General features: G+C 52.2%; 76 protein-coding genes and 1 pseudogene (2 of these 77 cut by a window edge). 29 read left to right on the top strand and 48 right to left on the bottom strand.

All coding sequences use genetic code 11. From position 1 onward, the window contains the following. Positions 1-936 carry the 3' portion of a hypothetical protein gene (locus P8N76_28290; protein ID MDG2385602.1) on the top strand. The gene continues 516 nt to the left of window position 1, outside the view, so only the last 936 of its 1452 coding nucleotides appear in the window; its start codon lies beyond the left edge, outside the window; it ends in the stop codon at positions 934-936. 58 nt (positions 937-994) lie between these two features. Here the strand turns inward: P8N76_28290 and P8N76_28285 are convergent, their stop codons facing one another. The 17 genes from P8N76_28285 to P8N76_28205 all read right to left on the bottom strand — a co-directional run bounded on the left by P8N76_28285 (position 995) and on the right by P8N76_28205 (position 17831). Further along, complete coding sequence (locus tag P8N76_28285; protein ID MDG2385601.1) at positions 995-1942, bottom strand: GNAT family N-acetyltransferase; 948 nt, start codon at positions 1940-1942, stop codon at positions 995-997. A 119-nt stretch (positions 1943-2061) separates the two neighbouring features. Beyond that, positions 2062-2385, bottom strand: a complete 324-nt coding sequence (locus P8N76_28280; GenBank protein ID MDG2385600.1) for a Rieske 2Fe-2S domain-containing protein — start codon at positions 2383-2385, stop codon at positions 2062-2064. Between the two features lie 107 nt (positions 2386-2492). Then, a complete protein-coding gene (locus P8N76_28275; protein ID MDG2385599.1) occupies positions 2493-3620 on the bottom strand; it encodes a lipid A biosynthesis acyltransferase in 1128 nt (375 codons plus the stop codon). Between the two features lie 234 nt (positions 3621-3854). Next, positions 3855-4940: a Gfo/Idh/MocA family oxidoreductase gene (locus P8N76_28270; protein ID MDG2385598.1), complete on the bottom strand. Its 1086-nt coding sequence runs from the start codon at positions 4938-4940 to the stop codon at positions 3855-3857. Positions 4941-5073: 133 nt separating this feature from the next. Beyond that, positions 5074-6159 carry a CPBP family glutamic-type intramembrane protease gene (locus P8N76_28265; protein MDG2385597.1) on the bottom strand — a complete coding sequence of 362 codons (1086 nt, stop codon included), beginning with the start codon at positions 6157-6159 and terminating at the stop codon, positions 5074-5076. A 27-nt stretch (positions 6160-6186) separates the two neighbouring features. Then, positions 6187-6765: a CDP-diacylglycerol--glycerol-3-phosphate 3-phosphatidyltransferase gene (gene pgsA, locus P8N76_28260; protein MDG2385596.1), complete on the bottom strand. Its 579-nt coding sequence runs from the start codon at positions 6763-6765 to the stop codon at positions 6187-6189. A gap of 49 nt (positions 6766-6814) precedes the next feature. After that, positions 6815-8185 carry a 30S ribosomal protein S12 methylthiotransferase RimO gene (rimO, locus tag P8N76_28255; GenBank protein ID MDG2385595.1) on the bottom strand — a complete coding sequence of 457 codons (1371 nt, stop codon included), beginning with the start codon at positions 8183-8185 and terminating at the stop codon, positions 6815-6817. Positions 8186-8333: 148 nt separating this feature from the next. Then, entirely contained in the window at positions 8334-9095 is a 762-nt protein-coding gene (locus tag P8N76_28250; GenBank protein MDG2385594.1) for a hypothetical protein, read from the bottom strand. 46 nt (positions 9096-9141) lie between these two features. Beyond that, positions 9142-9849: a PTS sugar transporter subunit IIA gene (locus P8N76_28245; protein MDG2385593.1), complete on the bottom strand. Its 708-nt coding sequence runs from the start codon at positions 9847-9849 to the stop codon at positions 9142-9144. After that, positions 9849-10739, bottom strand: coding sequence for a 4-hydroxy-tetrahydrodipicolinate synthase (dapA, locus tag P8N76_28240; protein ID MDG2385592.1), 891 nt, complete (start codon positions 10737-10739; stop codon positions 9849-9851). The genes P8N76_28245 and dapA overlap by 1 nt, the downstream gene beginning before the upstream one ends. Positions 10740-10939: 200 nt before the next feature. Then, positions 10940-11650: a pyridoxine 5'-phosphate synthase gene (locus tag P8N76_28235; GenBank protein MDG2385591.1), complete on the bottom strand. Its 711-nt coding sequence runs from the start codon at positions 11648-11650 to the stop codon at positions 10940-10942. Positions 11651-11887: 237 nt separating this feature from the next. Next, positions 11888-12913: a hypothetical protein gene (locus P8N76_28230; protein MDG2385590.1), complete on the bottom strand. Its 1026-nt coding sequence runs from the start codon at positions 12911-12913 to the stop codon at positions 11888-11890. After that, positions 12910-13482 (bottom strand): DUF447 family protein, encoded by a 573-nt coding sequence (locus P8N76_28225; protein MDG2385589.1) that lies wholly within the window; start codon positions 13480-13482, stop codon positions 12910-12912. Before P8N76_28225 ends, P8N76_28230 begins: the two co-directional genes overlap by 4 nt. 11 nt (positions 13483-13493) lie before the next feature. Further along, on the bottom strand, positions 13494-14156 hold the full coding sequence (locus P8N76_28220; protein MDG2385588.1) for an aminodeoxychorismate/anthranilate synthase component II: 663 nt from the start codon (positions 14154-14156) through the stop codon (positions 13494-13496). 10 nt (positions 14157-14166) lie between these two features. Continuing rightward, positions 14167-15624, bottom strand: a complete 1458-nt coding sequence (gene pabB, locus P8N76_28215) for an aminodeoxychorismate synthase component I (protein MDG2385587.1) — start codon at positions 15622-15624, stop codon at positions 14167-14169. Positions 15625-15649: 25 nt separating this feature from the next. Next, positions 15650-17041: a DUF6513 domain-containing protein gene (locus P8N76_28210; protein MDG2385586.1), complete on the bottom strand. Its 1392-nt coding sequence runs from the start codon at positions 17039-17041 to the stop codon at positions 15650-15652. Continuing rightward, a complete protein-coding gene (locus P8N76_28205; protein ID MDG2385585.1) occupies positions 17034-17831 on the bottom strand; it encodes an SDR family NAD(P)-dependent oxidoreductase in 798 nt (265 codons plus the stop codon). Before P8N76_28205 ends, P8N76_28210 begins: the two co-directional genes overlap by 8 nt. A 272-nt stretch (positions 17832-18103) precedes the next feature. Between P8N76_28205 and P8N76_28200 the strand changes: the two genes are divergently transcribed. Continuing rightward, positions 18104-19252 (top strand): hypothetical protein, encoded by a 1149-nt coding sequence (locus P8N76_28200; GenBank protein MDG2385584.1) that lies wholly within the window; start codon positions 18104-18106, stop codon positions 19250-19252. Positions 19253-19474: 222 nt separating this feature from the next. Here the strand turns inward: P8N76_28200 and P8N76_28195 are convergent, their stop codons facing one another. After that, positions 19475-21685, bottom strand: a complete 2211-nt coding sequence (locus P8N76_28195) for a tetratricopeptide repeat protein (GenBank protein MDG2385583.1) — start codon at positions 21683-21685, stop codon at positions 19475-19477. Between the two features lie 177 nt (positions 21686-21862). Between P8N76_28195 and P8N76_28190 the strand changes: the two genes are divergently transcribed. Beyond that, positions 21863-23092, top strand: coding sequence for a VCBS repeat-containing protein (locus P8N76_28190; protein ID MDG2385582.1), 1230 nt, complete (start codon positions 21863-21865; stop codon positions 23090-23092). A gap of 349 nt (positions 23093-23441) precedes the next feature. On the opposite strand, the gene P8N76_28185 is transcribed toward P8N76_28190, so the two are convergent. Beyond that, positions 23442-23918, bottom strand: coding sequence for a hemerythrin domain-containing protein (locus P8N76_28185; protein ID MDG2385581.1), 477 nt, complete (start codon positions 23916-23918; stop codon positions 23442-23444). A 274-nt stretch (positions 23919-24192) separates the two neighbouring features. Here P8N76_28185 and P8N76_28180 point away from each other — a divergent pair, with 274 nt between their 5' ends. Continuing rightward, on the top strand, positions 24193-25980 hold the full coding sequence (locus P8N76_28180; protein MDG2385580.1) for a PAS domain S-box protein: 1788 nt from the start codon (positions 24193-24195) through the stop codon (positions 25978-25980). Beyond that, entirely contained in the window at positions 25970-26632 is a 663-nt protein-coding gene (locus tag P8N76_28175) for a response regulator transcription factor (GenBank protein MDG2385579.1), read from the top strand. The genes P8N76_28180 and P8N76_28175 overlap by 11 nt, the downstream gene beginning before the upstream one ends. Before the next feature lie 268 nt (positions 26633-26900). Here P8N76_28175 and tsaE read toward each other — a convergent pair whose 3' ends face one another. The 4 genes from tsaE to P8N76_28155 all read right to left on the bottom strand — a co-directional run bounded on the left by tsaE (position 26901) and on the right by P8N76_28155 (position 31217). After that, positions 26901-27374 (bottom strand): tRNA (adenosine(37)-N6)-threonylcarbamoyltransferase complex ATPase subunit type 1 TsaE, encoded by a 474-nt coding sequence (tsaE, locus tag P8N76_28170; GenBank protein MDG2385578.1) that lies wholly within the window; start codon positions 27372-27374, stop codon positions 26901-26903. 28 nt (positions 27375-27402) lie between these two features. Next, positions 27403-28308, bottom strand: a complete 906-nt coding sequence (thiL, locus tag P8N76_28165) for a thiamine-phosphate kinase (protein MDG2385577.1) — start codon at positions 28306-28308, stop codon at positions 27403-27405. Positions 28309-28393: 85 nt separating this feature from the next. Next, a complete protein-coding gene (locus P8N76_28160) occupies positions 28394-29758 on the bottom strand; it encodes a trypsin-like peptidase domain-containing protein (GenBank protein MDG2385576.1) in 1365 nt (454 codons plus the stop codon). Between the two features lie 232 nt (positions 29759-29990). Beyond that, positions 29991-31217, bottom strand: coding sequence for a hypothetical protein (locus tag P8N76_28155; GenBank protein MDG2385575.1), 1227 nt, complete (start codon positions 31215-31217; stop codon positions 29991-29993). Between the two features lie 330 nt (positions 31218-31547). Here P8N76_28155 and P8N76_28150 point away from each other — a divergent pair, with 330 nt between their 5' ends. From P8N76_28150 to P8N76_28140, 3 genes are all read left to right on the top strand, one after another. Beyond that, entirely contained in the window at positions 31548-34142 is a 2595-nt protein-coding gene (locus P8N76_28150; GenBank protein MDG2385574.1) for a PSD1 and planctomycete cytochrome C domain-containing protein, read from the top strand. A 7-nt stretch (positions 34143-34149) separates the two neighbouring features. Then, positions 34150-35655, top strand: coding sequence for a DUF1501 domain-containing protein (locus tag P8N76_28145; GenBank protein MDG2385573.1), 1506 nt, complete (start codon positions 34150-34152; stop codon positions 35653-35655). Between the two features lie 331 nt (positions 35656-35986). Next, a complete protein-coding gene (locus P8N76_28140) occupies positions 35987-37330 on the top strand; it encodes a Gfo/Idh/MocA family oxidoreductase (protein MDG2385572.1) in 1344 nt (447 codons plus the stop codon). Between the two features lie 143 nt (positions 37331-37473). Here P8N76_28140 and P8N76_28135 read toward each other — a convergent pair whose 3' ends face one another. Both P8N76_28135 and P8N76_28130 read right to left on the bottom strand, forming a co-directional pair. Further along, positions 37474-40422, bottom strand: a complete 2949-nt coding sequence (locus P8N76_28135; GenBank protein ID MDG2385571.1) for a non-ribosomal peptide synthetase — start codon at positions 40420-40422, stop codon at positions 37474-37476. Positions 40423-40425: 3 nt separating this feature from the next. Beyond that, positions 40426-41583 carry a hypothetical protein gene (locus tag P8N76_28130; GenBank protein MDG2385570.1) on the bottom strand — a complete coding sequence of 386 codons (1158 nt, stop codon included), beginning with the start codon at positions 41581-41583 and terminating at the stop codon, positions 40426-40428. 337 nt (positions 41584-41920) lie between these two features. Between P8N76_28130 and P8N76_28125 the strand changes: the two genes are divergently transcribed. Next, the gene (locus P8N76_28125) at positions 41921-43477 is read left to right on the top strand and encodes a sulfatase (GenBank protein MDG2385569.1); all 1557 of its coding nucleotides are present in this window, start codon (positions 41921-41923) and stop codon (positions 43475-43477) included. On the opposite strand, the gene P8N76_28120 is transcribed toward P8N76_28125, so the two are convergent. Next, positions 43470-44381: an N-acetylglucosamine-6-phosphate deacetylase gene (locus tag P8N76_28120; protein ID MDG2385568.1), complete on the bottom strand. Its 912-nt coding sequence runs from the start codon at positions 44379-44381 to the stop codon at positions 43470-43472. The two genes, P8N76_28125 and P8N76_28120, sit on opposite strands and share 8 nt — an antisense overlap. 147 nt (positions 44382-44528) lie before the next feature. On the opposite strand from P8N76_28120, the gene P8N76_28115 reads away from it, so the two are divergent. Next, positions 44529-46001, top strand: coding sequence for a sulfatase (locus P8N76_28115; GenBank protein MDG2385567.1), 1473 nt, complete (start codon positions 44529-44531; stop codon positions 45999-46001). 77 nt (positions 46002-46078) lie between these two features. Here the strand turns inward: P8N76_28115 and P8N76_28110 are convergent, their stop codons facing one another. From P8N76_28110 to P8N76_28095, 4 genes are all read right to left on the bottom strand, one after another. Then, positions 46079-47119, bottom strand: a complete 1041-nt coding sequence (locus P8N76_28110; protein MDG2385566.1) for a DUF3500 domain-containing protein — start codon at positions 47117-47119, stop codon at positions 46079-46081. A gap of 398 nt (positions 47120-47517) precedes the next feature. Continuing rightward, positions 47518-47850: a TrkA C-terminal domain-containing protein gene (locus tag P8N76_28105; GenBank protein ID MDG2385565.1), complete on the bottom strand. Its 333-nt coding sequence runs from the start codon at positions 47848-47850 to the stop codon at positions 47518-47520. A 42-nt stretch (positions 47851-47892) separates the two neighbouring features. Further along, positions 47893-48231: an NAD-binding protein gene (locus P8N76_28100; protein ID MDG2385564.1), complete on the bottom strand. Its 339-nt coding sequence runs from the start codon at positions 48229-48231 to the stop codon at positions 47893-47895. Positions 48232-48326: 95 nt separating this feature from the next. Further along, a complete protein-coding gene (locus P8N76_28095; GenBank protein MDG2385563.1) occupies positions 48327-48620 on the bottom strand; it encodes a potassium channel family protein in 294 nt (97 codons plus the stop codon). Between the two features lie 160 nt (positions 48621-48780). Between P8N76_28095 and P8N76_28090 the strand changes: the two genes are divergently transcribed. Next, positions 48781-48936, top strand: coding sequence for a hypothetical protein (locus P8N76_28090; protein MDG2385562.1), 156 nt, complete (start codon positions 48781-48783; stop codon positions 48934-48936). 504 nt (positions 48937-49440) lie between these two features. Here P8N76_28090 and P8N76_28085 read toward each other — a convergent pair. The 4 genes from P8N76_28085 to hslV form a co-directional block, all read right to left on the bottom strand. Further along, the gene (locus tag P8N76_28085; protein ID MDG2385561.1) at positions 49441-50583 is read right to left on the bottom strand and encodes a SpoIIE family protein phosphatase; all 1143 of its coding nucleotides are present in this window, start codon (positions 50581-50583) and stop codon (positions 49441-49443) included. Positions 50584-50802: 219 nt separating this feature from the next. Beyond that, on the bottom strand, positions 50803-51201 hold the full coding sequence (locus P8N76_28080; protein ID MDG2385560.1) for an STAS domain-containing protein: 399 nt from the start codon (positions 51199-51201) through the stop codon (positions 50803-50805). A gap of 138 nt (positions 51202-51339) precedes the next feature. Next, on the bottom strand, positions 51340-52707 hold the full coding sequence (gene hslU / locus P8N76_28075) for an ATP-dependent protease ATPase subunit HslU (GenBank protein ID MDG2385559.1): 1368 nt from the start codon (positions 52705-52707) through the stop codon (positions 51340-51342). Next, on the bottom strand, positions 52707-53249 hold the full coding sequence (hslV, locus tag P8N76_28070) for an ATP-dependent protease subunit HslV (protein MDG2385558.1): 543 nt from the start codon (positions 53247-53249) through the stop codon (positions 52707-52709). Before hslV ends, hslU begins: the two co-directional genes overlap by 1 nt. A gap of 431 nt (positions 53250-53680) precedes the next feature. Here hslV and P8N76_28065 point away from each other — a divergent pair, with 431 nt between their 5' ends. From P8N76_28065 to P8N76_28050, 4 genes are all read left to right on the top strand, one after another. Then, positions 53681-55852: a cation-translocating P-type ATPase gene (locus tag P8N76_28065; GenBank protein ID MDG2385557.1), complete on the top strand. Its 2172-nt coding sequence runs from the start codon at positions 53681-53683 to the stop codon at positions 55850-55852. 43 nt (positions 55853-55895) lie between these two features. Next, positions 55896-56489: an isochorismatase family protein gene (locus tag P8N76_28060; GenBank protein ID MDG2385556.1), complete on the top strand. Its 594-nt coding sequence runs from the start codon at positions 55896-55898 to the stop codon at positions 56487-56489. Positions 56490-56565: 76 nt separating this feature from the next. Next, positions 56566-57477, top strand: coding sequence for an NAD(P)-dependent oxidoreductase (locus P8N76_28055; protein MDG2385555.1), 912 nt, complete (start codon positions 56566-56568; stop codon positions 57475-57477). A gap of 74 nt (positions 57478-57551) precedes the next feature. Then, complete coding sequence (locus P8N76_28050; GenBank protein ID MDG2385554.1) at positions 57552-58100, top strand: CbiX/SirB N-terminal domain-containing protein; 549 nt, start codon at positions 57552-57554, stop codon at positions 58098-58100. A gap of 16 nt (positions 58101-58116) precedes the next feature. Here P8N76_28050 and P8N76_28045 read toward each other — a convergent pair whose 3' ends face one another. After that, positions 58117-58299 carry a hypothetical protein gene (locus P8N76_28045; GenBank protein ID MDG2385553.1) on the bottom strand — a complete coding sequence of 61 codons (183 nt, stop codon included), beginning with the start codon at positions 58297-58299 and terminating at the stop codon, positions 58117-58119. A 432-nt stretch (positions 58300-58731) separates the two neighbouring features. On the opposite strand from P8N76_28045, the gene P8N76_28040 reads away from it, so the two are divergent. From P8N76_28040 to mutS, 5 genes are all read left to right on the top strand, one after another. Beyond that, positions 58732-59619 (top strand): alpha/beta fold hydrolase, encoded by an 888-nt coding sequence (locus tag P8N76_28040; protein ID MDG2385552.1) that lies wholly within the window; start codon positions 58732-58734, stop codon positions 59617-59619. A gap of 18 nt (positions 59620-59637) precedes the next feature. Next, positions 59638-60486, top strand: coding sequence for a triphosphoribosyl-dephospho-CoA synthase (locus tag P8N76_28035; protein ID MDG2385551.1), 849 nt, complete (start codon positions 59638-59640; stop codon positions 60484-60486). Positions 60487-60495: 9 nt separating this feature from the next. Further along, complete coding sequence (locus P8N76_28030; protein ID MDG2385550.1) at positions 60496-60990, top strand: 6-pyruvoyl tetrahydropterin synthase family protein; 495 nt, start codon at positions 60496-60498, stop codon at positions 60988-60990. 145 nt (positions 60991-61135) lie between these two features. After that, positions 61136-61789, top strand: a complete 654-nt coding sequence (locus P8N76_28025) for a hypothetical protein (protein MDG2385549.1) — start codon at positions 61136-61138, stop codon at positions 61787-61789. A 74-nt stretch (positions 61790-61863) separates the two neighbouring features. Further along, positions 61864-64476: a DNA mismatch repair protein MutS gene (gene mutS, locus P8N76_28020; protein ID MDG2385548.1), complete on the top strand. Its 2613-nt coding sequence runs from the start codon at positions 61864-61866 to the stop codon at positions 64474-64476. Positions 64477-64762: 286 nt separating this feature from the next. Here mutS and P8N76_28015 read toward each other — a convergent pair whose 3' ends face one another. Together P8N76_28015 and P8N76_28010 are read right to left on the bottom strand one after the other, a co-directional pair. After that, positions 64763-66592: a PEP-CTERM sorting domain-containing protein gene (locus P8N76_28015; GenBank protein MDG2385547.1), complete on the bottom strand. Its 1830-nt coding sequence runs from the start codon at positions 66590-66592 to the stop codon at positions 64763-64765. A 192-nt stretch (positions 66593-66784) separates the two neighbouring features. Next, positions 66785-68839, bottom strand: coding sequence for an alpha/beta hydrolase family protein (locus P8N76_28010; GenBank protein MDG2385546.1), 2055 nt, complete (start codon positions 68837-68839; stop codon positions 66785-66787). 241 nt (positions 68840-69080) lie between these two features. On the opposite strand from P8N76_28010, the gene P8N76_28005 reads away from it, so the two are divergent. The 3 genes from P8N76_28005 (at position 69081) to P8N76_27995 (ending at position 78819) form a co-directional block, all read left to right on the top strand. Beyond that, on the top strand, positions 69081-75422 hold the full coding sequence (locus P8N76_28005) for a hypothetical protein (protein ID MDG2385545.1): 6342 nt from the start codon (positions 69081-69083) through the stop codon (positions 75420-75422). A gap of 449 nt (positions 75423-75871) precedes the next feature. Then, on the top strand, positions 75872-76921 hold the full coding sequence (locus tag P8N76_28000; GenBank protein MDG2385544.1) for a hypothetical protein: 1050 nt from the start codon (positions 75872-75874) through the stop codon (positions 76919-76921). A 104-nt stretch (positions 76922-77025) separates the two neighbouring features. Beyond that, positions 77026-78819: a sulfurtransferase gene (locus P8N76_27995; GenBank protein ID MDG2385543.1), complete on the top strand. Its 1794-nt coding sequence runs from the start codon at positions 77026-77028 to the stop codon at positions 78817-78819. On the opposite strand, the gene P8N76_27990 is transcribed toward P8N76_27995, so the two are convergent. Beyond that, complete coding sequence (locus P8N76_27990; protein MDG2385542.1) at positions 78816-80477, bottom strand: FAD-dependent oxidoreductase; 1662 nt, start codon at positions 80475-80477, stop codon at positions 78816-78818. The genes P8N76_27995 and P8N76_27990 overlap by 4 nt on opposite strands. Before the next feature lie 213 nt (positions 80478-80690). On the opposite strand from P8N76_27990, the gene P8N76_27985 reads away from it, so the two are divergent. Together P8N76_27985 and P8N76_27980 are read left to right on the top strand one after the other, a co-directional pair. Continuing rightward, positions 80691-85676: a beta-propeller domain-containing protein gene (locus tag P8N76_27985; protein MDG2385541.1), complete on the top strand. Its 4986-nt coding sequence runs from the start codon at positions 80691-80693 to the stop codon at positions 85674-85676. A 304-nt stretch (positions 85677-85980) separates the two neighbouring features. Next, the gene (locus P8N76_27980) at positions 85981-87015 is read left to right on the top strand and encodes a hypothetical protein (protein MDG2385540.1); all 1035 of its coding nucleotides are present in this window, start codon (positions 85981-85983) and stop codon (positions 87013-87015) included. A gap of 133 nt (positions 87016-87148) precedes the next feature. On the opposite strand, the gene P8N76_27975 is transcribed toward P8N76_27980, so the two are convergent. The 5 genes and pseudogenes from P8N76_27975 to yjjX all read right to left on the bottom strand — a co-directional run bounded on the left by P8N76_27975 (position 87149) and on the right by yjjX (position 93397). Beyond that, positions 87149-88120: a nitrilase-related carbon-nitrogen hydrolase gene (locus P8N76_27975; protein MDG2385539.1), complete on the bottom strand. Its 972-nt coding sequence runs from the start codon at positions 88118-88120 to the stop codon at positions 87149-87151. Positions 88121-88139: 19 nt separating this feature from the next. After that, positions 88140-89102, bottom strand: a complete 963-nt coding sequence (locus tag P8N76_27970) for a fumarylacetoacetate hydrolase family protein (protein MDG2385538.1) — start codon at positions 89100-89102, stop codon at positions 88140-88142. Positions 89103-89139: 37 nt separating this feature from the next. Then, positions 89140-91455, bottom strand: a complete 2316-nt coding sequence (locus P8N76_27965; protein MDG2385537.1) for a dienelactone hydrolase family protein — start codon at positions 91453-91455, stop codon at positions 89140-89142. A 166-nt stretch (positions 91456-91621) separates the two neighbouring features. Further along, positions 91622-92572, bottom strand: a pseudogene (locus P8N76_27960) (dihydrodipicolinate synthase family protein). A gap of 273 nt (positions 92573-92845) precedes the next feature. Next, on the bottom strand, positions 92846-93397 hold the full coding sequence (yjjX, locus tag P8N76_27955) for an inosine/xanthosine triphosphatase (protein ID MDG2385536.1): 552 nt from the start codon (positions 93395-93397) through the stop codon (positions 92846-92848). A gap of 244 nt (positions 93398-93641) precedes the next feature. Here yjjX and P8N76_27950 point away from each other — a divergent pair, with 244 nt between their 5' ends. Continuing rightward, a complete protein-coding gene (locus P8N76_27950; protein ID MDG2385535.1) occupies positions 93642-94421 on the top strand; it encodes an aldolase/citrate lyase family protein in 780 nt (259 codons plus the stop codon). Positions 94422-94436: 15 nt separating this feature from the next. Here P8N76_27950 and P8N76_27945 read toward each other — a convergent pair whose 3' ends face one another. The 5 genes from P8N76_27945 to dnaG all read right to left on the bottom strand — a co-directional run bounded on the left by P8N76_27945 (position 94437) and on the right by dnaG (position 107640). Continuing rightward, on the bottom strand, positions 94437-101855 hold the full coding sequence (locus P8N76_27945) for an Ig-like domain-containing protein (protein ID MDG2385534.1): 7419 nt from the start codon (positions 101853-101855) through the stop codon (positions 94437-94439). Positions 101856-102209: 354 nt separating this feature from the next. Continuing rightward, positions 102210-102689 (bottom strand): transcription elongation factor GreA, encoded by a 480-nt coding sequence (greA, locus tag P8N76_27940; protein MDG2385533.1) that lies wholly within the window; start codon positions 102687-102689, stop codon positions 102210-102212. A 151-nt stretch (positions 102690-102840) separates the two neighbouring features. After that, on the bottom strand, positions 102841-103389 hold the full coding sequence (locus P8N76_27935; GenBank protein ID MDG2385532.1) for a phospholipase: 549 nt from the start codon (positions 103387-103389) through the stop codon (positions 102841-102843). A gap of 457 nt (positions 103390-103846) precedes the next feature. After that, positions 103847-105511 (bottom strand): sigma-70 family RNA polymerase sigma factor, encoded by a 1665-nt coding sequence (locus tag P8N76_27930; protein MDG2385531.1) that lies wholly within the window; start codon positions 105509-105511, stop codon positions 103847-103849. A gap of 236 nt (positions 105512-105747) precedes the next feature. Continuing rightward, on the bottom strand, positions 105748-107640 hold the full coding sequence (dnaG, locus tag P8N76_27925) for a DNA primase (GenBank protein ID MDG2385530.1): 1893 nt from the start codon (positions 107638-107640) through the stop codon (positions 105748-105750). Positions 107641-108113: 473 nt separating this feature from the next. Here dnaG and P8N76_27920 point away from each other — a divergent pair, with 473 nt between their 5' ends. From P8N76_27920 to P8N76_27910, 3 genes are all read left to right on the top strand, one after another. Further along, positions 108114-110600 (top strand): DUF1553 domain-containing protein, encoded by a 2487-nt coding sequence (locus P8N76_27920; protein MDG2385529.1) that lies wholly within the window; start codon positions 108114-108116, stop codon positions 110598-110600. Positions 110601-110791: 191 nt separating this feature from the next. Next, positions 110792-113827: a pre-peptidase C-terminal domain-containing protein gene (locus P8N76_27915; GenBank protein MDG2385528.1), complete on the top strand. Its 3036-nt coding sequence runs from the start codon at positions 110792-110794 to the stop codon at positions 113825-113827. Positions 113828-113848: 21 nt separating this feature from the next. After that, a protein-coding gene (locus P8N76_27910; protein MDG2385527.1) for a hypothetical protein crosses the window boundary here: on the top strand, positions 113849-115343 show its 5' portion. Its footprint extends 1388 nt past the window's final position; the window shows 1495 of its 2883 coding nt (coding positions 1-1495); it begins with the start codon at positions 113849-113851; the stop codon falls past the right edge of the window.

Raw genomic sequence — 115343 nt, 5'->3', positions numbered from 1 at the left:
TTGCCTCCCAAGCCGCTTTCGCGAATGTATGTGCGACACACCATTGGCTTGGCGGATCCACTCACGGATGTTCAGCTTGCGGCAGAAGACCGGATCAATGATGGATATCCGCAAACATTCGAACAGTACGTTCAACAGTTGGGGGTTCGCTACTTCAAGGTGAAAGTGAGGAATGATTTAGAAACTGACTTGGTCCGGTTGGAAACGATTGCGACAATTGCGGAGCGTCACTTGGGCCACGATTACAGCCTCACGCTGGACGGAAATGAACAATACACCGATCCGGCGGATTTTGACCAGCTCATCGAAGAAATTCAGTCGCGCTCCCAGCTGCAAACGTTGTGGCGCAACACGCTGTTGATTGAGCAACCCCTTCCCCGTGAGATCGCGTTGGATCGAGAACATACTGCTGGAATTCGCCGTTTGAGCGAGCACAAAGCGGTCATAATTGATGAATCCGATCAGCAACGAAATGCCTACCGAGATGCTCTTGAACTTGGCTATCGGGGCGTCAGCAGTAAGAACTGCAAGGGGCCCGTTCGCAGTCTGTTAAACCTTGGTTTGACTTGGGTTCGCAATCGAGAGTTGGGAAACAATCGTTTTTTGATGACGGCGGAAGATCTTTGCACCGTGGGGATCATTCCGGTGCAAAGCGATTTGTGTCTGGTGGCGACTTTAGGGCTGGCACATGTCGAGCGAAATGGGCACCACTACCATCCTGGACTCTCCTATTTGCCCTTTGACCAGCAGCAACAGGCTTTGGCCCGGCATCCCGATTTTTACGAAGGAGCGGGCGATCTGGTTCGCCCCCGCATTGTGCATGGCCAACTGCAAATCGCTTCTCTGCAATGTGTAGGATTTGGCTTCGATGTGCGGCCTGATTTCAATGCCTTGCAAGCGAGTGATCGCTGGAGCTACGATTCCCTCGGTCTCTAATTCCATTGAAAGCTTGACTGGGGCCCGATTGACTGGGGCCCGATTGACTGGGCAGGACTCATTTGCCGAAAAGAATGCCATGGTCAAGCTGTTCGAAGCCGAGTTTTTGCAGGGCGTCGTGACTCGCCGAATCGCTTGACTTGGTCTGCGTCTGAACGATCGTGATGTTGGATTTTGCCAAATGCTGTAAGCATTCGGAAATCAAGAAACTTTCGAATCCTTTGCCGCGGTGTTCATCTTCAATCAACAAACCGGTCATCCCCATTGCTGAACTTGGGAAACGTGTGGAGAGTGGTCCCATGTCCCAAAAGGTGACTGTTCCGACCGGTGTCCCGCCACGCTTGGCTTCCAGTTGGAAAAAAATCCGATCTGACGGACCAAAAATGCAGGCGTCCCACCAGGAGGAAGCATTGGTTTCAAAAATAAGCCTGACTTTTAATTGACGTCGCAATTGAATCATTGATCGATCAATGGGGGGGCGAAACTGAGTGATGGATCGCTGAAAGATCTGGTAGCGTTCGATCTCCTCGTAACCGGCTTGTCGAAAACACTGACTTCCTTGCGGATCCCCTGATAAGATGCCGGGCAACTCGCTGCCACCGTACAAGCCAAGATAGAACGGGCTGTTCGGATAAGCACCTCCCGCTCGTAACTCAATCGCGCCTTTTCCACGCAGATAACTCTCGCTGTGTTGGAGCAACTCGCTTTGGATACGCTCTCGTTCGGCATGTTCGGGCACAACAAGCATGCAAGTAGTACCGATATCCGTTGAGAGTTGATCGCGATGAGTGGTTGGACCGAATCCAGCATGTACGAAGCCAACCGGTTTCCCATCATCCAATGCCAAGATCAGACCGTTGCGATCAAAATACGGTTTCGAGAGAACAAAAGATTCCAACAGCATTACCGACATCGGGTGCATCACACCGATCACGTTGGCATGCTGTCGCCACAGTTGGCAAACAGCAGGTGGATCACAATTCAAGAAAGGGCGATAGCTAATCAAGGTGCCACTTACCTTTCAACCACCGTAAGTTGTGCTGAATTGTTGTGATTCTTCATGTTGCTACTGGGAATTAGGGTCGAAAGTAAAATCGCTATCCGTACAAACACCTGTTCCATGATTCAACTCTCATCCAAATCGGCGACGCGAACCAGCACCTGATCTTTTTCGATCTTCAGGTCGAATCGAGGTTGACAAATCGTGGGGGTGATCTGATGTTGCCCGGTCGAAACATCAAATTGCCAACCATGCCAGGGGCAGGTCACGATAGTGCCACAGAGTTCGCCTTGGCCCAAAGGACCACCCTGGTGCGGGCAGACCCCGTCGAGAGCGTGGAATTGGCCGTCGACGTTGAATAGGGCGATCATGCGACCGCTGGCGACGACTTCAATCCCATGTCCCGGTGGGCAATCGGAACACTGAGCCACACGAATATATTCACTCATGAAAAAGTTGTCTCGGGGGTATTCGGACTTTGAGGTTCTTTCGGAGGTTCGTGCACACTCATCATAGCGAAAGATCACTCTCAACGGATCATCGATTCGTGAATCTCTCAGGAAGCATCAATCTTCGGCCGCTGTTTTGGGGTGGTTTCGCGGTGAGGTGGAACCGGTCCTGGGGGATCTTGGCGGCGCTTTCCCCTGCGAGCTATTTTTTGTTTCCAGCGTCGGTGTAACCACCAGTACTGCGACGGATCTGTGCGAATTATCGTTTCAAGCTGGTCACTGTACCATTGCGTTAATTGCTTCACCCCCGCAATCTCATCGGTGAGAGGGTCAAACAAAGCAGAGACTCCGACCTCGAATTGCAAAGGTTGGCGGTTCCGTTTGCTGTAGGCCAACAACATGGGAGCCCGATTGACCAGTGAAAAGAGCGCCACCGCCTTGTGGCATGAGGCAGGGCGACCAAAGAAATTAACCCAGCAGCCTTTGGGACCTGCAGCTTGATCGCCTAACAGCACCAGCGTTTCTCCGGCATGGAGAACTCGATCGATCTGGATCGCAGTCCCCCGCTTATCCAGCATGAATTGCCCCGTTCCCTCACGGAAACGCGTAATGAAGTTCTGTAAGTAAGGATTGTCCAATGGTCTTGCGACCGTGAATGTTGGAAAACCCAGTAGGCCAGCGATGATTCCACCGACTTCGAAATTTCCGAAATGGCCAGAAACCACGACGGCAGGTCGTTGGTCGAGCAGGTATTTTACGAATCTTCGCATGTCAGCCCGCGACATGGAGACGTGACTACGCCAATTCGTGTCGTGGATCTTGCGGGGCATGTGGGCCAGTTCGCAAACCATCAGGATAATGTGCTGCCACATCCCGCGGGCGATCTGGTCCCTCATTTCTGCGGAATAATGCGGGAAAGCATAACGCAGGTTCTCATCTACCGTGCTGCGTCTGATCTTGAGGCAGTCATAACAGATCCAGGAGAGGAATTGAGCGATTTGGGCGCAGCAGTCAATCGGAAGCGCTTGAACAACACAAATCACGATTCGAAGCACTAGATAAACTAGCCAATCCTGAACGCGATTCTCACGTTTTCGTTTTTTCTTCTTTTTTTTTGCAGCGTCCATGTTGCCAAACGCGATTCGCCTCTCACTGTACCAGGGATAATTTCCGGGCGATCGCCAGGTGGATTTGCCACGGTGTTGCTGTTGCGTGACCTCAGCGGCCCTTTCCACGCAGCCAGCTTCCTGATCACGCCTGGCGAGATTTTGCCACGATCGCGGCCGCTGGAAAAGATGAAAACCGCTCCTTTCGTCGCTAGAGCCCTGCCAGCACCTTCCGTTCCTTGTCCCATCTTCGCCGTCAGCGAGCGATCCGATAGGATCGGGGCTCAGGCACGGTTTACTCAGGCTGGGATCGCCTGAGTCCATTGGTTGGCAGTATCGATCTCCCGAAGCTTGGTTTCCGACTTATTTGTCTTTGCTGCGTGCTTTGAGCGTCGGATCCGTCTTGAGTGGCAGCCCAATCGTTTTGCCCGTTTCTGCCGATTTATAGATGGCGAGGATGATCTCCACGGAACGACGCCCTTCTGGGCCGTCGATTTGCGGGCTTCCGCCCGACTTGATCGCCTTCAGCACATCCTTGAACTGAGCAGTATGTCCATGATGTCCAATCGCAGTTGGATCCGACGCCCCACCACCGGTTTTAGTTTTTCCAGCCATTCGCTGTTTGATCGCCTTGTCGGCCTTGGTGTTTTTTTCAAAGTCCCAGACTTTGATATCCTCTTCTTCCAGGATTGCTGTTCCCTTCGAGCCATGGATTTCGATCCGTTTAAGATAGCCAGGATACGCAGCCGTGGAGGCTTCGATGACGCCCAGAGCGCCATTCGCAAATCGGACTGTGGCCACGGCCACGTCTTCCACCGAAATCCGTTGGTGCGAGAGGGTCGACGTGTGGGCGGTGATCGAATCGATCGGCCCCATGAGCCACGTGAGCAGATCGACGCTATGGATCGCTTGATTCATTAACGCTCCGCCCCCGTCAAGCTTCCACGTGCCTCGCCACGCACCACTATCGTAGTATTCCTGCGTCCGAAACCATTTCACATAAGCATCGCCCATCGTGACTTGGCCAAACCGATTCTTGTCGATGGCTTTTTTGATCAGTTGGGAAGATTCGTGGAATCGCGATGGGAAGATTGCAGATAACACAACTCCATTCTTTTCGCATTCCTTGATAATTCGATCACACCGTTTCAAAGTGATTTCGAGTGGCTTTTCAACGATCACGTGTTTACCAGCTCTGGCCGCGGCAACGGCGGGCTCCATGTGTGCTCCGCTGGGAGTACAAATCGTGACGATATCCACCTCGTCGTCAGCCAGCATCTCTTCGAGTTTCGCATACTGGCGGCATTGGTTCTCTTTTGCAAACCGTGCTGCGGATGGCTCGTAGGCATCAAAGCAAGCTGTGATTTTCGTACCTCGAATATCGTTTATTGCCTTGGCATGAAAAGTTGAAATCATGCCGCATCCAATGATGCCGAAGCCAAAGGCCATATCAAAATTCCTTTTCTCGAATTGTCGGGGGGCTGAGGTGGGGGGTGATGATCTCACGCCAACGGTGGCAGATTATAGCCGGATTCACGACCTCCGCGACACCAGACTGGTTTCCCGTCGATTTCTGGGATGTTCACGGATTGGCTTGTTGCCCGATATAAAGGCCAAGTTGTGCAATCGCCAGCAAGTTGACCAGGAAATGAACGGTGATGCAGGGAAGGACGCGGTGAGTCCGCTGGTAAATATAGCCGAGTCCGCAGCCCAGAAAGATGAGAGCAATCGGGGCGGGACCTTGTCCCAGGTGGGCCAAACCAAACATCACGCCGGAAATCAGAATCGGAAAGCACCAGAGGGGTCCTTGGGGCTCTGCTGCATCATCTTCATCGTCGCAATTCGCTGCGGTTACGGGGTTCTTCGTGACGCGTTCTGCGGGGATCGGATCCGGAGTGACGGGAGTATCAAGGGGGATGGGTAAGTCGGATTCGGTGGAACAAGCTGCGGCTCCCAAGGAGTCCAACTCTCCAGCGTGGTTCAAAGGTAGACTGTCGCAGGAAGGGGCAGGGGGGGAGCGGAATTCCATCATGACACGCTCCAGCCAACCTTGCAGAATGACTCGAAATAGGAACTCCTCAGCCAGTGGTGCGACAACGATTCCCGCAAAGGTTATTACCGCTAAGAACTGAATGTCGGGTGTTTGCAGGATGACATCAATGAACGGATGTCGTTCGTCAGTTTGAATTAAAAACGTTGCGGTCAGCTGGATCGCCAGCATGGGAACGACCAGCATTATGAAGCCCGTCAGTCCTAGCAATAAGTCCTGCCCGATTTGACCACCGCTCAATCCCAGATCGGCAAGGTTCGCCCGAGCACGGATGCGGATGAAAGCGAGGGACAGCAGGAGTACCGCGACCGATGAAACTGACCCCCCAATCAGCAGCTGCATTTGCTGATTCGGAGGGAGATCTTCCAGCTCCATCTCTGCCAAGTTGAGGTCGAATGTAGAGGAGATTAATTGAGTTGAACCGGAAACGACTACCAGCCCAATAAAGAGAATCGCGATTAAATCGAGAAGATTCCAGGGGACGCGTCGTCGGGGAGACCAGGGAATGATCGGTTGCCCCTTTTGCATTCGAGCAAAGCACAAGACCCAGAGAAACAGGCTGAGAGGAATGCCAACCACCGCAAAACCGACTAGAAGCGACAGGAGCCATTCGATCATGAAATCACCTGCGAGTTTCCGACCGCGTTAGCCACGCAGCAGCCGAGCCGCTGTAATGATGTAGCCGATTCCAGAATAGACGGTTGAGATCACGGCAATCCAAGCGACGATACTTGTGGAGATCTTCAGCCACGTTGGTATTTCCGGTTGGGTTGCCAGTAACGCAAGGCTCATCACGACGGCCGCACACTGGAAAACCATTTTCAGTTTACCGGCCATCTTTGCCGAAAAATCGACTCCCTGCTCCTCCATGAAGCTTCGCAAGACGGTCACGAGCAGTTCTCGGCCGACAACGACCACGGCCATCCAAGCCGGAATCTGGGATTCAGGCTCGGCCGCTAGGAAAATGAACGAGCCACAAATCAGGATCTTGTCGGCGAACGGATCGAGGATTCGGCCGAGTTTTGTCACTAAGTTATGCTTCCTTGCAAGATAACCATCGACCCAATCGGTGCCCGCTGCGACCACGAAAGCGATCAAGGCGGGTATGTAAAGCTGGAGCGGAACGAAGATGAACAACAGAATCGAGATGACCAAACGCGCGATCGTGATCTGATTCGGTAATGTCATCGCGAACGGATCAGGACCCTGAGGTTTTGATTCCATGGCTATTTGATACGCTTTCTGATCGAAAGAATTTGATTGGCTGTTCGAATTACAGCGCTGCCGCGATCAGGTCGTATTCGCGGGCTGCCACGATTTCGCAGTCCACGATTTGACCTTCCGAAAGATTCTCACCCGTCACGTAAACAAGTCCATCTACATCCGGAGCATCGGCCTTGGAGCGGCCGACCCACGCGTTGGATTGCTCTGGCACGCTCGAATCGAGGATCACCTGCATTCGGCGACCCTCTTGTTGCAGATTCCAGTTGTGCGAAATCTCTTGCTGAACCTCCATTAGTCGCTGGCGTCGAGCCTGCATCACCTCTGCCGCAATGTGATGGGGTAATTGAGCGGCTGGCGTATCCGGTTCAAGCGAGTAATCGAAAACGCCCATCCGCTCGAAACGCTGCTGCTGAACAAACTCAACAAGCTCTTCGAACTGTTCATTCGTTTCGCCGGGGAAACCTGTGATGAAAGTTGTGCGAAGTACGAGATCTTGGATGTTGTCACGAAGTTTGGTTAGCAACTCTTCTGTCTGTGCTCGAGTTACTTTTCGTGACATTCGGCGGAGCATCGTGTCGTTGATGTGCTGCAGCGGCATATCGAGGTAGGGGACAATCCGCTGGCTGTTAGCCAGTGTTTCAATCAGCTCATCATCGATGTACATCGGATAGAAGTACATTAAGCGAATCCAATCAAGACCTTCGACTGCGTCAAGTTGCTTGAGCAGTTCGGCCAACTGGGGACGACCATAAAGGTCAAGGCCGTAGTAGGTCGTGTCCTGGGCGACGACAATCAATTCGCGGACGCCATCATCGACAAGCTGGCGGGCTTCATGGATCACCTGCTCGATCGGTTTGGTCACATGCTTGCCCCGCATCTTCGGAATGGCACAAAAGGTGCAGAGTCGGTCACATCCTTCCGAGATTTTGAGATAGGCGAAGTGTCTGGGCGTGATGCGCAGTCGGTCAGTGTCTGGGAGGGCCCGAATTGCGGCGGGACGAAATACAGTTCGTTGTTCCTCGAGATCCCCTAACAGGCGATCAGCCACCCGGGTGATTTCCTCTCGCCCAAACACACCCACCAAATGATCAATTTCCGGGCAACTGTTCAATAGGTCATCTTTCTGTCTCTCGGCGAGACAGCCAGAAACGATCACTCCTCGTGTGCGACCTTCCCGTTTGAGCTGCAGCATTTCGTGAATGGCCGAAAACGACTCTTCACGCGCCGCTTCGATAAAGCCACAAGTGTTCACCACCACAAAATCGGCTCCATCCGGTTCTTGCACCAGTTGGTATCCATCCAGTTGTAGGAGCCCCAGCATTCGTTCGCTGTCAACTAGGTTTTTCGGGCAACCTAAGCTGATGAACGCATAGGTTCCCTTGGCGGAGTTTGCGTTGATCGATGATTGTGCGGTGGTCAAAGGCAATATTCCCAAGAATGTGACTGCAGGGGCAGAATGGTAGCTCAACAGAAGCTACCATCTTAGCAAACGGCAGGGACTCTCACGAGGGGCGGTGACAGTCAGCCATCTGATGGGGGGAGTTGCCAGACTGCCACCGGTTGGGCATCTAGCTTAAGCAGGCAGCCAAATCGTCAATGTCGTAGGGTTTGCCGAGCACTTGATGGCCGCCAACCGCTCGAATCTGGCTGATTTCGTCATGCCGGGGGAATTCCAGTAAGGTCACGATGCGGGCGGCCGGATAGCCGTTCGCCAATTTTTGAATCTGCTCGAGGCGCTGCTGGTGATTTCGGTCTGCGTCGTAAAGAACGACTCCTATTTTCTCGTGCGTACCAAACGTATCGGGGCGCACAACCGACGTTCGAAATCCTGCTTGTTGGCAGGCAAGGGCTAAGGCCTTGCCCGATTCGTGATCTCGACTGCAGATGAGAATCCCCTCGTCGATGGGGCAAGGTGTACGAGACTGGTTGCCGCGTGCCAGCCAATATTCATCATTGCTAAAGGTCGATGGAAAGCTGGGGATCTGTTCTTGCCAGTTTTCATGTATCGCGCGTGCGACCACTTGGTGGACATACATGCGTTCGACGGCAGGCCATGCTTGGCCGCTGCGCGTTTCACCCTCGCACCAACTCCCCACGATCGTGCAGATTCTCGCGAGGGGGACTGACTTCCGCAGTTGCTGAATGGCTTCGAGGCTGAATTGGAATCGCAATGACATCGCGATCAGGATCAGGTCAAACTGACTCAAATCAGGCGGTATCGATCGCATATCATCGACGGTGGTCAGTTGAAGATTCTGCTGCAGCCAATCCGACATGGCCCGAAATTCAGGCTCGTTGGTGCAGCCAATTAATAGCACGCGTTGCGACATGGAACTCACGCTCGTTATGCTTTCGAAACGACCCTTGGCAGATCCGCTAATTGTTTAGGTCGGCCTCTCCCTGGCTGATTCGCTCATGGATTTCGGTTTGGTCGACCGCATTACGGAGGTTGGTAACAAGATCTTCGTTTGCAATCAGGCGACTCAATCTTGCTAGAGTGCGTAGGTGTCCGCGGTCATCGGTTGAGCAGATGAGAAAAAATAAATCTGTTAAGCGACGGCTACCGCCAAATGGAATTCCTTGGTGGGAAACACCGATTGCCAGCACCGGTTCCGAAAGGATATTCGAAAGCGGACGACGCGGATGCAAGAGCGCGATGCCGGACTCCATCGCGGTTGTTTGCAGTTGCTCGCGCGTTCGCACTGCCTCTTCCATCTTGTCGGGATCCCAAAGCATGCCTGATTGTGCGGCCAGGTTGGCCATCTCAGAGATCACCGAGCCTTTGGTCTTGGCTTTCAACGGGACAGCGATCGTGTCGACGCTGAGCATCTCACGAAGTAAAACTTCCGAGGTGGCGATGTTGTCGGCGCGAGCAAGGGCGCCTTCGACTTGTACCAATTCGCCGTCTTCGAGCAGTCCCATCCGCTCTTCCATCCAATGATGGATTTCGGCGGAAGAAAACCGCCATCGCCCCGCGACTTTCCGACCGGGGACTCGACCACGTGTTACTAAACGGTCGACCTGCTGCGGAGAAATGTGCAGGAAGCGAGCCAAGCTTTCGATATCAAAGTCATTTTCGGCCATTACAGTAATCCATAACCGGTCAAGGTCTCTCGCAGTTTTGCTTGTCCTTGCTCGTCCAGAGAGGTCATCGGCAGTCGTAACGCACCCGTGTCCCGCCCGAGCATCTGCATGGCGGACTTGATCGGAATTGGATTGGTTGAAAGCGAAAGAAGGTCTCGGCAGAGGGTGAACAATCGTGCATGCAGTTGTTGGGCCTTGACGAAGTCGCCTGCCAGGTAGGTTTGCAGCAGTTCGATCATGTCTCGGGGAACAATGTTGCCAACCACGGAGATCACTCCTTCACCTCCCACCGACATTAACGGTAATGTCATGCTATCGTCGCCGCTCAAAACCGTCAGGTTCGTGGTCGCGAGAATTTGCGACGCTTGGTCCATCGAGCCCGTTGCTTCTTTGACCATGGTGATGTTTTCAATCTCGGCCATACGGGCGATCGTATCGGGTTCAATATTCTTGCCAGTCCGACCGGGAATATTGTAAACGCAGATGGGAATGTCCACTGCTTCGGCGGTGGCCTTGTAGTGTTGATAAAACCCTTCTTGAGTGGGCTTGTTGTAGTAGGGAGCAACCATGAGAGCGGCATCCGCCCCCTCACTCGCCGCCCATTTGGTGAATCGTAGTGCCTCTGCCGTGCTGTTGGAGCCGGTACCAGGCATGACCTTGATTCGCCCGGCTGCCGCTTGCACAACTTCCGAGATGACCTGTTCGTGCTCTCGGGGAGTCAGTGTGGGGGATTCACCTGTCGTGCCGATCGGGCAGAGGCAAGTCGTTCCCGCTGCGATCTGGAACTCGACTTGTTGCCGTAAGGTTTGGACGTCGACCTTGTTGTTTTCGTCAAATGGGGTTACCAATGCGACCGATAAACCGGCGAAATCAGAGCCTTTCCGTGTCATAACGCTGCCTGCATTCCTGGATAGATGTCATTGGAATCCTGCGGCCATGATAAGACACTTGACTAGACCGGGAAAGGGCCGGCGAGACGGAGTCGTCGAAACTCTCGGTTCGGCTTCCTGGAACTCAGCCCGGTGGGCTCGGTCCGCCAGGTGGGTGTCCCGAAGGGGCACGCGCTGAGCGGAGCAGACGGGAGCCGTTGCTAGACGATTAGATCTTTCATCTCCCGAACTGCCTGTTGCATCCCCACCATCAGTGCTCTTGCCACGATGCTATGGCCAATATTTAACTCGCACATGTCGTCAATCCCTGCCACGGGTTGCACGTTGCGGTAGGTCAAGCCATGACCGGCGTGGAGCGTCATTCCCAGTTCACGAATCAACCTGCCTGATTCGACGAGCCGATTCAGTTCGCCCGCATGGTCATCGGGTTTTGCCAGCGAATAGGGCCCCGTGTGGAGTTCTACCCCATCAACCCCCAGTTCCTTTGCTGCTTTGAGCTGATTGGGTTCGGGGTCGAGGAATAGGCTGATGAGAATTTCCGAAGATTTCAGTTTTTCGATGGCATGGATCACCGACTCAGGCTGTCCGACAACATTGAGGCCACCCTCTGTCGTTACCTCTTCCCGTCGTTCGGGGACGAGGGTTACTTGGTCTGGGGTCGCTTCACAGGCGATACGTACGATTTCTGCGTCGCAGGCCATTTCTAGATTCAATTTGACCGTGACGGTCTCTCTCAGGATCCGCAAGTCACGGTCTTGGATATGCCGACGATCTTCACGGAGGTGGATGGTAATGCTGTCGGCGCCACCAAGTTCGGCTAGGGTTGCCGCCCAGACGGGGTCCGGCTCATAGGTTTTTCTCGCTTGCCGAACGGTCGCCACGTGGTCAATGTTTACACCGAGTTCTGCCATCAAATGTCTCATTCAATAAAGGGTTGGTAACTCTCAGATTTTAAGCCTTCTGTCCGAGCTGTCCTAGTCTGGCATGGTCTGGCATGGTCTGGCACGGTCTGGCACGGTCTGGCATGGTCTGGCATGGTCTGGCATGGTGCGACAATTAATACTCGTCGGCTGGACTTGCGTTTATGCGTTTGACACGAAAAGAGCTGTTCGGGTTCACTTGGAATGAATCTCTACGACCTGTGATTTTCAGGTTGCATGCAGGACTTGGATTTCGACACCACGATTGTTAAAGCTGGAGCTTGTGAGGTCTATTTCGGTCCCCGCATCGAATTTCTGTCGAAACCAATTCATGAATGCCAGGGCGTCATCCTGGCTGGGTTGAAATACGAACAAAGTCGGTCCCCAGGAGCTTTGGCCAACGCCGGCGAAGCCCTGCTTGCGAATTGCTGCGACCCAGGATTCGAGTTGTCGATTTGCAAACGGGCCGCCTTGCTGTTCTGCAAAGCATTGACCAGCCTGGAAACCATATCGGTAGACGCTCTCGCTGAATTGGTCAAAGTCGCCGCATCTCGCAGCGGGCAGCATCGATGTGGTGACTTCATTGATGAGAGATTGAGTGGTCGAGGCGGGGACCGCGGGAAGATGTTTGAAAGCTTTTGTTTCGACTGGTCCCGAAATTCCCGTCGCAAGATTGGAGCGAATTTGTACGACCCGCCAGCTCTCCGGCAATTCGATCCGATCCGCCAAAGTCGCAAACGTCTCCTCGGGTTGTTTACCCAATTCAAACAGCAATCCACCTCGCGAGAATCCATAACTTCCGATACACGATCGTTGGCCGCGACCTACCGACTGGGCCAATTTCGGTACTTCAGGAACAGCTTCACCGCGCAACGTGTGCAAAACAGTTGCGACGGATAAGGCCAGTTGGGTGCCCACCCCCAAACCGACGTGTTGAGCCGGTGCGTGCAAGAGCTGCAGTCGACAATGGGGCAATTCCAGCTCGTAATATTGTTTCCACCGCTGCGCGAATTCCGCGATTCGTTCCGACAAAGGTCCCTCGGCCATGAAATTCGTGTGGGGTTCAGCCGCCAGCGAAATCGATCGATTGTCGACCATGACGCCAACGCCGCCATACTGTCTGACGTTGGGATTACCAAACGACAGCAAGCCAAAATGGAGTCGAGCAGGGGCGGAAATCGTGATGCGTCCGCAGTTCATCGTATCGCTAGCGCTAATCGTGGCTCCCTCACAGCGTCGAAATTCGAAATTCACGGTTTGAGCGTTGTCTTATTGTGGACGTAATCCCTTAGAAACTCAAATGCCCATTTTTCTTGATCACCAGCGGTCTTTTCGATCAACGTCTGGAGTCGTTTCATTTCGAACTCAATCTGATCCTGAGGTATCAGGTTAACACGCGTGGCGAGGATGGCGGCCTCGAGCACGGCGTGTTTGGCGCGATTGAAGCCGAAAAAGTCCCGCTGTCGACCATGGCCGACAATCTCACAGCGGATAGTGGTGCGCGGTTGAGTATCATCCAAATCAAGAACGCGAAATTCATACCAACGACAAGCGTCGGTCAGGATTTTGCCACTTATATTTGGGGCTTTGATGAATGTGGGGGGCGGTGTGATGGGGCCGATCGCACATTGGGCCAGCATCGCCACATTGTCGGTTACGTGGAACACTCCCTCGCCGTGGCGTTTCAAGTTTTGGTAGGTTTGGGAGGTCTGGTAGGGTCGTAGCTTTAATTCTTGGATTTGACGATCAACGATTGGCCCCATGGGGGAAACGTTGGCCTGCCCATCATCGTTGAGCGTTGTGACAATGCCTTCCAGAATCAAATGCCTGCTCCCTAAAAAGTGATCGGGTGATTCGTCCAGCTGATTGGAGCTGGTGTCATGCGTCGTTGTTCGGTTTCCATGTTCGGCAAAGGATTGGGCACTCGCATGCCAGCCCGATGAAAAAATCTCGCCAGTAACTCATAACCCGATTCGGTCAGAATGGATTCAGGATGGAATTGCCAGCCGACGATTGGGTGAGTCACATGTTCCACGGCCATGAGCGTCCCGTCGCGCGCGTGGGCAGTAGCTCGAAGTTTGTCGGGTAACGTGGATTCGTCCACGACCAGGGAGTGATATCGAGCTACGGTGAGCGGATTGGGAAGTCCATCAAACAAGTCGGATGATTGGCAATGAATTTGACTGGCCCGTCCGTGCATCGGAGCCGTTGACCGGATAATCGACGCACCAAACGCGGCGGCAATCGTTTGATGGCCTAGGCAGACGCCCAGCAGGGGAATTGTTTTCCAGAATCGATCGACGATCTCAAGACTCATGCCGGCCTCAGCAGGTGTGCAAGGACCGGGTGAGAGAACAATGGCTTCGATTTCATTGTTCTGAATCCAATCGACTGTAATCTTGTCGTTCCTGACGACAAGGGTGTCGGATCCCATTCGCCGCAGATAGCGAGCGAGGTTATGGACGAAACTATCGTAATTGTCGATCAACAAAATCATAATTTGCGATTCACAGAATGGCTCGCAACAGCCCTTCTGCCTTGTGCCAGGTTTCGGCGTACTCCTGAGTGGGTTCCGATTGAGAAACAATTCCGCCGCCGACCGGGAGTTGCCACCAACCACCTCCGGCCGTGATCGTGCGAATCAGTATACTCAGATCCATCTGGCCATCGCAGGTCAAGTATCCGAGGGAGCCGCAATAGGCGCCTCGTGCGTGCGGCTCCAATTCAGAAATGATCTGCATAGCGCGGAGTTTGGGAGCACCCGTGATCGAGCCCCCGGGAAACGCGGCGCGGAGCAGATCGAACGGGCTGCAATCGGGAAGCAGTTGGCCGGTTACCGACGAGACCAAGTGTTGGACGTATTGATACGTTTCGACGCTACAAAGCTGGTTGACGATCACGGATTCGTCATCGCAGACTCGCGACAAGTCATTTCGCATCAGATCCACGATCATCACATTTTCGGCAAGATCCTTCTCACTCTGTTTTAGCTCGTCGCCGGTGAACAGGTCGGCTTCGGCGCCGGTGACTCGTTGTCGCGTGCCCTTGATGGGACGCGTCTCGATGCTGCCATCGTTGACTTTTAGGAATCGCTCCGGCGATGCGCTGACAATTTGAAAGTCTCCCATGTCGAAATAGCCAGCAAAAGGAGCCGGATTCTCAGCTCGTAACCGCTGGTAAAGCGAAACCGAATCGACTGATTGCGGGTGGATGAGACGCTGTGCCAAGTTGACTTGGAATACATCGCCAGCATGAATGTATTCGATGGCTTTTTCGACTGTTTGTTTAAAACCGTTCGCAGAAAAATTGCTCAGCAGATTGGTCGGAGTTTGAGACGTTTTGCCAGGGACATGTACCAAGTGGTGTTGGTTCTGTTGGTCAATGGAAATGGTTTCGCGGCGGTGGCTAGCAAGGGAGGGCAGGCCGTCGATTGGTTGATCGAGTACCGACCTGAATTGCTCCAATCGGTCACTTGCCCGTTGGCGACGAGCCGTTACGTCTCGCTCGGGCCAGCCCTGAGAAACGATCCAGCATCGCTGTTGTTGATGATCGAAGGCGATGACGACGTCGTACAGGCCAACGGCCAGGGCGGGTAAGTGGAACTCATCCGTTCGGGGCGACGCGATGGTTTCCCACGAGCGACCAAGCTCGTAAGCAAATAGACCGGCGGCGCCACCTTGAAACGGAGGGAGTTCGGGATCGCGGTGCGAGCTTAATTGATTGAGCGCTGCTTCCAAGCGATGCAGTGGATGTTTCGAATCTGAGGGGACTCGAATTGTGGCGAATGGATCGGCAGTGACGTAAGAGTAACGACCAAGTTCTGGATGTGTCTGCGCGCTGTCAAGGAAGATGCACCCGGGCAGTCGGGCGAGTCTTTCGAAAACCTCCGCCGCCAAAGGTGGCGGAGAAATCTCATTGATCATCGGGCGGTCCGTTTTCGTTTTATGCTCAGGCGGTGCGGGCATTCATGGCGTTCCGTTCGACGAAGGGTTACGAATCGTCGAGCTTGCGATTGCGATGAGACTTTTCGGGGAGGGTCAAAAACCCCCAGTCCAGCGCTTCATCCTGACGGTATTGCTTGCCCAGCGTCAAGGCGGTGATCGCTTTTGCCACCTCATATCCCAGATAGAAGGCGTGTGAGGAATCGACGTTTTTCGGGGAAGTTTCCATCAGCCGGCTGAAAAGACGGTAGGGGTCGGTGTCCTTCAAATGCAGGTTCGAATTCATTAAATGAACTTCACCGTCTTCTGCAAACAGGCGGAAGTTCGGATCCTTCAGCTGTTGCCCCATCATTTCAAGCTCTTGAGACCCCATCGGATAGAGTCTTGGGTCCCGTAGCATGACCAGTCCCGGTTCGAGATGTTTGGGGAGTACTTGATGGCGGACCGCGTGGTGAACCAGGCGTCGTCCCAAGTCGATTTCGCGGACGGTCGACCGAGCCCAGTTGATGACCTGGGTGGTCAAAACGCTGGCGATCCCGAGTTCTTCACAGAATCCCAGTAGCAGCACGTTCATGCCGGCAGAATCCCCATCGGTCAATTCGGTCAGATTTCCGATTCCCATCATCATCGACGAATCCGGATAGCGTCGACGAACCTCGGTGTATCGCGCGAGGCTCGCCGCAAATCCATAGCCGATTGGTTCTAGGATTGGATCTAATCGGTAGGAGACGTTCTTTTTTTCGAGCAGTTCCACCGTATCGGCCAGGCCGGTGAGCGTTTGAATGTCATCTGGAATCACGACCACTTCACAGCCCCAGTCTGCCGCGGCAACTCGGTTTGTAGCGTTGACCGACAATACCAACTCGGCACCCGCCTTGCTGGCTGCTTTAATCTCATCAATCTGGAAACTATCAATCGAGACACGAAGTCCCTCATCTCGCAACGCCTTGACGGCATCGGAAACTCCCGACCAACAGTGGCCCGGTTCGCAGCCAACGTCAATCAGATCGGCGCCGTCTGCCGCCAACTGCTTGGCAATGTCGACGATTTGGCCGATTGACATTTGGGGCGCGTGATTGATCTCTGCCAGGATCTCGATCGAATGCTGTCCGTAGTCCGCACGCCGCTGACTTTCTTGTCCAAATATTGCTGGCAATTCGTGTAGGTCTCGCGGGCCGACTTCAATCGGTAACGATGTGATTTCTGTGAGCGGCGAAAGGTTCCCGTGGCAATATCCCGGCAAAATGATGCGGCTGGTGGCGGCGGGGATTTGAATGTGGCGGGCAATCCACTTGGGCGTCATGAGGGCGGCGACGGTAATCGGCAGAACGTCGATCGTGAAATCAAAGTCCGCTTGCACTGATAGTTCACTGACAATGCGACGCAAGGAGGGTTCCGCCAGCCGACCAGTCACAAAATGGAGCGTTTCCCGATCAGTCATCACAATCAGACTCGTTGCCGGAACCGACCAATCCACCGTTGACGGCAATGATTTGTCCGGTCATGAAGGCGGCCGCGGGCGAAGCCAGGAAGCAGGCTGTATTTGCCACATCTTGCGGTGTGCCCCAGCGTTGCAGAAGGGACTCCTTTTGTGCGCGTTCATTCCAGTAGGTCGAGGCTTGATCCCCCCAGGCGGTCCTGATCCAACCGGGTGCGAGGCAATTGACCCTCACTTGAGGCGCTAAGGAACGAGCCAGACTGCGGGTAAACGACATGATCGCACCCTTGGTCGCTGCAAACATTTCGCCGCTGTCGCCAGCCATGCCGAATTCGGCCTGGTCCCAGCCGACATTCAAGATTACGCCGCTGCCGCGCGCTTTCATGCGTTTGCCGACCAAGCGGGCCACTCGGATCGTTCCCATCACGTCGACTTCCCACAGTCGTTGCAATTTTTCAGCAAATGAAAAATCGCTGGCGGCACCTGTAAGCACGTCAGCGCCGGCGTTATTGATCCAAATATCGACACCATCTTTCCATTGCCAGCAGGTGTCGACTAATTCCAGCACGGATTGCGGCTGAGAAATATCTGCCAGCAACAATCGACTTTCGACGCCCAGTTCATGAGCTTGTTTGACAACCGCCTCGCCTGCCGCTTCGCTTTCACGAGCGTGGATAACCACATTTGCTTGGTTGGCTGCCAGTTGTAACGCAATCGCTCGGCCGATTCCGCTGGATGAACCGGTTACAACGGCGACTTTGCCTGTTAAATGACTTGGGTTATTACTTGGCACCGATTTGATCTTGTCGTAAACCAACTGAAACTGTGATCCTCTGATTATGATTGGTTTTAGTGGGCAAGCTGCTTGGAAGCAAGTTGGGCGGACGATTCGTCGACGTTGTCTCAAATCAGCTTGGCCCCCAAATCGAAGTTGCCATCGCCTGAGTGCAGCGCCAGAGAGCGATTGACCGAGTGATTACCGAGTGATTACCGAGTGATTGTCGAGGTCGCTGCGTTTCGTTGCAAAACTTGATGAGTAGACGGAATCGCCGTCTAGGAATATCTATGACTAATCAACTGAAAATGACGAACGCCGTATTGGCCTTTCGTGGTTATAACGTCAAGAATCTCGGCCGAAGCGCTGAAATGCTCAGCGACCCGGCTTATGGGCCAACGGTCCGAAGTGTCCTGGCTGAAGCTTCGGCTGTCTGCGCCGACGTCGTGGGTCGACCGATTGATCTGGCCGGCCGGATCGAGCGCGAGGAGGAGACGACTTTAGCTACCTACGACGAAGCGATCGCGATGATCGTGGCGATGGAGGTGGCTCAATTGCGATTGTTATCCTCGTTTCATGGTGTCGACCATCAAGAGGCACGTGTTTCCATCGGGTTCAGTCTGGGAGAAATTGCTGCTTTAGTTGCTGGAGGTGTTTACGAAATGCGAGACGCCCTTCGAATTCCATTGGCTATGGCTGCTGACTGTGCCGACTTGGCGAAAGATGTTTCGATGGGTGTGCTCTTTTCACGTGGTGAATCGATCTCCGTTGAGCGAGTGGATGAGGTTTGCTTGAAATTGAATGCCGAAGGGAAAGGCGTGTTGGGCGTTTCTGCGTGGTTGTCACCCAACTCGCTGCTCGTGATGGGAACCGACGATACAGTGGAACGACTGAAGCAGCATTTGAGCGAGATCCTTCCTCAACGGATTTACCTGCGAATGAACGAACACCATTGGCCTCCCCTGCACACGCCAATCGTTTGGGAAAGGAACATTACGGATCGAGCTTCCGTCATGTTACACACGTTGCCAGGTGGTTTTCGCGCACCTAAGCCTCCGGTGCTTTCCATGGTTACGGGAAAACAGTCGTATCACCCATTTAATTCTCGTGAAATCATTTCAAGCTGGATTGATCACACTCAGCAGCTTTGGGACGTGGTTTACGAGTTGCTGTCGATGGGGATTGAACTTGTCGTGCACGTAGGTCCACACCCGAATATTCTGCCGGCGACATTTGATCGATTAGCGGCCAATGTTGAGGCGCAGACGCGAGGCAGTCGGAGAATGCGCGCGTTATCGGCGGTGATCGGACGTCCGTGGCTGCAAAACTTATTGCCTCGACGAGCTGCTCTCTTGCGAGCTCCGTTGGTCCTGCACGTGACGTTGGAAGACTGGCTGCTTGAGAACAGTCCTGGAGCCACAAGTCAGAAATCGCGTTGATGTTTGTCGCTTCCTATCCAATCGACATTTGATCGACAGCCGGCTGGTGGGTGATCTTGATCGGACTGCCAAAAGCGTCTACGAGTACGCCGAGGCTGTCAGGAGATAAAAACAATCGCCCGCATGCCGCTTTGCGACCAAGCCGACCGTTCAGCCGGCAGCTTGTCACAGGTCAGAAGCGGATCAGGCAGTTTTTTTTCGATTGCTCAAGCTGTTGCCAACTCAGGGTTTTGAGAAGAGATCTTTCATTCGTTGAATCTGCTCCAAATCGATTCCTTCCGGGGCTGTCTCGAAGAACCAGTTGAGGTCTTCCAAAGCCGCTTGTTTGCGACCCGTTTCTTGTCTCAGTACGGCACGGACTCCGCGATGAGATGGATTTGTCGGATCGACAGTTACGGTCGCTTCGATATACCTCAGCATTGCTTCACGATCTCCGTCTCGCTGTGCAATACCTTGTAGGTTATTTAGCATTCGCAAAATGATTTCTGTTTCGGTGTAAGCATCGAGATATTCGGTTCGGAACGGTACGTCGTTGCCAAGCGAGGCGATTTTTCGAGCGTCCGCTGGGCTTAATTTTCGCCCGCCATCAAATACATCAATCAACTGAGAATCACCCTCCATCGGGAGATGGCGGACAACAAAATGCCCCGGCAGGCCAACGCCCTCGATCGTTAATCCCAGTCGCCGCCCCATTTCTAGGTAAAGCAATGAGAGCGTGATCGGTAGTCCTTCGCGATCGTCCAATACGCGATCAAAATAGCTGTTCGCCGCATGATAGTAGTGGGTTCGGCTGCCATGGAAGCCATTCTGTTTGAAGAGAAACTGATTGAGTTTGTCGATTTTGTTTGCCGGAGTCATCTTATCTGTAAGCTCGGTCAGCAGTTGTGCTGTTAACTCCTTAAACTCGTTTTCATATGTTTTTACGTCGAGATCACGATTGTCTAAACGAGAAATAAGGAGAGCGGCACGGATCAAGTTGGTCGGTCCTTCCGCGTCGAGAGCTTGACGTAGTTGTTTGCACACGCGGAACACGTGTACGTCATTGGCAATCTGTTTCAAACGTTGTAATTGCTGCTCGAGCTCCGTGGTCTTTTGTTGAAGCACCATCAGGCTGGCTTCAGTGTCTTCACTCAACTGATCAATTTGTTGAGTCGGGATGGACGAGCTGATATCGATTTTATCGATTTGTTGTTGTCGCTGTTGTTGACGCTGTTGCGAGATTTGCTTTGGTTCGATCGTTTCAAGTAATTCGAATTGCTTAAAGGTGGCGCCCGTTTGTCGGAATTTGACCAAGCCGACTTTTCCACGTCTTATTTGACTGCCGCGTCTTTCAATGACTTGTTGATCATTGACAAAGCATCGCAAGATGTCGTCCTCGACGCGGATTTTGAAATGATTCCATTCGCCGGGCCGATAATGTTCCGTTTCAATCTCCTCTAGGACCTGCCAGGTATAGACCGTCGGGCCGTCAAATCGTGTTAATCTTAAGCGAGCACCCGAAGGATAGAAGCCATAATGACGTTGCTTTCCGTCTGATCCGAAAGCCAAGCCTGCCGCGCCAGATTCGTCATCCAGTCGGACAAACGCAGCCACCTCGTAATGCTCAGCCGGCAATTCTCGGTTGGCCAAGCAGAGGGAACGGCCTCCGAAGCTGTCGCCTGCCTCTGCCACCACAATGCGTCCTGCACGCTTTTGCCAGTTTGCGCCAAACAGCGTCTTCCAATCTTTCGGGTTAAGCGCACCGATCGTGATCCAACGTTCGATTGGGACCGGGTTGGGTGAATTCAGTAGCGCCTTCAGGTCAGAGACGCGAATCGCGAAGCCGAGATTGGCGGTCACTGCCGATTTCATGGTCACAATTCCGACGACTTCTTTTTGTAAATTTAGCAGGGGGCCACCACTGTTTCCGGGCTCAATCGGAATGGCCAGTTGGATCATCTCTCTTTCGTCAACCTCTCGTGTTCCCGAGACGATGCCGTTCACGACGCTATGACGTAGTCCCATCGGGTTTCCCAAGGCGACGACAGGAGTTCCTTGAGGTACCGCGTCAGCGATTGATAAGGAGAGCGGTTGCAGATCGTCAGCCGCCACTCGAATGATGGCCAGGTCGAATTGGCGGTCCGAAGCGTATATCTCGGTGGCGGTCAATTGGCGCCCGTTGTGAAAACGCACTTTGACGGGTCTCGCTTCTCCAATTACATGAAGATTCGTCGCAATCAAACCGTCGCTTGAGATAACGAAGCCGGTTCCCATGCCCGCCTTTCTCCCATCCCGTCCCACGACGGTGATGGTGACCACCGAGTCGCGAGTCTGATTGACGAGCTGATTGATTGTCGTGTCGGTCTGGGCGTTTGAGTTGCCATCCTCCTGTTCCGCCTGGACCAGCGTGGGAAAGGTGGTCAACAACAGTAGAATCTGAAGATTACGAAACACAGTGGGTTCCCTTATGCAGGTTGCCGCGAGCCTTTTTGCTCCGCCGCCTGAAATGTGACCGATATCTATCTTTCTACTCGTTATTGGCGGCCAAGGCGAATATGATGACGGTGGATGCGTCCCAATTGTCGCTACAAGAAACCCCGTTTAATGATTTGGTTGAGGAGAAATGGACAAGTGAGCGCGCGATTTAAACGATTGGCAGACAAAAACCGTTCTTCTTTTGTGATTGGGAACGTGATTTCACTCGCAATTCTTCTGGGCGCTCTGAATTTCACGGCAGTCGCTTTTGCAGAGCCGGATTTGAAGTTTGAACGCACGCGTTTGGACGGGCAATTTCGCAGTGAAGGCGTCGCGGTTGGGGACCTGAATCAAGATGGTTTAAATGATATTGTTGCCGGTTTTGTCTGGTACGAAGCGCCGGACTGGAAAATGCACTCGCTGGTGGCAGAAGCTCCCCAATACCAACCGAAAGGCTATGCGAATTCGTTTGTCAACATGACGCATGATGTGAACGGTGATGGTTGGATCGATGTCATGATCGTTGATTTTCCAGGTACGCCTACTTGGTGGTTCGAAAATCCTAAGGGACGGAAGGGGGCTTGGGAACGCCATCAAATTACGCCCGTGTCAAATAATGAAAGTCCCCAATTTCTCGATTTGGACGGAGATGGCAAACGAGAGTGGGTAATGGGCGTGGCGCCAAGCACCCCGACTTCCGATGGACCCGAACGGTTTCTCGCGTTCTTGAAAGCAAAATCAGATCCGAAGGCGGATTGGACGATCCATCGTATTTCACGAAATGCCGCGCCGGGAACGAAAAAGTATGATCACGGACTCGGTATCGGCGATGTGAACTCCGATGGACGACTTGATGTTGTCGTGCCAGCGGGCTGGTGGGAAGCCCCCGAGGATCGAATGGATGCCACGTGGGATTTTCATGCGGCTCCCTTTGGCAAAGCTGCTTCTCAGATGTATGTCTATGATGTCGACGGTGATGGTGACAACGATCTGCTCAGTAGTAGTGCTCACAACTTCGGTATCTGGTGGCATGAACAGACGAAGCCCAACGAATGGAAGACACACGAAATTGATGCGAGTTTTTCCCAGACCCACGGGCTTTGTTTGGCCGATATGGACGGTGACGGTCTGAAAGATTTTGTGACAGGAAAACGCTGGTGGGCGCATGGAGGTAACGATCCTGGAGGCGACCAGCCGGCTGTCTTTTACTGGTATCGGCTCACACGTGAAAACGGTAAACCAAAGTGGACCCCCCATCTGTTCGATCGCGACAGCGGACCTGGAACTCAATTCGAGGTTGTCGACGTGGATAAGGATGGGTTGCTTGATGTCGTCTCTTCCAACAAAAAAGGTGTTCATTATTTCAAGCAGGTTCGCGGAGAGTAAGAATCGACTCCAGATGCAAGCTGGATCACATCGGTAGATGCAAACGATCGGCATCGGGACAAGATGCGTCCTTCCACCGAATGGAACAGTTGGAAAACTTCTGCGAGTTACGATCGGTTTCCAGCCTCCATGACAACGGTCGGGTGAGGCCCGGATCGAGTGGTTTTTGTTTACCGAGACGCGTGAAGCTCTCGCCTGTGAAGTTTGGATGGGATCCGCCGAGGATTTCGATTGGGAGCAATTTGTCGGATCGCAATTTCCCGTCTCAATCATCGTGGGGATGATTGTTGGCGGCTGGTTGTGGAACCAATCGACTGTTGCAATCGACTGTTGCAATCGACTGGGCAGCTTAGTCACCGCCGCCCATGTCGTCGTTAAGCGCGTTCAAGATCAGTTCGTTTTCACACGTCTCGTGTGATCGCAGATGCTTGTTGAATAATTGGTAACGTTGGGCGACATCATCAACGCCGATGATTCGGGACTCTTGATACAAAAGACTTTCAGCATCGTCGACCAGATCGCAGATTTCGGAAAAGAGAGCTACATGTTGGCTGCGTAAAATATCGGCTTGGACGCTGAGTCGAGGTGCGACGTTGACGGCATCGTTAAAATATCCAAAGAATTCTTCCAGGGCAAAGTGCGTCGCTAATTGATCTCGAAGGCGGCCTAAGAGTTCTGCCAAGATGGCTGGTTGGACTGGCCGATGCATCGGCTGCGCGAGAGCCTGATTTAAGGCGATCAGTAATTCACGGAGGTGGATGTTATCTTCCTTCAAGTCGTGCAAGAAGGCTGCATTGACCGTGATGGTTCTCGTTCGCGTGAGCATGACAAGCTCCCTTTCAAAATATCCAGTCGTCTGTGAAAATTATGGGGCCTAAATCATCAACTTGAGAATCAGGGATACACTTGCAATGAACTGGGGGAACCCCTGACCTCATTTGTGGGGGAAAGCGCCACGGCGGTTTTTTTCGCCTGTCGAGGCGAGATCGGCTGGCAGGAGATGAGGAAATCAACATCAGGCAATAATCGGGATTGGTTTGTCCGTAATCCGGATCGGCCGATTTTGCACCACCGTGTTTTCGCTTGACAAAGGGGCGGTTATGGATTTGCCGGAGGCAAACTATCGCGAACTTTTCGATCTTGCTGCGGTGATGATTCTTTCGATTGATCCCGTGTCGGAAAAAATCACCGCTTGCAATCAGCAGGTTGTGCGCTCCTTGGGCTACGACCAGCAGGAGTTGTTAGGGAGGGAAGTTGCCGACTTTTGTGTCGGTGAATCGGCCCGATTGATAAAACAGAACTTTCGGGAACTCATGGAAGGGCAGGGTTTTATTGAGCATGATTTGCGAGTGCAATGCAAAGATCAGACGATCGTTGATGTGCGGCAACGAGCTTCTGCGGTTCGCAACGCACGCGGTGATCTGACTTATGTAAATTGCACCTGGCTCAATATCTCGCAACGCAAGCAGGCGGAACGGGAACTGAATGAGAGTCGTCATCAATTTCAATCGATTTTGGATCACGCGTCCGCCATCATTTGTATTAAAGATTTAGCGGGTCGTTATCTGCTGATCAATCGTCGTTTTGAGGAGTTGTTCAACCTGACGCTGGCGCGTGTTCAAGGGGAGACGGATTTCGAACTCTTTCCGGAGCAAATTGCACGCAATTTCCGAGAAAATGATCGGCAAGTAGTGGAGCAAAACTGTCCGATCACCTTTGAGGAAACCGTTCTACATGGCGATGAGGTTCGAACCTACATTTCGCTAAAGTTTCCGCTCATGAACGAATTGGGACGCCCGTATGCCATTGCTGGAATTGCGACAGATATCACGTTGCGAAAGCAGGTCGAGGCAGCCTTATCTGAGAGCGAGGAACGATTTCGGCAGCTGGCTGAGAATATTCCTGATTGTTTCTGGGTGACCGAAGTGGATAGTTTTAAATCGTTGTATGTGAGTATTGCTTACGAACGGATTTGGGGGCGACCCAGGGCGCAGTTGTACGAAAATCCGAATCTCTGGTTCGAAGCGATTCATGAGGCCGATCGTGCACGTGTACAACGAGAATTTCTCCAATCTACCAAGGGCGGCACCTATGATGTTGAATATCGCGTGGTGCGACCTGATGGAAGAGTTTGCTGGGTCCACGATCATGGCGTCCCGATTCTAGATCAAGATCAGCAGGTGTTCCGCGTTGTTGGAATCGCACAGGATATTACCGAACGCAAGATGCTTGAAAAACAGGTTGCGGACGTTGGTGCGCGTGAACAGCAACGAATTGGGCATGAAATACATGACGAATTAGGCCAGCAATTGACGGGTTTGAGTTTCTTGGCCAAAAGTCTCGAGCGACGACTCGCTGATCAAGAGTTGCCTGAGGTTGCCGATGCAGGGGCGATTGCAGAGGGGATCCAGAGTTCGATTCGCGAGGTGAGGAGGCTTGTGCGAGGTTTCGCTCCGGTCGATTTGGATGAGCATGGATTGATGGTGGCTTTAGAACAGTTGACGGAACAAACATTTCATCGATCAGGAATCGTCTGTCGCTTTACCGCCGCTTTTGAAGTGCGGATTCCGGACAATTCCATCGCCACCCAGCTGTATCGGATTGCTCAAGAAGCCGTCAATAATGCCGTCAAACACTCTGGAGCCGGGCGGATTGATGTGTCATTAATTGGCCACGAAGGTATGATTTTGCTGCGAGTTCATGATACTGGCAGCGGGATCTCCCACGACACTCGTCGCCAGACCAGCATGGGGCTTGCGATCATGCGTTACCGAGCGAATGTGATCGGCGCGGATCTCGAGGTGAAGTCGTCGTCTCGTTTTGGTACTGAGATTGCGTGTGTGGTGCGCCTAACTCCCGATGAGGGTTCCGCGAAAAGTGGCAACTGAGAAGCAAAAGCGTCGAATTATGCTGGTGGATGACCACCCTCTCGTCCGGCACGGGTTGAGTCAATTGATCAATGTCGAATCTGATCTTGTTGTCTGCGCGGAAGCTGCTAGCGGTGAGGATGCCCTATCCGTCGTGGGGGAAATTCGGCCTGACCTGATGGTGATCGATATTGGCTTGAAGGGCATAAACGGTGTCGAACTCATCAAACGGATCCGAGCCCGACAACCAGAAGTCAAAATGCTGGTTTCATCGATGCATGACGAAACGCTCTACGCCGAACGTGCACTCCGCGCCGGTGCCCGAGGCTATGTCAACAAGGAGGAAGCTCCCGAAAACGTCATTGAGGCGATAAGGCAGGTGCTTGACGGGAATGTTTTCTTGAGCGCTGCAATGAAAGATCGTTTGTTGAATGACCTGATCGATGGTGGCGATTCAAGTCAACAGTCCCCCGTTGAAACTCTTTCGGATCGAGAGTTGGAGGTCTTCACCTTGATCGGTCGAGGACTCACGACCCGCGAAGTTGCCAATCGGCTGCATCTGAGTGTCAAGACGATCGAAACCCACCGTGATCACATTCGGGCAAAAATGAAGATTTCCAGTTCTGCAGAGTTGATGCGGCATGCTGTACAATGGGTGTTGGAGAACGCTTGATCGCTCGCGGACGGACACGAGGCGTTAAACCGTTCGGCCGGTGCCACGGCCGGTGCCACGGCAGCTGGTTGGCTGTCGGATTCTGAACGCATTCGAGTCTTCTGCAAACGAACTCGATTTCTGAAAACAAAGCCTGGTGTCGCGACATCCGTGCAGCGCGACGAATCACGTTGATGCATGAGGTGGAATTGGACGGGTAACGTTGATCCGTGCCCCGATTCCGAGGAGGTGAGAGCTTGAGTGTCCTGATGGAGATCAGGACAGGTGACTAGCTGAGCTTCAAGGCGAGTGCTTCTAGCAGGTTTTCATAGGTCGCCGTTTCGGCTGTCAATGTGATTTGCCGTGTGGTTTCTGAAAGAACGTCCAGGCTGATGGTGAGTTTGTCCACTGGCATCGCCTCGGCAAAACGATCCGCCCATTCAACGATGGTCAGGCCAGGTCGCTGCAGGTATTCATCGAATCCAATTTCGTGTAACTCATCTTCATCGGCAATGCGATACATGTCGAAGTGGAAAATCGGACGACGCCCGGTGTATTCATTGCAGAGAGTGAAAGTAGGGCTTACCACGGTTTCAGCGGGAACGCCATACGCTTCGGCGATCGCTTTGACCAACCGTGTTTTGCCGGCGCCGAGTGTTCCGCACAGACCAATCATTGCCGTGACGGGTAATTGATCGGTCAAGTTCGCGCCTAATTGGGACGTGTCGGCTTCATTATTGGCGAGGTAACAAAATGATTGCATGACGCTGTTCGTGGTTGCGAGTAGAGGTCTAGTGGAGATAGCCCTTGGGTTGGAGCGGTTGTCGGATGCCTTGTTCGTCACGGTGCCAGAGTCCCGTCTCTGCGATCACGGTGCCAATTTGGGTGACCGATATCGCAAGCGGTTGGGCTGCTGTGACTCGCTGGGCTTGTTTTGTATCCAGGGTGAACAGGAGCTCAAAATCCTCTCCGTCGGCTAAGGCATGACTCAGACTGGAATTTTCCGTTTGTCGACTAAGTTGAACGGCTGACTCAGAGATTGGAATCCTGTCGAGCACTAATTCCGCGCCGACTCGACTGGCCTCGCAAAGCCGAGAAAGATCAAGAGTCAATCCGTCACTGATGTCCATTCCAGCGTGCAGGCCGTAGGTTTGATGCAGGAGGGAAGCTTCGCTGACACGCGGTTCAAAGTCGAGGTGGTGACCAAGGCGGCTGCCGCCGAGTTGACCGGTCACCATGATTGCGTCCCCGACCTGGGCTCGACTACGAGTTAACGCTCCCGCCTCGGTCGGTATTCCTGTTGCCGTAATCGAAATTGCCAACGCGCCGTGCCAACGATTTGTATCGCCACCTGCGATCGCCAGATCGTATCGTTCCGCCAAGGCAAGCATGCCTTCGTAGATTTCCTGAATCATTTGCAGGGTTGTTTCATGCGGCAAGAGCAGGGAGACAAAGGCAGCCTGAGGAGTGACCGCCATCGCGGCCAAATCACTCAGGTTAACCGCCAGGGCCTTGTGACCGATGCGCCGAAAATCGGTGTCTTTCATTTCAAAGTGGACACCATCGCATAGCAAATCCGAGGTGATCACGCAGTCACCCGCGACTGGAAGCAAGGCAGCATCGTCGCTCAAGCCCAAGGGAGTCGTCGGTTGGGTTGCAAGACGCTGGCGGAGCCAGGCAACAAACTCTGCTTCCATTTTCCACATCTGCTCGCGCGAAGGATCGAAAGCTTCATTATGGTCAGGCTGGCACCCGGTTCACAAGGCACCCGGATGATCCCTTTTAACGGCGATGCGTAACAGGCAGATGGCCGAAGAGTGTCTCGTTGCCACGCATGATGAAGAACTTGACTGACTGATTCTTGCTGACGTTGGGCTGTTTGAGGATGTATGCCAAATCGGCAGCAGATGATGTTTCCCACTTGTGCAAACCAACCAGGATATCCCCCGAACGTACGCCTTGGCGAGCGGCTGGACTTGCGGCACGTACCGTCACAATTCGCAGTCCGCCTTTGAATTGGTCCGAGCTACTGTGGAAATCCTTGGCTGGGATTTCCGTTAATTGCATGCCAAATGTGCTCCAAGCCGTGTCGAATACCGACGTGGCTGACTGGAGCTTTTGACGCTTGGAACTGGAAACACTCGCCAATGTCAGCTGCATTGGAATCTCCGTGCCCTGACGTTGAACCAGGACTGATGTCTCTTGGCCTACACGCATGCCGATCAACGCCCGCTCTAGATCCAAGGCTCTCGCAATCTTGATGTTGTTCACCCTTGAAATCACGTCGCCGGGGCGAATGCCGGCCGTGGCGGCCGGACTGCTTTGTTGAATCCTCGCGGCGACCAATCCTTGGTTTCGCTCCGGCCCCTTGCGGTCGGTAATCACCCCATGCCAAATGCCGGCTCGTTCTTTGCTCAATAACTGAGCCGCGACTTCCATCGCTTTGTCGACGGGAATGGCAAATCCAATGCCCTGAGCGCCGACACGCACCGCTACATTGATACCGATCATTTCGCCATCCACGTTGAGTAGCGGACCGCCCGAGTTGCCCGGATTGATACTAGCGTCCGTTTGAATCAAGTCATAGTACTTCTGTTCGTCGTTGACTTTGACGGTCCGATGCAAGGCGCTGACGATTCCGCGAGTCACGGTCTGTTCGTAACCGTAAGCATTGCCCACCGCGATCACCTCTTCACCGGTCATCAAATCTTGTGAATTGCCAATGTTGATCAGATCGAGCTTGTCGCGAGTTGGAATCTTGATGATCGCTAAATCGGTGAACGGATCGTGGGCGACTAAACGAGCGACATACGCTTTGCCATTGTCCAAATTGACCTTGATTTCGCCGACGCTCTCAACCACGTGATGGTTGGTCACGATGTAGCCACGTCCATCGATGATCACACCTGTACCCATGCCATTGACGCGACGACTACCCGCGTTGCGGTATTGGTCGTTGGAAATCGTCTTTTGGCCATGGATGCTTACGACGGCCGGTCGCGCTTGGGCAACGGCTCGGACAATTGCCGATCGTCGTAGCGATGATGCACTGCTGAGATTGCTCGATATCGCAACAAAAATCAACGCAAAGGCGAGTTTTTGGAGACAGCTTGCTGGGCATTGCCTAGTTGGTCGGGAGTGCTTCATCGTGTGCTTTGGCAATCGTTGGAAGGAGGCTGCGGTGGAGCTGCAGAGGGGATTCCGAACGCTCTCCGCGGTAGGGGCTGATCTTGTTATTCGGATATTCCGTTTCCACCGCTCCAACTCCGGAGCCTGGCGCCGTACAGTTGACCCAAATTGAACATCGCACGCAGCCAGAGTTCTAAGATCTGCTTGACTGACAGACGGTTCGGGCCGATGGATTGGCCCGAATCGCGGCTTATTCTGCCGTTTCACGCCGAGTTGATGTGCTAGCTTTCGCCTGCGGCTCCGGATTCCGATTGGCAAATGCTAGCTGAAACAACTGGAGAAAAAGGAAAATGCCCAGCGGGGCGAAGAGAATGAGTGGCCATAATTTCCATAAAAAGCTGTCTCGTATTGGAAGCTGAAGCCCCTCCACGATACCGGCGATCAATAACATCGTCATCACCCAAAGCAGGAGGCCGCAGCCACCCGCCGCCATCATCCCCTTGAACGTTTCACGCTCGGTCACCATCTCGTTATGTAACTCGATGGTGCGTCCGCGGCGGGCACTCCGTTCGACTGCCTCTTCCAATTCGAGGGCACGGCAGACAGGTTCCCAGTTATTCGTTCCTGACGACGATTTCTCAATTTCTTGCGTGACGACTTTGAGGAGTTGAGCCGGAGGAGATCCGCTTTCTGCTTGTTGTTTTACGCCATCTAGCAGGAGCTCGAAGTCAAAGCTTCTCTCCGGCATGATCAGCGAGGCTGTTTGCTGAGAGCCGATGACCGTCAATTTTGCTCCTGCTGCTTGGCTGATCGGGCCAATTGACCAGCGAGCGAGCCGATCCGAGTCTCCCGTTAGGTGCACGCCAAGGTTTGCCAGGGCATTGTCGTCGTCCGATCCACCCATGGCAGCCAGACGACTGACATTTACGAGCAAATCGCGAAGGACGCAGGCATCGCGTGAAAACGCGTGCAGGACGCTACTACGATCGCGATGGTTGGCCTGTCTTTCCCAAACTAACTGCTCGATTTTTCCCAGCGGCGAAGATTCTGCCCCGTTTACGATCTGGCGCAACCGTTGGTAGTCGGGATGGTAAAGGACCGGGTGATAGGGAATCATCAAGCATTCACTATCTTGGCGAATCATTTCCAATTCAAAACCAACAATCATTTGACAGCTGGGCGGGATGATGATCAGCGGCGATGGGCCCTGCACAAGTTTTCGCAGCTGTTCATCTCGCTGCTCAGCTTGTCGGGTTTGTTCGGGGCGAGCTGCAACACAGACCATGTCCGCGACGCTGCCGGTCAGCAGCGCTTCCCAGCTTTCGTCGGTGTTCACGGCCATGGGGGCGATGGCTGCGAGCTCCTCTCGACCTGCTCCGGGATCAAAGCAGGCAACAACCGTATGCTCTGTTGTCGCCATTACGTAACGAATCAATTCGCGTAAATCGTGGTCGTAGCCCAGTGTGGCGATCTTCATGCTGGCAGTTCCGCAACGGTGTCGGTTCGCGACTTTGAGTGGCAGGTGTGACCGGGCAGAAATTGATCAAGAGGGCGTGGTCACCCCTTTGAGTATAGTGGCTGTTCGATCAACGACGAGGTGCCCGATGCGAGGATTTAGATCCTGAACGGCAAAAAGCGATGGGGATTAGCCAAGGCACGCGTTTCACGGACGGTTTTTTCCGCGTTATACTAAGGGGCCGCTGCCGCGTGTTTCGAGTCTACGTTGATTGACTGTTGGATCGGCTCAGTAGACACAGCGGCAGCTGCCCTGGAATTCAATCGGCACGTTCATTAAGGAGCGACAACGTTGCAGCGATTCTCTCACGCCTGCTTGCCTGCCCGCCTTCCGAGTCACACGTTCGGGGCGATTGTGGTCCACCGATTCTGGCTCAGCTTGATGGGTGAGTTTTGCTTTGGACTCATGCTGACGAGTGGATGGTTTTTGGCCTTTCCTACACGGGGGCTGGCGGAACCGAAGGTTAACTTTGATCGCCAGATTCAGCCTCTGTTTGCTGAAAAGTGTCTGGCCTGTCATGGAAGTGACAAGGATGAGGCAGGCCTGCGACTGCACCGTCAGCAGGATGCGGTTTCCGAGTTGACTTCGGGAGCCTTCGCGATCGTTCCAGGGGCTCCTGATCAGAGTACGCTCTTGGATCGTGTGAGCCATCTGGATGCTGAGCTTCGCATGCCGCCAGAGGGTGAGCGGTTGTCGAAAGATCAAGTCGCCTTGTTGACTCGATGGATCAAACAAGGCGCCGGATATGAACAACATTGGTCCTATCGCCCCTTGCAGGTGAAAACTGAAGGGTCCTTGGAAGAACTCCAGTCGGCTGGCTGGGTGCGAAACCGAATCGATCAGTATGTGTTGTCGAGACTGAATCAGAATTCGCTTTTGCCCTCGGAGTCTGCGAGTCGCGCGGTGCTGATTAAACGACTCCACTATGACCTGATCGGCCTACCTGCTTCGATGCAAGAGGTCGATGCTTTCATCCACGATTCCGCGCCGAATGCTTACGGTCGGCTCGTTGATCGTTTATTAGCCTCACCCCATTTCGGGGAACGGTGGGGGCGACATTGGTTGGATATGGCTCGATATGCCGACTCGGATGGATATGAAAAGGACAAAGCGCGCCCCAACGCTTGGCGATATCGGGATTGGGTCTTGGATGCAATCAACCGAGATTTGTCATTCGACCAATTTACTGTTGAGCAGATTGCCGGCGATTTGTTGAGTGATGCAACGCAACAACAACGGATGGCAACGGCCTTTCATCGCCAAACTCTCACCAACACCGAGGGGGGGACGAATCCCGAGCAGTGGAGAGTCGCTGCTGTGATGGATCGAACGGAGACGGTGGGAGCGATTTGGCTGGGGTTGACCGTCGGTTGTGCGAGGTGTCATTCCCACAAGTATGACGAATTGTCCCATCAAGAATATTACCAGTTGTATGCATTTTTTGATAACGCCGACGAGGTGAATGTTGACGTTACAAAAACAGGAAATGAACGACGTGAATTGGGCCTCGCTCGTATCAAACGTCAGCGGCAGGTCGAGGCTTTGCAGGCCAAAGTTGCTCAGCTTGAACAACAATTTCCTGTGAATGCAATGGCTTGGGAGGAAAGCTTGACGGCAAAGCAAATTGCCGAATTGCCAACTGAGCTTCGAGATGGCTTATCAAAAGCGGTCGCTGAACGGGATGAAAAACAACAACAGTTGATTGAATCGCACTATCAGAGGTCGAGTCAACCGCTGGTCGATGCGCGAGCCGAACTGAAAAAAATAGAATCACAATCGGTGCCGGCCGACACGGTTTCGATTCGAGCGATTGCAGATCGGAAAAAGAATCCTCGACAAACCCATCTTTTGCGGCGAGGGGAGTTCGAGCAACCGATGGAGGCGGTGGATCCGGCTTCCCTGGCGATCCTACCGACAATTCCTGCTGCCGATAATGCGGCGCCAAATCGACTCGATTTTGCGCATTGGTTGGTGAGTTCCGATAACCCGCTTGGTGCGCGCGTGCTTGTTAATCACATTTGGCAATATCTGTTTGGCCAAGGGATTGTTCCGACGTCAAACGATTTCGGCGTGCGAGGTGATCGTCCCAGTCATCCAAAATTGCTCGACTATCTAGCACAACGATTTATTGACTTGGGGTGGTCCCGCAAGGCGCTCGTCCGTGAGATCGTGATGTCAGCGACTTATCGACAGGCATCGGTGCATCGCCCCGAGATGGTTGATCGGGATCCACAAAATCGAATGCTCTATCGCCAGAATCGATTCCGAGTCGAAGCCGAAACTCTGAGAGATCTTACTTTATCCGTGGGTGGATTGTTGGACACCGCCATGGGGGGGCCGAGTGTTTTTCCGCCGATGCCACCCGAGGTTGCCGCAATCTCCTATGCCAACTCTTTTAAGTGGAAGACCAGTTTCGGAGGTGATCGATACCGGAGAGGACTCTACACGTTTTTCAAACGTACTGCTCCACATCCGACCTTGATCACGTTTGATTGTCCGGATGCTAACGTCACAAATGTTCGTCGCAATCGGTCGAACACACCTCTAGGGGCCCTGGCCCTGATGAACAATGTTGTTTTTGCGGAAGCCGCCAATGGGTTTGCTCGACGCGTGTTGGAGTATGCTGGTGACGATCGAGAACGCATGACACAAGCAATGAAGGTCTGCGTGGTTCGTAGACCGGAAGTTGTTGAGATTGATCCGTTGCTCGAACTTTTGGCAGCGAGTCGAGATCACTATCGGGGGCATCTCGAGGATGCGCGGAAACTCATTTTGTTGGAAGCGAGTGACATGGAATGGTCGGATGAGGAGGTTGTCGAACAAGCCTCTTGGGCCTCAACGCTACGAGCTGTGTTGAACTTAGACGAATTTATTACCCGCGAATGAATGTTTTATGAACCGTCCAATATCCGAACAGCGATTATTACAAAGTACTCGTCGTGAGTTTTTTAACTCAACCGCTTGCGGACTCGGGGCAGCTGCCTTGGGCAGCCTGTTGACGAATGAGGGCATGCTGGCCTCTGCCAATGCGGCGGATAATTCAGCTGTTTCCAGTCCAATCGAACTTCGTGTTGCTCACTTACCGGCAAGAGCAAAATCATGCATCTTTTTTTTCATGGCCGGTGCGCCTTCCCAAGTCGATTTATTCGATCCGAAACCTGTGCTGAATGAACGTCACGGTGAAAGCTTGCCCCAAGAGGTTTTGGACCAAGCCCGTTTCGCATTTATTCAACCGGATACTGCCACGTTGTTGGGGACGAAACGAAAGTTTCACAAGCACGGGCAATCAGGAATGGACTTCAGTGATGCACTTCCTCATTTGGCAGGCTGTGCCGATGATCTCTTAATGATCCGAAGTATGCATAGTCAGGAGTTTAATCATCACCCGGGGCAGTTGTTGATGCAGTGTGGTGTTTCCCGGTTCGGAATGCCCACGATGGGATCTTGGATGACTTATGGTCTGGGAAGTGAATCGGCTGATTTGCCGGGTTATGTCGTCCTGTCGTCGGGGCGCGGGTCGAGCGGCGGGGCGACACTTTATCAAAGTGGATTTCTACCCACTTCCTATGCTGGCGTGCTGTTTCGTAATTCAGGTGAGCCTGTTTTGAATCTGGCAAATCCTCCAGGTTTGCCAACTCGCTTGCAGGACCGCACGCTTAGCACGTTGCAAAAGCTCAACATGCGCCGGTATCAAGAAGTTCATGATCCCGAAATTGCCAGTCGAATTGCCAGTTATGAATTGGCCGGTCGGATGCAGATGGCCGCTCCTGACTTGATTGACCTGAGTCGCGAAACAAAGGCTACCCTGGAATCCTACGGGATTGGTCGATCCGATCCCGATTATTCTGCTCGCGGGGCTAGCGGCAAAAAAGATACTTACGATTCCTTCGCTCGCAATTGCTTGCTCGCTCGTCGGATGGTAGAGCGGGGAGTTCGTTTTGTGAACGTGATTCACGCCTCTTGGGACCATCATTCCAATCTGCCTCAAGAACTTGAATTTAATGCGGGCATGGCCGATCAGCCGATCGCGGCACTCATTCATGATCTTAAGCAACGCGGTATGTTGGATGACACGCTTGTTGTTTGGGGGAGTGAATTTGGACGAACACCGCTGGGTGAAAATCGTCAAGGAAGATCGTCAAATACCGGGAGAGATCATCATCCATTCGCATTCTCAATGTTTATGGCCGGCGGGGGATTTCAACGTGGAATGACCTACGGCGCGACGGATGAAATCGGCTGGAATGTGGTGGAAAAACCTGTGCATGTGAACGATTTTCACGCGACCTTGCTGCATGCTTTTGGTCTGGATCACTTGAAGCTGACCTATCGCTTTCAAGGACGTGATTTTCGCCTCACCGACGTGGGGGGGCGTGTAATCGAGGAATGGTTGGCTTAGAGGCAAGCGGAAATCGGACCGCTTCGCTTTGTTAAATTATTGCGAGGGATTCGTTTGCCCGAGGCAGAGCAGCTGACGGGATTTCGAATGCTGCCCTTTTACAGAGAGGATCTGTCGAAATCGAGCAATCCTTGTCAGCAACAGCTGAGCTGGAATTGCCGCTGCCGTCATGATATTCGCTGGTGTCCATGGCCCGAAGCAAGTATTCTATACAGTATTCCAATTTGCGTTGTTTTGCTCAGCGTGAACGGCCCATTTACCCTCGCCTTCCATCCCGCTAATCGCCCTCCGGATCGCCAATCACTGGTCCTGCCCAAAAGAGGAATATTTTATGAACACTCGCCAAAAGGATCGTCGTGACTTTTTGAAGAAATCAAGCGCAATCGCAGCTGCCAGCGGTGTTGTGCCTTTCTTTTCTTGGACGCCAAAAGCGTTTGCGAATCAAGACAAAAATGATCGACCACAGATCGGCTGTATTGGTGTAGGAAGCATGGGGACGGGAGATGCCCGACAACATGCTCGCTTTGGTGATGTGGTCGCCGTCTGTGACGTCGATTCTCGGCACGCCGATCGTGCGAAGAACGATGATCGCATCGGAAAGGGAAAGGCTGATTCTTACAAGGACTATCGCGAACTCCTTGACCGTGACGACGTGGAAGTTGTCAGCATCGTCACGCCAGATCATTGGCATGTCAAGATTGCCATCGAAGCCTTACAGGCAGGTAAACATGTCTTTGTTCAAAAGCCTTTGACGCTCACCCTAGAAGAGAATCAACTGATTCGCAACGCTTGCGATAAATACAAAGATCAGGTGTTCTTTATTGGAACTCAACAACGGAGCGACAGCAAACGATTCCTGCGGGCTGTGAACATGGTGCAGAAAGGACTGTTGGGTGACATTAAGAAAGTGACGGTGGGAATCAATGGTGGTCCGAAAGGCGGCCCCTTCGCGACATCAACACCGCCAGCCGAATTAGATTGGAATTTTTGGTTAGGACAGGCGCCGGTCGTTGATTACATCGACAAACGTTGTCATTACCAGTTTCGTTGGTGGTATGAATACTCGGGCGGTAAATTCACCGATTGGGGAGCCCATCACGTCGACATTGCAACGTGGGCGTTAGGCGAGGACCAGGCGGGATGCGGGCCGATTGAATTCGATGGGACAGATGCACATCATCCTGTTGCTTTCGAAGATGGACATCCAACTGTCGACGATTGCTATAACACCTCTCATGACTTTGCCGTGAATTGCAAGTTCGATAGTGGTGTGGATATGGTCATCACAAGCCGAGGAGACAATGGGGTCACCTTTGAAGGCACAAAAGGTCGTATTTTTGTTAATCGCGGCAAGATTGTCGGCGGTCCAGTTGACGAGAAATGGGACGAAGGCCAGTACACGGATGCGGATCTAACCAATTTGTACAAAGGCAAGCCGCCAGAAGGCCATAAGCAAAATTTTTATCGTTGCATCGCCGAAGGCGGATTGCCTGTATCGGACGTCTATACACACGTCCAGATGATGAACTCTTGCCATCTTGCGGCGATTGCCGCCCGACTTGGTCGGACAATTCAATGGGATCCAAAAGCGGAGAAGATTATCGGCGACGAACAGGCGGCTGGATTCTTTGCCAGAACGCAACGCGAAGGTTTTGAGATCCCAAGAGTAGGTTGAGGTGGTCGAATAGGATGCCTCCCGATCGTTTGCCGGATCGGGGGCGATCGTCATCCTCAATGACAGTTCATGCCCAACTGAAATGAGCTCGCGGATGGCTGCAGAGGCCGCAAGCCGAACGGTTTAGATGTGTTCGTAGCTGTCTAAGCAACTCTTGAATCCGAGTGATCTTCGGGAAAGACAGTTTGCTGATCAATCTGGCGGATTGTAGCCCCAGGGAATGTTTCGCCGCGCGTTTCACCAAGGAGCATACGCAGCAACTCAGTCAAACGGCCTGATTTCAAGGCTGGCCGGAAGACGTTGTGTGAACCCTTGGCGGTCAAATGGCAAAGGCGGCAACCTTTGATCCGATTCTGGATTTCTTGGGCTGCATTAAAGTCTCGCCGATTTTTCTCGTCGCAGGCGAGTAGGATTGTGGGAGTTTGCTGTGGGGTTCCAGCTCCTCGTTGCAAATAGGTTGTGAATTTCGGGTGGGACTGGAGTGAATCTGCTCCGACGGCGGTCATGTAACTGCATCCCATACGGATCCCAAAGCAAATCGATGCCAGTCCCCCGGCGCTCGTGCCGATGGTTTGAAGTCGATCGTAACCCAGTCGTTCGGTTTCAGCCTTCAGCCAGACGACCAATTCTCCGAAGCTAGGAGCCACATCAGCGATTCCCTCAGTGAAATGCTTGCGGCGCGAATCACTCAGCATTAAAAGATCATAGGATTGACCGAGATGGGCGAGGAATAGATAGGTTGGCAACATCAGTCGCATATGATTTCCAGCAAAACCGATCAACAACGTTCTTCCTCGTGGCCCCAGGTTGTTTTGTTGATAAAGACTTACATTGGCGGCAAGAGGCTTACGCGACCAGCGGTCGGATCGGTCGTGTTGAGTGTCCAATTCAATCTGCTGTTTCCACTTGCTCAATTGCCTTTGGATTCTTGGCGAAGTCATCGGAAATGAGACGGTGTCCCGTCTATCCGTTCGCCCTTGGAACCAACCCAGCCAACCTTTCTTGGCAGCGGGAATCTTATTTTTGTCCTCGATCGGCATGCGGAGAGTAGCAAGCAATTCACTCGCCGTGAAGTCATTTCTGAACGATTCAAACGCGATCCTTAAATCGTGAATTGACTGGCTCTTCAGCAGGTGCGATCGCGTCACAGTGGATTTGGCTTGGGAAAGGTTAGGATCAGCATCGCCAGCAGAGAGCAGATCTCGATCAATTTTTAAGGCGAGATCTTTGTCTCCAACACAAGCATTCGTAACGCGGGCACCGCGTTGGTCAATTTTTTCCGATAGGTTGCGGACGGTGGCACCGGAAAGAGTGGAATCGTCGTGAAGTTCAACGCCGAACACTTTTTGCACTGCCAATATCATTCTGAGCCAAGCAAGGGAGTCTCCTCCCAAAAGCTGGAATTCATCATTGATGGCTACCTGTTCAACATCGAGATGCAAGCTCCAGATGCTGGCGAGTCGTTGTTCGATCAGCTGCAGTCTGCCGTTGGGTGCGTTGTTTCCCTCCGTAGGATTTGCCTCGCACGATCTTGCATTCTTTGTTTTCTCAAATGCCAAATCAGCTAGTTCACGCCGTCTTACCTTGCCGATCGGACAACGAGGAAGCTCGTCCAAGAAAAGTACGATGGCCGGTGTCTTGAAAGCACTCAGCTGGTCTCGTACAAAATCGCGGATGTCACTTTCCATGATCTGACTTTGTTGCTCGGTAACAACAGCAATGCCCACATCCTCTCCGAGGGACGGATGGGGTATCGAGAATGCAGCGGCCTGGAGAACTTTGGGGAAGTCAAGAACTACATCTTCAACCTCTGCCGGTGATATTTTTTCACCACCGCGATTGATTAATTCCTTGATCCGACCTGTTAGAAAAAGAAAACCATCTTGGTCAAAATAGCCTTGGTCTCCGGTGTAGAACCACCCGTCACGAAATGCCTTGACGTTGGCTTCTGAATTGTTTTCGTAACCAGCGAACACATTATCGCCGCGTACGGCTACTTCTCCAACTTTTTCGACGGGCAGGGGCGATCCGGTGTTCCCCATCACTGCAACGTCACAACCAAACGGGAGACCCGTTGATCCTGTTTTTCGTCGCTGGGGCGGTAAGAGGTTGGTGGTAATTAACGGTGACGCTTCTGTCATCCCCAGAGTTTGAATTACAGGCACATCAAAAAGATCCTCTAATCGCCTCATGAGGTCGTCGGGTAATGGAGCGGCGACCGAACGCACGAGACGAAGTGAGCAATTGTGAAGTGGGAAATCACCATTGATCGAGCCGTGAACAACCAATTCGCGTAATGTCGTTGGAACCCCCTGGAACCAACTCGGACGATAACGTGCCAGCAACTCGAAAAATTGTTCTGCGTGAAAGCTGCCCCCGCAAATCACCTTTCCCCCACTCACCATCGGCGCTAATAGCAGGTCAACCAATCCGCCGACGTGGTACTGCTCCCACATGACGAGCCCCAGGTCGGAGCAGGTCAAATTCAATGAGTCTGCAACGCTTTTTGCTCCGATACACAAATTTTTATGGGTTAATGGAACCCATTTGGGCAGCCCGGTGGATCCCGAAGTCATTAGTACGACAGCCACGTCCTCGGGGTTGACGGAAGTTGGCAGATCGTGATTGGTGAGCGGAGGCGAGGCATCAGCGAAGGTGTAGCCATGCTCAGAATTAATCAACTCGATGCAAGCTAAACCTCGTTCTCGTGCAACTTCGGATGCGAGTGAATTCGCCGTTTTTGATGTGAGTAGATGGGTGACGCGAGAGACTTCAAAATAGTTTTGATACTCTTTTTTTCGATGTTGCGTTCCGAAGGGCAAGGCGGTGGCTGTGGAACAGCAAGCAAGCATTCCAACGGCAATGTCGAGACCGTTGGGCAAAACGACTGCAACACGACTGTCGGAATTGACGCCGACCTGACCAAGCCTGGCTGACAGCGCAAAAACTGTTTTTGCGAGTTCATCGTACGTGATGACGGAGCCTTCCGGACTTAAGACCGCGGCCTGATTTCCGAAACGATCGGCTTGCGCTCTGAGGACCTGGGGAATCGTATCACCAACTTGGCGGCGATAAGTTTGTTGTGTTCGCATGGCTCAAGCTGTTTTGAAGATCCGTGGTTGGAAGGTTGATTCTCTCTCTTGCGCGAGCGCTTGGAGTGTTTCTTCGTGATCGTTTTCCAGGTGAGTCTTGATTTGTATCTGCTCCGTGTGACTCAAGGAAATCCCGGCAGCCAATTTGGACAGGATTTCAATGTCGTAAAAACGAATCGTGTTACAAAGCACGAATAGCTCGTCAACCAAATCCGTGGTACCGGCGGGTGAGGTAATGTCACAGATATTGTCAGACCCGATGCGGACGGGTATTCCCGTTGCCAGCAAATCTAAAACGCGGGCGATCGAATTATGGGTGGGTGTCAATCGGGGGCGATGTTGTCGCATACTGATAGCTGCTGACGGGCAGCAGATGACACCCACATGATGACTCGCCAGATTGCTCAAAAGTCGAGCAAAGCGTGATTCTTCGTAGGATGCGGACGAAATCATATGGACAAACCAGATTAGCGCATCTTGCCCCTTAGCGAATGAGGGCAGATTGTTCATTGTCGTCATCACACTCAAGGCTCGCTCTGCACCGTTCTCTGACGATAAGTTTTTTTGATCAACATGCAAATGCAGAGGCTTGCCTAATTGAAAACTCAATTCGAACATTCGACGGCATGATTCTTCAAAGCCGATGTGGTCGGGATAATTTTCGTGATCATCTCGTTCGGGTAAGCCTGCGATGAAATCAGCAAGTTGGGCTGCTTCTTCTAGCAGTTTCCATCTTCCCGGTTCCGAATCCTTGAAGCCAAGTGGCGAATAAGCGGCCACGCGAAGATCGATATCTGCTTGATATTCGTTTTTGAGCGAAAGATAGACCTCCAGACCCACCAAGGCGACATTGTCCAACGTCACATCGACGAGAGTGTCTGCGCGGGTTGTTCCGCTATCGATCAATTCTTCGAGGTAAGCGCGCCCTCGGTTCATGAGTGACTGTGGGCTGTAGCATTCACTCGCATGAATCGATGGGATCAGCGCGTGTTTTGCTGACAGTGAGAGTGACGAATTTTCTCGACTACGTCCCACCTTTTGTAACATCCGCTTTGTCGCATCATGCGTTCCGGAACGATCTAGATGTAGATGGGCGTTGAAAAATCCACCCAACGCCGCAGCCTTTTCGCGGATCTGTTTGAAATAGCTCGAAGTGGACATTGCAAAACCTTGCCTGATGATGGTCTGCTATCAAGAAAGTGACATCGTGAGGCGGTGCCTTCACTTTAGGATGATTTGTCAAACTTTTTTGTCGTTGCCCCAATCGACTTTGCACATAGGTGATCATTAATCGCTGTCTTCCGTCTATTTGATTCATTCATCAATTAGCATCGGAGAGTTGCGACTGATTCCTTTAGTAGGAGTGACACTTTCTTGGCATCCTAGTTTCGGTTGAAGACAGATGCTAGATAATTATCCTGTTTTTTTGGTAAGAATACGGAGCGGTCGCATTGAGAGCGAGTGAGAGTCGACAGCCAAGGCAGTCTGGACGTACTCGATGAAACAACAGTTCGCCGTTGTTGTTGGGGATTCGCCCGCCGTGGGAATGACTCGCAGTATCAGGGTCTGCGAATCTCTCGCTCGTCCCTGCATCAAAAGGCGTTTGATCGAAGTGGTTGGATTCATGTTAAGGACAATTATCTTGTTGATTGCACTGTTAGTAGGAACTTCCAATTCGTTGGCTGGGCGTCCGCCCAACATTGTGTTGATCTTTACGGATGACCAAGGCTATCAAGACGTGGGTTGTTTTGGATCTCCGGATATTCAAACTCCTCATCTCGACCGCATGGCTGCGGAAGGAATGAAGTTGACGGACTTCTATGTCGCTTCTCCTGTTTGTTCTGCGTCCCGAGCCGCATTAATGACCGGATGTTATTGCGATCGGGTCAGTGTCACGGGTGTCTTTTTTCCTCGTCATCGTCAGGGATTGAATCCGAAAGAGATTACGGTTGCTGAGTTGCTTCGGCAGCAGGGTTACGCAACCGCTTGTATTGGTAAATGGCATCTGGGGCATCGACCTGCATTTTTACCCACTCGTCAAGGGTTTGATTCCTATTTCGGCATTCCCTACAGCAATGATATGAAGCTTGATCGGGAAGCAGATTTCGCTGTGAATGCAGAATTTCGTCAAGGGGTGACGAGTGAGTCTGCTCAAATAGAAAAACCGAAAAAGAATTGGGTGCCTTTGATGCGCGACGAGCAGATTGTCGAGTATCCCGCAGACCAGACAACATTGACCCAACGCTACACGGAGGAAGCGTTGAAGTTTGTACGAGCGAATCAAGACAGACCCTTCTTCTTGTATCTCCCGCATACGATGCCTCACATTCCTCTGTTCGCGTCGGATAAATTTCTCGGCAAGAATACGGAACGCGGTATCTACGGCGATGTGATCGAGGAGATTGACGATTCGGTTGGTCAGATCATGGATTTGTTAAAGCGTTTAAAACTGGACAAAGACACCCTCATTTGGTTTACGTCAGATAATGGTCCCTGGCTTTCAACCGGGATTAACAGTGGATCTGCGTTGCCATTACGTGACGGGAAGTTCACAACTTATGAGGGCGGGATGCGTGTGCCCTGTATTGTTCGATGGCCGGGCCACGTACCCGCAGGAACGTTGTGCAATGAAGTTGCTGGGACGATTGATTTGTTGCCAACATTTGCGGAATTAGCGGGGGTCGATCTGCAACAGTCTCTGGTGACGGATGGGCATCAACAGATCATTGACGGGCACAGTATCGTTGACCTCATCGAAGCCCGCGAAGGTGCCGAGAGTCCACACGAAGCCTATTTTTATCGCCAAGACGCGGTGAGAATGGGCAAATGGAAACTACGCACGCGGGGCAAAGGCCGAGTGAAATCGAAAGGTGGCATCCGATTTCCTCAGTTGTTTGATTTGCGGCAGGATGTCAGTGAATTGCACAATCTGGCCGCTGAGCATCCGAAGCAGGTTGCAAAGATGGAGGCCGCCCTTCAGGCTCATAACTCGCGACTGAAAAATGAGAGGCGACCGATTGGCGAGGAGAAGCCTGTCGTTTCAACTCCTAAGTAAGGCCAATGGCACGGCGAGGGTTCTCCCACAGCAGCTGAGAAATCGCCGTCTCGTTCAGCTCGAGATCTCGTCGCAGATTGATTTCACTGTTTGGCATGGTTCCGGCAGATCCCATCAAATGAGAATGATCGGGTGCCCAGGTCGCCAGTTGTTCGTCAACGATCACCGTTTGTCCGCCGAGTTGAAATTCGCCCGGCCCCAGTCCGGCTGCCGAGATCGCGTCGGTTACCACGAAGCAGCGGTCCAGTCCCGCGGTACGCAGATAGTTTGATAAGGCCGTGAATGGGACATGGACGCCATCGGCAATGAATCCGATCCAGAGCTGATCGTGAAAGCTCAGCGCGCGTTGAATGATGTTATCGTGACGATGTAGGTGTAAAGGACAACCGTTGCCGAGATGCGTGAACATGCGTAGTCCCGCATCGATGCCCGCCCGAAGCTCATCGGATGTTGGATTGCAATGCCCGGCAGCAACCGTGATGCCTTGGTCGGCGAGGTAATGGGTGACTTTCATTTCTGGATCCCGTTCGGGCGCCAAAGTGAAAATGCAAGTCTCGTGATCCGTCGCTTCAAGCAATCTTTTCGCATCGTCCAGATTGGCACTTTTTGCAGCTGTGGCTGGGTGCGCCCCGATATAACCTGGCTGTTCGTTTAAGAAAGGGCCCTCGATGTGAAAGCCATGAATCATTTCGGCTACGATTGACTCACTTCGGCGAAAGTTAGCCAGTTGGCTGAGGCGATTTACCATCACCTCAATTTCGTCAGTGATCACGGTTGCGAGGATGCCTTCCACACCATCCTCACGCAGACGACTGCAAGCGAGGACCACCTCATCCAGCGTTATGGTGTCACCATTGAAATCGGCACCGTAGCAACCATTTACCTGAAGATCAAAATATTGCATTCGTAAGGAATCCTTCTGCCGATGCTCAGGGCATATGTTGGAGATGCTCTATTGTGCCAATCTTCCAGCCATTTGTCAGCCTCGCAGCAAAGTTGCTTTGCAGCAATTACAATCTGTAGAGACTTCTGGACAACAAAGGATAAAAAAATGAGCTCGATCTTTCGGCTGTGGGCGTGGGGGATGACCTTCGTGCTTGGATACGTCTTGTTATCGCCAGCGGCGGCGGCCACGCATCCTAATGTGATTCTGATACTCAGCGATGATCACCGATACGATTTTCTTGGATTTATGGAGCAAGCTCCTGAATTCTTGGAAACACCCCATTTGGATCGGATGGCAGCTCAAGGAGCCCATTTACGCAACGCGTTTGTCACGACCTCCTTGTGTTCTCCGAGCCGTGCTTCCATCTTGACGGGGCAATTCATGCACAAGCATCGAGTGGTCGACAATCAAAGACCCGTAGCGGAAGGAACACGTTTTTTTCCAGAACTTCTACAAGCTGCAGGTTACCGAACTGGCTTTGTGGGGAAATGGCATATGGGGCACGAGCATGATAAGCCACGGCCCGGATTTGAGCATTGGTGCAGTTTTCCAGGGCAGGGGGTCTATATGAACCCAACGCTCAATATTAACGGCAGGCGGAATCAATTTGAGGGATACAACAGTGACGTGCTGACCGATCAGGCGATTGAATGGTTGAAGCAAATGCAGCAACAATCGGCCCCCTTTTTCCTGATGTTGTCGTTTAAGGCTGTCCACTTTCCGTTCCAACCCGCACCTCGTCATCAGGAAAGGTACGCGAAGGCAAAGATTGATTTGCCGGAAACGATGGCCAATTCGGAGGAAAACTACCAGACGCAGCCACGCTGGGTGCGAGATCGAAGGTACAGCATTCATGGAATTGACCACATGCAGACGGGACCGTTTGACAAGGATCCTGTTCCGTCTTTGCCGCAACTCTATCGGGACTATGCGGCTGCCGTACACGGACTCGACCAGAATATTGGGCGAGTTTTGAACTTTCTCGACGATCGTGATTTGACGAAAGAGACGCTTGTTATCTATCTGGGTGACAATGGCTTTGCTCTCGGAGAGCACGGGTTCTACGACAAACGTGATGCATTCGAGGCCTCAATTCGCATTCCTATGTTGGCTTTGGCTCCAGGCTTGATTCCGCCTCAAACCCAAATTGATCAGATGGTTGCGAATATCGATTTGGCGCCGACTATTCTTGATTTTGCCGGCGTTGATTCCAATTTAGATGTCGATGGGAAATCGTTTGCACCGCTGTTGAAGAGGCAGCCCCTTGAATGGCGCGATCACCTGCTTTACGAATACCATTGGGAATGGAACTTTCCTGCGACGCCGACTTTGTTTGCCATGCGGAGCGATCGGTATAAGTACATTTTCTACCATGGTGTTTGGGATCAGAACGGTTTTTATGATCTGCAAACCGACCCCCACGAACGCCATAATTTGATTCGAGTTCCGGCCTATCAACAACAAATCGCCGAGATGCGGCGGAAGATGTTCAATGAATTGGAGGCTCGCGATGCGCTGGATCTTCCAGTGCGACGGCCAGCGGGCGATCGGTTGGATGACCGCAAATTGCGCCGCTAGGTGTTGGTGCAGTCGAAATGAGGCCATACCACCGAGCCGTTCTTAGAAGACTCGGCGGTGATTGCCGCAGCTTTGCTCTAATTGGTATGTTTGACTGCGTCGTAGTGTTTCTTCAGGAGATCTTCGCCAAAGTCATTTTGCAGGTCACGCCAGACACAGTGAACGTGATTGGCATCGTTTTGCGTGTTATCGTATTCCATTACGAAGGTTGGACCTTGCACTCGATAATAATGACCTTTGCCGGGCTCAAGATTGCCAGCCCAAGCGAAATGAATTTTTCCGGTACCCGCTTCGCGGATTTTCTTCATGTCTTCTCTCGCCAATTCGGGGCGTAAATTCTGCACATACTCTCGTACGATTTTCATCAGTACTTGTCGTTGTGCCTTGTTCATTTTTTTTGCTGAAAGTCCTTGTGGCTCCAACGCGGCGGCTTTACGACCCGGTCCGTTGATTACGTCCGGAGGAGCCGTTTCAGAAAAAACGGCGATTTGCTTCTGTTCGGCGTCCAATGATTTGACAAGTTCGCGGCCAAGGTCTTCTTCCTGGTGCAACACTCGCAAGCCTTTATGCGGCCCCTGCCGGACCACTGCCGGATTTGCTCCGTAAAAGGATGGGGTGCCAACGACATGATGACCGTCGACAATCGTGACGCTGACGGAAAGGTGATGTCCCTCAAAACGCCATCCCCAAGTCTTGGTGGTTGACGGTTTTCCAAAAATGTAGAAGTGATAAAGTGATGGATCTCGCTTTGGACTTTGGTTCTCCATTTCGTGAAGAATCTGTTCCAGCATCATGATGTTCAGTGCCTTGGAAGCCCCGCGGTGACTGAAAACGCTTTGCATCAAGACCATGGCCAGATGTTGTTGGTGTGGTTTCATCTCTTTGAAAGCCAAGCCAGTTCGTTCCATCGGAATAAATTGCCAATTGGTACGCTCTTTTCCTTCGAATTTGTATTCGACCTTTTCGCGTTGCTCGGGAGTTAGCGATACGAGGAAGCGATTAGCGGCCGACGTCATCTCTTCGGCAGTCGTATGAGCGAAGCCGACTTGGTTCGTGTTGCAAACAACAAAAAATGTCATCCAGCATAGGGCAAGGGGGAAACGCGATCGACAAATCATGGTTGGCTCCTCGGGCGGGATAGATAGGGGGTAGCGTGTGATGTTACTCATACCGATCTGCTCTGTCGAGTATTGTTTAGCTGACTGCGGCAAAAGCTGCTGATTTCGTTCGTCTCGACCACTGCGTCGAGGCAAATTGTGAATGGTCTCGTGTGGGGAATCGGGTTGGGGCTTCAGTTCGCTCCTTGAGCTAGGCTCCGATCGACGCCCACCGGTCCGGCATTTGCCCAGTTGCCGAATTCCTGAGGGTAATTCGGACGGTGTCGTGGGCCTCTCGTGGCTCCTTAAGACGGCGAGGAATGCTCCGCTCGGGCGCCGTTGGTTGAACCCTCCGTCGCGGTCAGATTTGCGCAGGAATGTGAAAGGAAGTCGTTTTATCGGGCAGGCGTCCGAGCGTATCAGGTTTTCTTCGTTGCTTGAGTAACTTCTTGGTCGGTAAGCGGGCTGTGACGCGTGAATTCGGCGATCGCCGTCGTGTTGCCAATTGCAAACAAGTTGTCTCCGGTTTGAATTTCCGTTGTGCTCGGAGGTGGGATCAGTACCGAGCCATCTGCTTTTCGGATACCCACAATGATGCCCCCTCGTGATCGGAGATCTGTTTGGTCGAGCCGTTTGCCGACTAAGGGTAAATTCTCGACAACACGAATGTCCGCCAGATCAAATCTGAGCCCACCCGCTCCTGCGAATTCGAAGAAATCACCCAGGTTTGGATTAGTGAGCAGCTGTGCCATTTTGGTTGCACCGCTTGTGTACAGACTGACAACCGGATTGGCTCAGGCTCGCTGCATTTTTTCTGCCGCCTTATCGTCATTCGCGCGGGCAATGATTCGTATGTTTTCTTTCAGTAAACGCGAGGAGATGACCACATAGAGGTTGTCGGCATCAGTCGATAAGACGCTGGCGATTTCATGTGCATGTTGAATACCAGCCTCTTTGAGCGCGCTGTCTTCGGTGGCGTCGCCAACGATCAGTGTCCAATTTTGTTGTTGGCAGTAATCGATCGCTTCTTCGTCTCGATCGATGGCGACAAACGGAACGTTATGCTCGGCAAGGTGTTGACAGACCATCCGACCCATGCGCCCTGCTCCACAGACAATGAAATGGTTATGCATTGACTTAAGCTCATTTCCCATATTTCGCTTTCTCCACCATTGTCTCAATTCGCCAATCTCGACAACTCCGTACATGAAAACACCCAAACCGATGATTAAAAACAGACCACAAAGACTTTGTCACCTGTCGTCAACGGGTGGACTTCGCGGAAACCAACCGTGCTGAGTGTAATGACCGTCATATAGATGGCATCCACGAGCGGCCAGTCGTTGACGACGCAGAACCAACTTGTGCAGGCGACGGTAAGCGTTGCCAACAGCAGAACGATTCTTGCCAGCTTATGGACTGGGTGAATCGATCGTGTTGCTTCACGTTGAGGGGAATGGCGGCTCATGAAGTTGTGTTGATCAAGTCGCTTTAGGTCGTGATTTTGTGTGCGGAATCGCACGGATGTGTTTCAAGCGGCACTGTGGCCAGATTGGGAATACGGTTGATCACTCTTTTTAGTAGCGAATTCAGCTGCTTTCATCATAGTTGCTGCTCTGGGCACACTTTTTGCTTCGATTCGTGTGCCACTGATGGTTACATTTGACCTCGGAGAGTGATCGATGGAAAGTCTAACATCCCACGAAGCAAATTCGGCAAGCGAACCGCCGAAACTTTGGCGTGCCCACGAATTTGGCGTTTTTCGTGACGAATTTAACGTCGAAGAGCAGCACCAGTTGTTGCGAGATGATTCGGAGGCCAGACGGCAGTCTCGGTGATTTTAGGGACCTTGATTACGACGGGCACTTTGCTCGCGATTATCTCGGTTTCGATTATCATCGCCTACGCGTGAGTGGCTTGCGCGAAGCGTTTTCATTCCGATGAATTGTTGTGGTCGGATGTTTGGCGATGTGAAGAGGCCCCGTCGATTGAGCTAGCGCGATGGGCAAGCCAGGGATCTTGTTAACGACTGACTTTTCCGACGACAGTCGATCCGCGATTGAAATCGCCTCCCGTCTTGTTCGTGTCGGAGGAGCCCATTGAGTGATCTTGCCTGTTCAGCAGCTGGTTCCTTTGATTGGCGAGGGCATGGGATTCTTTGACCCGGATGAAATGTTCATGCGGAGACGCATGGATTAATGCATGCCAATGGATTCGACCATTCGGGTTGAGTATCGCGTGACGCAGCCAGATCCGACGGGCGAAATTCTGCCAGTTGCCTCTCCGATTCATGCGAATCAGCCTTTGGCTTCCTGATTTCGATGGGACTCCTCCCCTCCGAGCTACGGTGATTCACGATTTGCCGTGACGACAACGACGGTTTGATCGTCGCGGTGGCCCGTATCGCTGGCATAGTCGTGCACCCGTTTGAACAATTCATCAACGGCCGCTCGACTGGAACGACTTTGCATCGATGCAACCGTTTCAACCATCATTTTTTCACCGAATTGACGATCTTCTTCGTCAATGGTTTCGATGATACCATCGGTGTAGAGCAGTAAGGCATCTCCGGCCGCAAGGTGAACGTCCACCTCCGTGCTGAATTGTCGGTCAGCAATGACACCCAAGGGGGGATCTTTTGATTGGAGTCGCTGTTGGATCCGTCCTGACTGGTCAAGGAGTAAGGCGGGGTGTCCAGCACTCGCGAAGCGGACTTCGCGGGTCTTCGGATTCAAATGGACCAGGATGAGTGCGACAAAGATATTGTCATGTAAGTCATCGCAGAGCACTTGATTCGCCCTGGTCAAGATGTCACCAACGTTTGAAAAACTGATGGCGAGTGTGCGTAGGATTGCTCGTGTTTCGGACATGATCAACGATGGCCCCAGCCCATGCCCTGATACATCGGCAACGACAATTCCCAAGCCGCCATCGCACATTGGAAAAAAGTCGAAGTAGTCACCACCGGCTGACACGGCTGGCTCGCAACGCCCATAAATGTCGAAGCCCGGAACCATCGGCGCTTGCTGGGGAAACAATCGACGTTGGATTTCACCGGCGGCCGTCAATTCTTGTTCGATTTGTTGACGGCGAAAACGTTCGATCGCATACCGTACCGATCGGGCCAAGGTGCTTCGATTGGCCTCGCTTTTGGTGAGGTAGTCCTGAGCTCCCTGACTGACTGCAGCTACGGCAACGTCGATATCATCCTGTCCGCTGAGCACGATAATCGGAGTTTGCACCGCCCGGTTGTGAATCGCGCGAAACGTATCGAGTCCCGAACTGTCCGGGAGGTTCAAGTCCAGCAGAACCACATCCACGTTGCCCAAGTCGATTTGCCGCAGGCCCGTACTGAGCCGATCTTCCCGTCGAATCGCCACGGGAAGTCCCGCCTTTCTGAGGTGGGCTTGGATCAATAGCGCATCGGTGTCGCTGTCTTCGATCAACAGCACACGAGTTTTGGCGACCTGATCTGCGTTCGACATGGGCTGCGATTCTTTATCGAGGCTTTCAGGAAACGAGCGGTGGATAATCGGCACCGGCTTGTAAGTTTACCGCATGGATTTGTTTATTCCGGCTTGGCGATCGGCCTTGATTGTGACAGGTTATCGTTCTGTAGAAAAGCCGACTTGGAGAGGTGGCAGAGGGAGCAGGGTACGCCAGCTTGGCCGTTGGTGCCGGAAGCGATTTGGCACGTGTTGATCTTAATCCTCCATTTGCTCAGGTGGGAACTCAGGGTCGACTACCAAACACGCTTGGAGGGCGTCTTCGACCGTTCCGAAAACTTGAAAGTGAGTTTCTGTGAGTTGCAACGTCCGATAGATTTCTAGGATTGGAATGGGGACGCAGCAGAGGGCCAGTGGGATTCGTAAGTTGATCAGTTTCTTGCGAATCATCAGCAGCGTGGAAATGACTGAGGACGAAATGCTTCGTACATCGGTAAAGTCGATGATGAAATTTCGGGGTTGTTCAAACTGCAGTAGTTGCTCGATTTCCAGGCGAATGCACTCGGCCATGGTCTCGATGCTCAGGTTGGTTTCCTTGAATTGGACAATGATTGATCCAGCCGATCGCTTCACGCGGATATAACGGAATTCTTCCATCTTTACCCTCCCGTAAATTACGCTGTAGTCGACGTTTTCGCTTGGTCCTGTTGGGAAACGCTTCGGTTGGTCGAGTGTCTCGTTGCCGTAGGGGCTGAAGTTCGCGTCGGATCGAAGGGGAGATTTGATCGGGTAGCACTAGAGAATGAAACGACTCAAGTCTTCGTCTTCTGCGATGTCGGAAAGTCGTTGGATGACATAAGCGGCGTTAATGTCAACTTTTCCGTCGGACATTTCGGGTGCTTCGAATGAAAGTTCCTCTAAGAGACGTTCCAAGATCGTGTAGAGCCTTCTCGCACCTATGTTTTGAGTTGTTTGGTTGACCTTATGAGCGTAGGAGGCGAGAGTCTCAACCGCATCTTTTGTGAATTTCAGTTTGACGTTTTCCGTGGCCAGCATTGCCTCGTATTGGCGTGTGAGCGAGTTGTTGGGTTCGGTGAGAATTCGAATGAAGTCTTCCTTGGTCAAATCGTTGAGCTCGACGCGGATTGGAAATCGTCCTTGTAATTCTGGCATGAGATCGGACGGGTTGGCTCGGTGAAAGGCTCCTGCTGCGACGAACAAAACATGGTCGGTGCGGATATAGCCGTACCGAGTTTGCACGCTGGTACCTTCAACGATGGGGAGGAGGTCGCGTTGGACGCCTTGTCGCGAAACGTCCGTCCCTTTGGCGTCGCTTGCGACCACTTTGTCAATTTCATCTAAAAAGACGATGCCTCCGTTTTCGGCCAGTTCGATGGCAGCTGCGTTGACCTTTTCTTCATCGAGCAGCGATTCACAAGCCTGTTCGAATAACACCGCTCGAGCTTCTCCAACTCGCAGGTTTCGTCGGACCGTATTCTTGGGAAGTATTTTGTCGAACATTCCTTGGATATCCACATCCATGTGTTCCCCCATTCCCATTCCGCCCAGTACGACAGGACTCGATTTTTGCTCGACCGTCAATTCGACTTCGCGCTGTTCGAGTTCGCCGGCCACCAGCATGGCTCGCATCTTGTCACGCGATCTCTGGTAGTGTTCGGCCGTGTTGGCGTCGTCGCCCCCGACGTCCAGGCTGACAGGCGGAGGCACGAGTAGGTCGAGGAGATGTTCCTCCACTTTTTTATGTGCGGCTTCTTCAACCGACTTCATTTCCTGTTGTCGCACGATCCCGATGGCATTCTCCACCAGTTCGCGAACCATGCTTTCCACGTCTCGGCCGTAATAGCCGACTTCTGTGTATTTCGTTGCTTCAACTTTGATGAATGGAGATCCCGTCAGCTTGGCCAAGCGACGCGCGATTTCCGTCTTTCCAACACCCGTGGGTCCGATCATCAGAATGTTCTTTGGCGCTACCTCGTTACGCATCTGCTCTGGCAACTGTCGGCGACGCCAGCGATTGCGAACGGCGATCGCTACCGCACGCTTGGCATCACGTTGGCCGACAATGTGTTGGTCGAGTTGTTCAACGATCTCACGAGGGGTCAATTGTTGTTCCGATGCGGGGTTCGGCGAAGATTGCGTCATCAAGTTGAGCACTCTAGCTCCTCCACGACGATGTTCGAATTGGTGTAGATGTCGATTTCCGATGCGATGGTCAATGATTCTCGGACGATCGATGGGGCATCCAGTTCGGTGTGGCCCATCAAAGCTCGAGCGGCAGCGGTGGCGAAGTTGCCGCCAGAGCCAATCCCAAGAATTCCATCTGTCGGTTGGATCACGTCACCCGTGCCGCCAACCAGTAAGGTGTGTTTGGAATCCACGACGACTAACAACGCTTGGAGATGCCTTAAGGCACGATCCAGTCGCCATTCTTTCGCCAATTCCGTGGCAGCTCGAGGCACATTTGACGGGTAATCCTTCAATTTGGCTTCGAATCGCTCCAATAATGCGAAGGCGTCGGCTCCTGATCCGGCGAAGCCACAAATGACACTCCCATCTAAAAGTGGGCGGATTTTAACGGAGTCTGCCTTGACGACGGCCGTATCCATCGTGACTTGGCCATCCCCCCCGATCGCCACGCGATTCCCACGCCGAACCGTCAAAATAGTCGTTGATCGAATCTTCATAGACTCTGTTTCCCAGGCCATTCGTACCGTGCAAGTCTTTATATTGTGTCCCAAGACCCCACTTCCGGCTAGTGCTTTGAATCGGCTCGCTGCGGAATGCACCCGATTGGCTTTGAAGCCGTTCGAGAAACAGGCGTCCGCACCGAGCTGCCGGAACGGCCTGGAAACGGGCTGGGTCCGCGCGGGACAGCTGTTTTTATTTTCAAGCCGATGGCTAGCTGTTGCCGTTTTAGAAATCGCGACTCAGCGTCGCCGTTTGTTGGATGATTCTCGGCAGCGAGTGCGATGCCGAACTTCGGTGCTGACCTAGCCCCGGCGGAGTCGTACAATGAAGGCAGCTGGGTGAAAGGCGCTCAGCAAATCGTTTTGTCAAACTTGAATTATTTCATTTCTTTCATTGCCTCATTACGGCTGAGCCCCTTTTGACCGCGTTGAGTACATCATCAGCTTGCTGGACGAACTTGCACGTTCCGGATCTCGATTGCCCTACCGAGCTGGGGTTAATTGAGGCGGGATTACAGTCAATCCGTGGGATTAAGCAGCTGCGGCCCGACTATCTCGCGCGAACTTTGCGGGTTGAGCATGAATCTTCCGTCGATTCCGCCACCATTTTAGCCACACTGGCTGAGGTCGGTTTTGCTGCCACCTTGCAGGAATCAGACTCAGGAGATGTCCAGCCGTCCAGCCGTTTTGTGATGCCGGTCGACCTTTGGGTGGCGGCTGGCTTGTTGGCACTCGCGCTGGGGTTGGCCCTTGTTCCGTCGAAGTTGGTGCCCGTTTTGGCAGTGACGGCGGTGCTGGTGGCTGGTTTTCCGGTTGCGAAAAATGCTTGGCGTGCCATTTGCTTGCGGCAACTCGATATGAATTCGTTGCTGACGATCGCGTCGATCGGCGCGGTCTTAACCGGCGAGTGGCTGGAAGCTGCGACGGGGATGGTTCTCTTTCGTATCTCTTTACTAATTGATGAAGTCAGTAAACGAAGAGCTCATCAATCGATTCGGGCGCTGATGAATTCGACGCCAGCCACCGCTCATCTGCTAGCCACGGATGGCAGTCAAGGCTTGGTTGCAGTTCCCGTGGAACAACTTCATGTGGGACAAATGATTCGGGTGTTGCCCGGAGAGCGTGTGCCGGTCGACGGTCGAGTGATTGCTGGAGCGTCTAGTGTGAATGAGTCAAATGTGACAGGCGAAAGCATGCCTGTCACGAAAGAACAGGGAGCGGATCTTTATGGAGGATCGATCAATGGTGAGGGATCGTTGGACGTTAAGGTGCTTCGTTCTGCAACCGACAGTACGCCGGCACGGATCACGCGATTGATCGAGGACGCGCAGACAAGACGATCACCAATGGAACGTTTTGTCGATCGCTTCGCACGTATTTACACACCGGTGGTGATCGGGATGGCGCTGCTGCTTGCCTTATGTCCGTTGTTCGTAAGGTTGTTGACACCGGACGCAATTCCCTGGTTGGGACAAGGTAGTTTTCTGACCGTTTGGACCACTTGGTTTCACCGAGCACTGGTGATGCTGGTGATTGCCTGTCCATGTGCTTTGGTCTTGTCGACACCGATTACGATCGTTTGCGGCCTCTGTCATGCAAGTCGGCGGGGGATTTTAGTGAAGGGGGGCGAGTTTCTGGAGGCGATGGGGCAGGTTCGGAAAATTGCTTTAGACAAAACGGGTACGGTCACCGATGGAGAACCTCAAGTCGTTGATGTGCAGGTCTTCGCTGACCTTAGTGAACAAGCTGTTTTGGAATATGCAGCTGCGCTCGAACGTCACAGCGAGCATCCCTTGGCTCAAGCCATCACTGCGGCTGCGCTTGATGGGGAGGGTCTGAGGTTGGTCGCGGACCGTTTTGAGCCACTCCGAGGTTATGGCATTCGTGGGGTGATCGGGGGGCAGGATTACATCGTGGCGAGTCCACGTTATTGCCAAACGCTTGGAATTGATGATCCCAAGTCCGACTCGATCGATCCATCGGCAACACGGGTGTTTGTGGTTCGTGATGCTGAACTCCTGGGGGCCATCAGTCTCCGTGATCAACCGCGTAAAAATGCGGCCAAAGTGATCTCAGACTGGCGCCGCTTGGGAGTTGAGGAAATCGTTTTGTTGACCGGTGATCGCTCTTCCGTCGCACAGCATGTGGCGGAGTCGATCGGCGTGGACGAATTCCATGCCGATTTGTTGCCAGCGGACAAGATTGCTTGGATTGACGATGCTGCTAAGCGAGACTCAAGGCTGGTTATGGTGGGAGATGGTGTCAATGATGCACCCGCTTTAGCTCGTGCACCGATCGGTATTGCCTTTGGGGAGTCGGCGAGCGATACAGTGCTTGAGACGAGCGACGTAGTGATCATGTCACCGAATCTTGCTAAGATTTCGGCGCTGATTCGCACGAGTCGGAAGACACGAACGATTCTGATGCAAAATATTACCATGGCTTTGGGGGTCAAGCTGGTGGTCCTCTTGTTGGCAACCTCCGGACAAGCCACGATGTGGATGGCAGTGGCTGCGGATGTGGGGGCCAGTCTAATTGTGATCGGGAATGGGACACGTTTACTGCGGGCCCCTGAACCCAAGAAAGAATCAACTGTCTGAACGGAATGAGTTTTTCCGTTAGCTCTTTTTGAGATGAGTCGAAATGTCTGAAGATTACCTGCGAAGCCGATTAATGATGTCTCCCGACGATACATCATTATTGGTTGTTGATGTTCAAGATAAATTACTCAATGCAATTCCGGATCGGATACCGTTGGTTTGGAATATCAAACGATTGTTGGAAGGCGCGGGTGTCTTGGATGTCAAGAGAATCGCGACAGAACAGTATCCTGAGAAACTTGGTGCGACCCACGCCGAATTGCAGCCGTTTATTCAACCTGTCTCGGATAAGATTACCTTCAGTTGCGTCGGAGACGTGAATTTTTACGATCAGTTGAAAAAACACTCCACCACCAAAGTTCTTGTCGCTGGTATCGAATCGCATGTTTGTGTCTTGCAAACGGTCCTCGATCTGATCGCGGTAGGATACGATGTTTACGTTCCAGTCGACGCGATTGCTTCCCGTTTTGAGGTCGATTATCAGACGGCACTCAAACGAATGGAAAGTAGCGGAGCCACGTTAGTGACTACCGAGATGGCGTTGTTCGAGTGGTGCCAGGCAGCGGGGTCCGATCGCTTCAAACAGATCAGTCGGCTTGTGCAACGCGAAAAGCCAGTGATCGAAGTGGATCCCTAGTAGGTGCACGAGTGGCCGCTTATAAACAGTCGCCTTTTATAAATAGTGGGTAGATCACGAGAACGGGGGTGTCACGATGCAGGTTGCAGTCACGGGGGCGACAGGATTTGTGGGCCGATATCTCGTCGACCATTTGCTCGATGCGGGACATGCCTGCCGTTGTTGGAGGCGACCCGCAAGTCAGACCCAAGGCTTTCCTGACGATGGTCGGATCGAATGGGTCGAGGGCGAATTGAATCAGGCCGATGCGACCTGTGATCTCGTGTCGGGTTGTGATGCAGTAATTCATGCGGCTTTGGACCGACCTGGTGCCGGTTTTCGAGGAGCAGAGGGCGATTTGGTCGAATTTGTGGAGGCAAATTTAGTCGGCACTCTGCGATTAATCGAGACAGCCCGCCAGCAAGACGTGAATCGATTCGTCTTTATTTCAACCTGTGCCGTTCACGAGGTGATCTTGGAGGATCGGCCGTTAGACGAAACCCATCCGTTGTGGCCAATGACGCATTATGGCGCCCATAAAGCTGCTATCGAAAAGTTTATTCATGCCTATGGTCTTGGCCAGCAATACTCCATTTGTGCACTTCGACCTACTGGGATTTATGGGGTAACCCAACCACCCACCGAGAGTAAATGGTTCGATTTGGTAAAGGCTGTCGTTGCAGGGGAAGCGGTGGAGTGTCATCGTGGTGGCAAGGAAGTTCACGTGTCTGATGTCGCCAAGGCGGCTACGCTTTTGCTGACTGCGGAGGGAATCGAGGGGCAAGCCTACAACTGCTATGACCGCTATGTGTCAGAATTCGAGGTTGCCACCATTGCCAAGGAAATCTCGGGTAGTCAAGCTGAAATTCTCGGTGGAACAAAGTCACCGAAGCATCAGATTCAAAACCAAAAAATTTGCTCACTCGGTATGACCTTTGGCGGTCAAAATCGTTTGAGAAAAACGGTGGCTCAATTGGTCGAGGCCGTCAAAGTTGGTGCGGCCACCTAAGGCGAGCGCAGCATTCGAATGCAGTGAGACAACGGATAGGCCCAGTGAGACGACCAGGACGCCGAGAGTAAATCGTGAACGTGAATAAGCCTTTGAATCAACTGGGTTTTGGAAATGAATTGAGTTCGATCTTGTCATCCAGCGAATGGGCTTTGGAGCAGATCGGTATTATCGTGGTGGACCACGGTTCCCGCAGAGAAGAAAGTAATCAGCTGTTGTTGGTCGTGGCTGATCACTTGCGTGTTGAAACGGGGTTGGAACGGATAGAGCCGGCCCATATGGAGTTGGCTGAGCCTTCGATTAAGACCGCTTACGATCGCGTCGTGGCACGGGGAGCCAAGCTGGTCATTGTGCATCCTTATTTCTTGTCACCCGGTCGCCATTGGCATCAGGATATTCCTCGTTTGGCGGCGGAGGCCGCTCGGCCATATCCTGAGACGAGATTCGTCGTCACGGCGCCGCTGGGGATCCATGGTTTGATGCTTCAGATCATTCAGGACCGCATTCAGCAATGTTTACGGCGAGCTGTTTTCGACTCCGAGACCTGTGATGTGTGTCGGGACACTGCCGGCTGTCAAATCTTGCCCGCGGCACCTCTCTCGGACGGACCCTCACCAGAATGACCGTTTGCAGCAGGACTTAAGTGTAGATAAGGCGAATCACACAGACGAGCACGGTGACGGCTCCAAGAATCCAACCGGGGATCGGATCGTTGCCAGATAATTGCTCGGTCACCTCGGATGCTGTTCCTGGGGCGTCCTCCGTCATTTGCATCAAGCCATCCTCTGACTCTTCGACGCGTTCACGAGCGTTTATTGACATCACTCTCATCCTCATCGAAATTGAGATTTGGTGAAAAAAGGCAACCCGGATTTCACGATGCGGATTGGTTTCATCGATGTTCGAATCAAGAAAAAGCAACCATCGGAAAGGTAGCATGTGATTTGGGCCGTCCCGAAAAAAGAAGCAAGTGTTCTTTGAACCATTTTTGATCGAGCACGCTGGGAGACTTTTCGATCTGGTGATCCATGCGGCCAATTGTTCGGGGAATGAGATTCCGAGGTGGAGAGATTCCGAGGTGCTTTTTTCGGGCTGAACGGCCAAGTTGGCTTGAACCCGAGTTCGACCGACTGTTCAGAACTGGGTTGCCTCGCTATGCTACGGCTTGCCTGTAACTGCTCTCTCTCCCCTTGGATCCCCCTGTCGAATCGCTGCGACCGGCGAGGTCAAACGTAGTTGGAATTGATCGGATCGATGCCGAAGACTGATTGGAAAACTGCTTATCCGTATGAGTCGCATTGGTCGCATTGTGGGGATTACCGTTATCATTTTGTTGATGAGGGACAGGGTGAGCCGTTATTGATGGTGCACGGAAATCCGACGTGGTCGTTTTACTGGCGGCGACTGATCGATAGCTTCTCCTCGGAATTTCGCTGTGTCGCTCCCGATCATTTGGGATGTGGGTTGAGCGATAAGCCGGCTGATTATGGTTACCAGTTGCAAACACACATTGACAATCTTGTTCGGCTGATTGACGAACTTGATCTGCGCAATGTGACCTTACTGGGGCATGATTGGGGAGGAGCGATCGGCTTGGGAGCGGCTCAGGCACGTCCCGATCGGTTTAAGCAGTTTGTGCTCTTCAATACAGGAGCCTTTCCGCCTCCCTACATCCCATTGCGAATTCGTGTTTGTCGTTTTCCGGTCGTGGGTCGCTACGCGCTGCAGGGTCTGAACTTGTTTTCGCAAGCTGCGGTCAGGATGGCAGTCGCAGACCAAAGTAAGCTGTCTGCTACGGCTCGTGAGGGATTGCTAGCGCCCTACGACAGTTGGGAACATCGCGTTGCTGTCTATGGGTTTGTGAAGGATATTCCAGCCTCGCCAAAACATCCGACCTGGGCTACGCTGGACCGCATCGAACAGCAATTGGCATCCTTGGCCGATCGGCGAGTCTTGTTGATCTGGGGGATGCGGGATTGGTGCTTTACTCCCGAATGTCTACGTCGGTTCCAACAGCATTTTCCTTCGGCTGAGGTGTTAGAGCTTGAGGACGCGGGACATTGGGTGGTTGAAGAAGCCAGTGAAAAAATCATTCAGCGGCTCAATGAGTTTTTAGCCGGCAAGTCGATTGAAGTCGTTTGATAGACGGTCTCTGTTCTTATGTTGACGATTGGACAATCCGCAACGCTTGCTTGTCTGCTGGAGGTCAATGCGCCTAAGCCGGGCAATGTTCATCGAGGGGCTGACTTTGACGATGCGACGCTTAACGACTTTGCTGCAAGTGCTGTGGCCATTGGTCCGGTCATGGAGCGAGCGGGAAGTCAGACGGTTGGACGAACCGTGTTGGATGCCATCCAGGCTACCGATCGGGTTACCCGATCGAATACGAATCTGGGCATCGTGCTGCTCTTTGCGCCGATAGCAGCCGTCGCAAGCGAACTTGATTTGGAAAGATCGCTGCCCGATGTGTTGAGCAGTCTGAAAGCCGACGACGCGGCGCTCATTTACCAAGCCGTGCGACAAGCGAATCCGGGCGGTCTGGATCCAGCGGGTGAACCCGTGCGGGGTGATGATATTCACGCGCAGCCGCCCAGTGACCTGATCGTCGCGATGCGTGCTGCTGCTGACCGAGACACCATTGCCAAACAATATGCCAACGGATTTCAGGAGTTGTTTCAGTTGGTCGTTCCCTGCCTACTGAAGCACCAGGAACTGTCAGTTCCAGATCGAATTGTGAACGCACATCTGCAGGTAATGAGTCAGATTCCGGACACTTTGATCGCACGGAAAGGCGGGCGTGATTTGGCGAAAGAATCAGCCGCTCGTGCGACCGCGGTGCTTGAGGCCGGTGACGTCATGACCGAAGATTATCAACGGGCTCTTGCCGATTTTGATTTTTGGTTGAGGTCCGATGGTCGTCGGCGTAATCCAGGGACTACCGCTGACCTGATTGCGGCTGGCTTGTTTGTATTATTGCGTGGTAACAAACTACAAGTTCCCTTTGGCTAGGGTGACACGATGAGTGAGTCTTTTCGAGTGAAACTAACCAAGGACTACTTGGTTTTCAGTGCGGCACATTTCATCACATTCAACGGTAATATTTGTGAGCGGTTGCACGGGCACAACTATCGTGTTGCCGCGGAAGTCGACGGTCCGTTGGATGAGAATTCCTACGTGATCGATTTCATTGCCCTACGAGATTACTTGAAGCAGATGGTCGATGAATTGGATCATCGGGTTATCCTGCCGGCTCAGCATCCGCGGATCCGCGTCGTCGCCGACGATCGCGAGGTCATCGTGACTTTTGAGGAGCGACGTTGGATTTTTCCATTGGAAGATTGTGTTATCTTGCCGGTTCCGAATACCACGGCGGAACTGGTGGCAAAATATTTCGGAGATCGCTTATTGTCGAAGCTGGCAGAACTTGGCTGCTGCGAGCCATCCGCTTTACGGATTGGTGTCGATGAAAATAATGGCCAGTGGGCGGAATGGGAGTGGACGGCCGATGCTTGATTCTTTGCGATCGCTTGACGGGATTTTGTCTCAACAGTAAATTTATTTCAACTTTTCTCGCGACTTTGCCGATTGGTCGTTATAGGGCGGTCCGTTGTTCGTGGTGCAAGACTTTTCGGCCGCATGAAAGTGCGAGTTGCTTGTGATGAAGACCGAACTCCAAAAAGCTGCGCTGATGTTGTCGAGTTTGCCATGCCCGCTGGCGTCCCAACTCCTCGATCAGATTCCCGCAAAGCAGGTTGCCGTCATTCGTCGCATGGCGGACGAATCGAAACGGCCCAGTCGTGAAGATCGCAAGCTGGCGATCAACGAATTCCTGCGGCTCACGAAACGGCAGAAAAAAACAAAGTCAGCCCCGCGGACAAGAATTGATCCACCGGCGACTCAGATGCCGCCGATCCATTTCTTGACGCCTCGCCCGGCCTCTGAGATTATTGGTTTGCTTGGGGAGGAATTGCCGCAGACACAGGCAGCGATTCTCTCTCATTTGCCCGCCTCTCTTGCCGCTGAGGTCTTGGCCTTGTTACCGAAGAAGAGGCGACTGCAGATTGTCAGGCGACTATCGGGGGGAGGAACGATCTCGCCATTGGTTCGTGCTGAAATGGCAGAGGTGATTTCACAGTTGCTTTGTCGGAGATTGCCAGTTGGTCCTGGAATGACGCGAAGCTCGAGTGAATTCTTGGATCAGCTGTTAGCGAATAGTACCGGGGCGATCCACCAAATTCTCGCAGAATCAATTCAGCAATCTGGCGCTGCGAGAGGCTCAGCCGGTGCGAGCCAGTTGTCGAAGCCGGATTGAACTGAAAGAGGTGGCTTTTGGTTCATCGTCCGGGCCCCTAGTTTCGACTTCCGTGCCGTGGTACCATCCCCGCCATGGCCACGACACCGATGATGCAGCAATACATGGATGCGAAGGCAGCATGTGGCGATGCTTTGCTGTTCTTCCGCATGGGCGATTTCTACGAACTGTTCTTTGAGGACGCCAAGCTCGCTGCCCCGAGAGTTGGGCTCACGCTGACCAGTCGCGACAAGAACACGGAAAATCCTGTCGCGATGGCAGGTTTTCCCCATCACCAATTAGAAAGTTATCTGGCGAAACTGATCAAGCAAGGGTTTCGCGTCGCAATTTGCGAGCAGGTGGAGGATCCCAAAAAAGCGAAAGGGCTGGTCAAACGGGACGTGACTCGAGTGGTCTCGCCCGGCACTTTGACGGATGATGCCCTGCTGGATCCTCGCGAAAGCAATTATCTGGCCGCCATTGTCATTGAACAGAGCTCGGCGGACGCGAGTAACACAGCGGGTCTCGCCTGGGTTGAACTCTCTACCGGCAAGTTTTTTGCGACGACCGTGCCTCGAGACCAAGTGGCGGATGAGCTTTCTCGGATTCAGCCGGCGGAGTGCCTCGCTGGCGAGGAGGTTGAATGGACAGATGGATTGACTTCCGAGTCGATGATGACCACGCTCCGACCTGCTTGGGAGTTCGCGTACGAGACGTGTCGAGAAGCTCTTGAAAAACAGTTCGGAACGATGACCTTAGAGGGCTTCGGTTTTACCGATGACGACCGATTGGCGGTTCGGGCAGCCGGAGGCGTTATCGCCTATCTAAACGAGACTCAGAAATCATCACTGGAGCATATCGACCGACTTTCGCCCTATCGGTCTGGACAGTGCTTGGAGATTGATCAGGCCACCCGACGAAGTCTTGAAATAACGCGAACGTTACGAGATGGAAATCGCGAGGGTTCGTTATTGTCCGTAATTGATCGATCCGTGACCTCGATGGGATCGCGACGCTTAGCCGATTGGATTGCCAATCCGCTGACAGAGGTAGCTCGAATTGAAGAACGTCACGACGCGATCGCTGAACTCCTGGGGGATTTGCCGCTGGGCGCTGATCTTCAGCAAGAGTTGAAGGGCATCTACGACATGCAGCGTCTGTTGGCACGAGTTGCCACCGGTCGGACGAATCCACGCGACCTGAGTTGCCTGGCTCGGACACTGCAAACACTCCCCGCGATCAAAAATCGAATGAGTGGACGTACAAGTCGATTGTTGAAGAACCTCGAAATGGAGTTGGATCTCTGTCCGGACTTGTGCAGCAAATTGGTGGCGGCACTGGAAGAAGAATGTCCACTCACGTCCCGAGAGGGAAGTTTTTTACGGGCTGGTTACAACGCCAAGTTGGATGAACTGAGGCAATTAGCTTCTGGCGGGAAAGCGTGGATTGCCAAATATCAGGCACAACAGTTGGAAGAGTCAGGGATTCCCAGCTTGAAAGTCGGATTCAACAAAGTGTTCGGCTATTACATCGAGGTGACCAATTCACACCGTGATAAGGTCCCCGAGCATTTTATTCGCAAGCAGACACTCAAGAATGCGGAACGTTACATCACGCCTGAGTTGAAAGAGTACGAGGAGCAAGTGCTCTCGGCCGACGAAAAAGCGAAAGATCTTGAGTATGATCTGTTCGTTGAGCTGCGTGATTTGGTGCAATTGTCAGCAAGACGTTTGCAGTCGACCGCTGATATTCTTGCCGAACTGGATGTCCTGGTAGGATTGGCCGATCTTGCCCGCAAGCAGGCTTATTGCCGTCCTCAGATGGTCAAAGAACCCACGCTCCAGATCGTGGAAGGTCGACATCCTGTCCTGGATATTGTTGAACCCCAGGGAACCTTCGTACCGAACGACACACTGGCCAATGATGATGACGGAACATTGTTGCTGATTACCGGCCCGAACATGGCTGGTAAAAGTACCTACATTCGGCAGGTGGCTTTGATTACATTAATGGCTCAAGTCGGTAGCTATGTGCCCGCCAAACAAGCCACAATCGGCGTCGCTGATCGTATTTTTGCGCGCGTCGGCGCCAGTGATGAGTTGTCAAAGGGGCAAAGTACTTTCATGGTTGAGATGACCGAGACCGCACGGATTCTCAACACGGCAACCCGTCAAAGCTTAGTGATCCTGGATGAAATTGGCAGAGGGACCAGTACTTATGACGGCCTCTCGCTTGCCTGGGCGATTGTCGAACATTTGCATGATCAAATTGGGTGTCGCACCTTATTTGCCACACATTATCACGAGTTGACCGATCTGGACCAAACCTTGGAAAAGGTTCGAAATCTCAATGTGGCTGTCAAAGAATGGCAAGATAATGTTGTCTTCTTGCACAAAATTGTGGAAGGTTCTGCAGATAAAAGCTACGGCATTCATGTCGCTCGACTTGCAGGAATTCCTGGGGATGTGAATGAGCGTGCAAAACAGATTCTGTCTCGTTTGGAAGCGGAGCATCTTGACGGTGAAGGACGACCAAAAATACCACCGCCACATTTTGAACGACCGCAAGGTGACGTCCAATTGACGCTGTTTGGAGCGGTAGAACATCCCTTGTTGGACGAAATTCGTGAATCGGATATCAATCAAATGACGCCATTGGATGCTCTGACTTGCATTCAAAGTTGGAAGAATCAACTGAAGGACGGCTAACGGCTGCCCTTACTTGGTCTCGCGGATCGCTCTGAAACTTGTGCCCGCTTCATGTTGGGGAGCTGTCAAAATCGATCGGCTTGTTTTGCTCAATTGACCGGGGCGATTGACGCTGGCGGGATGAATCGTAGTGCCGTAACACGCATCGATCCAGAAATTCATCGGCGAACTTCTCGGCGAACTTCTCGGTGAACTTCTCGGTGAGAGTTGATCCGAGTACAGAAAAATACGGCGACACCCGCGAGAGCCGATGCGCCGTATTTGTGAACGATGACTGAGAAAAGGGTCAGCTTTGACGGCGACGTCGGATTGCTAGGATTCCCAATAAGAGCAGCAGGCTGCTGCTCGGTTCGGGCACCGTCTGAGCTGGAGCAGGACGAGGCCCTACTTCGAATCCGGCTCCGACGAAGGCAGTCACAAAATCCGAACTGTCAAAGTCACCATCTCCATTCCAATCCCCTTCGCTCCAACCGGCATTCATCGGTACTTCATCTTCGTACTTAGCAGCCACGAAGACTGCGACAAAGTCGGTGCTATTGAATTGGCCATCAAAGTTGGCGTCGCCAAAGTAGGTGTACTTGAGATCTTCAACCCAGACGGTGCGATCGGATTGAGTGACCACATTATCACCGTTTAGGTCAAAAGCGATGTTGTTATTACCCGATGTTACCTCGGCGGAGAGTAGATCAATGTCTTCGGCATCGAGCAGCCCGTTGTTATTGAAGTCGCCCTCGATGACAGCTCCACCAATTTCTAAAGTGAATCCGTTCAGGATCGGATTGTTGTCAGGTGCTGATGGGTTGGGTCGGGCGTCATTTCCACTGTCACCCAAGACGATTTCCAGATTATTATCCTCGGGAATTACGCTCAGGCTATACACGACGCCCGCTTCACCGTTGTTGATACCACCTTGAGTGAGCTGTACGTTGAAGTTCTCTACGGCAACTTCGTTCTCGACCATGATGTCGAAACCCCGATCGCAGCAGCTTTCCGCGAATAATAGCTGTAAGGTGTAAGGCGTGCCTGCTTCGACTTCCAGTTCAATAGCGATTTCTGCCGGTGCGGCGCTCCACCGAATCGATTGCATGACCTGTTCCAGGTCGAGATCACCGTAGTTGGCATCGCCATGCCATTCCAAGATTTCGCGTTCATCGGTGGTCAGATCAACACCATCCTGACAACAATCTAAAAGGCTTCCGTCCGTGAACTCCGCATCGCCTACGGTCACGTCACCGAACCCGCCCACATCGACCGCATAGAGAAATTCGCCTTCAAAGTCGACGCCTTCGTCAACAGCTGTGAAGGTTCCCAATGATCCCTTGAGTACCACATTCTGTTGCGGAGGTGGAGGAAGGTCGGGAATCCTTGTGACATCATATTTCGTATACAAGTGATCGCGCACGAGACCGAGTTCCGTGTCCGAGAGTATCCGATCGTAAATCACAATTTCAGATACATCCGCGTCGCTGACTTCAGCAAAACCCCCGCTCGAGCCGATACCGAGATTTCCAGGGCTACCCACCGGGGTATTACTCTCCGTTTGATTCCCGCCGTTGACGGTGAAGCTTGAGCCATCCTCGGTGCCGACGGTGTCGGCCACGTAGGCAACGTCGATCTCGGCCGGGTTGAAACCGACCCAACCTTCCGCATAGGAGCCGTAGTTACCGCCCCAAAGTCCATGCAGCCAGTTCGGGCCGCCGCGTGCTTGGAGAGTTCGTCCTTGAATGTTTCCCCAATATTGGTTGACAATAAAGGCCGTGTAATCCCTTTCGAGATACAAGCCATCGTCAATCACCATTCCATCGCCATCAAGACCATCGAAGCGAACGGATGGAAGCCCGTTCATGGTATTGGCTTGGTAGGTCGGCTGAAGAATGTCATCGAATTGTGTTCCATGGAAATCGTTGCCGCTCTTGTCTTGCCAACCGCCAACTGGGTCGCCGAGGGCCGCCGAAATGCTAAGATCTTCGTCTTGAAATAGCGTGGCCGGATCGGTCGCATCCAGCCACAATACGAGGCCGTCTGTGACGGGAACTGCAGATGCCGATTGACTGAAAATGAAAACGCTGACAAAAACGGCTTGCCAGTTACGAACGAGTGGTGGGTGGTGCTTCATGAGATTCCTCGACCAGTAAGCCCAAAGGGGGCGGAATGTAGATACCGTACGGGGGACTTGGGAATCGTTTTTTATCGGGATGGGTGGCGACTGGCCACCTATCGATTGGATTGCTTGGCAGCCAAGGTTTGACCAACGAACATGGCTCGCAGGTTAATCAGTCAGAACGACGTATGCAAGAAAAAAAACAGCCTACCTGCCATGAATTGTGACCCGCTTGGCTGGCCATTGTAGGTTTGATTGACTCTCGGTTGAAAATCGCCATGGATCCGCATCGACGTCGTGCAAAGTCACTGCACACCGCTCAGCAACCATGGTTAACACCTGCGGCAGTTCCAGGAATCGCTGCACATTTAACAGGTAGGGGCCGGCCCGATGAGAGGTTGGCAACCTAGATAGATTCAGTTGTTGGACTCCAGGCTCGTAGAGAGCGGCATAGAGAGCCAGCGCGGCCATACCCTTGTCGGCTTGAATGAATGGTGCTTCCTGGGACAACTTTAAAGCGTGAGTGAGTTGAATGGCGCGGCGCAGGTCCCAGATACGCATCGTGTCACGTGTCTGCCCTAACAGGTAAAAACGTCTGCGAATTTGTTTTTGTTTTTTCGGGTTTGGATTCCATGCGGTGGGTCCAATACCACGTGGAACGACGTAGACCGTTGTGCGCTCGGGGTTCGCGATGGGATCAGGTGAAGCTGCAGTTTCTGTCGCAGTTGTCAGGTTTTGAGGAAAGCGATTTGCGTATCTGGCGAGAAACGCTTGCCAGCCAGATTCGTCCAGTACCTGGAGTACGATTTTGGAATCAGCCGTTTGATTGGGTTGAACAACATAGACTGGCAGTCGCACGGCGTTTTGACTGTCAAACTGAAAGACGGATCGCGTGCTTTGGCTGTCACGCGTCGAGAATACACACTCCGCATTAAGGGGGATTTGTTGCTGGGGCCAGCCCCGAAAGACACGTTGGTCGAGCGCCGTTTTCCAGGCATCTCGCATTTGCTTCCAATCGGATTCCGTGGTGGGCGGCTTTGCAGGGGGGGCTGCAGCGACAAACCACTCATGCACATTGTGATTACGTTCGTCCGTTGGCAATTCAGCGAAGACTTTGAGTTCGTCAGGTTCAAAGCACTTGGTCGCCACATCGGTGATCAACGTTTTATCTTGGCGAAGATGATGATTCAGCCAGCGGAAGGCATTGATTCGAAGTTCCTGAGTGTCTTGGTGCGGACCTGAGCTGATGTTCAGGGCAAGTTGATCGGCCGCATCATGCAGTGAGTAGATTCGTTTAACGACTTGGTGGGTGCGAACGACTCCGTCCAGTGGGAAAATATTGTCACGATCGGTATTGCTGATCAGCAAGGGACGTGGCGCGACCAGGGCGGCAACGTGCGGATAATCCCATCGATAAGTGTTGACCATGAACATGCAATCGCAATGGCCTTCGATCACTCCATCCACAACATAGTTCATTAGGTCGGTAATACCCGCTACCGGGACCGTGGCAGCGATGCGATCGTCGAGTGCGGTAAGCCACCAACTGTAAATGCCACCCCCGCTGCGGCCTGTCACACCAAGACGGTTAGGATCGACATCCGGTCGTGTCTCCAAATAGTCGAGCGCCCGAATGCAGTTCCATGCCTCCACTCCGGCGGGCGTGTAGCCTCGGTTGAGCCACCACCACATGTCGTACCGGTAGGTGCCATGATGGACTCCGGCGATTTCTCCTAATTGAACCGAGTCAATGGTCAAGCAGATGTAACCATTGCGGGCAAACCAGGCTCCATGATGTTGGTAGTGGACTTTATTTCCGTAGCTGACGCCATCGATGGTGACTCTTCCGTGTCCGCACACGTAAAGGATTGCTGGTAGTCGCTCGCTGACCTGCGCAGGACGATAGAGGTTGCCGGTCACGTAGAGCCCAGGACGTGATTGGAAATGCAGCCGTTCGACGACAATGCCGTCACGCGACGTGGAGCCCGTAATCGTTGGCTTGAGATCCGTCTTGCTTGGCAGCGGAGAGAGGCCCAGCATTTCCTGCAATTGTTCTCGATAGGCAGACCTTTTGTTTGTCCAATGATCGAGCGATCGAATGTCGGACAGACTTTGTTGCTGGAGTGCGATTGTTTCCGCGCGAAAATATTTGGCAAGCATCGCATCCCCCGGAGCTGCGGCAGGGCAGTTCCCGGACAGGTAACTCCTACCGAAACAGGTCGCCAGGATCAGACTTAAGACCAGCGTTTTTGGGGACCGCATCGATATTTACTCCGTTTGTTGTTTTCGAGGAGTTCAAGATCGCTTGTTTTTTCGGAAAAAACGGGCTTCTCGTTGCAATTCTGCCTGTTTCAGCGGATCTCGTAAATGATCATTTTGCGAAATTCAAAAATCGAGGGAAACTTAATCGGTTGTAGAAACGTCAAATCAGCACGAATGGGTGACTGTCAGCGGAATGCACTCATGAGCCGTATCGAAATTTGTGAGGTTGGGAACGATGGGAATGCACTGGACGGTTATTTTTCGTGGCGTGCGATTTGGTGTCGCTTTGGCGCTCGTCGGAGGACTCTTCGGTTTGCAGACTCTGAGCGGTCAGGCCGGAGAGATTGGATTCATCGAAGACTTTAGTCTTGCGAGCGATCGCGACCTTGCCTTGGAAAAATTGATTCCGGGGACCGAGGAGTATTATTACTTCCAGTGTCTTCACCAGCAAAATCTGCAGCAGTTTGATCGAGTTGAGCAGTTGTTGGCGGCTTGGATCAAGCGACACAATGTGACGTCTCGCGTTCAAGAAATTCAGAATCGTCAAGCGTTATTGACCTATCGTCAACATCCCCAGAAGTCGCTGACGTTTTTGCAACGACAACTGGGGCTTCAGTTCAACCACCAGCGAGATACGGTGGATCGTGCGGCACAGCTCCCGACGCAGCTTGATGCGCAGCTGATTTCCCGTCAACGATTGACTCAGGTCGCTTTGAAGCGTCACCGAAATACATTGAATGGTTTCGAGGATTCTGCGCTTGATTGGTTAGCCCTCGAGTCGATTGACGCGACTCATCGTCGTGATTTGCTCAAGCGAATGCAGCGACCCGATGTAACAGGTTTGCCAGAAATAGTGATTGCAGATCTGAATACACGCAATAGCGGCGGATTTGGATCCTTTCAGATTCATCGCAACTTACTCAAGGATCAACTTGATCAGTGCCTTGTGTTAAAGCCCTCACTTCGAAATGAAACCAAATTCGTCAACACCTACTTAAGTAAGCTTCAGCCATCGTCCGATGTGAATATGCAATTTGATCGATCGGCTCGTGAAGCGTTCCTCTCGCGTCTTTGGGGTTTTGCAGAGACTCTCGATCCGAGTCATAACTCATTGAAGGCGCACGTGCTTTATCATCAGTTGACGATCGACGAATCACAGGGGAAGTACAACCGGGAGCGATTCTTAGCTTACCTGAAGCTGCCTCGCGTCGTTGATTACGTGAGTCGCAAATACCTGGAGCAGTCTGAGCACAAACGGCACCAGGTTAATCTAAACGCTGACTTTCAATCGGTGACTCGATTTCCACCGATTCGAAACGATCATGAACTCGTTCGCCGATACCTCCAGCACTTTTTTGTGGACGCGAAGAATTACCGCGACTTTTCACCCTATGTGAAAGATTTGTTCTTGAAGCACCTCTTCGCCGAAACAAAGATCGTCCACGGCTTGGGGGATCCGCAGCAATGGTATTCCCAATTGCCGCCCGAGGCCTACCAGCGATTAAAGCAGCGAGTCGATCTTGATTTCTTACCCACGAATCCACAACAGTTGGGGGCGAGTGAAGCTGCGACGATTGGGGTTAATGTCAAGAATGTTTCCAATCTGATCGTGAAGGTTTACCGAATCAACGCCCTCAATTTTTACAAGGATCAGGGGCGTAATGTGAGCACAGGAATCAATTTGGACGGACTCATTCCAAATGAAGAAAGGGCGTTTGAATACAAGGATCCACCTTTGCGCCGCATCCGCCGTGAGTTTGAATTTGAGTCCTTGAGCAAACCGGGCATCTACGTGATTGACTTCATTGGCAACGGGAAAAGTAGTCGTGCTTTGTTGCAGAAGGGGAAATTGCGACACGTTGTTCGATCGACCTCCGCAGGAATGGAGTTCTCGATCTTTGACGAGAATGAGTTGCAATTGAATGATGCATCGTTGTGGATAGGGGGCCAACTGTACCATGCCGATGGCCAGGGGAATATCCTGGTACCGTTCAGCAGCCAACCAGGACGCCAGCGTGTGATTCTGATTCACGATCAGACCGTGACGCTGGCACGATTTGAACATGAAGCTGAATCCTATGCGATGAAAGTTGGTTTCTACACGGACCGAGAGTCGTTGTTGAGCGGTCGAATCGCCAAGCTGTTGGTACGGCCTGGCCTACTACTCAACAAACAACCGGTTGGGCTTGCATTGCTTAAAAACGTTCAGCTTACGATTTCCTCGACGAACAAAGATGGCATTACTTCGACAGATACTGTCTCCAACCTGAAGCTGCAGGATGATGTCGATTATGTCCATGAATTTCGTGTGCCACCCCGGCTTGCTCAGATTTCTGTCTCGTTAAACGCGCAAGTTGATAGCCTCAGTCAGGGAAAAGACATCGACCTTGTTGCCAGCGATGATTTCTCGGTTGCTTCAGCGATTCAACATCGGAGTGAAGCCGAGATGACAAAGAAGCATGAATTTCGTACAGGAAGTCTGCACTTGTCCGAGGTTAAGGGAGAGCACTTTGTCGATTTGCTAGGGAAGTCAGGAGAGCCGCGCCCCAACCGTCCCGTCCAGCTGAAGTGCAAGCACCGTGACTTCCGTGATCCGGTATCGGTGACGCTTCGGACCAATGATCAAGGGCGAATCAGTCTCGGGACCTTGGAAGAAATCGCTTGGATATCAGCCACTGCACCCGATGGGGCCCAACGTCAATGGAAACTGCGGCTGAATCGACATTCCTATTACCGTTCTGTGAATGGGAGGGTCGGACAGCCTATTAAGTTGTCGGCGATGGGGGCTTCGCGTCAACCGCGCCGGGATGAAATGTCTCTGCTAGAAATGCGGCACGGTCAATATGTGGCAGATCGCTTTGACGCGATTCGCTGGGAAGATGGCCAATGGATCCTTTCGGGGCTCGCTGCCGGCGATTATCAGTTGACGCTCAAACATTTAGGGGAGGTGATTCAGGTTCGAATCACCGAAGGGGTTCCGGCCGCCGGTTATGTACTTGGGCGATTTCGTCAGCTTGAGATGCGAGGAAGGGATACGGTTTTGATCGAATCGGTTGATGTGAAAGCCGACAAGATCCAGGTGCAGCTTGGGAATAGTTCGCCGTTTTCTCGAGTGCATGTCTTCGCGACAACATTTCGACCCGAATATGATGCTTACAGTCGATTGGCAAAGGTTCGCGATGCGGAACCGGCTTTTGGCTATCGTGTGCCATCGAGTTGCCTGTATGTCGAAGGGCGAACGATTGGTGACGAATATCGTTATGTTCTCGATCGTAAGTATGCTCAGAAGTTTCCCGGGAATATGTTGGCACGTCCTGAGTTGCTGTTGAATCCATGGGCCATTCGCGACACCGAAACTGCCATCGAGGAGCTTGCCGAGGACAGTGATTTTGCCGACGAGGCGGCGTTAGGTCCGGCGCAGAAAGGAAGGTTACGCGATCGGCGGAGGCAGTCAGCCTCAGGAACGACCGAGTTTGACTTGAATTTCCTCGCGGACGCCTCTTTCGTGCGATTGAACGCCAGGCCGGACGCCGACGGGCGAATTCAAGTGGATCGTGATGAACTCAAGGGAAAGCAAACGGTTGTAATCGTCGCGGTTGATCCGCTTACAACTTCCGTTCGTTATGTGGATCTTCCGCAAACTGATTCACGCTTCTTAGATCTGCGCTTGGCGACCGGTTTGCAGTCCGATGCAAATTTTTCGCAGCAGAATCAGATTTCCGTTGTTGAGCAAGGACAAACGTTTCAACTGGACGATATTCGCTCCAGTAAATTTGAAATGTACGATTCCCTTCCTCGTGTTTACCAACTTTATGAGACTCTCCAGCCATCCACTGAATTGAATGATTTTCGTTTTGTACTTCAGTGGAACCAGATGACAAATGAGGAAAAGCGTGAACGTTATTCAAAATATGCTTGTCATGAATTGGATTTCTTCATTTCAGAGAAAGATCCTGAATTTTTTGATGCCGTTATCCAACCTTACTTGCGTCAGAAACTCAATAAGACATTTCTAGATCACTATTTAATTCGTGACGATCTCACTGCCTTCTTGTCACCTTGGAATTATCAACAGTTAAACGTTGTTGAACGGATTCTGTTAGCTCGTCGGGTGGCGGGTGAACAGCCGATCACCGTTGAAACGTTGAGGAATGCGGCGAATCTGATTCCGCCTGATGTCGAACAAAGCAACTATCTGTTTGATATGGCGATCGCCGGTCAATCACTTGAATCGGTTGGAGGCTTAGCGTTTGCTGCGGGAGGCGGAATGGGCGGCGTCGGGGGAGTTGTCTTGGGGATCGAAACGCAGGCGGAAGATGGCGCAGCCAGATCGGATACGAGACGGTATCGCAAGAACGAGCGTGAGAACGCATTGCAAGCTGAACCGCCCATGGCGCCGGAAGGCGAATCGGTCGATGCGGGCATCGTTGATCGAGCCGACAAATCCTTCGCCGCGTTCGGTGAACCAAGTCTTGAAGGTCGTGAGAAATCCAAGATCGTACAGCTCTATCGGGCCCTGGATCAGACACAAGAGTGGGCGGAAAATAACTACTATCAACTTCCAATCGAAAAACAGAACGGCGAATTAGTGGAAGTTAATTCCTTCTGGGTGGAATTTGCCCGTCATGATGAAACGAAGCCATTTTATTCGACGGCGTTAGCGATGGCCTCGAACAGCTTTACTGAAATCATGTTCGCGCTATCAGTGCTCGATCTTCCCTTCGAATCACCTCAGCATGAAACAGTGCTTGTTGATAATGCACTCAAGGTGATTTCCGCCGGTCCGATGATTGTTTACCACCAGCAGATTCAACCCACAAAAGCGGGTGAAGACGAATCGCCACTGCTGGTCAGTCAAAACTTTTTTCAACAGAATGATCGCTATCGTCAGGTCGACAACCAACAAGTGGACAAGTTTGTCAATGACGAATTCTTGCCGCAGACTGTTTACGGTTGTCTCGTCGTGGTTACCAATCCGACCTCTTCGGCGCAGGAACTCGATGTGTTGACCCAAATTCCGCGGGGAGCGATTCCCGTTGGTAACGGTGGCTACACTGACAACGAAAAAATCCGTTTGGAACCCTATCGCACGCATGCTTTGGAATACTATTTCTATTTTCCGGCGATTGGCGAATTTGACCAGTTTCCGGTTCATGTTTCAGAGGGTGAAACACTCGTGGCCGCCGCAGTACCTTTCAAGTTTAAGGTGGTGAAGGAACTATCCCAAGTTGATCGGCAGTCCTGGGAGTATGTCTCACAACTCGGTAGTGATGAAGATGTATTGGCATATCTCCGAAAAGAGAATCTAGGCGCAGTTCAACTGGATCGAATCGCTTTTCGAATGGCTGATCTCGATTTCTTTGAGCAAGCGATCGGAATCCTGCAGCGGCGACACGCTTATAATCAGACGCTCTGGTCCTATTCGATTAAGCATAATCAGCCGAATTTCATCGATGACTACCTGCAGCATTGTGATGAATTCGTATCTCAGTGTGGCAGCATGTTGCAGAGTCCTTTGTTGGTGATTCGGCCCGTGGCACGCCGTACCTACCAGCACCTGGAATACCGACCTCTGGTCAATGCGCGTTCCCATCAAATTGGAAGTCAACGACAAATTCTCAATGATCGCTTGTTCGATCAATACAATCGATGGCTGAAACTGTTGAGTTATGTTGCTGAGCCAAGTGCTCAAGATCGTTTGTCAACAATCTATTATCTGTTGACGCAAGATCGAGTCGCAGAGGCGTTGGAAATGCATGGCGAAATTGATCCCGTCGAGTTGGAAACACGCATGCAATACGATTACTGTACTGCCTATTTGAGTTTTTCTTCCGGTGATCTCGCACTCGCCCGAAGCATCGCCGAACGCTATGTCAACTATCCTGTTGATCGGTGGCGCAACTCCTTCGCACTGGTGCGCAATCAGTTGGACGAGATTGAGGGAAATCCGTCCGAACTTGTCGATGAATCGGCTCGAGACCAATTTCAAGAAAGGATGGCAGCTTCACAGCCAACATTCGATTTTGCTGTCGAATCGAAGATCATCGATCTGAGTTATGCGAATCTGAATCAAGTTCGTGTCAACTATTATTTGATGGACATTGAATTGCTCTTTAGCCGTAGTCCATTCGTGCAAAAGTATTCAGGTCAGTTCTCCTACATTCAACCGAACCTGACGCAGGTAGTTGATTTGGCGGGAGATCAGACTCAATCCAAGATCGAACTGCCTGAAGCACTTCAGAATCAGAACGTCTTGGTGGAGATTGAGGCGGCCGGACGTCGGCAGTCAAACGCCTATTATTCGAATTCGATTTCAGCGCAGGTCTCTGGCAATTATGGGCAATTACGCGTCGCAACTCAGGCTTCCAATGAGCCCATCGCAGCTGCTTACGTAAAGGTCTACGCGCAGATGAAAGATGGCACGATTAGTTTTTACAAAGATGGTTATACCGATCGACGCGGGCGGTTTGATTACTCTTCACTCAGCACGGATTCGTTGGATAACGTGCAACGATTCGCGGTTCTGATTCTCAGTGATGAAGCCGGCGCACTCGTTCGCGAAGTGAGTCCTCCAAAACAGTAAAGAACTACGAAACGTGGGCCATGGATTTTTCATTGTGATCGGTGGCTTTAAAGATGATGGTGCAAACAACCACTGCGGAAGTCAGGGCAGCTTCGCGCCACGCGATTAATAATTCGCTGTCCAACGGTGGTTTGACATCGATTGGACGATGCTCATCTTCGAGAGAACTGGGCTGATGCTTTGGGTGAGCAACCGTTGAATCCGCTGCATCGGACGTTCGTCCGACCGAATTCGCCTTCCGTTCACTCCTTTCGAAACGAGGGAGCTGGTGGTTGGGTCACCGAACCAGTCTAATGGAAATCTGTCAAACCGCATCGCATCCGTCAGGATCCAGTTGTCCCCCAGCTCTGTTTAAAACCGGCCTCAATGAAAAGGGCGTAAACCGTCAACCCGTCATGAAAATGTCCCAATTGCCTTTGCGAATCTGTGTTGTTGGAGCCAGTCTGCAAATGTTGCTTAGTCAAGCCGCATCGGCAGAGTCGACGATTCGAACGATCATCGGTACCGGAAGATCGACCGTCAATCAGATTTCTCAACCCTTGAAAACAAACCTTGGCAATCCATTTGGAGTGGAGATCGGACCGGATAACGCACTCTATGTGACCGAAGTTTCAAATCATCGGATCTGGAGGTTAGGGGTTAACGGAAAAAAATGGCAGGTGATTGCGGGTAACGGGCACGCAGGGTATCGCGGCGACGGAGGATTAGCCCGATTGGCAGAATTGCGAGAACCGTATGAAATTCGTTTTGACCAAGGGGGTAATCTGTTCTTTGTCGAGATGGAAAATCACGTGGTTCGCCGGATCGATGCTAAGACGGGAGTGATTACAACCATTGCAGGCTCGGGACGCAAGGGTTTTTCGGGCGATGGGGGACCGGCGACCAAGGCTCGGCTCAATCGACCTCACAGTTTAGCGCTGGATGCGATCGGGAACATTTACATTGCCGACATTGGGAATCATCGCATACGAAAGATCGATGGCGAAACGGGCACGATTCAGACCATGGCGGGGACGGGGCAAAAGCAGGGGCCGGCGGATGGTCAGCGTGCGAAAAACCGGGCCGTACATGGTCCACGAGCGTTGTTCATCGTAGGGCGAACACTGTGGGTCGCATTACGAGAGGGCAACAGCATTTGGAAACTGGGATTAAATGACAACCCTACTTGGCAACATGTGGCTGGATCAGGAGAGAAGGGGTTCGACAATAATCCTGATTTGTTGAAAGCCACTTTTAACGGACCGAAAGGAATTGCTGTCGGACCCCAGGGCAGGGTATTTGTCGTCGATACGGAAAACCAAGTTGTGCGACTCATCGATACGCAGCAAAATACGATTTCGACGTTCGCAGGCCAAGGTCCGGCACACCGCGGCTTTACCGGCGATGATGGTCCTTCCACATCTGCCAGTCTTAATCGGCCGCACGGAATTTGTGTTGATCATGGCGGGCGCGTTTTTATCGGTGACAGCGAGAATCATCGAGTACGAATGATTGACTAGTGGGTGATGTTGTCCATTTGTTGCGATGCTGGCGAGCGCTTTTTGGGTTGCAAAAAGGACGGTATCAGTTTTCCGAAGTTTTAGCTTCGCGTGAGGAGAATAGTGTGAATTCGGCGATTGCCAACATTGCAGCTTACAAATTTGTGGCTCTCGAGAATCTCGCCGATCGTCGTGCGGCAATGCGACAACTTTGCGAAGAATTGCAGCTGAAGGGGACGGTGCTGTTGAGCACGGAAGGCATTAATCTATTCCTTGCGGGAGCGACGACTGCCATTGAACGATTTCTCGATCAAATTCGCTCCGAAAAGGAATTTGCTGATTTGAATGTGAAAGTCAGCTTCAGCGACAAGCGTCCCTTTCGTCGCCTGTTGGTGAAGATCAAAAAAGAAATTATTGCGTTTGACGATGGAGAATTGCAGCCCCAGAAGACTCCTTCTCCAAAAATTGACGCGAAGACGTTGAAGAAATGGTTAGACGAGAAGCGTCCAATCACTCTGTTGGATACCCGTAATGATTATGAGATCAAGTTGGGAAGCTTTGAAAATGCTGTTTCGTTGGGGATCGATAACTTCCGTGAATTTGCGGATAAGATTGCAGAGTTGCCGGAACCACTGAAAGAACAACCGGTGGTCGTGTTCTGTACGGGCGGCATTCGGTGTGAAAAAGCAGGGCCGCACATGGAACAAGCTGGTTTCGAGAAGATTTATCAGCTGGATGGCGGCATCTTAAAATACTTTGAAGAGTGTGGGTCGGCCCATTACGACGGCGAATGTTTTGTCTTTGATCAACGAGTGTCTTTGGATGAAGCGCTAAGCGAAACGGATACGGCGATGTGTTTTGTCTGCCAGGCCCCGCTGACTGTTGAAGAACAGCAATCGGAATTGTATGTTCCGGATCAGTCGTGCCCCCATTGCTTTGTCGAATCGGAACAGGCGATGGAGGAAATTCGGGGCTCTCGGAATTTGCAATTTGAAGCTGTCACCCATCCACTGCCTGGTCGCGTTCCGTATGAAAATCGACGTCCCATGCATGTTCCAGGCCGGTTTGATAACAAAACACTCTTGGAGTTTGTCTGCGAATTGCATCCGCACGTGACCCGCGAAGCATGGATCCAACTGATTGAACAGGGGCGATTGCAACGAGAATGCACTCCCTTGAGTGCTGAAACGCAAGTTCGCGCTGGTGATCGAATTGAGCATGTGATTCCGAACACCGTGGAGCCTGATGTAAGTGCCGATATTCGTTTGATTTTCGAGGATGAAGCACTGGTTGTGATCAACAAGCCGGCCCCGCTTCCGATGCACCCGTGTGGACGTTTTAATCGCAACACGCTGATCCGCTTGATTGAACCCATCTATCAGCCGCAAAAACTTCGTGTGGCACATCGTCTGGATGCGAATACGACGGGCGTCACGGTGTTTGCTCGGACTCGACCTTTTGCTGCGAAAATCCAACCGCAATTCGAAAACAATCAGGTAGAAAAAGTGTATCTCGTCCGAGTGCATGGTCAGGCGACGGCAGCTGACTTTTCGGTTGATGAGCCGATCGGTAAAAATGCAATCCGAGCAGGAGCTCGGGAGCTGGCGCCTGAGGGGTTACCTGCACGAACCAACTTTCGCGTCGTGCGAGAGTTTGAGGATGGAACGAGCCTTCTGGAGGCTCGACCTGTGACCGGACGGACGAATCAAATTCGACTTCACCTTGTGCACCACGGCTTGCCAGTCGTGGGAGACCAGACCTATCGCGCCTCAGAGCCGGCTACGACATTGACGCATGCTCTTGACGATCCGCCGTTGTGTTTGCATGCTTGGAAGATCAGCTTTCAACATCCGGTGACCGATGAAAGAGTTACCTATCAGGGCGAACCACCGGCCTGGGCGCAGGCCAAAGGAAACTAGTGTTTTGCCTCGAGAAGGTCCAGCTGTTGTTTGTCGGTTAGAAGTTGTCGCCTGAGTCGTTGGTAAGGCAGATCTTGGACTGCACATTCGCTTTGGATCGACAAGACAGCTGCTGTTGCAGCTGTCTGTCCAAGAATCATAAAGACGGGTTCCATGCGAATAGACCCGTAAGCGATGTGCGATGAAGAGAGACAGACCGGTACGAGTAGGTTTGCGATCTCACCGTTTTTGGGAATGATGGATCGATAACTGATCACGTAAGGGCCACCCGGTGAGACCTGAACGTCTCCCTCATTTTGGGCGAATCCAGCGGGTGATACGTAACGCTGCGTATTGTGTGAATCCATGTTGTAGGATCCCATTCCCACGGAATCTTTCGCAACCCGGACGCGGCGACAATCATGTTCGGTCGTGACATAGTCGCTGAGCATGCGACGGGCCTCGCGAATGTAAAGCATGTGGGGCCAGTGATCCGTGTCGAGAAACTCATCTTTGCAAAGTCCCCACTTTGAAACCTCTCGACGAACGGGTTCCGGAACGCGAGGGTGGTTTGCGAGCGTCCACATGAAACCTTGCTGATAGTTAAGGTGTTCTTGGATGATCGCCTCTCGCTCCTCGTAGGTAGCTTCCGGATAACGGTAGTTCATCCCGATGTTATCGGTTGAAAATGCACCGTTGTTGTTTGTGTCCGTCTTGCCATTCGGCATCATCAATGAGTGGTAGGGGATTCGATGGTCACCTGCTTCAAAATTTCGTAGCAAGAGTTCGTATCGTCGCTGGTTATAATTCGCAGGTTTAACGAAGGGTACGCGATTTGAGGGCACATGGGTCATGCACATTCGAAAGCAATAGGCCTGCACCCGTTTGTCGCTCTGCCCCTCGTTGCCGGGCGATCCAGCATGGATGCCTGGCAATAAACCACTGGCTGGATTCCCCGGAGTCACATAGGGATCGACCAGTTTCGGAAAACGGTGATTGTGGATGTTCTGATTTTTCTGGACGCCGTTCAGAGTTTCACCATACCGACTGTTGTTTTCACGCCCAACCGTATAGCTCACACCGCCAGCTGCCATCAAGTCACCCTCGTAAGTCGAATCGACAAACATTCTTCCGTTAAAAGTGCTTCCTTGTTGAGTTCGAATGGAACGAATCATGTTGTTTCGAACAGTGACGCCAGATTCTCGATCGAGCCGCTGTTGTCGAAAGATAGCAATTTGTTCTTCCTTTAAGAGATCCTCAAAAACCTCCTCGGCAACGTGAGGCTCGAAAGTCCACATCGCGTCCACGTTCGCATCGTATCGTGAGTAGTCATCGGGTGTCTCAAACTTCCACGTCACTTGCCGATCATATTTTTGTTTGATGCGTTGGTAGAACTCTCGTGACAAGCCCCCGATGCCCCGTTTGTCGCCGCTATCGGTAAATCCCAGGCCAGCTGTGCTTAAACCACCGAGATGTTTTGACGGTGAGATCAGGGCCACCGTTCGCCCCATGCGACTTACCTGAACCGCTGCGATGATACCGGCTGATGTGCCGCCATAGACGACCACATCGTAGCCGGATGGATTTGGCGGTTGACCGAAAACTGCTGTCGACAAGCAGTGTAGATAGACGAATAACCCGAGCCCAAGGGCTGTTAGATTGCGCTGGTAAAATGACATGAGGTGCTGCTCGTTCCTGAGTGGTGTGAATCGTTGTTTAACCTCTCACGTTGTTTAATCTCTTTATGAAGTTTAACAAGTTGTTGTGTTAAGTGGCCTTGGATCAGCGGTCGAAATGGTTTCCTAAGAGCACGGTTTTAGCTACAATGGAGGCCCGTGATGGATCCCGTGGGAGACTGCCTGAATGTGTTTTGTGACTGAGGAATAAGGCGGATGATCAGAAATAAGCGTTGGTTTTCTTATGGGTTAAGACCAAAACGGCTGGGCATTCGTGTTCTCGAACAACTGGAGCCACGCCATCTTTTGGCGGCTGACATTCAGTTGTTTTCAGATTCGTTCGAAGTTTACCAGAATCAGAGCAGCCAACTGTTTGAGGTGTTGGCCAACGATGAATTTGCTGAAACGTACGCCGGTGGGAAACAAATAACCAGTGTTAGTTTTGGCTCCGAAGGTGGCAATATTCGTATCAGTGCGGATCGAGGGGCGATCGAGTATGCTCCACCTGCCGATTTCAGTGGGCGAGAATTGTTTACCTACTTCGTCGACGGGCGAGAATTTGCTCAAGTCCAGGTCGAGGTGAGTTCCCCTTTGACTGACGATCGGTACGAAATTCCACCAGACGGGCAAGTGCATACGCTCGATGTACTGAAAAACGATCCGTTTTGGGAGCAATATTTGGGGGAACGCCGCATTACGCTCACGAGTGTCAGCAGCCAGGGTAGCGAGCTGACGATCTCCGCTGATCGACAATCGGTTCGATATCGTCCGATCGATGACCAGCAAGGGGAAGATCAGTTCGTCTATATCGTTGACGGAGTTTACGCGGCCAGGGTCTCGATCGATGTTCCACCAACGCTCACGTCCGATCGTTTTGAAATTATTCAAAATTCGACGAGTAATGTGTTGCACGTGCTTCAGAACGATCCCTTCTGGCCGGGATATCGGGGACAAGGTCAGATCACTGCGGTGACCCAATCGTCGAATGACGCCCACATTGAAATCTCGGACGCTGGCGAACGTCTGCTCTATACACCCTCCGCAGATCACTCGGGGTGGGATAGTTTTTATTATGTGGTAGATGATCGATTTGAAGCCCAGGTAAGCCTACGCGTTCATCGACCGGTCAAAGATGATTGGTCAGAGCTTGATCGCAACAGTTCTAATCATGTCTTGGAGGTACTTCCGAATGATACCTATCGAGACTTGAACAACCGCTACCGAGACGTGGTGAGTCGGGTCACCGATGTGACCCAACCGGAGAGTGGTGGACTGGTCCGGATCATTCATGGCGGAAGTCGTTTGAGCTACACGCCGCCAAGAGATTTTAGCGGACCTGATGCCTTTACCTATCTTGCGGATGACAAGCACCTTGCCACCGTGCATCTACAAGTTACTCGCCCCGTTCGAGACGATTACTTGGAGGCAGTTCAAGATATCCCCGGACAACTTCTGTCCGTGCTCGATAATGATTTTTGGGGAAATGGTTATGGAGGGCCGCGGGAAATTAGCCACGTCTCGGATACCGAACAGAGTGGAGCCACGTCAATTGTGGGGAAGTCGATTGCTTATACACCACCGGCTGAATACATCGGTTCAGATCACTTTCAGTACACGGTGGACGATGATTTGTCAGCAGCAGCCACCGTCTACGTGCAGCCGTTGGCTCAAAGTGACTCCTACCGCTTCTGTGCCGATCCGACACGGGGTCCGTACACAATCAGTGTGATGGCCAATGATCTGTTTCATAAGGGGTATTCGGGGCCAGCACGAATTACAGCGGTGAGTTCTGACGATGAGAACTCGTCAATTACGGTGCTCCCCGATGGTCGTCAATTGCAAGTGCCCCCATCCGCTGAAGGATCCTTCGCGCTTCAGTATACGGTTGACGATAAATATGTTGGCAACGCGTGGATTGGTTTCACCAGCCAACTTGTTGGCGATCACGTGGTGGTCGACCAAAACAGTCAAGCAACCTCGATTGATGTGCTTGCGAATGATTTTTCTCGAAACGGCGAGCAAGACCCATGTCACAGTTCCAACTATCGAGGTGCTCGCCGCATTACTCAAGTTGTCGACTCCGATCAGGGCGGCACGGTGACGATTTTGCCGGGTGGAAGATCGATTGCCTATCTGCCACCAGAAGATTTTATCGGCCGTGATCAATTTACGTATCAGGTCGATGGTGTGATGACTTCAGCCGTTTCCGTTAATGTGATCCGACGTGTTCGAGACGATCGTTATCGTGTGAATCCGGCTGAACAAGAAGTTATGCCCGTGTTGGTAAACGATCTGTTCGGTGCCGATTATCAAGGGGAGCAACGAATTACCGACGTGACCACCTCAGCGATCGGGGCCTCCGTGCAGATTGCGGCGGACGGAAAGGCTGTGATTTATCAGGCTCCGGCCGACGTGGTGGCGACAGATCGACTTACTTACACCGTGGATGGACGTTTGAAAGCAGAAATCGAGGTACAGGTGCGTTCAGGGGATCAAGCTCGTTTTCCTCAATTTGCAACCCTTGGCGATTTCGAACAGTTCTTGATCGATGACGCGTTGGTCCGATACGAATGGATGTTCGGATCGAGTCCATTCAATTGGTTTTTAGAGGACGCCTCAACCTCAGATCTGAATCCAGCTCCCAACGCGAATGTTGGACGGGGGCATTCCGAAACAAACGTGCAGGTGGAAGGCGTTGACGAAGGAGATATCGTCGAATTTGACGACGAGTATATTTACATGCTAACTGGCAATGATCTGGTCATCTTGGATGCATGGCCGGCCGATTCACTGGCTGAAGTCTCACGATATCCCATTGAGGGGCAGGCAATCGGTGAGTTCTTACGCGGTGATCGGCTGACCGTCATCTCTGAGCAAATCAGATACGCTCCGTTACTCGATCTTCGCGGGGGCGACGATGTCGAGCCCAACGATGTTGGATTCGTCAATGACCGCCCCATGAATCTAATGCCCTCCCCGAATGACTCCAAGCCGGAAACCTATGTGACCGTATTCGATGTGGGTGATCGGACGAACCCTCGAATTGTTCAGACCACGAAGTTAGAGGGGCGCTACGTTGAATCTCGCGGGGTGGGGGATCATGTTTATTTGGTAGCTGCGAATTCAGCCGTTGCACCGCTGCCTGAAATCATTCGAGCCGATGATGAACTGGATCCTTGGCAGGGGGTTTACGAAACAAAAGAACAATATTTGGAGCGGTTTCTTGCTGAGACCGGAGCCTTTGTTGAAGAAGCCTTGCCAAACTATGCGAGTTATGGATCGGATGGTGAACTTGCCCGAAGCGGTCTCGTGCATCAGCCGGAAGATATTTATCAGCGACTGCAACCCAATGCATCAAATCTGTTGTCGCTGATATCAATTGATGTGACGAATACGGAACCAGGGCTTGCGGCGTCGGCAGGCGTCTACACGGATGGCGTGGCAAAGGTTTACGCTTCGTTGGATCATTTTTACGTCTTCGAAAATGCTTACGAAAGCGAAGACGGACTTTCCACTCGAATTCTGAAGTTTGATTGGGACGGCGAATCAGGTGAGGCCGATCTAGCGGCCAGTGGCGAGGTTGCTGGGGGGATGCTCAATCAATTTTCAGCGGATGAATATCGGGGCCATTTGAGAATTGTGACCACGATTTCGAACACCAACTCTGGGAATTGGACTGACCGATCCGAAAATGATCTGTTTGTACTTCGGGAGGATGCCGGCGTTCTCGAGTTTGTTGGCAGCCTGCAAAATTTGGCATTGGGGGAAACGACGCGCTCGGTGCGATTCATGGGAGATCGTGCTTTTGTGGTTACGTTTCGTAATGTTGATCCATTGTTTGGTCTCGACGTGAGCGATCCGACAGAACCTCGTTCGATGGGTCATTTGACGTTGCCTGGCTTCTCGAGCTACATGCAGTTGATTGATGAGAATCATCTATTAGCCGTCGGAAGAAACACACCAACGGGGGGGATGGGGCCCGCTCAGGTTTCACTGTTCAATGTGAGTGACTTAAAAAGTCCAAAGCTATTAGATGAATTCACATTCGAAAGGTTCTCGACGACGGAAGCGACTGTCGATCATCACGCTTTTGGCTATTTCGCCACGCATGGATTGCTCGCCGTTCCCGCCACACAGCAATACGTAACGCGTGTCGACACGGATGATGACGGATTTCGTGAAGCACGTGAATGGATCACCGAACATGAACTGATGGTGTTTCGACTTGATCTTGACGCCGAGCAAGGTGGAAAGCTCAAAATCGCAGCACAGATCGAACATGATTCGCCGGTGAGACGCAGCGGCTACATCGGTGACAAACTCTATTCAATTGCTCAAGATTCCGTTTCGGTTGTCGACGTGGTTGATCCTTCGATCGTGATCTCCAGTTTGGGAGATCTTTATCGAATTGATGCGGAACCCATGCCGGTCGCGATGTTCATCGATGCGGATGGTGAATTGGCAATTTCTCTGGCTCAACAAAACTTGGCTGAACGGCTTGCGGTCGAAATTGGGGAGTTGCTAACGGTTTCCGCTGAGCCAGAGGCCGCACACTGGCGGCTAGTGTTCCGTGTGAATGATCAACAGTACTTGTATGAATCAAGTCATGTTTCAACCAAACTCGTTGATGCTGATTTTGAGTTCGCACCGACGGTGGCGGCCGACTGGCATAACGCCGCAGAACCTGCTGATGTCAACCATGATGGTGAAGTTACTCCTAATGATGCGATCTTGGTTATTAATGAGTTGCGTCACTCGGGCAGCCGACAATTGCCTACCCAGGACGTCATTCGTTCGATGGAAGGGGAAAAGTCAATATCTGGGTTGGTGGACGTAAATGGTGATGGTCATTTGTCGCCAATTGACGTGTTGTTGGCGGTCAATCGCTTGAATGTTTTGGATGGACTCGTGATTGATACAGCCAATTTTGACCCGAATGATAGCCATTTCACACCTGCTGCTGTGGATCGACTCTTTGATGCTGCACTGTCTTTTTCGGGAGATTCGAATCAAGATGGTCGGTTCGACTCGGCCGATCTGGTGCTCGCTTTTCAATCGGGAGAATACGAAGACGCGTTGCCGAATAATTCCAGTTGGGCTGAGGGCGATTGGGACGGTGATCGGGACTTTGATTCGGCCGATTTTGTGCTGGCGTTTCAATATGGGAAATACGGCCGATACGATGATCCGGATACGCCTTAGTCGGTTGAATGGAATGCCTTGAGCTTGCGAAGCATGGCGAGTGGATTTTGCCTGGCGGATGGGGTTTCGCCTGCTTTGCTGCGATTCCCCCCCCACCGTCTCTCGTCCGTGTTTGAGCCAAGTTGAATGCCCTTAAGTGAGGTTGAATGCCTTGTTGTTTCTCCGTGACAGGCGGGGGGACGCTGGCAATTTCGTCAATTACCTTTGACCGCCGGACACTTGCAGGCCCCGCACCGGACCGGCTAAGCTTATCGTTTAAGACCAGGTATTGCGTTGTAATAATGTTTTGGAAAGGTTCAGCGATATGAAAATTCGCAATCAGTTGGTTGCTATGGTGTCAGTGATTATGCTTCTTGCCTCGACTACTAAGGCAGATCATCACTTGGAATCTTTGGACCTCACCGGTGTCTGGAAAGCCACCGCAACATCCGATGGAAACACTCGCAATATTACCTGGACCTTCTCTCGAAAGGGCGATGTACTAAGCGGCCTCAATTTATACGAGGGTGAGGAAAGAAAGCTTGATCGTATAAGCGTGGACAAGAAAAAGGTTACGTTGGAAATCGACGTCGAGCAGGATGGCAACGCAGGTGTGATACGCGTCGAAGCGGAAGAAAAAACGGCAGGAAAGCTCGATGGGAAATGGACGATTGTTGATAATGACGGCAATGTGTTCATGAGTGGTGAAGTCACTGCTGTGAAAGAAGTAATGTTGGCAGGTGCCTGGGATGCGACGGCAACGCTGCCTGATGGAGTTAAGCTAAAGTCTGTATTGGAACTCAAGGGAAAGAATGCAGACTTAACAGGTTTGCTGAGCGGTGACGCTGGTAAGAACAAAATTAATAAGGTGACGATGTCTGACCAGGAGCTGCATTTGGAATTTGATGTCGACATGAACGGTGAATCGTTCAATGTGGTCATCAAGGCCAAAGCAGATGGTGACAACAAGCTCGTAGGCAAATGGATGGTTGAGGATGCTGGTGCTGAGGGAGAATGGTCTGCTGTTCGAAAAGTTGAAAGTTTGGCGGGCGTGTGGAATGTTGTTGCGAAGGTACCTGATAACGACGATTACACCGGCACGCTCACTCTTAAGGAAGCAGATGGTAAATATACTGCTGTCTCAAAAGGCACGGATAGCGACGGTGTTGATGCGACCAAAGTCAAAGTCAACGCAGGCGGGGTTGAAGTTGTGCTACCATTCAACCAAGGTGGCTACAACGGGACGATCACGATAGAAGCAGATCGAAAGAAAGACGGTAGCCTTGACGGCGAATGGGTTTTGGTGGGTGACGACGGTACTGAGTATGTCCGTGAGTCTTGGAAGGCAACTCGTCAGTAGGCGGCAACCGCTGGGCCGTCTTGCGACAGCTGCGAGGTCGAATTGAGAATCCTTTTCCCTGATGGGGAGAAGGATTGATCTCGACGCGGTTTGTGTGATGTCTTCGCTTGTCAGGGGTGGGGGGCCAGCCAGGTCAACGGCTGCCGCGAGGTTTTGCCTCGTGTTGCATTTGCCACCCCGGTAGGGTGACCGACGCTTGAGGTTCCACCAGCTTATCGTACAGTTCAGGTCGTCTTGCTTTGAGGTAGCGTTGGCCGCTTGAGTTCGCAATTTTATCTGCTGTTAAATGGCTGACGATCACGTCGTCGGCCAACGCATGAGACTCGTCCTGGACTTCACCATAGGGGTCAAGGATCATTGCGAGTCCGGGCTTGACGGTGTCATAGTCCCAGCCGATTGGGTTGCTGAAGACGGCATAGATGCCGTTTTCATAAGCTCGAGTTGGCAGCCACCGCATCAGCCACTCTCGTCCCTTAGGACCTCTGAATTCTCGTCTCAAGCGAACAGGGTCTGATTCTCGGTTTTCCCAAAGTTCCCGATCGACCACCCCTCGTCCTGGCATGACAGAGGGGAGGCAGCCAGTGACGTGAGGCATGAAGATGATTTCGGCTCCCATCATCGTTGTGACGCGAACATTCTCGGCAAGATTGTTGTCATAGCAAATCAAAAAACCGACTTTGCAACCGGCGATTTCAACAACGTTGAAGGCATCGCCTGCCGACAAGTTCGGATTGACGAATGCATGCAGCTTGCGAAAACGCGTGACCCATCCATCTCGGTCAACGGTCACATAGCAGTTGTAGACGTTGTTATGGTCGTCTCGCTCGAGGAGACCGGCCATGACGACGGTCTTGTATTCTTTGGCAATTCGGACGAGTTGACGAATGGACTGTCCGTCTGGAACGGGCTCAGCAACCTCAAGCAGTTGCGCATGGGATAGGGGTTGCAGCCAAGAGTAGCCTGGAATCGCGCATTCGTGAAAACTAACGATTTCCGCACCTTGCTCGACTGCGCGACGCGTCAATTCATGAATCCGACTAAGGTTGTAAGACTTGTCGTTATCACGATGTTCAAACTGCGCTGCAGCAACACGGATGTCTTTCATCTGGTGATGACCTTGCGACTTAGGATTCCGCTATGACGGTTGAACGTAGATCGCCGATTTCACTGATTACAGCGGAAATACGATCCCCGGATTTTAAATAAGTCTTTGTGGTGTTTCCAACTCCAGCTGGTGTCCCGGTCGAGATGATATCGCCGGGTTCCAGGGTGACAAAGCTTGAGATAAATTCAATTACGGCAGCGACGGGGAAAATCTGCTGAGCTGTGGTGGAATCTTGGCGAATCGTGTCGTTGACCTTTAATTGTAATTTCAGCTGTTGCGGATCCGGGATGGCATCCGCCGAAGTGATACAGGGTCCACAGGGGCAGAAACTGTCAAACCACTTACCGTGAAGCCAATCGAAGAACGAGTCTTTCGGTCGTTCCTTGCGGCCAGGGTTTGGTCGAAAGCGGCGATTTGAAATGTCATTGATGACGGTATAGCCCGCGACGCAGCTGAGTGCATCGGCTTCTTTGATGCCTTTGACTTCCTTGCCAATCACCACCGCTAGTTCCAGTTCCCAATCAATGGCGTCAGGAGATATTGCCGGAACCGAAATCGGTTGTCCCGGATTGGTCAATGTGGTTGTTGGCGGCTTCATGAACACGTACGGAAATGTATCGCGACGCTCTTCCGCGATGCCGCCACCCTCTTCGATGTGTTTTGCGTAATTGCCGGCCAGCAGAAATAGTTTGTTGGGTTTAGGGATTGGTAACATCAGTTGTATCTTGTCAACTGATGTCTGGGCTGCTGTCGGAATGGCCTGTTTGTGGCGGGCGAGAAAATCGGCAAGTTGTGTTGCCTTTGCATATTGTTTGCCTGCCGGTGGAAGGTAATCGAGTAAATTTGCCGTCAAATTCAGGTCGAGGTTTTCATGGGTAGCGTCCTGGTGCAGTCGCAACGCCTCACGAATCGACACAATAAAACTGTCAAAATAAAATCCGACCGCCTCCTGTCCATCCTGTTGGTAACGGCAAATACGCATTCGCATTGCTCCTTTCGTGTTGGGGCGATTTCGAGCTTCAGTCTCGGTTCTCGCCAGCGTTCGATTTCCAATTGAGGTGGCGGTCCAGAAAAGAGAATGTGCCGACTCCGTTGATTTGATGCGGCCCGTTAAACCATTCGATTTCGCAGTGGTCAGGTAATTTTAATCGAGCGGCGTACAAATTTCGGACTTTTGCAAATTCCCAAGCGACCGTCCAGTCGTCGGCCACACCGTCGTGGTGCCCACGCTCTACCATGAAAGGACGCGGGGCAATTAAGGCGGCCATTTCGGCGTAGTTAAAGGTGCTGCCCAGATCGAATTCGAATATTTCGTACTCGCCCGTCCATACATAGCTGCGTGGGTTGCGGGTTGATGCGTTCTTGTCGACCCATTCATTGAAATCCGCTGAGCAAATGGAAAGGCAGTAATCGGTGACAATGGCGGGAACCCGCATGGCTGTCTTGCCGCCGTAGCTAAGACCGTAGAATGCGATTCGGTCTCCATCGACATTTGGAAGGGTTTTGAGCCAATTAACAATCTGTTGGTGTTGAGGGGTGATGGTTGAAAAGAGTGTTTTCTTAATCGGATTACTTTTACGTTGCAAGGTGCGAAACTTGTCTTGACCGATGTAGAGGTTTTGAGGTGAGAAGGTAATGTAGCCGCGATCGGCGAGTTTTCCGGCAAACCCTGCATAGTAATGGGAACTTTGAATTCCCACGGTGTCTTGGGGACGCCCTTCCAGACCGTGCTGACAGACGACCACTGGGCGACGTTCACCTGCCTTGAGCTCCTTTGGGATCAAGAGAATCCCATAAGCAAAGACTCCGTCAAACACGTCCAACACGACTTCGTAACCTCTCCAGCCGTCCGTTTCGTAAATGCGTCGGGAGCGTGGATTCGGGGATGCTAAGAGGTAAGGAAAACTTCCAATGACATCTTCTGAGAAGATCTCTCGGTAGCGTTGAGAAGTTTCACGGTATTTTTCGGGAGTTGAGCTGTCGAGATCCGAGAGAAATTTGGTGCGTACTTGTGCGCTGCCTTTGAGGATAGCTTGATTGTGCGCATCGATCTGTTGCATTTGGCGACGATGTCGAGCTGCCAGCTGTAATTCGGCTCGGAATTGCGTTGGCAATTGATTTCCGTAGCGCGGCGCTGATTTACCGCCCATTGCTATGACAAAAGCCTCAACAGCCGCGGCTGAACCCGCGCCCCCTGTTCCTGATTCACTGAAGATGAGTTGCATTGGTTCATCAGTCGACAAAGGGTGGACTAGCGCTTTGGCACGTGTTATTTCGGTTTGAACAGATTCTAGCTGGGGCGATCGCAGGCGGGCTGGACCGCCGCCATGTCCGGCGAAATTGGCCTCAGGCCCTCGAGATGCCTCAATGATCAAATGGCGGGGTGTGATCATCGTTGCTAATTCCGCATCCCCAAACTGTTCGAGCAAACCAAATACATTGCGGTCCAGGGGCTCTTGCCATAAGTCTTGTCGGGAATCGAAGTACCCGCTGACACAAGTGACGTCAATCCGAGAGTCCAAGGCGGCGCTGTAAAGGGCGATCAAGCCACCTTCTCCCCAGCCGAAGACGCCAATTGGCGTTGAGCTTGCCTGTTGAAACCAGTCGACCGCAGCTAGCACTTTCTGAACTTCGTATCCAATCAGGCCGCGACCTAGTTCGAAGGCACTCCGGTATAACATCTCACGGTTTGTGATGTTCGGTGCCGGTCGAGCTCCCCAATCGAATTGTTTGCGATCACGATTGATCAACAAGGGGACGACCACGCGAAAACCAGCTTCTGCCAAATGTCGTGCGTATTGGCTTTCGGGTGTTACACCCTCCGTTAAACCGACCAATTGTTCAGGTGTGATTTCGCAATCGGGTATGGCTACGACGTTTGCGATGGCCGGTTGCTTTGTTGGTACCAAAAGCAGGCCTTCACCGTTGACAACCCCGAAGGCAGGCCAGCTGATCGCATAAATGTCGAATCCGTTTCCCTGGCCAATTCGAGACTCTTCGCCAGGATGAGCAATCACGTTGGGAGTCGGATTTGCAATTCGCTGATCCCGTACGCCAAGAATCGATGCGAGTTGTTGCCGTTGAGGTTGGATCGAGGTCTCGTGGGCCTTCCAGGAAGTGAGGTCTCGCTTCCAGTGTGCCTGACGACGATCGACAGACTTTTCCAATTCATCGAGTAAGAATTGATCAACACCTTCCACCAATTGCATGGCAATATCCCCCTGCATTTCCAGTTGTTGGGTGTCAGGAAGTGATTCTGCTTTCAGTGTTGTGCTGACAAACGCAGTGGCAAGCAGGCCGACAAGTAGAATGATGTTTCGTGAAGGGTGGGGCACGGTTTGAATCCTCTGCCGTTCGCGATGTGGGTGTGTGCTGAGTGTCGCTTGGATGGGCCCAAGGGTGTCGCCTGAAGTAGGACCAAGGATATCGTACACCAACGTGCGGGCAGAATCTGCAGTGGATTTGGGATTCCACGCTTTGAGTTTGCGCGATCAGCGATCGCTAGATCTCTTTCACGAAAACTTGCTCAGCCGGTAGGATTGCTGGCAGAATTTGCTTCAGGTGGCCAGCGATTACTGCCCGATCCTCCGAATCGAAACGCTGAAACGGCTCAGCAACGAAATCTTCGCAGAGTCCCATTAAATGGGCGGCCGTTTTGAGTCCCTTAAGGATTCGCGACGGTTGGTCACCCACTGCGTAAATAGTTTCCCCGATCAGGGATACGTGTTGTTGAAGCTTTTTTGTTTTGTTTTCGTCGCCAGTTGCCACAGCTGCATGGAGTTCAACATAGAGTTGCGGAAATAGATTGGCTCCACCGTGAACTCCGCCATGAGCGCCCAATCGCATAGCGTCCACGAGAAGTTCTTCCGGCCCGACAAGCAAAGAGAACGAAGGAATGTCTTGGCAAAGCTGCGCCACTTCGGCGAAGTAGGTTAGATCGCCCGAACTGTCTTTCAATCCTGAAATATTTCCGTGGTCCGCCAATTGTCGGACTGTGGTCGGAGCAAACTCCACCTTGGTGCAACTTGGCATGTTGTACAACATTAATGGAAGTGGACAGCGCGACGCCAAGCGATCCGTATAGGATAGCAGTTCCGCCTGTCCCATCGGCAAGTAATAGGGTGGGGCCGCTACCAATCCTGCGGCACCTGCTGCATACGCTTGATCAGCGAGTTCGATCGAAGTCTCAAAGCATGAATCGGTGATGCCAACAAATACCGGAACGCGCCCTGCCTTGTGGTCACAAACCAATTCTACAACATGATGCTATAGCCGATGAGGCAAGTGAGGAGCTTCCCCGGTGGTGCCTAATGCAAAAAGTCCCTGGACACCACCGTCGATCATTCGGTAAATCAGTCTCTTCAGACCTTCCGTGTCCAACTCGCTCCCATTGTTCAACGGAGTCAGGATCGGCGGAATGATTCCGGTTAGAGGAGTCGATAAGGACTTCATGGATGCCTCGTAGATTAGCGTTAACGAGTCGGAGTTAACGCTGGCGCGTTGTTCCTGCGATTCGGTCGTAATGTCCAGCGCCATGACACCTATTCGATCTGCTGAACGGCGGGGTCAGCCTACGATTTGGTTGTCACGATTGCCATGCTTTCGGCCTTCGATCGCCGCTCGTTTACCGCATTTGCCGCTTGATCGATCGATTTTCTACAGTCGTATCGATTGTGCTTGTTCACAGCGAGCAGTTGAAAACGGAGACGGATAACATTTCCCGAATTAGACATCACAGGCCGCATAAATTGATTCGTTCTTGAGCGCGACGAGAGCCATGATGGCCGCATGTTCGTACAGCATGGTCCGGTCAATGACGTTGTCGGTTAGAATACCGATCGCACCCTCATGGTGTTTTGAATCGTGACGTCCGAAAACTCGATCGTTGGCGTACCCCAGTTCGACGCCTTGTCGCACGAGAGTGGCGACTGAATTGGGGAGTGGGAACGTTGCCGTTCTGGCTTCGCCGCGAACTTCTCTTGATTGCACCACAATCCAGGCAAATGCGTTCATCCCTTGGGAATCGTCTTGAATTCCGCCCTCAATGCCTGCCCAGAAGTCTGCCGATGAACAATTGGCTCGTGTCTGTTCCAGGCGATTTCGAGCTCCGGTGAGCGTTTCCTCATCCGACATGGGTTGATCGGAGACGCCGGACGCGGCCGCAAACGGGCTTACCTGGAACTGCCTGTGGGGAAACATCCGTTCGAAGGCCAGTCGAATGGCATTCGCCTTCACTGGATTCGTTGACCCCACAGCAATCGTGCTGAGCTCTGACATGGCTTTTTACTTTCGTCAACGAGTTCGAATTATCGCAGTCAGAAGTGTATCTTGACTTGATCACTGACGGCTTTCGCTGTCGCATGCTAGTCCAACTGACTTGATACTGCAATCCGCCATCGTTCTTCGAGTGAATCTGGAGCGAGGACAAAACGACAGAATGCGGTGTGGGCACTGTCGCACGGATCACATCGATCGTTAAAATGTTGATCAGTTATTCTGCACTCCTTCCCTTGAGGCCATTATGAGTCATTCCATTCATGATCGTTTATCCACAGGCAAGACGGTACGCGTCATGTCGATGGGGGTGTTCCCCGATCCGAAACTGATTGAGATTGCGGGACTAATTGGAAACCTACATGGGCTTTGGATCGATCAGGAACACAGCGCCGTTTCCCATTCGCAATTGGAAATGCTGTTGATGGCTTGTCGAGCCAGCGGATTGGATGCCTTTGCCCGAGTGGCTCCCACCGATTACGCTACCGTCATGCGGCCGATGGAGGCTGGTTGCAGTGGTGTCATGGCCGCACAAATTCGGACGTTAGAGGAAGTCGCTGAGGTCATCCAGTGGTCAAAGTATCCGCCGCTAGGAACGCGTGGACTGTTCCTGGCCAACGCAGAAGCCCGATATGCAACGATCCCGCCCGCTCAGCACGTGGAACAAAGTAATCTCGATCGGTGGCTTGCGATACAGATCGAAACAAGCGAAGCCGTTGAGCAGGTAGAACAAATTGCCGCTACGCCCGGCGTTGATATGTTGTTTGTCGGACCGGGGGATCTTGCCTGCACGTTGGGCGTGCCCGGCCAGGCACTACATCCGGTGTGTGTTGACGCGCTGGAGCGGATTTCGGCAGCTTGCCAAAAGCACTGCAAGCCTTGGGGGACACTCACGAGGTCTCCTGACCATGCAACAAAATGTCGCGACTTAGGTTGCCAACTGTTTAGTATTTGTAGTGACGTCGATATTGTTCATCGCGGCATCCAGTCGACTCGTGAATTGTTTGCCGAACTTGACCAGCTCTAACCCATTGAATGTCCATTAAAAGTCGTCGTTGAGCGATTCAAGCAGGTGGTCGCTTAGGTCCTTCAATCGGGAATCCAATTCAAAGTTGGCAAACTCATTGTCAGCGAAGATCAGGTCCCGACTTTGTAGTTCCAGATTTGTCGTGCCCCTTTCGCTTGGTTCATTTGATATTGGCACATTTGATGTTGGCTCGGTGAGGATAACCTCTTCGCGTAGATCTCTTGTCGTCTCGGTCGGCAACGTAGCAGCAAGGGTGCTCGAGATTGCTGCACTAGCCGCCGCTGGTTGTTCATAGACGCCACTCTGGAAACTCTTCACCAGGTCGGCGGTAGTGAAGTCGCCGTCACTATTCCAATCACCATCCGACCAGGTGGAATTGCCCATGACGTCATCTTCGTACTCGCCGGCCTGAAACGCGTTGACTAAGTCACTTGAGTCAAATCTTCCATCCAGATTCGCATCACCATAAAAAGTGCCGAGGATATTCAGGATCAGAATGTCCAAATCATCAAGATTGACCGTTCCATCCGCCGACAGATCAAATGCAAGATCTTCCGATGATCCCTTAATGGCCTCCGAGAGAAGATTGACGTCAACGATCGTCACGTCACCGTTCGCGTCGAAGTCGCCGGGGACGCTGACGGCAACGACGTCGATTGTTACCCTGACTGCATCACTTTCGAGCGTGCCATCATAAACCAAGTAACGGAACGAATCTTCTCCTCCCATCGTATTGGTGTACGTAAAGGAACCATCCGGATGTAAGGTCAGTGTGCCGTTCGTTACATTGTCGGCAAGTATGGTTGTAAGGTCGCTGTTGTCGGTATCCGTGTCGTTGGCGAGTAGCCCTGGGCTGCTGACTGTTAGAGTCTCTTTCGACGAAACAGAATAACTGTCAGGCAAGGCCACTGGTGCGTCGTTGACGGGCTGGATGGTGAGGGTGACGGTCGCAGTGTCCGTTTTTCCAAGATTGTCATCCACTTGGTAGGTGAACGAGTCCGTTAGGGTTTCGCTGCCATCATGTTGGTAAATGAAAGAGCCGTCAGGATTTAGTTGAAGCGTACCTCGAGTCGTGGGGTTCACGAGCGTAGCATTGAGCTGATCACCATCTGGGTCAGAATCGTTGTCCAGTAGTCCGGGAGCGATGACCTCCAGCGTTGCACCTTCGGCAGTTGTGAAATTGTCGTTGACACCAACGGGTGCGTCATTGACTGGCTGAATGTTTAAATTGACAGTTGCAGTTTGCGTGCCGCCGTTTCCATCGTTGGCACGGTAGACAAAGCTGTCACTCAGCGTTTGGCTGCCGTCATGTGTATAGGAGAAGCCACCCTCTGGGTTCAACACTAACAAGCCAGATTCTGGGGGTGTGACGACCGTTGCAGTCAACGGATCGCCGTCCGGATCCTGATCGTTTTCAAGAACTCCCGGACTGCTAATGATTAAAGTGTCTCCTTCGGGCACGGAGAAGGAGTCGTTATCCGTGACTGGCAGGTCATTAACAGGCAAAACGTCAATCGCGACTGTTCCTGTATCGGTTCCACCTGCTCCATCGGATACTCGATAGGTAAACTGATCACTGGTTGTCTCTCCACCGTGATGTGAGTAGGTAAAGGAGCCATTCGACATAAGTGTTAAGGAGCCGTTGCTGGTTGTGGTCAATAAGGTGACATTTAGAGTGTCTCCATCTTGATCCGTGTCATTTTCGAGCACTCCCGGACCCGTCACATCGAGCGACTCCCCCTCGTCGACAGAATACTGGTCGTCCCCGGCGACGGGGTCGACGTTGACGGTCATTTCTCCCGTGCCTGGCGAGGGCGTTGCCGCCTCCCAGCTTGTGTTGAAGTCTCCGAAGGAGATTGTCGCGTTACGATGTAAGGATTTTCCTTGTCCATCAGCTGCTGTGGGCCAGGGGGAATCGTCTTCGTAAACGACTCGATCGACTAAAACAAACCCGAGGCCCAGTTGTTGTAGATCTTCAGGCCGTTCCAGTTCGAGCCGTTCTCCGCCATTGTCGAGTACGCCGGAGTAGGGGCCAATCAGGACAGCGTTAGGATTCATTCCATGGATATCACGGAAGGCATCCCTTTTTGCTGTTTCAACCTGCGGATCAAATCTCACTAAAGTGATTCTTTGTCCGTTCGCCAGCACGGAATTTTCAGGGAATTGGAAGTCGACGGCATTGTTGAGTCGCCAGTGGCTGATGTCGGCAGGGCTACCGCTATTATTCACTACCTCGACAAACTCGAGTTCGTCGCGTGGGATATTGGGCGAATCAGTCTCGGCTGGATGGTAATGAACTTCTCCGAGATAGATGTCGCTCAGCAAGGGTCCGCTGTTGGCTGCGCCGAGCGTGTTGGACTGCATTGGAAACAGGCGTTTGTCCCCATTTGGCCACAATCCGAGGGCGACCCCATTTGGGGTTGCTCCAAATTCGGCATGGTCGGCAAACCGAATTGGTTTTCCGTTGAGATCTGCAGAAATTAGCCAAGCATCATCCGATTCCTGTCCTTTGAAGCCAAAGCCCAGCTGGGTTTCGTCAACGATCAAGTAACCGTTGGCGGGAATAATATCGCTGATGATATTCAGTTGGTATGCAAAGTAGTTCGAGTTGTTGTCGCTGATGTACCACCCGCCCAAATTCAACGTTGCATCAGTCGTGTTGTGCAATTCCACCATGTCGATTTGGGGTAGATCGGTGTGGGTTAGAATCTCATTGATGACCACATCTCGAATTGGGCCGGTCCCGGTTAACCCGGGCGAGCCACCGAATTCATTGCTTGATCGCCAGTCACCACCAACGTTGTAATCGATGTTGTTGTTGGTCACTTCGAGGGTGGAGCCGTTCCCGTCGGCCCTGCCTGGCCAATTTCCACCGTCGTTGTATTCAAATTGTTGAATGACGGTCCCTTGAGCATCGACAAGCGTCAGTAGTTCGCCTGAGTTGCTCAATGCTTGTTCGAAGGTGCCAGTGCCAATTGGCATCTCGGCGTGATCTGCGATGCGCACCGAATTTCCGTATCGGGAGACAAACGCTGTCCGATTACGAGCAACGACAATGTGTTCTCCGGGAGCTAATGTTTGAGTAGCGAATTTGAATTCAATGCCTTCACTTTTTCCCTCGTTGTCAGCGAGTACAAAGGCGACATCAGTCAAATCGATTCGTTCGGAGCTCTTGTTGACTAATTCCACGAATTCAAATTGATCATTGTCGACGTCAATGTCTCCGAATTGAGTCAGCGCGGCGTGAGGGTTGTAGTTGATTTCGGTGATTACGAGATTGTCAGCTGTGGCGGGTGTATCGATCAAAAAATTGGCCACATTCAACGGGCTCCACTCGCTACCGTTTCGAACACGAGCGTTCATGACAGTCGTTTGTGTGAGGTTCAGATCAAGCCCATCGAAATTAATTGCGTTGGGGTTGATTTCGCCACCAGGAAGTCGTGGATCAGAGCCGTCGGTCGTGTAGAAAATGTTTCCGTTGCCCGTATTGAAACTGCCACCTTCCAGTCTTAGATCGAAACTGATGTCACTACTGGAGGCATTCGCTTGATGAATCTCAACGGCGAATACATTGTTTCCGTTATTTAATTGCGACACATCAACATCGAATTCATAGAAGGTGGATTCATCGCCGCCACCGGCCACACCTGCTGCAAAGTCGTCGTAACTTGCGCTGCCGGCAGACATGTTGCTGCGTGCGATTTCCTGCCCGTTCAGGTAGACAATCGCACCATCATCACGTTGGATTCCCAGTCGCAGTGTTTGATAATTGTTGGGATCGGTAACGTTAAATGATTGGCGAAAGTAAGTGGTTCGATGTTTGTTCTGTGAATTCGATCCATAGCTTACGACGGTGGCTTCGTCGCCATCTCCATAACCTAATTGGGCGTTACCCGTCTTCCAGTTGGCGTCATTGAAGTTGGACGCGCGCCAGGCCGTACCTTGGTTGGAACCGTCATCGAGGTATTTCCAGACGGTTCCTGCTGGAAGGATATCGTCAAAGGTTGTGGCACCTGACGAAAAGAGCGAAACGTCGTCAGTGTTCTCGATTCGGCCACTTAATTGCGGAGTACCGTTGACCGTAAATCCTGGAGGCGTGGCATCGGAGTACCAGTCTTGGCTACGTAATTGATCGAGAAAGACGGAGGAGCGGTTATCGATGAAGGAGTTGACACTGTTGATCGCGTTTTGCCAGTCGTTTTTTGTGTAGGGTGAGCTTCGTTTGGCATCGCCCCAGCGGGCTGACTCGGCAATGATTGCCTGATCGAATTCAGCCGCTCGCGAATTGATCACGCCTTTCGCTTGATCGGGTGTGAGCAAGCCGTCGTTGAAGAGATGTGTATAGACGCGATCAGCGAACTCTTGGCGGTATTCGGTGTTGGTGTTTGCCAATTGCTCGTGCATCCAATGCGGATTGAAGTAACGGAAATCCGAGCCACCCGTTGTGAGCGGCGTGACCATGTTATAGTTTGCGCCGGCTGCATTACCTCGGTCTAGCGAGTGTTCTGAATCATGTTCAAAGAACTTAAATCCGTCGGGTGATTCGCGATTGAAAACGGTGAAATAGTTGTTGATTCGCGGGCGTGTGAATTTTGATCCAGGGCCATCTGCATCGCTGGTGTAATAGGTCAGGATCATGTAATCGATGAGATTTTCGACATCGAGCAATCGTTCGTAGGCCGGATTGATAGTTCCGTCGGAATTCAATCCTTGAGCTTTCCAGTAGTCGCTCATCTTTGCGTCACTCAAGCCGCCCGCTTGGTAGAAGTAGTTGGCCAGACGTTGATAGGCTTGTGTGTTACCATCGGTTGCTTCGTTCTGATAGCCACCGCTGGAGCCGGTTGATTTGACGACATCGTAATCATCTGCGTCACCGCCCAGATAAGACTCGGCAAAATTTGCCTCCGGTCGCTCTTCGGTTTGATACAGGCCCCAATACTGGCCGTTGATATACAAGTGATAAAAGCGACTACGCGTGTAGGCGTGTCCCATTTCACCCTGCAGGTCACGGGAAAATACATCGCGGACGAACGCATTGCTGCCGCTGCCTTGGAAGGCCCAAGAATAGTTTTGCGTCGTGCGTAAATCGAATTTCTTGAAGTCGTCGACACCTTCTTCGCCAAACAGCGGGAAATTTAGCCTGTTCTCGCCGTACTCGTCGCGAAAGAACAAACGAAAAGCGTGTTTGGGATTGCCTCCACTGCGGCTGAAACCACCGCGGATTCGGAGTCCCGCGTTAATCTGAAAATTCTGTGATTCATCCGGATTGATCAGCTCCAGCGAAATCTCTCGCTCCCACGCTTTGCCATGGTTGCCGGCGTGTGTGTAGATTCCCTTCGAGCTACCAAGCAAATCGTCAATGTCCATCACAATCGACATCGATGGAACCTGTTTCAAGGCCGATTCTAGTTGAGGCCCCCAGGTTCCACTGTTCACAATTGTGGGATCCATTCCGTAGTCGAGTGTTTGGCCGTTGATGTTTGTGGAACTGGGGAAGCCGGCCGGCGGATTGCCACTCTGTGACTGCAATAAAATATCTTCAACGAACAGATAGGTTGCCGTTTCGACATTCGAGGGGTCGAGCCCGTTCTTGAACGCGCGACTGCGTAAAGTTGTCGTTCCACTGATGGTGATGGGAGCCGTGTAAACGGTACCGTTACTTTCGGTTGGTTCTGTACCGTCCACCGTATAGCGGATGGTGGTACCTGCCGTTGCCGCGGCAATCGTCAATTGAAACGGGACGTCATAAAAACCATGGGAATGACTCAATTCGATTTCGTCAATTAAGAAACCAGCGACACCAGTTGCTGAATTGAAACTGCCTGGTGTGGGTTCAGTGAAGTAGACCTCCGCCGACTCATTGACACTCACTTCGGCTAATTCGCTAATCGAAAGGAATTCGTCACTATCGATGGAATCGTTGAGTGCGTGAATCGCCAGGATATTGATGGTGTTCGCTGTTAGTAGACTCAACTGCGCAGAGATATCAATGTCCTCGATCAACAACGCGTCATTGTCACTACGATCCGATGTTGCCGTCGAGTTGTAACTTACGTTGGCAGGCGCGTTTCGCCGAGCAACCTCAACACCGTTCAGATAGGCAACAAACCCATCGTCGTAACGCATGCGAAGCGATAATGAATCAAGGTTCTCAACGTTTTGAGGGAGAAATGGGATTCGAACGTAGGCACCGCTGGCTGTGTCATACATGCTCGCCAGCACGTCTGTCTCGATCACCCCCGAAAAGCCTGTTGAAACCGTATCCGAACCCGGAATAGTTTCAACAACGAGGCCGCCGTTTGCCACATCGCCAATCAGATCGAACGCGTTGGAATTAAAGGTGGAATAAGACCCTTGGGCAGCAAATAATTCGACTTCCGCGCCGCCGCCTCGTTCGAAAAATACGAGCTCGATTGTATGGGCCCCGGCACTCAGATTTGTTTGGCCGAAACGATTTTCCGGAGCATGAAGTGAGTCATCATCGATGACAAGGTTATCGTCAATCCAGACGCGAACACCATCATCGCTATTGGTGCCAAATGTCCAAGTCCCGGAAGACGGAATAAAGACGGTACCGGTCGCTCGCAGGGCAAAGTCATTGTCATCTCCGCCTTGATCATTGGGGAATAGATCAGGATCGCCATAATTACCGAGTCCGCCGCCACCACCTGGATCTTGGAAATTGACAACCGGGGCAATGGTCGTGGTTTCGCTTTGCACACCTGATCCGGCGAGAACCATTTCAGCGCCGGCGATATTGGTGATTTGTCCCGTGGAATGCGCGTCATGGACGGTAAAGCCGGGAACCGATTGTTCGTAGCCAACAGCGTTTGTTCCGCTCGTCCAGCTTCCGTCAGAAAAACCAATGGTTGTCCAACTGTTTCCAAGGCTTCCGTCTGTTGGGTAAAACAAACGGGTGGTGTTGCCACTTTCGACCAGCGAATTGACGGTTACGCTTTGACCGATTCCGTAGGAAATGTCAGCTGCCAAACTGGGAAAGGCGGTGGTGAATTGAGATGCGATTTCGAAGCCTTGCGACGCGTTCGAGTCGTCATGGGTCAAAGCCAGAAATTCGCCATTGCGACTAAGCTTGAAATTCGTATGGAGTTCCCCGCCGGGGGGCGAGCGATCTTTTCCGGACGCATGGACCAGCAGGAAGTTCCCAGCGGCCAACGTCTGGTTGGGAAAACTCCATTTGTCCAATTCCGTTTGGTTATCGGTGAGATGCCAGCCTTCCAGCGCGATGTCCTCCGTGCCACTGTTATAGACTTCGATCCAGTCGGAAGAGTCACCATCTTCGTCGACGAGGGTTGTATTGTTGTCGGCCATGAACTCCGAGATCATCAGGTCCCCTGCCAAAAGCTGCCTCGCTTCCAGGGATTCCAAGCTAAATCGGTTTCGACGACCTCGCCGATATTTGGAGCCTAACTGCATTACGTTCGCCTTATCACGACGGAAGCTTTGTCGCTTCGAGGTAAATTTGATTTGAAAGCGGCCCTGGTCAGAACGACTGTGAAAACAGCGGAACTGTTCCTTGAAGAAAAGATGAAAACGAGTGCCCTCACTCGATCTTCATCTCAAATGGGAGAAATGGCAAGGAAACAGCGTACGTCGGACCGAGCTTTGCCGATGGCAATGCTCAAGATCTGAAATGTGAGGTCCGTCAGAATGTTGGCGAGGGGATGTGGAATGTGAAAAGTAAAAAAAAACTAGCACCTGGAGCCATGGGATTTTCGGTGGCTCCTGATCGGAAGAATGATGCAGCCGGAAAATGTGACAGGTTGGGAGTTACAAATCGTAACGAATCGAGAGAATTTCAAATTTGAGTGTTCCGCGGGGGACTTCGATTTCCGCTTTCTCACCAACCTTTTTACCGATTAATCCTTGGCCCACCGGACTGGTGCAAAGAATCTTTCCGGAATCGTAATCTTCTTCGCCGGCACCAACGAGGGTGTATTCTTCTTCATCGTCGTAGTCGAGATCCTTGACGACGACGGTCGCCCCAAACGCCACTTCATCTTTCGGCATTTTGGAAGGGTCGATTATGCTGGCGCAGGAGAGCTTGCCACGGAGCTGATTGATCTTGGCTTGCATCATCCCTTGGGATTCGCGTGCGCCGTGATACTCAGCGTTCTCCTTGAGATCACCTTCCGCTCTTGCCTCAGCCAGCCGCTTGAGGATTTTCGGCATCTCGTCATTTTCGAGACGTTCGGCTTCGGCTTTAATTTTGTTGTAACCCGTACGGGTCATGGGGATGATGTCTGACATCGCAAGTTTCCTCAGTTGCGAAAAAAAGGACGGTCTTCAAAGCGAAGACCGTCTTCGGAATCTTTTTCCTCGCCAATCACAGAACTAATCGACGATGTTTTTCATTTTGTGCCAGGCTCGAGCAGATGTAAAGATCATCGTTGATTTTGGCTTAGGCACTCGAAGCGTGATCCTCGGGTAAATACATGAGGCAGCCACAATGTTTACAAAAAACAGCTTGGGAGAGCATCAATTCATTGAGTGTTTGGGTGGTGATGGTGGTGAAACAACCACCACAGCATTCGCCATCGAGGGGTGCGAGCCCTTCGTCGCCTCGTTTTTTGATAATCCGTTGGTAGTCGAGCTTTAGGTCGCCTGGCAGCTGGTCTTCTGCTGTTCCGAGCTCTTTGGAGAGGCGTGCGAGATCGTTCTCGAGACTTTCCCGTTCGGTATCGACCCGGGCGCGAATGGCATTCAGTTCATTTTGCCCGTTTTCCAGAGCCCCGACCGCTTCGGTGACTTTTTTCTGATGTTCGGTAACTTTGTCGAACAGTTCCAGGATTTCGTCCGAGAGAACGCTGTTAGCCTGTTCGTCAGCGGCAATTTGTTCAATAAACGCTTGATATTCACGATTGCTGCTGCAGCTATTGAGCTTCGTTCTGATGTCTGAGATACGACCCTCACGTTCCTTGAGCTGTAGCTCCTTTGAGTCAGCAGACATCCTGGTTTTTGTAGCCTGCTCTTTTGCTGCAGTAACCCTAGCTTCTAGTTGCTCTACATTTGTTTCGCCAATCCGGATCTGTCTCGGTCCGCCTTCGAGTCGGGAGCGAAGGTCCGAAAGTTGTCGAAGAATCCGATGCAGTTCTCGGAGCGCAGTTGCCGATACGGACATGGCTCAAGAATTCCTTCTCTCGTGTGACCCATCTAGGGAAGTGATATTTTATCGCGATAAGGGACTGAGTGACAATTGGGCTTTGCCGGCGATGGCCCCACCAGAATCACCGAACGTCTTGCCTGCGGACAGATCTACCGGCCTGACGCGTCGATTTTTTGAGGCGATTTACCGAAAGCCTTTGCCACCGTCGCGGAAATGGCTCTTGCTCACCTCTCCATTATACGCAGCGCAAAAAAGAAGCCGCCAGTCCCTCAACCGACGGCTTGTGGAAATTGCTGAGTTCTTAATCGGCGATTGCCTTCATGAAGCCCTCGAGTTGTTGGCTGCGAACCGGGTGTTGGAGCTTGCGGACCGCCTTGGCTTCGATTTGTCGAACTCGCTCACGAGTCACTTTGAAAATTCGTCCGACCTCCTCCAGCGTGTAAGTGTAGCCGTCTCCGAGCCCGTAACGGAGGCGGATGATTTCCCGCTCACGGTAAGTCAGTGTTTTCAGAAGTCCCTCGATTTTCTGTCTAAGAATGCCGTTGGAAGCGTTTCGGACAGGGCTGTCAGAGGTATGATCCTCAATGAATTCGCCGAATGACGCATCTTCGCTGTCGCCTACGGGGCGATCGAGGCTGACGGGATGTCGGCCGATGTCGAGCACTCTTCTCGCTTCATCCACCGTCAAACCGGCTCGATCTGCGATCTCGGAGGTCGTCGGTTCCCGCCGCTTTTCCTGTAATAATTGCTTCTGAATATTTCGAAGTTTTGAGAGAACGTCGATCATATGGACAGGAATTCGAATCGTGCGAGCTTGATCGGCGATCGCTCGAGTAATTGCCTGTCGAATCCACCAGGTTGCATAGGTGGAAAACTTAAATCCACGCCGGTACTCGTATTTATCAACGGCTCGCATCAGCCCCGTATTTCCTTCCTGAATCAGGTCGAGGAAGCTGAGGCCGCGGTTGCGATATTTTTTGGCGATGGAGACGACGAGTCGAAGATTTCCATTGGAAAGTTCTCGTTTGACTTGTTCATACAGCTCAAACTCCGAGCGGAACCGATCGCATTTTTCTCCCAAGCTGCGGGGGCTCTCCTGGGTTAACACCATTAAGTCCCGTAGCTCTCGGCGTAAATTTGCCCGCTCGTCCTTGGTGCTGGAATCGACAGGGAGTACTTCCAGCCGATTTTTGATTTGGAACATTCGCTGGGAGTATTCTTCCAGTTGACGCATGAGCGGCTGGACCCGTCGTGTACGCAGACTCAGTTCTTCAGCCAGTTGGAGGCATTTGCGTCTTCGCCGGATGAATCGTAAGCGAATCAACGATCGTTCTTGCGGGGGAGTGGAGCGAGCGATGATTCGCTTGAAGTCAGCCTCGTTTTGCTGCATCAAGTGATTCAGGGTCGCCAAATTATGTGGCATCCGAGCGGTGATCTGTTCTTTCGTGAGCTGCTCGGTCAGTGAGACTTTGATTGTCCGGTCGAAGGGGAGTTCTCCCTTGTGGACGCGGGACAACGTCTCGACCGTTTGCTTCAGCGCAAAGTCACTGCTGAGTACCGTACGTCGAAATCGTTTTCGTGAAACTTCGATCTTTTTTGCCAGCGAGATTTCTTCTTCGCGGGAAAGCAGCGGTATGTGAGCCATCTGACTCAAATACATCCGAATCGGATCGCTATCCATCTTGCGGAAATCTTCGGCCGGAGCAGTGGCCTCGGCCTCTTTTTTATCCTTGGCGGCCTGCACCTGTTCCGCGGAGGGTCCTGGCCTTACTTTGTCGAACTTGGGCTCAGGTGCTTTCTCGACGAGTTTGATTCCTTTTTCGTCGAGTGCAAAGAGAAGATTGTCAAGCTTTTCAGGATTGACATCTTCGTCGGGAAGATACTTGTTTACCTCATCGTAGGTTAGGAACCCTCGGTCTTTCCCCTTCGTGATAATTTCATGCAGTTCGGTATCGAGATACGTCACGTGCCACATCCTCCTGCGCCTTCTTGCGCTCTAAGGACATCGACGATTCGAACGCGGTTTCCGCCCCCCAGCTTGCGGGCTGCTGGACGAGCGTTCGATTGGTTTGGGTGTGCAACTCATCCGTGAGCGCTGAATCACCAAACCACTGGGTTTTTTCGAGAAGCCAAGGTTCACTCCACGCAGGGAAAAACGACGAGGCTTGTCTAAATGTTGTTTTCCTTTGCTCCGAATTGGAACTAGCTGTCGATCAACTCTTGCCTCTTGCGAAGCATGTCCTTGAGCAAATCCATCGCTTGATCTTGATCCAAATTAGACGATTCAAGAGCAGCTTGCCCTTGTCGTAATGTGTCTTCTAGTTGACGCCGTTCGAACACTTTGATCAGGTCACTCACTACGTCTGCTGGTTCGGATATATTCTTGCTTGCAGCAGCTTCGTCCAAAGTCACTAACAATGTTTTTACCTCTGGCTCGTCAAACGACAATAGCAACCGCTCAAAGGTTGGAGTTACATTGGCCGTTTGAAGCTGTTCAAACCTTGTAAAAATGAGTTTGGCAATGTCTGAAGTCAACTGGTCGGCGCGAATTGCTTCTAGCACTGATGGCACTGCTTCCGGATGCCGTAATAGCAATTCCAATAACTCTTGTTCAACCGGTTGGAGTTGGTAAGAGCGCGCAATCGGTGTTTCCATCGGTTTGTCAGGTGAATTTAAACGCGGACGCTGTTGCTGGCGAGCATCGTGTAAGCGATCACGCAGCTGACTTTCTTCGATTTGAAATTGTCGCGAGAGTCGGTTTAACAGCTGCTGTTCTCGTAGGCGTTGTGCGGTATCCGCTTGAGTACCTGGAGCTTTTGCCATCACGGCGAGTAAGGATTCCAAGGCCCGGTTGGCTCGATGGGTGTCGCGAATCGGATCCAGCCCCGCTGTTTCGAGCGTGATCTTGTGGTCCCAGGCATCTTGAGAGGAGTCTAGCAGTGCTTGCAATGCTGCTGCGCCTTGATCGATCACAAAATCGCACGGATCAAGTCCGGCCGGAAGAGTGGCAATTCTGAGGTCGACTTGGCTGGTGACGAACAAGTCGAGAATCTCATTGGTGCGTCGTTGCCCGGCCGTATCGCCGTCCAACAGCAACGTGATGCTGTCCGCGTAGCGTTTGATTAGCTGAATGTGTCGCGGCCCCAACGCGGTTCCCAGCACGGCCACAACGTTCTCAAAGCCGTGTTGTTGTACGATCACGACATCGGTGTAGCCTTCGGTGATCACAATTGAACGTTGTTTGGTGATAGCGTCGCGAGCCAGGTCGAGGCCGTACAGTTGTTCGCTTTTGGAGAATAAGCGGGTTTCGGGAGAGTTGATGTACTTGGCCGTTTTGTCATCGGTGAGTTCAGGTAAGATCCGTCCACCGATTGCGATGGCACGACGCTGTGTGTCGCGAATTGGAAAGAGAACTCGACCTCGAAATCGGTCGTACCAATTGTTGGTGCGTTGGCTCTTCAAAATTAAACCAACCGCTTCCAATACCTGCGGTGAGAAGGGCGTAACTTCAGCTCGCGTCAGTAGCCAGCGCCAATCGGGAGGTGAAAATCCAATTTGGAATTGCGCGATGCTTTCTGAGGTGATGTGTCGCTGTTGGAGATATTCACGTGCAGTCGCGGCTTCTTTTGACTCAAGCAGGTAGCGATGAAATTGTTCCGATGCCCAGGCCATTGCCTGGTAAAGCGTTTGTTTGTCATCGGGACTGCCGGGGGCCGGTTGAGGGTGATTGGACGCTTGTAGGGAGATACCGGCCCGTTCGGCCAGCATGGCCAATGCTTCGCGAAAGCCGACGCCCTCTCGTTGCATCACGAAACTAAATGCATCACCGCCTACGTCGCAGACCCAGCATTTCCACGTCTGTCGCTCCGGGTTGACTTGGAGGCTGGGGCGTGAATCGTTGTGCCAGGGGCAAAGTCCGACAAAACCTTGTCCTTGTCGGATTAATTCAATCTGCTCGCCGACTAGCTCGCAAATATCAACCGATTGGCGAACGCGTTCCTTGAGGTCTTCAGATCCTGCAAAAGACACCGGCAGCTCCTGTGGCATGAATGGGGAGAAAGCCCCTTGCTGGTCACGACGTGAGAATTCGTCCATGAATTCCACCCGATTAGGCCGGTTCTGGTGATGCCCAGCGAAGTGCCTTCCATAGCACCCCGGCGAATTATAAAGATTGGCAGATAAGGGTCAACACGATCCATTGGGCTCGTGAATCCTTGTCACCATCCATAGCAAGTCGCGACCGTAGAGGCTAGCACTCAGAGGGAAAAGTTGTTGCGATTCGATGGGCGGCGTCCGGTGAGATGCCGCAAATCGGCCCAAAACGGAGCAAAGCTGTTATTCTGAGTCGGGGCCATTGGTGGCCCAACGTTGGAAAAAAAAGTTGGAAGCGTTTTGATGGTATTTTTCACAAATCGAGTCAGCCCAATGACTTGGAAGTTACGCCCGGATTAGGCTTGGCCTGAATTTTACTTGAAATTCCACTCTTAAAATGAGATAATCCCAGCGTCGTAATTCGGCCCCACCTGGACCCCCACCGCTTTGCCTTCACGAGGAAGGAGACCTCAAGCATGCTATCGCGTCATTGGGCGATCACCCATTCACTTGTTTTGATCAGTATGGCTCTTTTGACCCCGTTGCTCCGGGCGGAAACGTCTGAGGGCAAAACAGCTAACGAAGCAATCGTTGAGTTGCGGGTTGAAACTGGACGCGAACCGGGCGAAGTCGCGGTGATCGCGGGACGGGACGGTTCTCAACAGTTGGTCGTGACCGCGATGACCGCGGATGGTGAGCAATTGGATTACACGCGCCGTGTAACTTACTCCACCTCATCGGCGGGATTGGTCGAAGTGGACTCCGCTGGGCACGTGACGCCTCTGTTAGAGGGTGAACTCACGGTGACGGCACGGACTTCCGAAGGGATCTCGGCTTCAGCGATTTTACGGGTCGAGCACTTCAGCGACGATCTACCTCTTAATTTTGCCAACGACGTCGTTCCCTTATTCACCAAGCACGGCTGCAATGGCGGAGGCTGCCACGGAAAGGCGAGTGGTCAAAATGGATTTCGGCTGAGCCTGTTGGGATTTGAGCCGATCGAAGATTTTGAGTTCTTGACGAAGGAAGGGCGGGGTCGACGACTGTTTCCGGCCGCGCCGCATCGCAGTCTTCTATTAATGAAGGCAACAGGCGAAGCGCCTCATGGGGGAGGGCAACGAATTGAACCGGATTCGCCTCCCTATCGTGTTTTGCATCGTTGGGTGGCTCAGGGGATGCCGTACGGGAAGGATTCTGACCCGGTGCCAGTCGGCATTGATGTGTTTCCGAAGAAACGAACGATGCAAGCCAACGCCGAGCAGCAGATTATCGTGATTGCGCACTATTCGGATGGAAGCTCACGCGATGTGACCCGCATGGCTCAGTTGGAGTCAAACGATGTGGAAATGGCCGAAGTGACCCCCTCTGGGCTGGTGGAAACACAGCAACAAACGGGTACCGCCGCAGTCATGTGCATTTTTCAAGGTCACGTTGATGTGTTTCGTGCCACGCTCCCACTAGGCGTGCCAGTCTCTGATCTGCCCGAACCGTCCGGTTATGTGGATGAACTTGTATTTGCTCAATTGGAAGAACTCGGTTTACCTCCTTCTGAATTGTGCGACGATCCAACCTTTTTACGTCGGGCAACGATCACGATTGCCGGACGAGTTCCGACGCTGAAGGAAGCGACCGAATTTGCTGCCGATTCGTCAGCCGACAAGCGAGTGCGTCTTGTTAATCGGTTATTGGACAGCAATGATTACGCGCATAACTTTGCCACGAAATGGGCCGCTATTCTTCGGAATAAACGAGGTAATGACGCCGATAAACGAGCGACGTATGCCTTCTACCATTGGATTCGGGATCGACTCATCGAAAATCAACCCTACGATGACTTCGTTCGTGACATCATTGCCGCGTCTGGCGAAGTAAGTATTCATCCACCGGTAGCTTGGTATCGGGAGGTACGGGATCAAGCATCCTTAGTGGAGGACACGGCTCAGTTGTTTCTCGGTATGCGGATTCAATGTGCCCGATGCCATCATCATCCGTTTGAAAAATGGAGCCAGCGTGACTATCACAGTTTTTCCGCCTTCTATTCACGCGTGGGGCGGAAAAAGAGTGAGTTCAAGAATCAAGATCGTATCGTGCATAAGCAGGGCAAAGCGACTGCGAAGAATCCCAAAACGGGTGAGTCGTTGCTCCCGACAGGCCTCGATGCTGAGCCGAGTGAAATCTCGCCACTGGATGACCCCCGACACGTCCTTGTTGATTGGATGACGCAACCGAACAATCCATTCTTTGCCAAGGCGCTGGTCAATCGCTACTGGAAACATGTCTTTGGACGCGGCCTTGTCGATCCAGAAGACGACATGCGCGTCACGAATCCCGCGTCGAATCCTCGCTTGTTAGATGCCCTGGCGGAAGATTTTGTCGCTCATGGCTACGATCTCAAGTATCTGATGCGGACGATTTGTTCGTCGAAGACTTTTCAGTTGAGTGCTGAGCCCAACGAGTACAACCAAAAGGACAAGCAAAACTACTCTCGTTATTACCCCAGTCGACTGAATGCAGAAATTCTCTTGGACGCAATTGACCAGATGACTGGCGTGCAAACCACGTTTCCTGGTGTGCCCGTTGGAACTCGTGCGTTCGAACTTCCCGATAGTGGTTTCGATTCTTATTTCCTGACCGTTTTCGGACGTCCTGAATCAAGTAGCGCTTGTGAATGTGAGCGGTCATCTGATGCCAGCTTGGCGCAAAGTCTGCATCTGTTGAATTCAAAAGACATTCTCGGCAAAGTTTCTTCGGACGCGGGCCGCGCCGCCAAGATGGTGGAAGATAAGCGGTCCCTCGATCAGCGAATTCAAGAAATGTACCTGATCGCGTTTTCCAGGCAGCCTGATGCCGATGAGATGCGGATCGCTTCCGAATACATCCAATCCAAAGACAACTCGCGAGAAGGATTTGAGGACATTGTTTGGGCGTTAATTAACACCAAGGAGTTCCTTTTTAATCATTGATCGGACAAATCATCGGATGGAGAAGAAACGGAAGAATGCCTCGTTGCTATCTGAAATCGACGAGCGGGGCGTTAGCTGCTAAGCCTGAGGAGAAATCGACAAGGACCGTTTAGCTGCAAGTCCGACAAGTGGGCATCGAAATCACGACCGGCATTCCACACCATCATGCAAAATTACAGGTTTTTCCAACGATGAACAGTTCCTGGTTGCCGTGTTTTGCCCTCGTGCTGACAGTTTGCACAACTTCGTTAGCCCAACTCCCCAATCCCACACTCAATCAGATCTTTCCGCCTGGAGCCGCCGTTGGCGGGAATCAGTCGGTCACCGTAGCAGGTCGGGATCTCGATGAAGGGACCCATTTGCTCTTTTCGCATCCCGGTATTACGGGTACGGCGCGGACAAATGCGCCGGGGGAATTTGATGCCAAACCCGTGCTGATTCCAAATCAGTTTGACGTGGAAGTTTCGGAAAACGTACCACCAGGCCGCTATGATGTTCGAGTCGTCGGCCGCTTTGGGGCTTCGACGCCTCGAAGCTTTCACGTCGAAACGAATGTCGTGGTTTTGGAAGCTGGACAGAATAAATCAGTGGAAACGGCCCAGGCTTTGCCTGTTGATCAAGCTCTCTTTGGTCGAGCCGACTCGAATACGGTTGATTTTTTTCGCTTCGAGGCAAAGCAAGGTCAGTCCGTGGTGATCGACTGCCGGACCCGTTCGATCGATTCAAAGTTGCAACCTGTACTGACCATTTATGATTCGTCCGGAAAGCAACTCCGCCGAAGTCGAGAGGTCGTGGATCCGGTTGTGCAGTTTACGGCGCCGGCCGACGGAAGTTATCTGCTTGGTTTGCACGATCATGTGTTTGCTGGCGGAGCCGATCACTTCTACCGCGTTGAGTTGCGAACTCAACCTTTTATTGCAGCTGTGATTCCGCCGGTAAGCGAACCGGGGAAATCCGGCACCTTTCGATTGCTCGGAACCAATCTGCCCGATGGTCAAGAATCAGAATTCAAATTGGGAGCGTTGCCCTTGCAACAGCAAACAATCCGAGTCTATGTACCGCCGGCGAACGCTGCGAACTTCAGTTCGGCAGTGGGTGAGGCAAGGAGCCACGAGCAATCCGACTTTGTTTTTCAATGGGATAGCCCCCAAGGACTCTCAAATCCAGTCCGGATCGGCCGCGCCGAATTGCCCGTGACAATTGAGCAAGGCGACAATAACTTGCCGACGAAGGCTCAAGAGGTCCAAATTCCGACTGAATATGTGGGACAGTTCTACCCGCGACGTGACCAAGATTGGGTTGCTTTTCGGGTGGAGAAGGGCAAGCGTTATCAGATTCGTGTCATTAGTAATCGGCTGGGGTTGGCCACAGACCCGGAGATTTATGTGCAGAAGGTCTCGCAGGATGCAAAAGGCGACGAGCAGGTGAGCCAAGTCTCGACCCAGGATGATGCGAGCTTTGATCAAAACCGTTACCGTCTTAAGCTTCCTCGCGCTCTGGATGTTGCCCATCAAGATCCTGAGGTTAGCTTTACCGCTGATCAGGATGGATTTTATCGGGTGGGTGTGCGTGATCTTTATGGAGGTTCACGCGATGATCCCCGACTTAATTATCGTCTGCAGATTCGTCCGCAGACGGAGAGCTTTCAGCTGATCGCATGGACGCAGCGACAAGCGGTTGATAATGACAAAAAAATCGAGGCAGCGAGTGCGACTCTACGCCGTGGAGGAAACCTGTCCGTTTATGTCGATGCGATCCGGCGCAATGGGATGGCGGGAGCGATTAAGCTGCGCGTCGAGGGTTTGCCCGTTGGAGTCACCGCAGAAACCTCAGCGATCGAGGCGGCACAGAATCATGGGATTCTAATGCTCCACGCGACAAAGGACGCGCCAGCATGGACCGGTGCGATTCAGATCGTGGGAGAGGCTGAAATTGGCGACCAAAAGCTGGAAAGAACGGCCCGCGCTGCCGTCCTCCTGGCCGACACGGGCGATGTCCAAAACAGCCGCCCTCCTTCTCGGTTGATGCACGATTTTGTCCTCGCCGTGCCGGCGGATGATCCTGCTCCCATCGTCGTAACGATGGGGCAACGGCTGATTGAGACGAGTCGGGGTGCAAAAGTTCAAATTCCGCTCGAATACGATAAGGCAGCGACCGTTAAAGGGGAATTGTCATTGGCGGCGATTGTTGACTCCAATGAGATCAAGCCCCAAGAGCTTAAGCTGGCTCCTGACTCCAAAGAAGGCAAGTTGGAGTTGGCTCTGAATAGTGAGAAAGTTCCGTTGGGAACCCACACGTTTTTTATGCGTGGAAAGGTCAAAATCGATTATGCCAGAAACGCCTCTGCGATCGAACAGGCGGAACAAGATCGGAAGGATTTCGAGCAAGTGCTCGCAAAACTAGCGACTGATGAAAAAGGCTATTCAACCGAATTGGCCACCGCAGAAAAGCATGTCGCGGATCGAGCCGAGCAGCTCAAGCGATTTGATGGTGTGCAGCAATCAGCGAATTCGGCTCTCGCGGCGGCCGTCGCCGCTGCTAAAACGGCGACCGAACAAGTGAAGCTATTTCACGCAGCAGCAAGCTCTAGTGGGAGTGATCAAGACCTTGCCCAGATCGTGGATCAGGCTCAAGCCGCGGCCAATCAGTCGCTTGGGCAGTTGAACAGTGCTAAGTCCGCCTTGGAGCAAGTTTCTCAGCGATTGTCAGAGGTTCAAACGCAATTAGAGCTCGCTCGGAAAGATGTTCCCCGAGTGAAAAAGCTGCGCGACGCAGTTGTAGAAAAACGTAAGCGAGCTGAGGCTCATAAACAAACGCTTGACAAACGCGTCGAAGAACAGAAGAAAAACCTCGGGGTAAAAGAGGTGAATGCTTGGGTCGATTCGACACCGGTTACCCTGGAAATTCACAAATCGCCGGTCACGACGACTTTGTCTTCGAGCGATTTGACCATGCAGCCTGAGGCAACCGCTGAGCTTCCCATTTCCATCGCTCGACGGTTTGGCTTTGCTGATTCTGTTCAAATCGAAATGGCTCTGCCCGATGCCGTGAAAGGTGTTTCCGTGGAACCACTCATTCTGCCGAAGGATCAGACGAGTGGCGTCATCAAAATTGCTTTGCCCAAGGATGTGGCAAAGGGAGATCACCGCTGCCAAATTAAAACAAAGCTCAAGTTTAATGACCTGAATATTGAAGATGAAACTTCTTTGGTTTTACACATCCAATAGGGACTTGTTGGAAAGCAATCCATGAAGATGACTTGCGAAAACTCCGCTTGCCGGAATGCAATACTGTTGCTGCTTACACCGTTTCTGTTCCTTGTTGGTGACGCCTACGCGGTCGCTGAAGGGATTGAGATTGCAAACATTGAACGCGACGACGAGGTTTCGTTCCAGAACGAAATCTTACCGGTGCTGCGTCAGAAATGTTTGGCCTGTCACAATCAGACCGATGCGGAAAGTGATTTGGTACTCGAAACACCTGCTTCGATACTCAAAGGGGGTGCGGAAGGACCGGCGGTGATTCCCGGCGACAGTAAAGAGAGCTTGATGCTTGCTGTGGCGGCACATTTGTCGGAGCCGATCATGCCGCCCGAGGATAACGATGCGGATGCGGATAACTTTTCATCCGCAGAGCTCGGCTTGCTCAAGCTCTGGATTGATCAAGGTGCCAAGGCGGATGCCGATGCGGTGGCGGAATCGATTCAATGGCAACCGTTGCCACCCGGAGTGAATCCCGTGTATTCGGTGGCAATGTCGGCGAATGGTCAATTTGTGGCCGCCGGACGTGCCAACCAAGTCTTTCTCTATCGAGGCCAAGCAGAGCTAGGTCGCTTGTCGGATGACGAGTTGGTGCAAACGCAACCGACGGCGAAACCTGGCGTGGCTCATCTTGATATGGTCCAATCGCTTGCCTTCAATCCGGATGGGTCCCAAATTGCATCGGGGGGATTTCGGACGGTCAAAATCTGGCAGCGAGTGCCTTCTTTGGTTTCCGAACAACAGTTAGTTGAGCAAGCTCCCTCACTGGTCGCAGTGAGTCAGGATGGCATGCTGACCGTGGTTGCTGACACAAGTGGAAAGTTGGTGGCCTGGCGAGGTGATGAACGAATCGCAGATTGGATGCCGCACTCCACTGCGGTGCAGGCAGTTGCCATCAGTCCGGACAGCCAGCATTTGGCGACGGCAGCAGAGGGCAAAGTGTTGAAGATCTCGGCTCTCGATGGTCAGGCCGAATTAGGGCAAGTTGAATTGAACGGCCCCGCCAAGGCAATTGTTTGGCTCGGCAATCGAATTGTGATTGCTGGAGAGGATCCTGCGATACAGATTTGGCAATGGGAACCGGATTCCAAGCAGCTCTCGCTGGCCGGGACACTTGAAGGCCATACGGGACCCGTCACGGCGATTGCCGCCGTCGGCCAAGCCGGCTTGCTATCGGCCAGTGGAGATGGCTCTGTTCGTCTTTGGGATCTCAATAATTTCAAAGAAACGCGTCAATTAAACCATGGCGGACCGGTGAGCTGTTTGGCCGTCTCTCCCGATGGCTCGAAATGTGTAACCGGGGGTGACGATTCGGCGACGAAAGTCTGGAAGTTGAGTGACGGCGGCGAAATTGCCAGCTTGACAACCAATCTGCGATTGAATGAAACGCATCGCCGACATCGATTCGAATTTGAAGTCGCACAGCGGCATGTGGAGAATGGCAAAAAAGATTTGGAGGCGGGTGAGAAACGGAAGAAGCAAG

This window comes from Pirellulaceae bacterium (assembly GCA_029243025.1).
Taxonomy (GTDB): Bacteria; Planctomycetota; Planctomycetia; order Pirellulales; family Pirellulaceae.
This window is presented reverse-complemented; position numbering and strand designations above follow the sequence as displayed.

Excerpts from the sequence above, each read along its gene's own strand:
- P8N76_28060 (MDG2385556.1), top strand. The coding sequence starts at position 55,896 with ATGTCTGAAGATTACCTGCGAAGCCGATTAATGATGTCTCCCGACGAT.
- P8N76_28045 (MDG2385553.1), bottom strand. The coding sequence starts at position 58,299 with ATGTCAATAAACGCTCGTGAACGCGTCGAAGAGTCAGAGGATGGCTTG.
- P8N76_27920 (MDG2385529.1), top strand. The coding sequence starts at position 108,114 with ATGCTATCGCGTCATTGGGCGATCACCCATTCACTTGTTTTGATCAGT.
- yjjX (MDG2385536.1), bottom strand. The coding sequence starts at position 93,397 with ATGTCAGAGCTCAGCACGATTGCTGTGGGGTCAACGAATCCAGTGAAG.
- P8N76_28180 (MDG2385580.1), top strand. The coding sequence starts at position 24,193 with ATGGATTTGCCGGAGGCAAACTATCGCGAACTTTTCGATCTTGCTGCG.
- P8N76_28000 (MDG2385544.1), top strand. The coding sequence starts at position 75,872 with ATGTTGCTTAGTCAAGCCGCATCGGCAGAGTCGACGATTCGAACGATC.
- thiL (MDG2385577.1), bottom strand. The coding sequence starts at position 28,308 with ATGGAAGCAGAGTTTGTTGCCTGGCTCCGCCAGCGTCTTGCAACCCAA.
- P8N76_27985 (MDG2385541.1), top strand. The coding sequence starts at position 80,691 with ATGATCAGAAATAAGCGTTGGTTTTCTTATGGGTTAAGACCAAAACGG.
- P8N76_27915 (MDG2385528.1), top strand. The coding sequence starts at position 110,792 with ATGAACAGTTCCTGGTTGCCGTGTTTTGCCCTCGTGCTGACAGTTTGC.
- greA (MDG2385533.1), bottom strand. The coding sequence starts at position 102,689 with ATGTCAGACATCATCCCCATGACCCGTACGGGTTACAACAAAATTAAA.
- P8N76_28135 (MDG2385571.1), bottom strand. The coding sequence starts at position 40,422 with ATGCGAACACAACAAACTTATCGCCGCCAAGTTGGTGATACGATTCCC.
- pgsA (MDG2385596.1), bottom strand. The coding sequence starts at position 6,765 with ATGGAATCAAAACCTCAGGGTCCTGATCCGTTCGCGATGACATTACCG.
- P8N76_28120 (MDG2385568.1), bottom strand. The coding sequence starts at position 44,381 with ATGCAATATTTTGATCTTCAGGTAAATGGTTGCTACGGTGCCGATTTC.
- tsaE (MDG2385578.1), bottom strand. The coding sequence starts at position 27,374 with ATGCAATCATTTTGTTACCTCGCCAATAATGAAGCCGACACGTCCCAA.
- P8N76_27970 (MDG2385538.1), bottom strand. The coding sequence starts at position 89,102 with ATGCGTATTTGCCGTTACCAACAGGATGGACAGGAGGCGGTCGGATTT.
- mutS (MDG2385548.1), top strand. The coding sequence starts at position 61,864 with ATGGCCACGACACCGATGATGCAGCAATACATGGATGCGAAGGCAGCA.
- P8N76_28130 (MDG2385570.1), bottom strand. The coding sequence starts at position 41,583 with ATGTCCACTTCGAGCTATTTCAAACAGATCCGCGAAAAGGCTGCGGCG.
- P8N76_28105 (MDG2385565.1), bottom strand. The coding sequence starts at position 47,850 with ATGGCACAGCTGCTCACTAATCCAAACCTGGGTGATTTCTTCGAATTC.
- hslV (MDG2385558.1), bottom strand. The coding sequence starts at position 53,249 with ATGAAGATTCGATCAACGACTATTTTGACGGTTCGGCGTGGGAATCGC.
- P8N76_28210 (MDG2385586.1), bottom strand. The coding sequence starts at position 17,041 with ATGACTGATCGGGAAACGCTCCATTTTGTGACTGGTCGGCTGGCGGAA.
- P8N76_28220 (MDG2385588.1), bottom strand. The coding sequence starts at position 14,156 with ATGATTTTGTTGATCGACAATTACGATAGTTTCGTCCATAACCTCGCT.
- P8N76_27935 (MDG2385532.1), bottom strand. The coding sequence starts at position 103,389 with ATGTCTGCTGACTCAAAGGAGCTACAGCTCAAGGAACGTGAGGGTCGT.
- P8N76_28250 (MDG2385594.1), bottom strand. The coding sequence starts at position 9,095 with ATGTCGCAACGCGTGCTATTAATTGGCTGCACCAACGAGCCTGAATTT.
- P8N76_28270 (MDG2385598.1), bottom strand. The coding sequence starts at position 4,940 with ATGGCCTTTGGCTTCGGCATCATTGGATGCGGCATGATTTCAACTTTT.
- P8N76_27945 (MDG2385534.1), bottom strand. The coding sequence starts at position 101,855 with ATGCAGTTAGGCTCCAAATATCGGCGAGGTCGTCGAAACCGATTTAGC.
- P8N76_28245 (MDG2385593.1), bottom strand. The coding sequence starts at position 9,849 with ATGGCCGAAAATGACTTTGATATCGAAAGCTTGGCTCGCTTCCTGCAC.
- P8N76_27950 (MDG2385535.1), top strand. The coding sequence starts at position 93,642 with ATGAGTCATTCCATTCATGATCGTTTATCCACAGGCAAGACGGTACGC.
- P8N76_28125 (MDG2385569.1), top strand. The coding sequence starts at position 41,921 with ATGAAACAACAGTTCGCCGTTGTTGTTGGGGATTCGCCCGCCGTGGGA.
- P8N76_28005 (MDG2385545.1), top strand. The coding sequence starts at position 69,081 with ATGCACTGGACGGTTATTTTTCGTGGCGTGCGATTTGGTGTCGCTTTG.
- P8N76_28085 (MDG2385561.1), bottom strand. The coding sequence starts at position 50,583 with ATGTCGAACGCAGATCAGGTCGCCAAAACTCGTGTGCTGTTGATCGAA.
- P8N76_28055 (MDG2385555.1), top strand. The coding sequence starts at position 56,566 with ATGCAGGTTGCAGTCACGGGGGCGACAGGATTTGTGGGCCGATATCTC.
- P8N76_28235 (MDG2385591.1), bottom strand. The coding sequence starts at position 11,650 with ATGGCAGAACTCGGTGTAAACATTGACCACGTGGCGACCGTTCGGCAA.
- P8N76_28185 (MDG2385581.1), bottom strand. The coding sequence starts at position 23,918 with ATGCTCACGCGAACGAGAACCATCACGGTCAATGCAGCCTTCTTGCAC.
- dnaG (MDG2385530.1), bottom strand. The coding sequence starts at position 107,640 with ATGGACGAATTCTCACGTCGTGACCAGCAAGGGGCTTTCTCCCCATTC.
- P8N76_28155 (MDG2385575.1), bottom strand. The coding sequence starts at position 31,217 with ATGAAGATCGCCACACTGGGCTACGACCACGATTTACGCGAATTGATT.
- P8N76_28030 (MDG2385550.1), top strand. The coding sequence starts at position 60,496 with ATGAGTGAGTCTTTTCGAGTGAAACTAACCAAGGACTACTTGGTTTTC.
- P8N76_27975 (MDG2385539.1), bottom strand. The coding sequence starts at position 88,120 with ATGAAAGACATCCGTGTTGCTGCAGCGCAGTTTGAACATCGTGATAAC.
- P8N76_28090 (MDG2385562.1), top strand. The coding sequence starts at position 48,781 with ATGGAAAGTCTAACATCCCACGAAGCAAATTCGGCAAGCGAACCGCCG.
- P8N76_28100 (MDG2385564.1), bottom strand. The coding sequence starts at position 48,231 with ATGCATAACCATTTCATTGTCTGTGGAGCAGGGCGCATGGGTCGGATG.
- P8N76_28115 (MDG2385567.1), top strand. The coding sequence starts at position 44,529 with ATGAGCTCGATCTTTCGGCTGTGGGCGTGGGGGATGACCTTCGTGCTT.
- hslU (MDG2385559.1), bottom strand. The coding sequence starts at position 52,707 with ATGACGCAATCTTCGCCGAACCCCGCATCGGAACAACAATTGACCCCT.
- P8N76_28265 (MDG2385597.1), bottom strand. The coding sequence starts at position 6,159 with ATGATCGAATGGCTCCTGTCGCTTCTAGTCGGTTTTGCGGTGGTTGGC.
- dapA (MDG2385592.1), bottom strand. The coding sequence starts at position 10,739 with ATGACACGGAAAGGCTCTGATTTCGCCGGTTTATCGGTCGCATTGGTA.
- P8N76_28035 (MDG2385551.1), top strand. The coding sequence starts at position 59,638 with ATGTTGACGATTGGACAATCCGCAACGCTTGCTTGTCTGCTGGAGGTC.
- P8N76_27990 (MDG2385542.1), bottom strand. The coding sequence starts at position 80,477 with ATGTCATTTTACCAGCGCAATCTAACAGCCCTTGGGCTCGGGTTATTC.
- P8N76_28110 (MDG2385566.1), bottom strand. The coding sequence starts at position 47,119 with ATGATTTGTCGATCGCGTTTCCCCCTTGCCCTATGCTGGATGACATTT.
- P8N76_28200 (MDG2385584.1), top strand. The coding sequence starts at position 18,104 with ATGACTAATCAACTGAAAATGACGAACGCCGTATTGGCCTTTCGTGGT.
- P8N76_28040 (MDG2385552.1), top strand. The coding sequence starts at position 58,732 with ATGCCGAAGACTGATTGGAAAACTGCTTATCCGTATGAGTCGCATTGG.
- pabB (MDG2385587.1), bottom strand. The coding sequence starts at position 15,624 with ATGCCCGCACCGCCTGAGCATAAAACGAAAACGGACCGCCCGATGATC.
- P8N76_28160 (MDG2385576.1), bottom strand. The coding sequence starts at position 29,758 with ATGAAGCACTCCCGACCAACTAGGCAATGCCCAGCAAGCTGTCTCCAA.
- P8N76_28280 (MDG2385600.1), bottom strand. The coding sequence starts at position 2,385 with ATGAGTGAATATATTCGTGTGGCTCAGTGTTCCGATTGCCCACCGGGA.
- P8N76_28010 (MDG2385546.1), bottom strand. The coding sequence starts at position 68,839 with ATGCGGTCCCCAAAAACGCTGGTCTTAAGTCTGATCCTGGCGACCTGT.
- P8N76_28145 (MDG2385573.1), top strand. The coding sequence starts at position 34,150 with ATGAACCGTCCAATATCCGAACAGCGATTATTACAAAGTACTCGTCGT.
- P8N76_28080 (MDG2385560.1), bottom strand. The coding sequence starts at position 51,201 with ATGGAAGAATTCCGTTATATCCGCGTGAAGCGATCGGCTGGATCAATC.
- P8N76_28025 (MDG2385549.1), top strand. The coding sequence starts at position 61,136 with ATGAAGACCGAACTCCAAAAAGCTGCGCTGATGTTGTCGAGTTTGCCA.
- P8N76_27980 (MDG2385540.1), top strand. The coding sequence starts at position 85,981 with ATGAAAATTCGCAATCAGTTGGTTGCTATGGTGTCAGTGATTATGCTT.
- P8N76_28015 (MDG2385547.1), bottom strand. The coding sequence starts at position 66,592 with ATGAAGCACCACCCACCACTCGTTCGTAACTGGCAAGCCGTTTTTGTC.
- P8N76_28140 (MDG2385572.1), top strand. The coding sequence starts at position 35,987 with ATGAACACTCGCCAAAAGGATCGTCGTGACTTTTTGAAGAAATCAAGC.